This window comes from Streptomyces sp. NPDC002680, from assembly GCF_042889145.1.
Lineage (GTDB): Bacteria > Actinomycetota > Actinomycetes > Streptomycetales > Streptomycetaceae > Streptomyces > Streptomyces adonidis.
This window is the reverse complement of sequence record NZ_JBIAQP010000006.1, coordinates 283,969-399,311: the sequence shown is the minus strand read 5'-3', so window position 1 is coordinate 399,311 and position 115,343 is coordinate 283,969. Positions and strand designations below refer to the sequence as shown.

The window sequence follows — 115,343 nt, the reverse complement described above, 5'->3', positions numbered from 1 at the left end:
CTGCTCGTCTACAGCGGGATCACCGTGAAGATGATGGTCGACAGCGACCTGGGCGCGGTCGCGTCGACGATGTTCATGGTGCAGTACGCGCCCGACGGCGTAGCCGGAACGCACGACCACCCCTTCGAGGAGACGTACTTGATCCTCGAAGGGGTGGTGGACGCCACCTTCGACGGCGAACGCTTCCGCCTGCGCCCCGGCGACACGGCCTGGGCGGGCGCCGGTTGTGTGCACGGCTTCACCAACGCCGGTGACGGGCCCGTCCGTTGGCTGGAGACACAGGCCCCGCAGCCACCGCCGCGCCACTCCTACCGGTTCACCCGGGACTGGGACCACCTGAAGGACGTACTGGGAAACGCGGGCGACGGGGAGGAACGGGCATGAGCAGTGTGGTCGTTGTCGGCGGTACGTCCGGTATCGGCCGCGAGTTCGCCCGTGCCCGCGCCGAACGTGGCGACGAGGTCGTCCTCACCGGCCGCGATGCCGATCGCGCCGGCACGGTGGCCAAGGAGATCGGCGCCCGGGGTCTGGCCCTCGACCTCTCGCGGCCCCGGGACATCGCCGCCGCACTCGCCGACGTGGAGCGGGTCGACCATCTCGTCCTCGCGGGCGTCTCGCGCGACGAGAACCGGGTCACCTCGTACGACATCGACGCGGCCCTTCACCTCGTCACGCTCAAACTCGTCGGTTACACCGAGGTCGTGCACACCCTGCGCCCGCGTCTCCATGACGCCGGCGCCATCGTGGTGTTCGGCGGCCAGGCCAAGGAGCGGCCGTACCCGGGTGCGACCACCGTGGCGACCGTCAACGCCGGTGTGACCGGCCTCGTCCGTACCCTCGCGGTCGAACTCGCGCCGATCCGGGTCAATGCCCTGCACCCGGGGGTCGTCGGCGACAGCCCGTACTGGCGGAACAAACCCGCGGAGGTGCTGGAGGGCCTGCGCGCCAGTACCCCCACCGGCCAACTCGCCACGATGGCCGACGTGGTGGACGCCGTGGACTTCCTGCTGCGCAACCGGTCAGTCAACGCGATCGACCTGAGTGTGGACGGGGGCTGGCTGTTGGGGTGAGCGTGTCCGACAAGTCCGAAGAGAAGTGGGTCAGTTGGCGTGCTGCACGTTCTCCGCTTCGAACATCCACCTCTGCTTCTCCAGTTCGGCCGTGATGCCGATCAGCAGGTCCTGGGTCACCGGGTCGGCCTTCTCCGTCGCCTCGATGCGCTCGCGCAGACGGCCGATCGCCGTCGCCAGCGCGTCGACGAGGAGCTGCACGACCTCCGTGTCCTGCAGCCAGCCGTCCTTGGGGTCCTGGAACGGAAGGGACGAGGCGATGGTCTCGGGGCGGCCGTCCGGCGGCACACCGAGCGCCGCCGAGCGCTCCGCGACGGTGTCGGAGAACCCGCGGGCCGCCGTCACGACCTCGTCGAGCTGCAGATGGATCGAACGGAACCTCGGCCCCACGATGTTCCAGTGGGCCTGCTTCCCGATCAGCGACAGCGCCAGCAGATCCACCAGGGTCCCTTGCAGGGCGTCACCGGTTGTCCGGCGCTCCGGCTCGGGCAGGCTGCTCTTCACGACCGTCATGGGGTGCTCCTCCTTGCTCGTGATGCGGTGGTCCGGATTTCCGCCACCGGACACTCCATGGGGAGGCGGGTTCCCAGGACGATCGGGTGGAAACGCGATCACCCGGCCCGGGCGGCGAGCACCCGGTCCACGAAGGCGGTGACCTCGGCGAAGATCGCCATCCTGTCCGTCTCCAGGAAGACGTCGTGCCGGGCGCCCGGGAAGATCCGTTCGGTCCAGTCGGTGCCGCGCAGTTCCTCGACGCCGACGCGGCTCCCGGCGAGCGGGACGAGCCGGTCGTCGTCGCCGTGCAGCCACAGCAGCGGCAGCGGTCCGATGTCGCCGCTCTTCGCCACGGTCTCCAGCGTCCGTACGAACGCCTCCAGCGTCGGCCGCTGCATCGGACCGTGCCAGACCAGCGGGTCCGCCGCGTACGCCGCCCGGACCGCGGGGTCGCGGGAGAGCGCGGCCGGGCTGATGGGCCGGTCGGGGATCTCGTCGAGGGCGAGCAGCCGTCCGGGGAGGTCCCAGTTGCCGAGCACAGGCGCGGAGAGCACGAGAGCGGCCAGTTCACCGCGGTACCTCTGTGCGAAACGGGCCGCGACGAGGCCGCCGGTGGAGTGGCCGATCAGGACGACCGGTACGCCGGGGTGGGCGGCCCGGGCCCGACCGGCGACGGTGTGCAGATCGGTGACGACGTCCTCGAAGTCGTCGATCACCGCCCGCTCGCCCGCCGACCTGCCGTGCCCCTGGTGATCGGGGCCGAGGACGGTCGCGCCGTGGGCCACGAGGACGTCGGCGAGTTCCTCGTAGCGGCCCATGTGTTCGGTGTACCCGTGGGAGAGGAGGGCGAGGTAGCGGGGCGGTTCGAGCGCGGGTTCGGAATCACTCAGGGGCGGGCGAGGCCATTCGCGGACGGTGATCGCACCTCTGGTGCCGGTGAGGACGTACTCGCGGAACTCGGCCATGGCTCCTCCGGCTGCGTCGTGGACGGGGTGGGGGGAAGGGGTGCGCGCAAGGGTGTGGCTGGATCTTCCCAGGGGTGGGGCGGCCGGTCCACGGTGACGCGTCGGCCACCGTCGGTCGTCGAACTCGGACAGGGCCGCGTGGGGCAGGGGTCACCTGACGAGACGCTCCTTACGGCGGCCAGTTCGGTGGGCATAGCATCGGTCTCCGCATGAACACGATGACGCTCTGGCACATAACGCACTGGGAGTTCGCCGCGCTGGCCGCCGCGGCGCTGCTCGTCGGCTTCTCCAAGACCGCCGTCAGCGGGGCCAACACGGTCAGCCTGGCGATCTTCGCGGCCGTCCTGCCCGCCCGCGAGTCCACCGGCGTACTGCTGCCGATCCTGATCGCGGGGGACGTCCTCGCCGTCCTGACCTACCGGAGACACGCCCACTGGCCGACGCTGTGGCGGCTGTTTCCGGCGGTCGCGGTGGGCGTGGTCGTCGGCACGGTGTTCCTGGTGTGGGCGGACGACGAGGTCGTACGGACCTCGATCGGGGCGATCCTGCTGCTGATGGCCGGGGTGACGGTGTGGCGCCGACGCCGGGCGGAGGCGGAAGCGGAGGAGGACGACCCGGACGCGGTCAGCACACCGGCCGGCCGCATCAAGGCCCGCTCGTACGGCGTCCTCGGCGGCTTCACGACGATGGTCGCCAACGCGGGCGGCCCGGTCATGTCGATGTACCTCCTGTCGGCCGGCTTCCGAAAGCTCGGCTTCCTGGGCACATCGGCGTTCTTCTTCCTGATCGTCAACGTCTCGAAGGTCCCCTTCAGCGCGGGCCTGGGCCTGATCGACGGCCACTCCCTGCTCCTTGACGCCGCACTCGTGGTGTTCGTGATCCCCGGGGCGTTCATCGGCAAATGGGCTGTGAACCGAATCAACCAGCGGTTGTTCGAACAGTTGGTGATCGCGGCGACGGTGGTGGGCGGGGCGCAACTGCTGCTGCGCTGATCAGCGGGGGCTCGGGTGGCGGCTTGTGTTGACCGTTGCCTGGATGCGGTCGGCGGCGCGCAGTATCTCGTCCCGGTTCTTTGCGCTTTTGATCCATAGCGGCAGCCTGGCGACCAGGGTCATCTTCTGACCGGTGTCGTACCAAGGGGCCCGCTCGCGCAGGGAGGCAGCGACGAACTGCCTGATGTGAACGAGGTGCTCGAGGTTGTATGCCCACAGCCATCCGTGGCGGGTCTCCGTCTGCAGCCAAAGCGGGATGTCGAAGTAGGGGTCGCGCGCCGGGGCTGCCGTGCTGCCCGAGAAACTGACCGACCGGCCGGACCACGTACGGGACAGCCCGCAGCCGGTGCACACGAGACGCCGCGGCGCGAACAACACCGACGAGGCATCCAGGCCCGGCTCGTGCGGGTTCCGCTGGACACGCGCCGTCCGGTCACAACGCGGGCAGCGCACCAGCACTGAGCCGATGAAGTCGTACATCGTGCTGCGGGGATCGCGGAAGCGGACCGGGGCCGGGGACATGACAGGAGTATGGCTGTCGCCCGGGCGACGGGGCACCTGGATTGTCGAGGCGACGGCCTCCCACAGCCGGACATCCGACACCTGGCCGTGGCTCGCCGTTGCTCCCAGCTAGGAACCGGACGTCCCTCCACCTGCACTCGAACCCGCCAGCGCCGCAGGCCGGCTGGGCAAGCCGCTGCTCAGGTCCTCCACCAGGAGGCGCTTGGCGATCGTGTCCACTGCGCTGCGCAGGTCCTCGCCCGACGGGTGGCCCAGGTCCTGTTCCACCCGGCCGGCCAGCCAGGTGCCCCATGCCGTGGCGATCACCTGTGCCTCGCGGGTGCCCGCCTCCGTGTGGGAGAAGAAGTTGCCCGTGCGGGTCAGATAGCCCTCCTCCACCATGCGGTCGAAGACCGGGACGAGTACCTCGGGCGGCATGTGGCGGCGGGCGGCGATCAGGCCCAGGCCCGCGTGGCCGACCATGCGGGTGAACAGTTCGACCTGCATCACGGCCCAGGCGCCCGCGATGTCGAGCCGGGTGTCGGAGTCGCTGACGATCCGGCGTGCGGTGTCCAGGTCCGTACTGCCGATGATCTTTCCGACGGAGGCTTCGAGCAGGCGCCGCGAGTCCGCCGTAGACGGCTTCGCGAAGGCGTCGCCCATGTCCGTCGACGCCATGCGGGCGCTGTCGCGCAGCTGGACCTGTTTCAGGAACAGGGCGACGACGAAGCCGACCAGCGCGACCGGCACGGTCCACAGGAAGACGGTCTGGATGGTGTCCGCGTATGAGTGGATGATCGGCTCGGCCGCCTCGGGGGGCAGGTTGTGCAGGCCCTCCGGGCTGGTCGCCGCCTTGGTGATGGTGGCCGTGTCCGCCGTGCCCGTGCGCGCCGCTTCCGCGATGCCCTCGGAGAGGTTCGGGGTCAGAGAGTTGGTGTAGATCGTGCCGAAGACGGCCGTACCGAACGAGCTGCCCAGCGTACGGAAGAAGGTGACGCCGGAGGTCGCGGTGCCCAGGTCGGCGTACTCGACGGTGTTCTGCACGGCGATCGTCAGCACCTGCATGCTCAGGCCGATACCGGTGCCCAGGACGAACATGTAGAGCGAGGCCAGCCAGGTGCTCGTCGACGCGTCCATGAGGGAGAGGAGATACAGGCCCACGCCCATCACCGCCGAGCCGATGATCGGGAAAAGGCGGTACTGGCCGGTCTTGCTGACCACGTTGCCGCTGAAGACGGACGCGATCAGCAGGCCGAGGACCATGGGGAGGGTCCGTACGCCGGAGACCGTCGCCGAGTCGCCGTCCACGTACTGGAGGAACGTCGGCAGGTATGTCATCGCGCCGAGCATCGCGAAGCCGACGATGAAGCTGAGGATCGAGCAGACCGTGAAGACGGGGTTGGCGAACAGCCGCATCGGCAGCGTCGGTTCGGCCGCGCGGGACTCGGCCCAGCAGAACAGGCCGAGCGAGACGGCGCCGCCGACGAACAGCGCGATGATGACGCCGGAACCCCACGCGTACTCGGTGCCGCCCCAACTCGTCGCCAGGATCAGCGCGCTGGCGCCGATCGCCACGAACGCGATGCCCAGATAGTCGATGACCGGCCGCACCGCCGACTTCACCACCGGGATGGTGCGGGCCGCCGCGATCACCACGACGATCGCGATCGGCACGTTGACGTAGAACGCCCAGCGCCAGGTCAGATGGTCGGTGAACAGACCGCCGAGCAACGGCCCGATGACCGTCGCCACCCCGAACACGGCCCCGATCGCGCCCTGGTACTTGCCGCGTTCCCGCAGCGGGATCACATCCGCGATCAGGGCCATCGCCGTGACCATCAGCCCGCCCGCGCCGACGCCCTGCATGGCCCGCCAGACGATCAGCAGCGTCATGTTCGTGGCGAGCCCGCACAGGAACGAACCGGTGATGAAGACGATCGCCGAGACCTGGAAGACCACCTTGCGGCCGAACAGATCGCCGAACTTGCCGACGAGCACCGTAGCCACGGTCTCCGCCAGCAGATACGACGTCACCACCCACGACATGTGCTCGGCACCGCCCAGGTCCGACACGATCGTCGGCAGGGCCGTGCCGACGATCGTCTGGTCCAGGGCCGCCAGCAGCATGCCGAGCATGATCGTGACGAAGACGACGTTGCGGCGACGAGAGTCCAGCACGGGTGGTTGTGCGGCGGCGGGCGGTGCGGTGTCCTCGGCGACTGTCACGAGGTCACAATCACACCGGTGGTGCACCCGTGCAAGGGGTGGCGGTCCGCTCGGGCGCCGCCGCCCACGGCTACTCCGGGTAAGGGTTCCCGGGCGGGCGACCCCCGGGATTCCGCCGCAGCAGATACGTGTCCATGATCCAGCCCTTGCGCTCCCGGGCCTCCGCGCGCAGCCGCTCGATACGCGGACCGGCCTCGGCGATCGGCCCGGAGACCAGGATCTCGTCCGGGGTGCCTATGTAGGCGCCCCAGTAGATGTCGATGTCCTCACCGGCGTACTCCCGGAAGGCCTGATGCGCGTCGAGCATCACCACCACGTCGTCGACACCCGCCGGAAAACCCTCGGCCAGCCGCCGCCCGGTGGTGATCTGCACAGGCCGCGCGACCCGGTTGAGCCCGGTGCGGTGCCGGGCCACGAGCGCCGAGACACTGCTGATGCCGGGCACGACGTCGTACTCGAACTCCACCGCGCCCCGCCCGAGGATCTCCTCCAGAATCCCGAGCGTGCTGTCGTACAGAGACGGATCGCCCCACACCAGGAACGCCCCGCTCTCGTCCGTGCCGAGTTCTGCCGAGATCAGCCGCTCGTAGATCTCCGCCCGGGCGCTGCGCCAGTCCCCGACGGCAGGGGCGTACGCGCCGCCCCCGGCCGTCCGGTCCCGGTCCGGGTCGCGCGCCTCGACCAGGCGGTACGTCCCTTCCGGCACATGTGTGTCGAGCAGCTGCCGACGCAGCCCGACCAGGTCGGACTTGGCCTCGCCCTTGTCCAGGACGAAGAACACGTCGGTGCTCCGCAGCGCCCTGACCGCTTGCAGGGTGAGCTGGTCGGGGTCGCCCGCGCCGATACCGATGACATGAATCTTCCGCACGCCCCGAGTCTGCCCCACCCCACTGACAACGCGGCGGTCGCCCCTGCTCAGCCGCCGGCCGTACCGCCCGACAGACGCGGCGCCCGGGCCCCCGCGTCGACGGCGACGGCGTCCCGCTCCACCTCCGCGGCCAGCTCCCGTGCCCAGGCCACGACCCCGGCGAGGTCCATCCCGTACGGTTGCGGCCGCGCGTCCCCGGCCGCCCACTCCTCGACCGCACCGGCCCCGCGCCGCAGCAGCCGCACCCCGCCGGTGACGTTCCCGCGCGCGGTGTGCGTGAGCCCGACGGCCAGCTGCGCGAGCCCCCGCCACAGGCCCCGGTCCTGAGCCGGCCCCGACTTCCAGGCGTCCTCGAAGACCTCGTGCGCGTGGAACGGCTTCCCCGCGTCCAGCAGCGCCTGGGCCTCGGCGACGGTCTCCTCGGGACGGCGTACGACGCCCTCGGGCTGCCGGTCCACCCCGTGCTCGCCGTACGGCAACGGGCGCCCGAGCCCGTCCCGGGGCCGGGCGTTGCGCGCCCGCCCCTCCTCGTCCCGATCCCGACCGCTCACTGCTGCCCGACGCTCCGCTGCACTGCCCATACACCGATTGTCGCGCGGATCCCACCGCCTTCGGGGCAGCCCCTGACGTGGGGTAAAGTTCTGCTCGCGTGATCACGCGGGGCAACCGCGGGTGGACGCACCGGGACGTGGCGCAGCTTGGTAGCGCACTTGACTGGGGGTCAAGGGGTCGCAGGTTCAAATCCTGTCGTCCCGACTTTGCGAAGTCGCATCTCAGGGGCCGTTTTGGAGAAGATCCGAAGCGGCCCCTCGGTCATTCATGGGGACCCCTCGGGGGACCGGCGTACTTTCCTTTCCTCGCGGGTGGACGCCCGCGCGGCCGCGTCCAGTGGGGCTGTTCGGGCTACCAGGACTGCTTCGTCCGAACGAGATCGAACCGGCTCCGGCTCTCACTCGTGTACCACGCGTCAGCGCAGCGGAAGCGGGAGAAGAACGGGAGGAAGCGGATGGTGGCGCCGTGGTCCCGCACGTGGGACGAGCAGAGAACGACCGGCGGGATGCTCAACCGGTCCTTGGGCGAGGAACGGCGGAGCCCTCCTCGCCCCCGCCCGACGGCTCACGAACGACCGCGCCTCGAAGGCCCGACCCCCATGCGGCCCGACCGTGCGGCACAGCACGACCGCGACCGGCGGACCGTACGTCCGCTCACCACCGCCACGCGTGGCTGTACCACCTGTACCACCAGGGTTTCCGCGAGTCTCTCTCCGTAGCCGCGGACTGCCGCCCTCCGCTTCCGTGCTGCCTTCGCAGAGGCAGCGGTGGGGTGTGCTTCGGGCGTGTCGGCGGCGGGGCCCGCAAGGGGGCGGCCCGGTGATGACATGCCCGTGACGCGCGCATCGAGATACGCCCTGTCCCAGCGGACAGAGACCGGCAACGGCGCCGGGAGCAATGCCCGACGCACCCTGCGTTCGTAAGGAGTTGCCATGTCGCAAACCCCGCTCCGGACCGAGTGGCCGTTCGGTCCGGTCAAGGCCACGAGGCCGGCCGCCGGCCAGGACGTTTCGACCTCCGACCCCGCGGCGCGGCGCACGGCGCTGCCTCACGGGACACGACGCGGTGGCATGGTCCAGCGCGTCGATTCGACCGTCGTGGTGGGCATAGCCGACCACGAGGTGCTGGTACGAGACGGCATCCGGGCGGCGTTCGAGCGGGCCCACGGCATCGACGTCGTCGCGGACACGGGCGACGAGAGTGCCACGATCGAGATGACGCTGCGCCACCGGCTCGGCGTGCTGCTGATCGACAGCCGCATGGCGGGCACACGCGGGGCCTGGGTCACGCGCACCGTGCGCCGGCTGTCCCCCTCGACGGCGGTGGTGGTGCTCGCGTCCTCGCCGGGCGGTGGCCACCTCGACCGTGTCCTGCGGGCCGGTGTCGCCGGCTGCCTGCTCAAGAGCGGCGACCCGCAGGACCTGGTCGCTGCGGTACGGGTGGTGGCCACGGGGGGAGCGGTCCTGTACCCGGAGGCCGCCAGGCGCGTCCTCGACAGCGTCGCCCGGATCGACACCGAACGCGTCGAGCGGGCGCGTGAACTCATCGGCGGCCTCACCTCGCGGGAGCGCGAGGTCCTGGCGCTCGTCGCCCAGGGCATGGCGAACAGCGAGATCGGACGCGCGCTGCACCTGAGCGAGGGGGGCGTGAAGGCTCACATAAGCCGTCTGCTGACCAAGCTCGGCTGCGGGAACCGCGTGCGCGCCGCCCTCATCGCCAGGGACGCGGGGCTCACCGAGGGCCTCGTGGTTGACCCTGCTTGCCGACGGCCGGATTGATCCCCTTCGGCCCGGGTCCGTCCGGGCCGAGTTCAGCAAGGCCGCGTTGTACAGGTGGCATTCATCAAGGCCGCATCTTCCGGGCCGAGTTCGCCAACACCGCCTCTTCCAGGTGCAGTTCGCCAAGACGACATCATCCAGGCCGAGTTCGCGAACACCCCGTCGTCCAGGCGGAGTTCATTCGACACCGGAGGAGCCGAGCGGGAGGCCACAGGCCCGCCTCCCCACGGCGAATCCCTCGGCCCCGACAGGCCGTTCGTGGAGACCCGCCCGGCGAGCCGTGACCGCAGCTCAGGGCCCGGATGGATCGGCCGGCCAGTCCAGCCAGTCCAGGACCGCGTCTCCCATGATCCAGCGGAGGTCGTCCGGGCTCAGGAACGACAGGGCGTCGGTGAACAACTCGACGTTCTCGCGGTAGGGACACGGCAGCCGGGTCCAGTCGCTGCCCCAGAGCATCCGGCGCGGGCCGAAGGCGTCGAACACACGCTCCAGGGGTTCGTGGAGGTCGTGGAACGGAAAGGGCAGCCGCGAATGACAGGGCATCGCGGTGGCCTTGACCGCGACCCGTGGATGCCGCGAGAGCGCGATCAGGTCCGTGAGGTGTGCGAACGCCTCGGGGGTCTTGGCGTCCACCGGTACGGCCAGGTGGTCGACGATCAGGCGCAGGTCGGGGAAGCGCCGGGCGACCTTTCCCAGCGCCGCGCTCATGCCGGGTGCGTAGACCATGACCGGCAGCGCGGCGGCGTTCGCCGCGGTCCAGAACCAGTCCAGGTCGCCGGCCCGGAACCGGGCCCGCCACGGGTCGCGGTGCAGGGTGAGCCGGACGCCCAGGCTGCCCGGGCGGTCCCGCCAGCGGGCCAGCGGCCCGGTGTTCGCGGGGCCGGTCAGCGGGACACGGCCCATCACCGCCAGCCGGTAGGGATGCCGTGCCGCGGCCGCCCACGCCAGATCGTTGCGGTCGCCCTCCCAGGACGGCGGCACGAGAACCGCGCGGTGGACCCCGGCCGCGTCGAGCACCGCGAGGGTCTCGCGCGCCGTGACCGGTCCGGCGCGGTGGGCGGTCGCCGCACCTCCGGCCGGCCACGGCCTGGCTGGTGTGTCGGCGCTCCAGATGTGGACCTGTGCGTCGACCAGCCTCATACGGCCGCGGGCACGCAGCGCTGCGGTGACAGATCGCTGATGTACTTCGCCTCGATGCCCGATCTGGTCAGGTACTCCATGCACAGCGCGACGCGCTGGACGCGCTGCCGGACGGTGTTCTCGTTGACCGGGTCGTGCGGGTGGGACTGGGCGCTCGCTCCGATCTTCAGCATCATCGGCGCGCAGATCTGCACCAGTTCGGGCACCTCGTAGAAGCGGATGAAGCCGCCCTTGCTGCCGTAGACGTCCGTCGGCAGGTCGATGGTCAGCTCCGGGGAGCCCCGCCGGATCTCCTGGAGCACGCCGAGCCCGAGGTCGTGGGTGGTGGTGACGCTGTCCGCGCCGTTCTCCGCGTAGATCCGCGAGGTCATCGGGTTCGACACGATGCAGTGCGAGGACGCCTTGAGCATGAGGTCGGCGGGCAGTTCACCGGCCGCGCGCATGTCCGACAGCAGCCTGATGACGCCGAGGTCGTACGCGATCAGGCCGCGGCAGCCCAGTTCGGTCAGTCGGTACGCCTCCTCGACGCTCTGCGCGATCGCGTCGTTGTTGTTGATCCGCCGGCCCTGGGAGGCACCGAATCCGCCGCGGTAGAAGGCCGCCTTGCGGTCGTACTCCGGGCGTGGGCCGAGTGCGAACAGCATGCCGACGCCGTTGACCCGGCACAGTTGGAGCATGTCCTCGACCTCGGAGTCGGACAGCAGCATCGCGCCGAGCGTCTCGTTGAAGCGGGTGACCGGCAGTCCCTCGGCCTGGAGCAGGCGGAGCGTCGCGTCGAGCACCTTGAAGCTGTTGACGACCGGGATCTCGACGCCGTAGTGCCCGCCGTCCGCGAACTCCGCTCCGGAGGGCTTGAGTTCGATCTCGTCGCTGTACGGCAGGCCGTTGTCCATCAGGTATTGGCGGGCCTTTGACGCCCCGCGGGTGACGGCGGATCCGAAATCGATCGACATGTTTTCCCCTTCTGGACCTGACGTGACTGTTATTGCGATCCGACGCTAGCGGTGACGCCCGGCCCTGCACGGAATCCGGCGGATCTGTAGCCGAATTTCCGCCCCGCGCAGGTTTCCGGGTATCCGAAGGATTCAGAACAAGGATTCAGAATATCGGTATCTGTTTTCGTGCCATGTACTCGTAGACGCAACGGACTTCGGCCCATGAGGAGGGCACGGATGAGCCATTCCCATACCGCGACGGTCGGCCTGCTGCACCCCGGCCGGATGGGCGGCGGCTTCGGCGGCGCGCTGGCCGGAGCGGGCCATCGGGTGCTGTGGTGCAGGGCGGACCGAAGCGCCGCCACGGTACGGCGGGCCGAGGAGTTCGGCCTGGAAGCCGTGGACGACCTCGCCCGACTCGCCGCGGACAGTGACGTGATCGTCTCGATCTGCCCGCCGCACGGTGCGCCGCAGGTCGCCGCGGCGGTCGCCGGGGCCGGATTCCGGGGTCTGTTCCTGGACGCCAACGGCACGACCCGTGACGTGCTGCTCGAACTGGCCGGAAAACTCTCGGCGGCGGACATCCGCGTCGTCGACGGCTGCGTCATCGGGCCCTGTCCCCAGGACGCTCCGGGTGTGCGGCTGCATCTCGCAGGCGACACGGAAGATGTCGCCCGGATCATCTCGCTGTTCGAGAGGACCGGGATTCAGGCGCTGGACACCGGCGGTCCGCTCGGTGCCGCCTCGGCCCTCAAGACGTCGTACGCCACATATCAGAAAGTCGCCTACGTGTTGGCGGGCATCGCATTCGCCTACGCGGACGCCCACGGAGTCGTCGAACCGCTCATAGAGGAGGCATCGTTGACAACCCGTTCGCCTTTGACCGAAATACTCGAGGACGGAATGCTGCCCAGCGTCGCGGCACGCGCCTGGCGGTGGGGGCCCGAACTCGCGCGGTGCGCCGACGCCCTGCGCGAGGAGAAGCTCCCGGGCGACCTCGCCGATGCCGCGGCGCGCGTGCTGGAGCGCTGGTCCCCGGTCCGTGACGCGTTCGACGGGGACCCCCGCCGTGCCCTCGACCTGCTGGGCGGGCGGCTGTGAGCGCGCCGCAGGCGCCCGAGCGCGCGGAGGCCGTGGTCGTCGGGGCCGGACTGATCGGTATGTTCACCGCCCTGTCGCTGGCCCAGCGGGGCATCGACGTCGTACTGATCGACGACATCGTCAACCAGAGGCACAGCTTCAAGGTCGGCGAGTCGTTCCTGGTGTCCACGGCGCTGCCGCGCACCATCGGCCGGCTCGACAAGTTCCTCGACGAGGAGTGCTTCGTCAAGCTCGGGGTCTGGTTCACCGAGGGCATGGAGGGCGCCGAGAGCTTCGCCCCGCGCAGTGAGTGGAGCATCGCGCCGCTCAGCGAGCACACCCTCACCCAGCAGTCCGAGGACCACCGGGACCACTACCTCTTCAAGAGTGCCGAGGACAAACTGTGGTTCCGCTGCCTCGCCGTGGACCAGCAGATCGTGCGCCCCGAGGCCGAGGACGAGATCCGAGCCACGGTCCGTGAGCACCCGCGCATCCGCTTCCTCGACAGCGCACGCGTCGTGGACGTACAGGTCGAGGCGGACGCTCCGAACACCGTGTCCTGGGCCGACCGCGGCGCCTCGGCCACCGGACAGGTGGTCGCCGACTGGATCGTGGACTGCTCGGGGCGCAACCGGATGCTCGCGCGCAAGTTCGGCCACGCGATCGAGAAGGAGGTCATCGCGCAGGACGGATTCCAGACCACCTCCGTCTGGGGGCAGTTCACCGACATCACCGACGAACAGTTCGCGCCGGTCTGGGAGTACCAGGACGCGAACGGCGGCTCGACCCCGCGTGACAAGTACACCGTCCACCTGTGGGGCGAGGGCTACTGGATCTGGGTCATCCGCCTGTCCAAGGACCGCATCAGCGTCGGCGTCATCTTCGACCAGCGCGTCCCGCTGGCCGGCGGCACGCCCCGCGAGCAGTTCTTCGGCCTGATCGACCGCTATCCGGTGCTGCGCGAGGTGCTGACCGAGGAGCGGCTGCTGGAGTTCCGGATGTACCGCAACACCCAGTACCTGACCGACACGTTCGTCCACCCGCACGGCTACGGCATGGTCGGCGACTCCTCCTCGATCATCGACGCCTACTACAGCCAGGGCATCGGCCTCTCCTGCCAGCAGCTCTGGCACCTCACGAACGTCATCGAGGCGCACGTGCACGGCGGCACGCTCGAACGCGCGTACATCGACCGGATCAACCGCAACGCGCGGCAGGACTGGCTGATGATCCGCAACATGCTGCGCGAGAAGTTCACCCCCGCCATCCAGGACCCGCGCTACTTCCTGCTCACGCATCTGATGGACCTGGTCGTGCTCTGGTCGACCGGCACCGCGCGCTCGGACTTCGCCACCTGGCTGGTGCGCACCGACGGCGAGACGAAGCGCGAGGGCCCGCGCGAAGGACGGTTGCGCCGCCGGCTGAGCAAGCGCCTGTTCTACAGCAGTTCCCAGCCATGGGCCTGGCTGCCGCCGGAGACGGTGCAACGCGTCCAGTCGCACCTGCAACGGAAGATCGCCGAACGGGCCCGGTGGCGGCTGGAACACGGCAGCGAGGTCCCCGGCTTCCACTGCCAGATCTCGATCGCGCGTCCGCTGCCGCGGCTGTGGCGTGTGTTCACGTCCGGCGCGAAGGGCGTGGTGGACGTCTCGCCGCTCGATCAGATCGCGCCCGCGGCGATACGCCGTCCCTCCTCGCGTCGCCCTCTGACGCACCGGATTCCGATGAGCGTCAACACGCGTCTGAGATGGGTTCTCAACCTGCGTACCCACGGGGTCATCGGCATCCTCGCGTACGGATACCTGCTGGACGCGGCGGACACGGCGGTACGCAAGGCCCGCTACCGTTTCTCGGGCCGCCGCCCGGTCCCGGTCCAGGCCCCCGTCGCCGACGCGGCCGAGGAGTCCGCCGACGCACTCCCACCGACCGCCACGACGCCCTCATGACGGTCTGACCCGACCGGGGCAGGCGGCACTCCGGCCGGATCCGCGCCGGCCGGCCCACCCACGACGCGCACGGCAATCACCAAAGGAGGCAGGTCCACCATGCCCGACGACTCGACAACTGCCGCGGTTCTGGCCGCGATCGCCGTGGCCGCGTTCGCGTGCGCGCTGTTCGGCGCGGTGGCCCGCGGACTGCGGCAGCCCCCGGTGATCGGACAGATCCTGGCCGGGATCGCGCTCGGTCCGAGCCTGCTCGGCCGGCTGCCCGGCGATCCGACCGCGAGCCTGTTCCCGGCGCACGTCCTGCCGTACCTCGCCATGCTCGGGCAGGTCGCGGTGACGGTCTTCATGTTCTCCGTCGGCCATGAGCTGACCGCGCACCGCCGCCAGGCGGCTGGCCGCGCAGTGATCGCGGTCGCGATCGGAGCCCTGGTGGTGCCGATGTGCCTCGGCGCCGCGATGGCCGTGCTGGGGCGTGCCCGGTTCGGCGCCGCCGGCGAACCGCAGGCCGGCAGCGGCACCTTCGTCCTCTTCATGGCGGTCGCCGTCTCCGTCACCGCGCTGCCGGTACTCGCCGCGATCGTCCGGGACCGCGCTCTCGACGGCACCCGCGCGGGTACGGTGGCGCTGGCCTCGTCGGGACTGATGGACGCGGTGGCCTGGCTCGCCCTCGCGGCGATCACCCTCGGCGCCACGACCTCGGACGGGCGGCGGTCATGGATACAGCAGGTGGGCCTGCGTCTCGTCCTGCTGCTCGTGCTCGCCGCACTGCTGCTCGGCGTCTTCAGACCCCTGTTGAGCCGTTGGATGCGCGACCCCGCCACGGCGCCTTACCACCTGCCCGTAGCGTTCGCCCTCGCCGCGGGGGCGGCGGCGGCGACCACCGCACTCGGGCTGCACGCGGTCTTCGGCGGTCTGCTCGCGGGTGCCGCGATGCCCCACCCGCACGAAGGCCGCGAGCCGAGCGCCGGTCAGAACTCCGGTCCAGGCTCCGATCGCGCCCCCGTTCCCTTCCTGGCAGCCTCCATCCACGCGGTCGAATCCCTTCTCCTTCCCCTGTTCTTCATCACCACCGGTCTCGCCCTCGACGTCGGATCGCTGCGCCCCGGCGACTTCGTCCTCCTCGCCGTGATCTGTGTGACCGCCTGCGCGGGCAAGCTCGGTGGCGGATACCTCGGTGCCCGATTCGGTGGCCTGGCACGGCAGCCCAGCGCGACCGTCGCCGCCCTGCTGAACACGCGGGGCCTCACCGAACTCATCGCCCTCAACCTCGGCCTGGCCTCGGGCATCATCCACATCCGACTGTTCACCGTCCTGGTGCTGATGGCCCTCATCACGACGCTGATGACCAGTCCGCTCCTGTCGGCTCTCGGCCATCGAGCGAACCCTCCGCGAGGGCGAGGTTCGGACCGGCCACGTGTCCTGACTGATGTGATGTGAACAAGAGGATTTGCGGTAAATAGTTCACTTGAGTCCGGTCTGCCCGGCCAGCCGCGTCCGTAGCCTGGTCAGACGGTCGATCTCCGCGTCGAGGGCCGCCAGTCTGCGGTGCACGACGGCGGTGCCGGGGCCTTCCGGTTCGCAGCCGCTGCACCGGCGGTTCGGGTCGTCGATGAGCAACGGGATGCGGTCGGCGAGGCCGCACAGGTCGTCCACGGTGAGTCCGAGGGCGAGGAGTTCGCGGATCACCTTGACCCGGGCCACGGTGTCCGGACCGTACTCGCGCTGTCCGGCGGCCGTACGCGGCGGCGCCGGCAGCAGACCGCGCTCCTCGTAGAACCGCAGTGCCCTGGGTGTCGTACCCGCCGCTGCCGCCGCGTCCCCGATCCGCATCCCGCTCCTCTCGACCGGTACGAGGAGCGCGCCGTCACGGCACCGTCATGGGAGTTCCACGACGACCGTCCCCGTGTGCCGCCCCTCGAACAGTTCCTGCAACGCTCCGGGAGCGCGATCGATGCCCGGGATCCGTACCTGGGGGAGGACGATCTCGCCGGCGCGCAGCCACTCGCCGAACCGTTTGTTCCACTCCTCCGTGACCGGGCCGAGGTCGGCCCCGCTGATTCCGTGGAGCGTGATGCCATGGGTGATGATCCGGAAGGTGTCGATCTCCGCCGGGGCGCTGGAGCCGTCGCCGTCCCGCTCCGCCGCCAGCTGACCCGAGAGTGCGCCCACCAGGGCCAGCCGTGCGCCGCGGCGGGCCGCGCCGACGGCCGCGGTCAGCTGCTCGCCGCCGACCGTGTCCAGCAGGACGTCGATGCCGTCGGGCGCTGCGGCGGCCAGTTGCTCGGCGAGCGGAGTCGCGCCCGGCACCAGCACGGCGTCGTAGCCGAGTTCGGCCCGGAGCCGTTCGGCCTTGTGCGGGGAGCGGGTGGTGCCGACGACCCGGCCGGCGCCCAGCAGCCTGGCCACCTGCCCCGCCAGGCTCCCGACGGCTCCCGCCGCGCCGGTGACGAGGACCGTGTCGCCGGGTCGCACGGCGGCGATCCGGGAGAGCGCCGCGTACACGGGTGCCCCCGACGCCAGATGCGCCACGGGGTCGGGCAGCGCGTCGCCCAGCGGCGCGCAGTCGGTCTCGGCCAGCAGGGCGTGCTCCCGCCAGCCGAGCAGATGGGTCACCTCGTCGCCCGGGCGCAGACCGCTGCCGGGGCCCACCGCGACGACCTCGCCGACGGCGGGACCGAACAGTGTGTCGCCGACGTGCACGGGAGGCAGCGGTACGCCCTCGGCCTTGCCCCCGATGAGCGTGCGCAGCCCCGGGAAGACGAGGAAGTACCGGTTGCGGACGACGACTTGGCCCGGTCCGGGTGCGGGCAGCGGTGTCTCGACGACGGACAGGTGATCGGGCCCGGGCAGGTGCCGGGGCATGACGGCGAGCCGGATCTCGCGGGTCGTGGATGGTGCGTCGGTGCTCATCTCGGCAACTCCAGGCATCAGTTGACGGGGCGTCAGGAACCGCCGCCACGGCTGCTGTTCGGCCGTGGCGGTCGACGCACGCTAATCCCTGACGTATGCGTCAGGGGCAAGGCCGCGGGCCCGGATCGCCGCCCGACGAGATGCCCGGAGTGCCGCTCTCAGTCCTCGTGCCGGACCGGGAGGGGAGTGCCCCACCGCTCCGCGAAGAAGGTCTCCGCCAGGGGCCGCCGTTCCCGGGCGGCCGTCTCGCGGTCGCGCAGGTCCGGCGGGAGGAGGTCCGGCGCGGCCAGGGCTCCGATCGCGGTGACCGACTGGGGCTGGTAGCCGTCCGGGACGCCCAGCGAGGTGCGCAGCCGGTCCCGGTCGAAGCCGCCCATCTGGTGGGTGTGCAGCCCCAGCGCGTGTGCCTGCACCGACAGCTGGGCCACCGCGAGCCCGGTGTCGTACGCGGCGCCGTACAGCGGGGTTCCGTCGTCGAGGCGCTCCCCGGCGACCGCCGCGACGAGCAGCGAACTGTTCCCCGCCCAGCGGCGGTTGGTGCTCCCGAGGGCACCGAGGATCTGCTGGTACGTCGAGTCGCCGCGGCGGCCGACCAGGAAGCGCCACGGCTGCCTGTTGTGGGCGGAGGGAGCCCAGCGGGCCGCCTCCAGCAGGGAGACGAGTTCCTCGTCGCCGATCGTGTGGGCGGCGTCGAAGGAGCGCGGGCTCCAGCGTTCGGCGAGCAGGGGGTGGACGGCCACGGCGGTGTTCGCGGTACGGGGGGACATGCGAGGTGCCTTTCATGGGCAGCGCGGTTGCGGTGACGAGCAGGGGCGGCCGGAGGCCGGAGATGCCGGAGCGTGGTGTCAGCTCGCGGACGGACAACCCATGGTGGTGACACGTGCGTAGTCGACGTGGCGGCGGGACACGAGCACGGTCATGCGGCCAGGTAACCACATGGGGAGCGCCGGGCACCAGAACGCCGAGGGCGCGCACACCGGGCGGGCTGTCGGGCCCTGCTCGGTGTACGCGCCCTCGGGTCGGGCTGTCCGGCGCGATCGGCGCATCCGGCTTAGTGGCCGATGACGATGCCCTTCGTCGCGGTCCCAGTGAGGTTGTCGTACACGACGTTCCCCGTGGACTTCTGCCAGATCCGGATGCGGAACGTGTCCGGTCCGTCGGTCGCCGTGATGAGGAAGGCGTAGCCGCTCTTGCCGTTGACCGAGCCGGAGCCCTGGTACGCGGCCTTGGAGCCCGTCACCACCAGCCAGTCGGAGGACGTGGAGCGCAGTCGCACGCCCGCCTTGGACTTGCCGCCCGGCGTGAAGTCGAAGGACGCCGTGCCCGTCGGGACGGTGGCCCCCTTCTTGTAGAAGGCGCCGAAGGAGAAGCCCGCCTTGCCGGTCAGTGCCGGGTCGGCCGGGTAGGCGCCAGCCCGGGACGGGATCACGCCGATGCCCGCCGCGGGGCCGGCCTGGGGGTCGTACACGATCAGCTCGGGGAGCTGGGTCGTGGCCGAGGCGCCGTCGTCGTCCGTCACGGTGATCGTCGGGCGGAGGATGCCCGCCTTCAGGTAGGCGTGGCTCGCCTCGCAGGTGCCGGCCGTGACCTTGCCGGGCGTCGGGGTCGTACCGTCCTTCCAGTCGATCGTGCAGGTGTGGGTGTCGGACTTCCCCGGGTCGGTGAACTTCGCCGAGAGGCGGACCGGGGTGTTCCTGCCCGCCGGGACCGGGGTCTTGGGGCCCTGGGCCGAGGTGATCGACGGGGGCGCGTTGGTGACCGTCACCGTCAGGGTGTCGGTGCTGCGGCCGCCCTTCAGGGTGACCTCGTACGTGCCGTTGTCGGTGCAGGTGAGGGATGCCGGGATGGCGGTCCTGTTCGAGATCGTGCAGGGGGTTGTCGCCCCGACGCTCCAACTCGGGGTGCCTGCCCCGGAGATGGTGCCCGTGAGCGGGATCGCGCTGCCCTCCTGGCCCGTTGTGTCGGCGCCCGCGTGGACGATCGTCACCGGGTCGATGCTCGACAGGGTCGGGACGACCTTCTTGATCAGGCCGTCGGCGTCGAACTCCAGCTTGTCGATGGTCGTTTCGCGGTGCATGCCGTCACCGCCGGGGATCGCGAATCGGTGGTAGGCGATGTACCAGTCGTCGGTGTTCGGGACGTTGACCACCGAGTGGTGGCCGGGGCCCTTGATGCCCAGGGAGAGGTCCTTCTCCAGGATCACGCCCTGCTTGGTCCAGGGACCGGTGGGCGAGGGGCCGGTGGCGTAGGCGACCTGGTAGTTCTCGTCACGTGTGTCGTTCTCCGACCACATGAAGTAGTAGGTGCCCTTGCGCTTGATGACGAAGGTGCCCTCGTTGTAGTTGCTCGGCGTGATGTTGGTGACCTTCGAGGAGTCGAAGGAGACCATGTCGGCGTTGAGCGGGACCACGTAGGCCCGGCCGTTGCCCCAGTAGAGGTAGGACGTGCCGTCGTCGTCGGTGAAGACCGCCGGGTCGATCATCTGGCCCGTGTAGTCACCGGCCTTCAGCAGTGGCTTGCCGAGCGCGTCCTTGAACGGGCCGGTGGGCGAGTCGGAGACCGCGACACCGATGTTCGCGTCGGCGCAGAAGTAGAAGTAGTACTTGCCGTTCTTCTCCTCCATGGTCGGAGCCCAGGCACGGCTGTCGGCCCAGCTGATGTCCGGACCGAGGTCCAGGATGACTCCGTGGTCGGTCCAGTGGACCAGGTCTTTGGAGGAGTACGCCTTGAACTGCGTACCGCTCCAGCCCTCGAAGCCGTCGGCGGTCGGGTAGATGTAGAAGGTGTCGCCGAAGCGGACGATGTTCGGGTCCGCGTTCAGGCCCGGCAGCACCGGGCTCTTCATCTCGACCGCCGTCACCGTCCACGTGCGCTTCTTGCCGTCGGAGCCGGTCACCTCGTACGTCACCGGCTTGGTGAAGTCGCGCAGGGTGCCGGAGGCGGGGCTGATGCTCGCGCCGTGGGCCAGGGTGAACTCCGGTGCCAGGGCGGTGACATCACTGCCCGGGGTGAGCGGCAGGACGATCTTGCTGTCCTTGTCGGTGATGATCGCGTCGGTCTTCAGCGCCGGGTGGGTCGCCGCGGCGATGCCGGTGGTGTTGCCGCTGATCTCCAGGACCTCGGCGGGCGTCAGGGCCCGGTTGTAGATCCGGAAGTCGTCGACCTCGCCGCCGAAGTACGGGTCCGGCGAGTACAGGGACTTGCCGATGTAGCCGGAGTAGTCCTTCGCGGAGTCGTACAGCTCGGACGGCTTGACGGTGACGCCGCTGACGCGGGCCGCCTCGGCGCCGTCGACATAGAGGATCGCCGTCTCGGTCTCGCCGTTCAGCGTGACGGTGAGGTGCTTCCACTGGCCCGCGGTGAGCTGCGAGCCGCCGATCATCTGCTTCTCCCCGGACCAAGTCGCCCTGGTGATCGCGGAGAAGAGCTTCCCGCCGCCGTTGGAGGGCGTGGCGAACAGGTACTTGTTGCTGTCCGGGCCGAGGCCGAACAGCCACTGGAAGTTGTCGCCGCCCTTCCACTTCACGTACGTGGAGACGGTGACGCTGGTGGTGTCCTTCAGCACGCCGTTCGGGATCTTGACGTACGGCGAGCTGGAGCTGCTGTTGCCGCCGGACATCTTGAAGGAGCCGCCCTCGACTCCCGTACCGAAGTCGGGAGTTCGGACGTAGGTGCCGTGGTAGCCGTGGCCGCTGGAGTCGCGGGCGATGCTGCCGCCGGTCTCGTCGAAGTCGTAGTGCAGGAGCAGGTCGGCCGGGATGTCCGGGCCCTCGGCGGAGACCGTGACCTCGGCGGTGACCCCGATCGCGGAGTCGCCCGCCAGGTCGCCCTTCACGGTGAAGGTGCCGGCCTGGGCGTACTGGGACTCGGCCACGGCCTCCCAGGTGACGGCGACGGGCCGCTTCACACCGTCCGCCGACTCGGCGATGACGGTGGCGGGCAGGACCGGGGCGTCACCGATGCGCGTCTCGACCTTGACGTCCTCGGCGCTCGTGATGATCTGGTCCGGCTGATAGGTCTTCAGGAGCCGGTCGTACTCGGACTGGGTGACCGGAAGTACCGTGCCGTGGCGGGGCTTTGACGGCAGGTCGTAGCCGGTGGACGGGGTCCAGACACCGGAGTCCAGGTCCGTCGTCTCGAAGGGGATGTAGCCGCGACCGCCGAACTCGTCGAGGAACGCGTACCACTTCTCCTGGGTGTTCGACTTGAACACCAGCGGACCCTCGGCCGCGCTCATCGTGCCCTTGCCGATGCCCTCGGCGACGGCGGTCCAGGAGAGGTTCTTCAGCGAATCGCTCTTCTCCTCGAAGATGAACTTGCTGTTGGGCGTGGAGGAGGAGTTGTTCCGCTCGTCCTTGGAGAGGCGGTAGTACTCGCCGTCGTGCTGGATGACCGTGGAGTCGATGACCGAGTAGCCGCGGTCGACCCAGACCTTGGGCTCGCTGAAGGTGTAGAAGTCACGGGTCGTCGCGTACATCATGCGGTTGTACGTGTCGCCGGAGTGGTCGGCGGTGGTGTACAGCTTCGACGCCCAGAAGACCACGTACTCGCCGAGCTTCTCGTCGTAGTACGCCTCGGGGGCCCAGGTGTTGCCGGCCGAGTCCGGGGAGACCTTCACCAGGCGCTGGTTGGTCCAGTTCACCAGGTCCGTGGACTCCCACACCATGATGGACTTGCTGCCGGTGCGCTGGGAGGCGTCCCAGTCGCCGTTGCCGTAGATCCGCAGGTCGGTGGCGATCTGGTAGAACTTGTCGCCCTCGGGGGAGCGGATGATGAACGGGTCGCGCAGGCCCTTCTCGCCGAGCGTGGAGGTCAGGACGGGCTTGCCGTCGTTCAACTCCCGCCACTTCAGCGGGTCGTTGCCCTTGCTGAGGGCCGCGTAGAGCTGTTCGCCGTCCGAGGTGCCCTCGCCGGTGAAGTAGCTGAACATGTAGCCCTTGAGGGCTTCCTTCGCGGGGAGTTCGGGGACCTTGGCGGTCAGTGTGCGGGTCGTGGTGGCCGTGCCCTTGGTGACGGTCGCGGTCAGGTCGACCGTCGTACTGCCGCCGCCGTGCGCGGGGCGGTGGACCACACCGTCGGCCGTGACGACGTCCGGGTCCGCCGAGGACCAGGCAACCGCCGTGCCGTAGACGCCCGTTGAGGGAAGGGTGAGGTTCCCCCGTACGTCGTCGATGTTCGGGACGGTCAGTGCCTCGGCGGCCCGCTGGGTGGCCGTCGTGTCGTCGAAGGTGGCCGGGACCGTGATGTCGAAGGTCTTGGTGTCGCTCACCGGGCCCTTCTTCAGGGTCGCCGTGAGCGTGGCGTGGCCGTCCGGCTGGCCGGCGGCCGGGCGGGTCACCGCACCGCTCGCCGACACCACCGAGGCGTTGTCCGTCGCCCAGGTGATGGCGGAGCCACCGGCAGGGCCCGCGCTCGGCAGGGTCAGGTCGGCGATCACCGCGCTCGTGTCGCCCAGCGTCAGGGCCGACTTGTCGGCGGCTACGCCCTGCGTGGCGACGGGAAGGGAGAGTTCCTCGACCTCGGTGTTCGCCAACGCCCGGTCGTAGACCCGGAAGTCGCGGATGTTGCCCTTGAAGAGGTTGTCGCCGGGATAGACCGACTTGCCAATGTAGTTGGCGGTGGTCGTGCCCGAGCCGATGGAGCCGGGGGTGAGGGTGATCGCCGTGTTCCGGCCGACCTCCACACCGTCCTCGTAGAGCACGCCCGTGTTGCCGGTCTGGGTGTAGGTGATCTGCTTCCACACCGCGCGCTGGAGGTTGGTGCCCGCGGACCGGGTCGTCTGCTCCGTCGACCAGTTGCCGCTGGCGATGGAGGTCCGGAAGGAGTTGCCCGTGGTGAACAGATAGCCGTTGCCGGCCGAGCCGCTGGTGTTGCCGAAGCCGTAGATGAAGTACGGGTTGGACTGGGCGGTGTCGACCTTCACGTCCATCGAGACGGTGATCGAGTTCAGCCCGCTCATGATGTTGTCCGGCACCTTTATGTAGGTGTTCGAACCGTTGAAGGCAAGCCCCTCACCCGAGTTGGACCAGCCGGCGGTGCCGTTCACCGTGCCGGTACGGCCGTTGCCCGAGGCGTCGGCGACGGTGGTGCCGGAGGCCGCGTCGAGCTTGTACCAGAGGGCCAGACCGTCGGTGATGTCGGCGGCGGCGGCCTGGGCGGGGGCGGACAGCGCCAACGGCCCGGCGAGGCCGAGGAGAAGGGAAGCGGCTGTCAGTCCGGCGAGCCGGTCCGACCAGCGTCTGGTACGGCCGCGCGATCTCGGGAGGTGCATCGTTTCGGCTTCCTCTGCTCAGGCACGGGGGAGGTGACGGAGGGGCGCAGATTTCGTCTGTGTGTCCTCGCGTTGCGAGAGTGTCAATCGCTGCGACCAGGGGCGTCAAGAGTTTTCGAACGACGTTCGGCAGGTCGGACAACTTGTTTTAACGCGCTGGACGTCAACCGGAACCGAAGCTGTCATAAGCGTTGACGTGTGCACCTCGCGTACCTATGTTCTGGTCGAAGTTACGTACATAGTCCGGGATTTCGAACAACGTGAACAATGTGGCCATAAGAAGGGGACCTGTTGTGTTCCGTACCCGTCACTGGTTGACGCTCCTGGCAGCGCTGGTGGCGCTGCTCGTGCCTGTCGTGGGCATCCAGCCCGCCGCCGCGGCCGAGGGGCGCCCGTACACGAACCCGGTCAAGTCCCAGAAGGGCGCCGACCCCTGGCTGGAGTACTACAACGGCAACTACTACCTGGTCACCACGTCCTTCACCGGCGTCCTGACCATGCGCAAGTCGCCGACCCTGGCAGGTCTTTCGACGGCTCCCAGCGTGCAGGTCTGGAGTGACACCACCTCGACCCGCAACAACAACTTCTGGGCGCCCGAGCTGCACTTCTTCGACGGCCACTGGTATCTGTACTACTCCGGCGCGCCGAGCGGGGCCGCCTGTTGCGACCAGCAGCGGACCTACGTCGTCGAGAGCGCCGGCACCGATCCGATGGGCCCGTACACCTTCAAGAACCAGCTCACCGGGTCCAACCTCGACCCGGGCGGCTGGCTCATCGACGCCACCGTGCTGAAGTACAACAGCAAGCTCTACCTGGTCGGCAGCGGCGCCATCGGCGGCAGCAAGCAGAGCCTGGTGATCGCGCCGATGACCAACCCCTACACGGTCAGCGGCTCCACCTTCAGCCTCATCTCCCAGCCGACGCTGGCCTGGGAGACCTCGGGGGCGCCCGTCAACGAGGGGCCCGAGCCGCTCTACCACGACGGCCGGACGTTCCTCACCTTCTCCGCGAGCTACTGCCAGACCGCCGACTACAAGCTGGGGCAGCTCGAACTCACCGGCACCGACCCGCTGTTGGCATCGTCCTGGACGAAGAAGCAGACGCCGGTCTTCCAGCGCAACGACGCCGCCGGGGTCTACGGGCCGGGCCACAACGGGTTCTTCACCTCGCCCGACGGCACCGAGAACTGGATCGTCTACCACGCCAACAACTCGGCCTCGGGCGGCTGCGGCAACGGCCGGACCACCCGCGCCCAGAAGTTCACCTGGAACGCGGACGGCACCCCGAACTTCGGCACCCCGGTCGCGCTCGGCACCACGCTGCCCGGCCCGGCCGGTGAGACCGCGGTGACCCCGACCGCGTACACGCTGGTGAACCGCAACAGCGGCAAGTGCCTCGACGTGGAGGGCGGGAACACCGCCGACGGCACCAACATCTTCCAGTGGACGTGCAACGGCGGCGCCAACCAGAAGTGGCGCATCGAGGACCAGGCCAACGACACCAGCCGGCTGGTCAACGTCGCCACCGGCAAGGTGATGGACACCGCGGACTGCGCCACGGCCGACGGTACGGATCTGCGCCAGTGGTCCTGGCTGAACAACAACTGCCAGAAGTTCAGGCTCGTCTACACCGCCACCGGCGACTACGTCCGCATCGTGAACGAGTCCACCGGCAAGGTCGCCGACGTCGCCAACTGCTCCTCCGCGGACGGCGCAGACGTACGTCAGTGGACCTGGCTGAGCAACAACTGCCAGCAGTGGCAGATCAGGCCCACGACGTGAGCCGGCAGTAGTCCCCATGTGGCTGTGGCCCGACCGCAACTCCGGTCGGGCCACAGCCATGTGATGAGACGTCAGCTCGTCGGCTCGGTCACCTTCGTGTCCGTCTTGCCGTCGACGGCCGCCGACAGCTGCGGGACCAGTCGCTCCAGCATGTAGGGCAGGCTCAGCACCGACACGAACGACACGGAGTTGCCGTAGTCGCTGCTCTCCTTGACGAAGACCTCACGGTCCTCCTTGGCCACCTTCAGGTCCGCGTACAGGGCGTCCTTGCGCAGCGTCGCCTTGTCCTTGGTGGTGTCGGAGACGATCCACACGATCGCGTCCGTGTTGAGGAGGTCGGTGCGCTCCTTGCTGATGTTCGCGCCGAACTCGTCACCGATCACCTTGTCCAGGTCGGTGGGCAGCTTGAAGCCGAGGTTCGTGAGGACGCGCGAGCGCGGGTCCTGGCTGCCGAAGACGAAGATGCCCTCGTACGGGGTCGCCACCAGGCCGGTCTTGCCGGCGAACTCGGGGTGCTCGGCCGCCGCCTTCTTGAAGTCGGCCTCGACGCCGGTGACCAGCTCCTTCGCCTTGGCCTCCTGGCCGAGTGCCTTGCCGATGATCTCGGTCTGGTCCTGCCACGGCACACCGAAGTCGTTGTACTCCTTCGGCTGGGCCACCACCGGGGCGAACTTCGACAGCGTGTCGTACTGCGCCTTCGTCAGACCGCCGTACACCGCGAGGATCAGGTCCGGCCGGAGCGCGGCGATCTTCTCCGCCGACGGGCCCGTGCCGGTGTCCTTGAGGACGGTCGGCACCGCCGCGCTGCCCAGCTTGTCCGCCGCCCACGGGCCGATGGCGCCCTTGTAGCCGCCCAGCCACTCGGTCGTCCCGACCGGCACCTTGCCCAGGGCGAGCACGGCGTCCTGGTCGGTCAGACCGACCGTGACGATCCGCTTCGGCTCGGACTTGATGGTGGTGCTGCCGTACTTGTGCGTCAGGGTCACCGGGAACGCGGAGCTGGTCGACGCGGTGGCCTCGGAGCCCGCCGTGTCGGAGGAGTCGTCGTCGGAACCGCAGGCGGTGGCGGTACCGAAGAGGAGCAGTACGGAGGTGAGCGCCGCGGCGAGCCGAGTGCCTCTGGGAGAGCCGAGCATCAGTGGTCCTTCATGGTGGTGGTGTCGGTGCTGGGACGGGGCGTGGGGGGCTTCTCGGCTGTGGTGCGAGTGCCGGACCAGGCCTGCCACAGGGAGGCGTAGGTGCCGGCTGCCGCGCACAGCTCGTCATGGGTGCCGCTCTCCACGATCCGGCCGCCGTCCATGACGACGATCCGGTCCGCGTCCGCGGCCTGGGTGAGACGGTGGGCGACCACGAGGGCCGTACGGTCCTCGATCGCCCGGTCGGCTGCCTTCTCCAGCAGCCGCGCTCCGGTACTGCCGGCCTCGGCCGTGGCCTCGTCCAGCACGGCGACCGGCGGATCCGCCAGCACCAGCCGGGCCAGGGCGAGTTGCTGCACCTGGGCGGCGGTGAGCCGGTGCCCGCCCTCGCCGACGACGGTGCCCAGACCCTCGGGCAGCGCCGACACCCAGTCCAGCGCGTCCACTTCGGTCAGGGCCGAGCGCAGCGACTCGTCCGTCGCGTCGGCGCGCGCGAGCCGCAGATCGTCCGCGAGCGGGCCCGCGAAGACATGCGTCTCCTGGGTGACCAGGGCAACGGGCAGGCTGTCGGCGGTCGTTGACACACCGGTGAGGTGAACCGTGCCGGCCGTCGGCTGGTGCACCCCCGCGATGAGCTTGGCGAGCGTCGTCTTGCCCGCGCCGCTCGGCCCGACCAGCGCGACCCGCTCCCCGGCGGCGAGCGTGAGATGCACGTCCCGAAGGACGGGACGCCCGGGTACGTACTCGTGGTGGACGCCGGTCACGGTGACCGTGCCGGGCTCCCGGTGCTGTGCCGTGGGCGCCGGGGGAGTGGTCTCGGGGGCCGGTACGTCCGCGACGCCGACCAGCCGGGCCAGCGCGGCCGTCGCCGACTGGGCGTCGTCGAGCAGGGCGAGGGCCTGGTTGACCGGACCGAAGAGACTGTGGAAGTAGAGCGCGGCGGCCGTCGCCGTACCGATGGACACGGAGTCGGCGCGCACCAGCAGGAACCCGGTGACCAGGACGGCGGCGAGGCCGGTGTACTCGGCGATGTGCAGCCGGTTGTAGAAGTCCAGCACCAGCCGCACGCCCCGCATCGTCAACGCGACGGCGGCGGACGACCGCCGGGTGACCGACTCGGTGTGCGGCTCCTCCAGCCGGAACGCCCGTACGGTCCCGGCGCCCGCGATGGTGTCCAGGAGCTGCTGTTGCTGGGACCCCATGGCGATGCGCTGCTCGGCGTACAGGGGCACCGCGTTGCGTACGTACCACCGCGCGGTCCCCGCCTGGATGGGCACCGCGAGCAGCGCGGCCAGCAGGAAGCGCCAGTCCAGGGCGGCCAGCGCGGCGAAGGTCAGCACGATGGCGAGCAGGGAGCGGGCCAGCTCGGGCAGCGCGTTGCGCACCGCCTCGCCGACCACCGAGACATCCCGGGTGACCCGGGCGTTGAGGTCGCCGGACCCGGCCTTCTCCACCTGCTCCAGGGGCAGTTGCAGCGCCCGCTCGACGAACCGCTCACGCAGCTGCGCCAGTACGGTCTCGCCGAGCCGGGACACCAGGGACAGCCCGAGCGCGGTGGTGCCGCCCTGGGCGACGGCCACTAGGACCAGGAGCACGACGGGCAGGGTGAGTTCGTCCGGCGGGCGGTGGTCGGCGACCAGGTCCACCATGCGGCCGAGCAGCGGCTGGACGAGCAGTCCGACACCGGTCGCGGCGACCATCACGGCGAATGCGCCGATGGCCAGTCCGCGGTGCGGGCGGACCAGTTCGCCGACTGCGGCACGGGTGCGCCGGGGCGTCGCCGTGGGCAGCAACTCCCTTTCTGCGCCGGGGAGTTCGTGGTCGCTCATGACAGCACCGCCGCTCGGTAGGTCTCATGACGGTGTATCAGGTCGGCGTGCGGGGCCGTGTCGGTCACCCGTCCGTCCTCCAGCAGGACGACCCGGTCGGTGACCGACAGCAGCGCGGGACTCGTGGTCACCAGCACCGTCGTACGGCCCTTGCGGATCTCCCGGACTCCGGTGGCGATGCCCGCCTCGGTCACCGCGTCGACGGCGGTGGTCGGATCGTGGACCACCAGGACGGGCCGCTCGGCCGCCAACGCCCTGGCCAGCGCGACGCGTTGACGCTGCCCGCCGGAGAGGGAACGGCCCTGCTCACTGACCGCCGTGTCCTCACCGTCCGGGAGGGTCTGGGCGACCTGGGCCACCCCGGCCGCCGTCATCGCCTGTTCCGGGTCGGCCCCGTCGGGAGCGGCCGCCGTGACGTTGCTGCGGACGGTGCCCTCGAAGAGGTCCGCGTCGTGCTCGGCCACCAGCAGCGCGGTGCGCAGCTCGGCCGGGTCCAGGTCCCGCAGGGGGATGCCGTCCAGCTCGACGGTGCCGGTCTCCGGGTCGGTCTGCCGGGCCAGACAGCGCAGCAGGTCGGTGGCGTGCGCGGGGTCGGTCGCGACCACGCCGAGCAGCTCGCCCGGTGCGATGTCGAGGTCGAGGCCCCGGAGTCCGCCGAGGCTGACGCCGGTGAGGCGGACCGCGCCGCGCACCGGTTCGGCCAGGGTCGCGGTGCCCGGGGTGACGGTGTGCGGGGCGGCCAGCACCTCCGCGATCCGGGTGGCCGAGGCACGGCCCTGGGCCAGCTCGGCGTTGACCCAGGCGAGGACCTCCAGCGGGCCGAGGAGGAAGAGGGCGAGCCCGACCGCCGACACCAACTGGCCGAGACTGATGTTCCCTTGGGCGGCGAGCCGGCCGCCGACCAGGGCGACGGCGGCGATCAGACAGCCCGTGAGGGTGAGCACCATGCCGCTCTGGAAGGCCTGCGCGCGGGCCGCCTTCAGGGTGGCTTGGAGGGAGTCGCGGCTGGTCGTGCGGTAGCGGGCCAGGGCGGTCGACTCACCGCCGATGCCCTTGAGGACACGCAGACCGGCCACCAGGTCGGCGGCGACCGCCGAGGCGTGCGCGGCCCGCTCCTGCTCGGCCTCGCTGCGCGACTCCAGCGGCTTGCTCAGCAGATGGCCCAGCCACAGCAGCACCGGTGTGCCGAGCAGTACGACGAGGCCGAGCGTGACGGACGTACGCAGGAGGACGACAGCGCTGACGAGGACGCCGGCGAGCGCCGAAATCCCGGCCATGACGGCCATGTTGACGGCGCCGACGCGCTTGGCGTCCTCGGTGGCGATGTTGGCGAGGGCGCCGGGCAGCCTGCCCTCCTCCGCGCCGCCCCCGGGTGACAGGACCCGGCGTACGAGGGATATGCGGAGGGTGTGTTCGGCCTGGGCGGCGGCCCGGTCGGCGGACCAGGCGCTGTTGCGCCAGCTCAGCGCGAGACCGACGTAGACGACGGCGAGGACGACGAGCCAGCTCACCAGGGAGCCGGTGTCGGAGCCCGTGACGGCGCGGTCGATGACCAGACCGATCAGGACCGGCACCATCGCCTCGCCCAACTGGTGGCCGGAGCCGAGCAGCGAGCCGACGACGACATCGCGCCGCTGCCCTCTGACCGTCTGTCGCAGGACGTCCCGCCCCGACAGCTGTGAAGGACTACTCACCCGTAACCCCTCTGGGATCGGACGACGGTTTGGGCCGGTAAGGCCTGCCTAAGTGCGTGTCGGTGCACTTGGGCAGGCCCAAAACTTAGGTGAGGCTACTCTAAGTTGAAGCTGGTTGCCCAGCGGTCACGGCCGCCTCGACCGTGCGACGGTCGAGCAGGGAGTCGAGGATCTCTCCCGAGCGAACGGCGGTCGTCGACAGCAGCGTCGAGGTGAGACCGTGCGTGTGCTCGGTCGCGCCCTGGAGGTAGATGCCGGCGGTGACTTCGGGCGCCGCCTCGACCCGGTGGTCGCGGCCGACCCGGACGGCGTCGTTGTCGTCCCGCAGGCAGAGTTTCGCCGCTCGGCCCAGCAGACTGTCGAGGTCGCGGGGGCGGTATCCGGTGGCGTGCACGAGCACGTCGCAGGAGAGCACCTCCCGTTCTCCGGTGGGGAGATACTCGACGGTGACGTCCAGCCGGTCGTCGAGCTGCTCGACGTCCCGGATGCGGGAGACGTTGCGCATCCGCAGCCGCTCGTTGCCCTGGACCTTCTCGCGGTACATCGTGGCGTACAGCGACTCGATCAAGTCCATGTCCACCACCGAGTAGTTGGTGGAGCGGTGGTAGTCGTACAGCGACTGTTTCACCTCCGGCCGGGACCGGAAGTAGACGTCCACCGCCTCCGGGTCGAAGATCCGGTTGGCGAACGGGCTGTCGTCGGCGGGCGTGTAGCCGTATTTGGCGAAGACCGCGCAGACCTCGGTGTCGGGGAAGGAGCGGTGCAGGAAGTCGACCGCCTCGGCGCCGCTCTGGCCTGCGCCGAGGACGAGAATGCGGTCCACGGAGGCGCCCGTACCGCTCAACTCGCGGGTACGCGGGACCAGTTCGCTGTTGTGCCAGATGCGGTCGGACAGCGCGGTGCCGGGCGGCACATGCGGTTCGAGACCGACGGCCACCGAGATGTTGCGGGCCCGGCGGACCACCGTACGCTCCGGCCGGCCCGGTACGCGGCTGACGACGTCGAACCAGCGGACCTCGCCGTCCTCGGTCAACACGGGCTCCACGGACACGACTTCGGCGTCGTACGTGACCTGGTCCGCGACCCGGCCCGCCGCCCACTCGAAGTACTCGTGGAACTCGATCCGCAGCGGGAAGAGGGTCTTCGCGTTGAGGAAGTCCACCAGCCGGCCGCGGTCCCGCAGGAAACACAGGAAGCTGAAGTCGCTGGTCGGGTTGCGCATGGTGACCAGGTCCTTGAGAAAGGACACCTGCATGGTCGCGTCGTCGATGAGCATGCCGCGGTGCCAGCCGAACCGTGGCTGGCGCTCCAGAAACTCGGCGCGAATGCGCTCCTCAGGCGCGGCTTGTGCGTTGTGTTCCGCGATGGCTATGGCCAGCGCCAGATTTGACGGGCCGAAGCCGATACCGAGCACGTCATGGATGGCGTCCGGTTCGTCGTGCAGTGCGTTCACCGCAACTTCCCTTCCCCTAGGCGCACTGATGTTAAATAAGGTTAGCCTTACCTTGCAATGGTGTGTCCTACGGAAGGATCGACTATGCGGGTCGTCATGTTCGGCTATCAGACCTGGGGGCACCGCACGCTCCAGGCCCTGCTGGACTCCGATCACGAGGTGGTCATGGCGGTCACCCACCCCAAGAGCGACCACGTATACGAAAAAATCTGGGACGACTCGGTGGCCGACCTCGCCGAGAAGCACGGCATCCCGGTGCTGCTGCGCAACCGCCCGGACGACCCCGAACTCCTCACCGCGCTACGGGAGTTGGCGCCGGACCTGATAGTCGCCAACAACTGGCGCACGGTGCTGCCGCCCGAGATCTTCGACCTCCCGGCGCACGGCACGCTCAACATCCACGACTCACTCCTCCCGGCGTACGCGGGCTTCTCCCCGCTGATCTGGGCGCTCATCAACGGCGAACGGGAGGTCGGAGTCACGGCTCACCGCATGAACGCGGAGCTGGACGCCGGTGACGTGCTGCTTCAGCGCGCGATCCCGGTCGGCGCACGCGACACGGTGACCGACCTCTTCCACCGCACTGTGGACTTGATCACACCGGTGGTCCACGAGTCCCTCGCGCTCATCGCGTCGGGCCGCGCGGAGTGGATCCCGCAGGACCGCAGCAGGGCGAGCTTCTTCCACAAGCGGTCGCTGGAGGACAGCCGCATCGACTGGAGTTGGCCGGCGGAGGCGATTGAGCGCTTGATACGCGCTCAGTCGGACCCGTATCCGAACGCGTTCACCCACCACAAGGGCCAGCGCATCCGCATAGTCGAGGCGGCAGTCTCGGAGGGCTGCTACGGCGGCACCCCGGGCCGCATCTTCATCCGCGAGGGCGACGGCATCGTGGTGGTCGCGGGCGCGGAGGCCAGGAACGGGCGTCTGCGGGGCCTGTTGGTGAAGCGGGTCCGGACGGAGGACGGGTCGGAGATCGCGGCGACGGAGTACTTCCGGACGATGGGCGGGTATCTGACGGCGCGTCCCTGAGGGATGGGGCGGGGCCCAGGGGGCGTACGAGTATCTCGATCGACACCGGTTCATGATCACGTCAGGATGGCCTGATGCCAGACCTGCGAACCGAACGCCTCCTGCTCCGCTCTTGGCGCGACTCCGACCTGGTCCCCTGGGCGGCCCTGAACGCCGATCCGGAGGTCCGCGAACACCTCGGGGCCGCACTCACCCGTGAACAGAGCGATGCCTCCGCCGCCCGTTTCCAGTCCGGCCTCGACGAACGGGGTTGGGGCTGGTGGGCGGTGGAGGTCACGGGCACCGGTGAGTTCATCGGCTTCGCCGGGCTGGACCCGGTGGAGGACGACTTGGCGTTCGACGGGGTCGAGGCGGGGTGGCGGCTGGCCCGGTCCGCGTGGGGGCACGGTTACGCAACAGAGGCTGCCCGGGCGGTGGTCGCGTACGCCTTCGACGAGAAGGGCGTAGGCCTCGACGAGGTCCTGGCGATCACTACGGCCACCAACCTCCGCTCCCAGGCGGTGATGCGCCGCCTGGGAATGACCCACGACCCGGCCAAGGACTTCGACGACCCGACCGTCCCGGAGGGACCGCTGCGGCGGAACGTGGTGTACGGGGTTCGGGCCGACGCCTGGTTGTAGGGCCACTGCGGAGGCGTCACGGGCAACTGGCAATATCTGGCTGCGGAAAGCGAGTTGAGGCGGCTCACGGGCAGGGGAAGCACATGGCGGCGCGCGTTGCGGAGGCTGAGCGGGACCGGCCGTTCGGCGCCGGTTCCGGGTCGGTGCGCGGGCGCGGTGTCTGGGCGCGGGCCCTGCTGTTCGTGACGACGGCGCTCGTCGCCGGGGCCACGGGTGTGGCCGGCACCCTGCTCTACCAGCGGCACACCGCTCCGGACACGTCCGCCGTCGACGCGCAGGCCGCCGGGCTCGCCCAGGATCTGCGTGGCGACCTGAACGCGGGTTTCTACTCGCCGGGGCGGACCTACGGGGGCCAGTTCACCGGGGGCACGATCGTGGCTCAGACCGAGGCGCACGGTGGGGTCGTGCTGAGCGCCGGCACGGAGAGGGGCCGGTCCGGCGGCAAAGTCCATACGGCCGAGGTGATGTTGGGACTGGTGCCGCCCGGCAAAGACACCGTCGCCGCGAACGCCTATCCCGTCCGCTGCTACCGCTACACGTTCGGCTTCGGCGCCCACAGCGTGGAGCGGTCCGGCATGACCTGCCCGGACACGAGGACCGACGGAAAGCCCGGCAGCCTCGTGGCGCAGCTGGGTGTGCTGCTCGCGCGGCAGCCCACCGGGTCGTTGCCCCGGCGGACGAACAGGAGACGTGTGCGGTGAAGCAGGCCGTGGCCGCTGCCACCCTGTACGGGACCGACCCGGCGAAGGCGGGCTGACGGGCTCCTGGTACACGCCTTCCGGAGCAGGCTCCGACGTACTCGCCTGATGCGAACGGGGCCGCCGCACGGATTCGCGGGTTGGGTTTTCGCCACCGCCGCCCCTACCCGTTCCCATTCCTGGGGGCTGCGCCCCCAGACCCCCCTTTGTCCTCAAACGCCGGACGGGCTGGTAGTTAGCCCCTCCGGCGTTTGAGGAGCGGGGGTTCGGGGGCGGAGCCCCCGAGGATGGGACGGGTAGGGGCGGCGGGGGCGAGAGAACAACCTGGTACCAGCCGATCGGCTCAACCGGCCACGTACGCACGCCGGTTCGCTCGGTTCTCATGGGGTCGTCTTGGCACGTACGTCCTGATGGTGGCGGCCCATGGGAATGACCATCGGCGTGTTGCTGACCGGGTCCAGCGTGATGCGGCAGTTCAGGTCGAACACGTCCTCCACCGTCTCCGCCGTGATTACCTCCGCCGGCGCCCCCTCCGCCACGATCCGCCCCGACTTCATCGCGACCACGTGATCGGCGTACCGACAGGCCTGGTTGAGGTCGTGCAGGACCATCACCACCGTGCGGTTCTCGCGCCGGTTGAGGTCCGTGATGAGGTCCAGTACGTCGATCTGGTGGGCCAGGTCGAGATACGTCGTCGGCTCGTCGAGCAGGAGTACGGGCGTGCCCTGGGCGACCGCCATCGCGATCCACGCCCGCTGCCGCTGGCCACCGGACAGCTCGTCCACCGGACGGTCCGCGAGGTCGGTCATGTTCGTCGCGGCGAGCGCCTCGTGCACGGCCTGCTCGTCCGCCTTGGACCACTGCCGCCACCAGGTCTGGTGCGGCGAACGACCCCGGTTGACCAGGTCGATCACCGTCAACCCCTCGGGCGCCACCGGGCTTTGGGGCAGGATGCCCAGGCGCTGCGCCAACTCCCTTGTGGGGATGGCGTGCAGGGCACGGCCGTCCAGGTGGACCGCGCCCTCGCGGGGTGCCAGCAGGCGGGCCAGGGCACGCAACAGCGTTGATTTGCCGCATGCGTTGGCGCCGACTATCGCCGTGATCCGGCCCGGTGGAACCGCCAGATCCAGGCCGTCCACGACCACCCGGTTGTCGTACGACAGCCGCAGTCCCGTCGCTCTCAGGTCCGGGTCGGCGACCGGCTCCCGGGTGGTGGTGGGCAGAGGGTCCGCCGGGAGCACGGCGTCCTCGGTGGTGGTCGTGGCCTCGGCCGTGGACAGGGCGTCAGCCGGCATCGTGGGGTCCGTCGACATGGGGGATCAGCCTCCTGAACCCGCGCGGTTGGCGCGGACGAGCAGCCAGAGCAGGATGGGCGCGCCGAGCACGCCGGTGACGATTCCGACCGGCAGTTCCGTGCCGGAGATGAGCGTACGGGCGATCAGGTCGCTGCCGAGCACCATCAGCGCCCCGGTGAGGCCCGACGCGACTGTCGGTGGCCAGGCGGTGCGTGCGAGGCGCTGGGCGATCTGCGGGGCGGCCAGCGCCACGAAGGCGACCGGCCCGGCGGAGGCCGTCGCGAAGGCGATCAGGCCGACGCCGGAGAGCAGGATGGCGAGGCGTACGGGCTGGACGCGGGTCCCGAGACCGGTCGCCACGTCGTCGCCGAGTTGCAGGGTGCGCAGCAGGCGGCCGAGCAGCAGGGCCGTAGGAAGGAGGACGGCCAGGGCGATCGCGAGCGGTCCGACGTCCGACCACGTACGGCCGTTGAGGTTGCCGACCAGCCAGCCCAGCGCGGCCTGCGCCTGGAACCGGCCGCCCTTGGCGACCAGGTAGTCGGTGGCGCTCGTACAGATCCAGGCGACGCCGATACCGACCAGGATGATCCGGTAGCCGGTGGTGCCACGCCGCCAGGCAAGCGCGTACACGAGGAGCGCCGTGGTCAGCGCGCCGAGCAGCCCGAGCGTCTGGGTGCCGAGGCCGCCGTCCCAGCCCAGGACGATGCCGGCGACCACGAACATGCCCGCGCCCTGGGTGAGGCCGATCATGTCGGGGCTGGCCAGCGGATTGCGGGTCATGGTCTGGAACAGCCCGCCGGACACCCCGAACGCGATCCCGGCCAGCAGCCCCACCAGGGCGCGCGGCAGCCGCAGTTCCTGGACGACGAGCACGGTACCGGGGTCGCCGGAGCCGACCAGGGCGCGTACGACGTCCCCGAAGGCGATCGGGTAGTCGCCGATCGTCAGACTCCAGCAGAAGAGCAGGAACGTGCCCACGGCGAGCAGCGCCCCGACCGTCACCAGGCGGGGGCGGAGGATCCCGGACACCGGGGGGACTGTCAGGCGATAGGTGCGCTGGACGCGTACAGGAGTGGGCGCCAACGTGGCTTTGGGGTTCGTCATCCTCACACCTCCGCCAGTTTCCGCCGCCGCACCAGGGCGATGAAGAACGGCCCCCCGATGAACGCGACGATCACCCCGGCCTGGACCTCGATGGGCCGGGCGATCAGGCGCCCGATGATGTCCGCGGCGAGCAGCAGACTCGGCGCGAGTACGGCGGACATCGGCAGCAGCCACCGCTGGTCGGGGCCGATCCCCGCCAACTGGGCCAGCACCCGGGCGACATGGGGCACCACGAGCCCGATGAAGACGACCGGGCCGATGACCGCGACGGCGGCCCCGGTCAGCAGCGTGACCGCCGTGACGCCCTGGAGCCGGACCAGGCCGAGGCGGCGGCCGAGCGAGGCCGCCACGTCGTCGCCGAGGGCCATGCTGTTGAGGGCGGGCGCGGAGGCGAAGGCCAGCAGCGCGCCCACGGCGAGGAAGGGCAGGATCCGCAGGACGGTGTCGCCGTCCTGGTCGGCCATCGAACCCGCCGACCAGAAGCGGTAGCGGTTGAGCGCGTCGGCGTCGGTCAGCACGATCGCGCTGGTCAGGGAGGAGAGGAGGGAGGTCACCGCGATGCCGGAGAGGGCGAGTTTGACCGGGGTGAGCCCGGAGCGCCCGAGCCTGCCCAGGAAGTACACGAGGACGCTGGCCGCCATCGCACCCGCGAACGCGAACCACACGTACCCGTAGAACGACCCGAATCCGAACACTCCAACGGCCAGCACGATCGCGAACGAGGCGCCGGCGCTCACCCCGAGGATCCCCGGGTCCGCGAGCGGATTGCGGGTCAGCGCCTGCATCAGCGCGCCCGACAGACCGAGCGCCGCCCCGGCCGCCAGCCCGAGGGCCGTACGAGGCACCCGTGCCGACCAGATGACGTTGTCGACGAACCGGCTGGGCGCGTCACCGAACAGCGCTCGCACCACCTGATCGGGCGGAATACTGGCCGCGCCGAGGGCGAGTGACAGAAGACACAGTCCGAGCAGGACGGCGCCCAGCACCGCCACAAGAAGTACGGGGCGAACCCTTCTGCCCCGCGTCACCGTGCGGTCTCCAACGGGTAACTCCCTTAGGTTAGGCAGACCTTAATAGTAGTGGTGGGAATGGGGTCTGCCGGGACTGGGGTCTTTTGGTTAGGTAATGCTTACCTTAGTATGGCCCGCGGTCCTCCGGCTGAGCCGGTCCGTACACCCTGGAGGCACGGTCGCCTGTGTCCGGTTTCGAAGTACGTGTGCCCGGTATCGACGACGACGCGGAAGGCGCGCCCTCGGCCTTCTGGCGACGGCTGCTCGAACCGCTCCCGCAGGAGACCGCTCTCCCGGTCGACTTTCCGTACCCATTGCGCCCCACCGGTGAACGGCACACCCTTCGCCGCCCGCTGACGGCGACGGCGGCAGCCAGCGAATCGATTCTGCTGGCCGCGTACGCCGCCCTGCTGCACCGCTACAGCGGCGCCCACGACATCACCTTCGGGTACGAGGGTCTGCCGCTGCGGATCGCTGTCGACGGCGGCGCCTCCTTCACGGACCTCGTGCGGCGGGTGACCGACGCGCGCGAGGAGGCCCTGGCCCACCGGGTCGAACACGCCACGCTGGTCGACTGGTTGCGCCCGGAGCCCACCCGGGGCGGCGGACTGCTGTTCAACACGGCGTTCGGTGAGGTGACGGCCGGGGCGGACCGGCTGGACCTCGCTCTCGCCGTCCACGCCGGCGAACTGCGGGTGACCTACCGCGAAGACCTCTTCGAGGCCGCGACCGCCGAGCGCGTCGCCGACCACTACTCGACCCTGCTCGCCGACGCCCTCGCCCACCCGCACACTCCCGTCGGCGAGTTGGCGCTGCTCGACGCCGAGGAACACGGCCGCGTCCTGCGCGACTGGAACGACACCGACCACGACATCCCCCTGCGCACCTGGCCCGAGATGTTCGCCGACCAGGTACGGGAGCGCCCGGACGAGATCGCGCTGGTCTTCGAGGACACCTCGCTCACCTACGCCGAACTGGACGACCGCGCGGGCCGGTTGGCCGCCACCCTGATCGCCCGGGGCGCAGGACCCGAGCGTGTGGTCGCCCTCGCAGTGCCCCGCTCGGCGGAGCTGATCGTCGCCGAGGTCGCGGTCCTGAAGTCCGGCGCCGCCTACCTTCCGGTGGACACCGACTACCCGGCCGACCGCATCTCCTACATGCTCGCCGACGCCCACCCCGTCTGCCTGGTCACCACCGCCGAGGTCGCCGCGGACATCCCGGCGAACGACGGCACGCAGGTCCTGATCCTCGACGCGCCCGACACCGTACGGGAGTTGGCGGGGCAGCAGCCGACGGGCGCCGATCCGAGCGAACTGACGATCGCCAACGCCGCCTACGTCATCTACACCTCCGGCTCCACCGGCCGACCCAAGGGCGTCGTCCTCACCCACGCGGGCGTCGCCAAGCTGGTCGCCACGCAGAGCGAGCGGTTCGGGATCGGCCCGCACAGCCGGGTGCTCCAGTTCGCCTCGCCCAGCTTCGACGTGGCCTTCTGGGACCTCTGCCTCGGCCTGCTGTCCGGCGGCCGGCTCGTCGTCGTACCGTCCGAACGCCGGGTGCCCGGCCCGGCGTTGGCCGACTACGCCCACGCCCACGGCATCACGTTCATGATCCTCCCGCCCGCCCTGCTGGCGGCGATGCCCGAGGACGTCGAACTCCCGCCCGCCACCCTGCTCGCGGGCACCGAACGTGTCTCGCCCGAGCTGGTCGGACGGTACGCACGCGGCAGGATGATGTTCAACGCGTACGGCCCCACCGAGGCCACCACCAACTCCACCCTCGGCCTGTGCGACCCCGACATCCCGGCCGGCTCGATCGTCCCGATCGGCATCCCCGACCCGGGCACGCGCGCGTACGTCCTCGACGCCCGACTGAAGGCCGTCCCGGCCGGTGTCCCGGGTGAGTTGTACCTCGGCGGTGCCGGGCTCGCCCGTGGCTACCTCGGGCGGCCCGACCTGACCGCCGAGCGGTTCGTCGCCGACCCGTTCGGCGCACCCGGCGAACGCCTGTACCGCACCGGCGACTTGGTCCGCTGGCAGGCCGACGGCCGCCTGGTCTTCCTGGGCCGCGCCGACTCCCAGGTGAAGATCCGCGGCTTCCGTATCGAGCCCGGCGAGATCGAGTCGGTCCTCCGCGCCCACCCGGCGGTCGACCAGGCCGCGGTCGTCGTACGCGAGGACCGCCCCGGCGACCGCCGCCTCGCCGCGTACGTCGTGCCCGCGCTGGACAGCGACGCGGCCGGCCACGACACCGCCGACCAGGTCCAGGAGTGGAAGGACCTGCACGAACTGCTCTACTCCGCCGCCGGATCGGAGGGCGGCACGGACGGACCGGCGGACCTCCGCGAGAACTTCGCGGGCTGGAACAGCATGTACGACGGGCTGCCCATCCCCGTCGAGGAGATGCGCGAGTGGCGCGCGGCGACCGTCGCCCGCATCACGGAACTCGCCCCCCGCCGTGTACTGGAGATCGGCGTCGGCAGCGGTCTGATCCTCGCCCGCATCGCACCCGACTGCGACGAGTACTGGGGCACCGACCTCTCCGAGGAAGCCGTACGCGCCCTGCGCACCCAGGTCGAGGCGGTACCCGAACTCGCCGACCGGGTACGGCTGTTCGCGCAACCCGCGCATGACGTGACGGGGTTGCCGAGTGGGCACTTCGACACCGTCGTCATCAACTCCGTCGCCCAGTACTTCCCGAGCGCCGACTATCTGACCGACGTCGTCCGAGCGGTCGGCACGCTCCTCGCCCCCGGCGGGCGGCTGTTCATTGGCGACGTCCGCAACGCCCGGCTGCTGCGCTGCCTGCGCGCGGCCGTCGAGAGCCGCCGCACCGACGACACGGAGGACAAGCAGGCACTGCGGGCCGCCGTCGAGCGGTCGGTCGCCTGGGAGGGCGAACTCCTCCTGGACCCCGACTACTTCGCGGCCCTCGACGGCTTCGACGCGGAGATCCACGTCAAGCGCGGCGCCCACCACAACGAACTGACGCGCTACCGCTACGACGTCGTCCTCAGCAAGGCCTCTGTCCCGGCGTCTGTCGACTGTACGGAGATCGTCTGGAACGGGCCCGAGGCGCTCGAAGCCCTCCTCGCCGAGAGGCCTGAGCTGCTCCGCGTCACCGGCGTGCCCAACGCCCGGCTCGCCGAAGACCTGGCCGCGCTGTCCGCCCTCGACGACAGCAGCCGTACGGCGGACTCCCCGGACCCCGAGGTCTTCCACGCCCTCGGCGCCCGCTCCGGCCACCGGACCGCCATCACCTGGAACGGCACCGCCGACGACGGCAGCCTCGACGTCGTGTTCGCCCTCGGGGACACGCCGCTCACCGGCCTCTACCGTCCGTCCGGCACCGCCCCGCACGCCAACCGCCCGGCTCCCTTCCGGGACATCAACGCCCTGATGCGGACGCTGCGTTCGTACGCCGCCGACCAGCTCCCCGAGTACATGGTTCCGGCGGCAGTCGTCCCGCTCGACCGCCTCCCGGTCACCCCCAGCGGCAAGCTCGACGCCGCCGCACTCCCGACCCCCGACTACGGCGCCCTCAGCGCGGGCCGCCCGCCCCGCGACGCCCGCGAGGAACTCCTCTGCGCGGCCTACGCCGACGTCCTCGGCCTGCGCTCGGCCACCATCGACGACGACTTCTTCGCCCTCGGCGGCGACAGCATCACCGCCATCCAACTCCTCGTCCACGCCCGCCGGGCCGGCCTGCGCCTCAGCTCCCGGGACGTCTTCAAGCACCGCACGGTCGCCGCGCTCGCGGCAGCGGCCGGGGAAGTGGTCGAGGAGTCCGCTGAGCCGGGCGCCCCGCTGGTCGTTCTCACCGCGACCGAACTAGCCGAGATCCAGGGCGAGTTCCCGGTCACCGTCGAGGAGGTGCTGCCGCTGAGCCCCCTCCAGGAGGGCTTCTGCTTCCACTCCCTCGTCGACGGCGCCGACCTGGACGCGTACGTCGTCCAGCAGGCCCTCGAACTGACCGGCCCGGTCGACGGCGAAGCCCTGCGCCAGGCCGCTCAGCGAGTCCTGGACCGGCACGCCCCGCTGCGCGCCTGCTTCCGCCGCCGCCCGGACGGGCAGCCCGTGCAGATCATCGCCGGAGACCTCGAACTGCCCTGGCGTGAAGTCGACCTGACCGTCCACGACGGGCCCGCGCGCGTCCCGCTGGCCGACGCGGTCGCCGCCGCCGAACGCGCCCGCCGCTTCGACCTCGCGAACCCGCCGCTCCTGCGCTGCGCGCTGATCCGACTCGACGAACACCGCAGCCGACTGCTCCTGACGTTCCATCACATCGTCGCCGACGGCTGGTCGTTGCCCGTCCTGCACCGCGAACTGATGGCCTCCTACGGGGAGATCCCGGCCGCACTGCCGCAGCCCGCGCCCTACAGCGCCTACCTGCGCCGCCTGGCCGGCGCCGACCGCGAGGCCGCGCGCACCGCCTGGCGTACGGCCCTCGCGGGGGTCGAGGAGCCCACCCGGCTCGTCGAGACCGCGGCTGACGGTACGCCCGTCGAGCCCGCGCAGATCCGCCTTGAACTGTCCGAGCAGGTCACCGCCCGGCTTGCCGCACGGGCGCGGGAGAACGGCGTGACCCTGGGGACCGTCGTCCAGGGCGCCTGGGGTCTGCTCATCGGTCGGCTCACGGCACGGCAGGACGTGGTGTTCGGTACAACCGTCTCGGGGCGTGACGCCGAGGTCGAGGGCATCGAGTCGATGATCGGCCTGTTCATCAACACCCTTCCGACGCGCTTCCGTTGGGAGCCCTCCGACACGCTCGCCGATCTCCTGGCCCGCCTCCAGGACGAGCAGTCCCAGCTCCTTGACCACCAGCACCTCGGCCTCGCCGAACTCCAGCGTGTCGCTGGCCTCGCGGGCGTCGGCGAACTCTTCGACACCCTCGTCGTCTTCGAGAACTACCCGGCCGCGACCGACCTCGCCGACCCGACGGGCACCCTCCGCCTGACGGGCCACGAGTTCCACGACGCCGTCCACTATCCGCTCGCCCTGATCGTCAAGCCCGGCCGACGCCTCGACCTGCGGCTCAAGCACCACGCCCAGCGACTCGACGCCGACGCGGTACGCCGGATCGCGGACCGCCTCTCCCGCATCCTGCACGCCCTGGCAGCCGACCCGGGGCAGTCCGCCGCCGACGTGGACCTGCTGTCGGCCGACGAACTCCTCGCCGCCCACCCGACGGGCGAACACCGGGACATCCCCGCCACGACCCTCGCGGCGGCGATCGAGGCCCAGGTGGCCCGCACCCCGGACGCGACCGCGGTCGTGTACGAGGGCGAGACGCTCAGCTATCGCGAACTCAACTCCAGGGCAGGGAAGTTGGCGCGTCGACTGACCGACCGGGGCGCGGGCCCCGGCATGGTCGTAGCCGTCGCCGTCCCGCGCTCGGCCGAGCTGATGGTCGCGCTGCTCGGTGTACTGAAGTCGGGCGCCGCCTACCTGCCGGTCGACGTGGACTACCCGGCCGACCGGGTCGTGCACATGCTCGCCGACTCGGGTGCCGCCACCGTGGTCACCACCACGGCGACCGCACCCCAACTGCCCCCGGGGCACGCCCTCCTGCTGCTCGACACCCCGTCCGAGGAGGCCGGCCCCGAACCGCTCGCCGCCCACCCCGACGACCCGGCCTACCTGATCTACACCTCCGGCTCCACAGGCCGTCCCAAGGGTGTCGTCGTCACCCACCGGGCCGTCGTGAACCGGCTGGCGTGGATGCAGGGCGCCTATGAACTGACCGCCGCCGACCGGGTGTTGCAGAAGACCCCGGCCAGCTTCGACGTGAGCGTCTGGGAGTTCTTCTGGGCGCTGTGCGAGGGTGCCGCCGTGGTCCTGGCCCGCCCGGACGGACACCGCGACCCCGCCTATCTCGCCGGGCTGATCCGCGAACAGGGCATCACCACGATGCACTTCGTGCCGTCGATGCTGGAGGCCTTCCTCCAGTCCGACGAGATCACCACCGACCCGACCTGGGCCGCGTCCCTGCGCAACGTCTTCAGCAGCGGCGAGGCCCTGCCCGGCGCCGCCGCCGCCCGCTGGCGCGAGCTGACCGGCGTACCGCTGCACAATCTGTACGGTCCCACCGAGGCCGCCGTCGACGTGACGTACCACCCGTACGACGGCACGCCCGGCACCACCGTGCCCATCGGGCGTCCGGTGTGGAACACGGGCCTGCGTGTGCTCGACTCCTGCCTGCGTCCGGCACCCGAAGGGGTCCCTGGCGAGCTGTACTTGACGGGTGTTCAGCTGGCGCGGGGCTATCACGCCCGGCCGGAGCTGACCGCCGAGCGCTTCGTCGCCGACCCGTACGGGGAGCCCGGTGAGCGCATGTACCGCACCGGTGACCTCGTGCGCCGCCGTGCCGACGGGGTGATCGAGTACCTCGGCCGTACCGACCGTCAGGTGAAGATCCGGGGCAACCGGATCGAACTCGGCGAGATCGAGGCCGCGTTGACCCGTCAGTCGACGGTCGCCCAGTCCGCCGTCACGGTGAACGGCGGCCAGCTGGTCGCGTACGTCGTCCCGGTCCGCGACGCCGAAGTACCGCCGCCCGCCGAACTCCAGGCCGCGCTCGGCGAGGAACTCCCCGCCGCCGTCATCCCGGCCGCCTACGTCGTCCTCGACGCCCTCCCGCTCACCCCGAGCGGCAAGCTGGACCGGGCCGCGCTGCCCGCCCCGCAGGCGGTACGAGCGGAGACGCGAGCCCCGCGCAACGAGCGGGAGCACGCCCTCACCGGGATCTTCGCGGCCGTACTGAAGCTCGAAGAGGTCGGTATCGACGACGACTTCTTCATGCTCGGCGGTGACAGCATCACCTCCATCGGCGTGTCCAGCCGCGCCCGTCGGGCCGGCCTGGACCTCAACCCGCGTGACGTCTTCGAGCACCGCACCCCGGCCGCCCTTGCCGCAGCGGCGGCGCCCGTCGCCGAAGTGGCCGCCCTGCGCTCCTCGTTCGCCCTCACGGCCGAGGAGACCGAGCGCGTCCACCGGCTCAGCCCCGACCCCGTCGAGGACATCTGGCCGCTGGCCCCGCTCCAGGAAGGCCTGTTCTTCCACTCCACGTACGACGACAGCGCCCTGGACGTCTACACCGTCCACGAGTCCTTCGACCTCGCCGAACCCCTCGACACGGACCGACTCCGCGCCGCCGTACGGGTGTTGCTGACCCGCAACCCCAGCCTGCGCGCCGGGTTCACCAGCGAGGGCCTGCGCCAGCCGGTGCAGTTCATCGTGCGCGACCCCGAGATCCCGCTCGAAGAGGTCGACCTCTCCGGACTCCCGGCGGACGAACAGGACATCCGTCTGCAGGAGTTGACCGACGCCGAGCGCTCCCGCCGCTTCGACCTCACCCGGCCGCTGCTCTTCCGTATGCTCCTCGTCCGCCTCGGCGCGGACCGGGGCGACCGGCTGGTCGTCGGACGCCATCTGCTCCTCTGGGACGGCTGGTCCGCCTGGATCTTCCTCGACCAGCTCTTCGCCCTGTACGAGAACGGCGGCGACGCGAGCACCCTGCCCGCGCCCGGCAACTACCGTGACTACCTGACCTGGTTGGAGGTCCAGGACACGGCCGTCGCCACCGGCGCCTGGCGCCGCGCCCTCGGCGGACTCGACGAGCCCACCCTGCTCGCCGCCGCCGACCAGGGCCTCGAACCGGACATCCCGGCCGGCCTCGACACCCTCGTCCCCGACGAGGTGGGCGAGCGGCTGCGCGCCATCGGACGGCAGCACGGGCTGACCCTCAACACCGTGCTCAACGCGGCCTGGGGGCTCACCCTGGCGAGCGCGACCGGCCGTACCGACGTCGTCTTCGGCACGACCGTCGCAGGCCGGCCGAGCGAGGTGCCGGACATCGAGAACGTCATCGGCATGTTCCTCAACACCGTCCCCGCGCGCATCGCGTACGACCCGGCCGAGCCGGTGCTCGGGCTGCTGCGCCGGGTCCAGGACGAGCGGCTCGCCGTCATGCCGTACGAATACCTCGGCCTGGGCGTGCTCCAGGCGGAGACCGGGCACCGGCGTCTCTTCGACACCCTGTTCGTGCTGCGCAACAACGACACCGAGGAGCGGCTCGCCGAGCTGAGCGACCGGCACGGCGCCACCGCCGTCGCCAACGTCGACGCGACCCACTACCCGGTCAACCTCGTCGTCACCCCGGGCCGCTCCATCCAGGTCACCCTGACCCACCGGGCCGATGTCATCGCCCGCCCCCAGGCCCAGGACCTGCTCGACCGCTTCACCCTCCTCCTGGACCGGCTCACGCACGACCTCGACGCCCCGGTGGGCGGCCTCGACCCGCTACTCCCCGCCGAACACACCGAGTTGGAGCAGGAGCGGGCCGCCGGACGGGTCCCCGACCCCACGGAGACGATCGCCGACCTGCTGGCCGCACAGGCCGCCGCCACCCCCGACTCGACGGCCGTCGTCTTCGGGGACCGCACCCTCACCTACGCCGAACTCGACACCCGCATCAACCAGATGGCGCGGCTGCTGATCGCGCGGGGCGCCGCCCCCGAGCGGGTCGTCGCCCTCGGTCTGCCCCGCTCCCTGGACATGGTCGTCGCCCTGTTCGCCGTACTGCGCACGGGTGCCGCCTATCTGCCGCTGGAGCTGGACTACCCGGACGACCGGCTCGCCGCGATGCTCGACGACGCCCGGCCGACGATGCTGCTGTCCACGGCCGCCGTGTCCGCGCGCCTGGAGGGCGAGACGCCCCGCGTGCTGCTCGACGATCCGGCGATCGCCGCCGAACTCGCCGCGCTGCCCGGCGACTTGGTCTCCGTCGCCTTCAGCCTGGAACACCCCGCCTACGTCATCTACACCTCCGGTTCCACCGGCCGCCCCAAGGGCGTCGTCACGCCGTACCGGGGCCTCACCAACATGCAGCTCAACCACCAGAAGGAGATCTTCGAACCGGCGATCGCGTCGGCGGGCGGACGGCGGCTGCGCATCGCGCACACCGTGTCCTTCGCCTTCGACATGTCGTGGGAGGAGTTGCTGTGGCTGGTCGAGGGGCATGAAGTCCACATCTGCGACGAGGAGTTGAGGCGCGACGCCGAAGCCCTGGTCGCCTACTGCGAACGCCATCGCGTCGACGTCGTCAACGTGACCCCGACCTACGCCCATCTCCTCATCGAGGAAGGTCTGTTGGAGGGCCACCGTCCGCCGCTCGTGCTGCTCGGCGGCGAGGCCGTGTCGGAGACGGTGTGGAACCGGCTCCGCGACACCGAGGGCACGTACGGGTACAACCTGTACGGGCCGACCGAGTACACCATCAACACGCTGGGTGGCGGCACGCTCGACAGTGCCACTCCGACCGTCGGCCGTCCGATCCGTGGCACCCGCGCCCACATCCTGGACGCCTGGCTGCGCCCGGTGCCCGAGGGCGTCCCGGGTGAGCTGTACATCGCCGGTATCGGCCTGGCGCGCGGCTACCTCAACCGGCCCTCCCTCAGTGCCGAACGCTTCGTCGCCGACCCGTTCGGTGAACCCGGCGAGCGCATGTACCGCACTGGTGACCTGGTCCGCCGCAACCCCGACGGCAACCTCGACTTCCTCGGCCGTACCGACGACCAGGTCAAGATCCGTGGCTACCGCGTCGAGTTGGGCGAGATCGAGACCGCCCTCGCTCAGCACGAGCGGGTCGCCCACGCAGCCGTGATCGTCCGCGACGAGCGCCTCGTCGGCTACGTCGTCCCCGCCCAACTCGCGGGCTCCGACCGGGATTCCGCCGAGCGTGACCAGGTCGGCGAGTGGCAGGAGATCTACTCCGACGAGTACGAGGAGATCAGCACCGCCGTCTTCACCGAGGAGTACGCCGGCTGGGATTCCTCGTACGACGGTCGGCCCATCCCCTTCGACCACATGCGGGAGTGGCGCGAGGCCACTGTGGAGCGCATCCGCTCCCTTGCGCCGCGCAGGATCCTTGAGATCGGCGTCGGCTCCGGCCTGCTCCTGTCCAAGCTCGCCCCGGACGCGGAGGCCTACTGGGCCACCGACTTCGCGGCCCCCGTCATCCGCAAGATCGGCCAAGAGCTGCTCCAGGACCCGGAGTTGGCCTCCAGGATCACGCTCCGCGCCCAGCCCGCCGACGACCTCACCGGCCTGCCTGGCGACGGCTACTTCGACACCATCGTCATCAACTCCGTCATCCAGTACTTCCCCAGCATCGACTACCTGACTTCGGTGATCCGGGGCGCGATGGAGCTGCTGGCCCCCGGCGGCGCGCTGTTCGTCGGGGACGTCCGCAACCTGCGACTCGCCCGCGCCTTCCAGACCGAGATCCAGGAGGCGAAGGGCGTCACGGGCGACGCACTGGGCCGGGCCGTCGAACGCGGTCTGCGCCTGGAGAAGGAACTCCTCGTCGACCCCGACTACTTCACCACCCTCGGCTACGGCGTCGACCTCCGCACCAAGCGCGCCCGCCACCACAACGAACTCACCCGCTACCGCTACGACGCCGTCCTGTACGCGGACGAACCGGGCCTGCGGCTGTCCGATGTGCCGACCGTTCCCTTCGACGCCGACCAATTCGGCGCCGGCGGTGGTGACTTGGCGGAGCTGCTGTCTGCTGTGCCGCTGCGTCTCACCGGTATCCCGGACGCCCGTGTCGGCGCCGCCGGGGGAGTGGACCCGGAGGCGCTGCGCGACCTTGCTGCCGAGTTGGGCCACCGTGTCCTGACCACCTGGAGCGGCCAACCCGGCACGTACGACGCCGTGTTCGTCTCCGGCGAGGTGCCTTCACTCACAGCCGGGCTCTACCTGCCCGGTGGTGGGGCGGCCCCGTACGCCAACTCCCCGACGGCCGCCCGCGACGCCAACAGCCTGATCCGGCAGCTCCGCGAGGACCTCAAGCAGCGGCTGCCCGAGTACATGGTCCCGGCGGCGTTCGTCACCCTCGACCGGCTGCCCATGAACGACAACGGCAAGCTGGATGTGCGCGCCCTGCCCGACGCCGAACCCGCCGTCGCCCTCGGCACCGGCCGTGGCCCGCGCACCCCGCAGGAAGAGGTGCTCTGTCGGCTCTTCGCCGAGGTGCTCGGCCTGCCCGAAGTCGGCGCCGAGGACGGCTTCTTCGACCTCGGCGGCCACTCCCTGCTCGCCACCCGTCTGATCAGCCGCGCCCGCACCGAACTGGGCGCCGAACTGGCCATCCGGGACCTGTTCGAGGCGCCCACGCCCGAGCAGCTGGCAGCCCGCGCCGACAGCTCACGCCCGGCCCGACCGGCCGTGGCTCCCGCCCTCCGGCCCGAGCGCATCCCGCTGTCGGCCGCGCAGCGCCGGCTGTGGCTCGTCGAACGGATCACCGGCAGCGGCGTCGCCTACAACTTCCCGCTGGTCTTCCGACTCCGGGGCGACCTGGACCTCGACGCGCTCCGGGCGGCCGTACGGGATGTGGCGGGGCGCCACGAGGCGCTGCGGACGGTGTTCCCCGAGCACGACGGCGAGCCGTACCAGCTCATCGTTCCGGCAGCCGAGGCCGACCCCGAGTTCACCGTGACGGACTGTGGCGAGGGGGAGTTGGCCGACCGGATCGAGTCGGCGCAGCGCCGCCCCTTCGACCTCACGAGCGAACTCCCGCTGCGGTGCGAGGTGTTGAGGCTCGGCCCGGCCGACCATGTCGTGGCCGTCGTCCTCCATCACATCACCACCGACGAGTGGTCGGACCGCCCCTTCCTGGCTGATCTGACGACCGCTTACCGGACCCGGCGCGCGGGCCGTGCCCCCGAGTGGGCGCCGCTGCCGGTCCAGTACGCCGACTACACCCTCTGGCAGGAAGAGTTGCTCGGGCAGGTCGGCGAAGCCCAACTCGCCCACTGGACCGAGACGTTGCGCGACCTCCCGGAGGAGCTGCACCTGCCGCTCGACCGGCCCCGCCCCGCAGAACCCACCGGGCGCGGCGGCAAGGTCCGGCTGGAGCTGCCCGCCGACACCGGCCTTGCCCTGCGCGACCTCTCCGGCACCACCGGCACCAGCATGTTCATGCTGTTCCAGGCTGCCACGGCTGCACTCCTGCACCGCCTCGGCGCCGGGGACGACATTCCGCTCGGTGCGCCGATCGCGGGCCGCACGGACGACGCGCTCGACGACCTCGTCGGCTTCTTCGTCAACACGCTCGTGCTGCGGACCGACGTGTCCGGCGAAGATCTGACATTCCGTCAACTGGTCGCGAGGGTGCGGGAATCCTCCCTGGCCGCGTTCGAGCACCAGGATCTGCCCTTCGACCAGGTCGTGGAGGCCGTCAACCCGGCCCGCGTGCCCGGTCGCAACCCGCTCTTCCAGGTCATGCTGGGCTACCACTTCCGGCCCGACGGTGACCCCGATGTGCTCGGCATGCCGACCGACTGGTTCGACATGGACACCGGTATGGCCAAGTTCGACCTCCACTTCACCTTCGTGGACGACTCGGACCGCCTGACCCTCCTCCTGGAGTACGCGACCGACCTCTGCGACGAACCAACGGCCACCCGCACCGCCGGACGGCTGGTACGGCTGCTGGAGCAGGTCGCTGGTGAACCCGACGTCCTGGTGCGGGACTTGGAGGTGCTGGAGGAGTCCGAGCGGCAGGTTGTTCTGGGCGACTGGAACGGCACCGCCCGCGAGGTGGCGGCCACCAGCCTTCCCGCACTGTTCCGGGCGCAGGTGGCCCGTACACCGGACGCGCCGGCCCTGGTCTTCGGTGAGGAACGGCTGACGTACGCCGAGTTGGACGCACGCGTCGAGCGGACGGCGGGCGTGCTGGCCGGCATGGGAGTGGGCCCGGAGCGGACGGTCGCCGTCGCGCTGCCCCGCTCGGTGGACCTGGTGGTGGCGCTGCTGGCCGTACATCGTGCGGGCGGGGCGTATCTGCCGCTGGACGCCGACTATCCGGAGGAGCGACTGGCGTTCATGTTGGCGGACGCCCGTCCGGTGACGGTGATCCGGGACGCGCTGCCGGAGGGACCGGCAGATGGTTCGGGAGAGGCTGAACTGCCCGATTCCTACGACCCGTTGAGCCCGGCGTACGTCATCTACACTTCCGGTTCGACCGGGCGTCCCAAGGGTGTTGTGGTGCCGCACGAGGGCATCGTCAACCGTCTGCTGTGGATGCAGGGCGAGTACGGGCTGGGTGCGGACGATCGTGTGCTGCAGAAGACGCCGTCCAGCTTCGATGTGTCGGTGTGGGAGTTCTTCTGGCCACTGATCACCGGCGCGGCGCTGGTGGTGGCCAGGCCGGAGGGGCACAAGGACCCCGCCTATCTGGCCGAGGTGATCCAGGAGCAGGGCATCACGACCGTGCACTTCGTGCCGTCGATGCTCCAGCTGTTCCTGGAGGAGCCCTCGGCGGCGGGCTGCCTGGGGCTGCGGCGGGTGATGTGCAGTGGGGAGGCGCTGCCCGACGAACTGGCCCAGCGGTTCCGTGCGGTGCTCCCCGCTGAGTTGCACAACCTGTACGGGCCGACGGAGGCGTCGGTGGACGTCACCGCAGGCCAGGTGACGGAGGCGACCGATCGGGTGTCGATCGGTCGTCCGGTGTGGAACACGCGTGCGTATGTTCTGGATGGTGCGCTGCGGCCGGTTCCGCCGGGTGTGGCGGGGGAGCTGTATCTGGCCGGTGTGCAGTTGGCGCGTGGTTATCTCGGTCGTCCGGGGTTGACGGCGGAGCGGTTCACAGCGGATCCGTTTGGTGAACTCGGTTCACGCATGTACCGGACCGGTGACCTGGCACGGTGGACAACTGAGGGAACGCTCGAATACCTGGGCCGGACCGATGACCAGGTCAAGATCCGTGGGTTCCGTATCGAGCTGGGCGAGATCGAGTCCGTCCTCACCCGCCACGAGTCCGTCGGGCACGTGAGTGTCGTCGCCCGCGACCAGCGGCTTGTCGCGTTTGTCGTGCCGGTCGGCTCGGCTGCCGTCGACAGCGCGGTGCTCCGTCGGCACGCGGCTGCCGCGCTCCCCGAGCACATGGTCCCCGCCGCCTTCGTCGTCCTCGACGCGCTGCCCCTCACGCCCAACGGCAAGCTCGACCGCAAGGCCCTGCCCGCCCCCGACTTCTCGGCGGCGGCAGGGAGGGGCGAGGGCGAAAGCCTGCCGCGCACTCCGCGGGAGGAGATCCTCTGCGGCCTGTTCGCGGACGTACTGAACGTCGAACGAATCGGCGTGGACGACGACTTCTTCGCCTTCGGCGGTCACTCGCTCCTCGCGATGCGGCTGGTCAGCCGTGTCCGCACGGCGCTGGGCACCGACCTCACCGTCCGTACCGTCTTCGAGGCGTCCACCCCCGCCCGTCTGGCCGAGCGTCTCGACGAGGGCACGGACAGTGCGGCCCTGCCCGTGCTCGCGCCCATCGCGCGCGACCGGGACGGGGACAGGCCTCTGCCCCTGTCCTTCGCCCAGCAGCGGCTGTGGCTGCTGCACCGCATCGACGGCCCCGGGGCCACGTACAACATCCCGGCGGCCTGGCGTCTGGCCGGCGCCCTGCAACTCGACGCCCTGGCCGCCGCCGTTCGGGATCTCGCGGTGCGCCACGAGAGCCTGCGCACGGTGTTCCCCGACCACGACGGCCGCGCCCACCAACTCGTCCTGGGTCCGGACGAGTTCGAGATCCCGGTGCATCACGAGCGGGTGACCGAGGACGAACTCGCCGACCGGCTGGACGAGGCCGCCGCGCGCGGCTTCGAGCTGGACCGTGAACTGCCGCTGCGGGCCCATGTGTTCGAGACGGCTCCGCAGGAATACGTCCTGCTCCTCGTCCTGCACCACATCGCCGGCGACGAATGGTCGGACCGTCCGCTGTCGCGCGACCTCGCCACGGCCTACCGCGCCCGCTGCGAAGGCCGTGCGCCGGAGTGGGCGCAGCTGCCCGTGCAGTACGCCGACTACACCCTGTGGCACCACCGGCTCCTCGGCGAGGACTCCGACCCCACCAGCCTGCACGCCCGCCAACTCGCCTACTGGGAAGAGGCCTTGGCCGGGCTTCCCGAAGAGCTGGTTCTCCCGGTCGACCGCCCGCGTCCGCCGGAGGGCAGCCAGCGCGGCGGTGCCGTCGGGCTGACCCTCGACGGTGAGCTGGAACGCGCCCTGCGTGGCCTCGCGAACCGGCACGGTGCGAGCATGTTCATGGTCGCCCAGGCGGCCGTGGCCGTCCTGCTGCACCGGCTCGGTGCAGGGGACGACATCCCGCTCGGCACCCCCATCTCGGGCCGTGGCGACGAGAAGCTGGAGGACCTGATCGGGTTCTTCGTCAACTCCCTCGTCCTGCGTACCGACTTGTCGGGCGCCCCGACCTTCGCCGAACTGCTCGACCGGGTGCGCGACACCGACCTCGGCGCCTACGAGCACCAGGACCTGCCGTTCGAACGCCTGGTGGAGGCCCTCAACCCGAGCCGCTCACTGGCCAGGCACCCCCTGTTCCAGGTCATGGTCGTCTACCTCGGCGACCCCGGCGGCAGCCCCGACTTCCCGGGGCTGGCGGCGAGCCGTGAGCCGCTGCGGCAGCAGAGCGCCAAGTTCGATCTGAGCTTCGACTTCATCGAGCAGGGTGACGGGTCCGGCATCCAGGGCTGGATCGAGTACAGCGCCGACCTCTTCGACCACGCCACCGTCGAGCGACTCGCGGGGCGGCTGGTGCGGCTGCTGGAGCACGTGGCGGCCGAACCCGACTTCCTGGTGCGGGACTTGGAGGTGCTGGAGGAGTCCGAGCGGCAGGTTGTCCTGGGCGACTGGAACGGCACCGCCCGCGAGGTCACGTCCACCAGCCTGCCCGAGCTGTTCCGGGCCCAGGTGGCCCGTACACCGGACGCGACCGCCGTCGTCTTCGGCGAACAGAGCCTGACGTACGCCGAGTTGGACGAGCGCGTCGAGCACACCGCACGCGTCCTGGCCGGCCTGGGCGCCGGTCCCGAACAGACCGTCGCCGTCGCACTGCCCCGCTCCACCGAACTGATCGTCGCCCTGCTCGCGGTCCACCGCACCGGGGCCGCCTATCTGCCGCTGGACGCCGACTACCCGGAGGAGCGGCTGGCGTTCATGCTGGCGGACGCCCACCCGGTGACCGTCATCAGGGACGCGCTCCCGGATGGACCGGCGGCCGCTGAACTCCCGTCCTCGTACGACCCGTTGAGCCCCGCGTACGTCATCTACACCTCGGGCTCCACCGGCACCCCCAAGGGTGTTGTCGTGCCGCACACCGGCATCGTGAACCGTCTGCTGTGGATGCAGGACGAGTACGGGCTGGGCGCGGACGACCGTGTGCTGCAGAAGACGCCGTCCAGCTTCGACGTGTCGGTGTGGGAGTTCTTCTGGCCCCTCATCACCGGCGCGACCCTCGTGGTCGCCAAGCCCGAGGGACACAAGGACCCCGTCTACCTGGCCGAGCTGATCCGGCAACAGGCCGTCACCACCGTGCACTTCGTGCCTTCGATGCTGCGCGCCTTCCTCGACGAGCCCACCGCCGCGAACTGCACGGGCCTGCGCCGCGTCCTGTGCAGCGGCGAGGCTCTGCCGCTCGAACTCGCGGAGCGGTTCCACGCCGTGCTGCCGGCCGAGCTGCACAACCTGTACGGGCCGACGGAGGCGTCGGTCGACGTCACGGCGGGCCAGGTCGCCGAGGCATCCGGCCGGGTGTCGATCGGTCGTCCGGTATGGAACACGCGTACGTATGTTCTGGATGGTGCGCTGCGGCCCGTTCCGCCGGGTGTGGCGGGGGAGCTGTATCTGGCCGGTGTCCAGCTCGCGCGTGGCTATCTCGGTCGTCCGGGGTTGACGGCGGAGCGGTTCACAGCGGATCCCTTTGGTGAACTCGGTTCACGCATGTATCGGACCGGTGATCTGGCACGGTGGACAACCGAGGGAACACTTGAATACCTGGGGCGGACCGATGACCAGGTGAAGATCCGCGGGTTCCGTATCGAGCTGGGCGAGATCGAGTCCGTCCTCACCCGCCACGAGACCGTCGCCCATGTGAGTGTCGTCGCCCGCGACCAGCGGCTCGTCGCCTACGTCGTACCGGCCGCCCCCGAACGCACGCCCGACTCCGCCGCCCTCCGCGCCCACGCCACAGCCGCGCTCCCCGAGCACATGGTCCCCGCCGCGTTCGTCGTCCTCGACGCGCTGCCCCTCACCCCCAACGGCAAGCTCGACCGCCGTGCCCTCCCCGCCCCCGACTTTGCCGCTGAGACCACCGACACGCTCCCGCGCACCCCGCGCGAGGAGATCCTCTGCGGCCTGTTCGCGGACGTACTCAACCTTGAACGAGTCGGCGTGGACGACGACTTCTTCACCCTCGGCGGCGACAGCATCGTCGCCATGCAGCTCGTCGCACGCGTGCGTGCGGCCGGGCTGGCGGTCAGCCCGCGTGACGTCTTCCGCCACAAGACGGCCGCCGGGCTGGCCGCCGCGGCCCGTGACCTCAACGCCGACAACGGGGCCGGCGGCGACACACCGGCCACCGACGCCTCGCTCACCGCCCTCCTCGCCCTCACCGACGAGGAGCGCACCGAGGTCGCCGCCTTCGGCGCCACCGAAGTACTGCCGCTGACGCCGCTCCAGGCAGGGCTGCTGTTCCACGCCTCCTTCGACTCCGGGGACGAGGGACCGGACGTCTACACCGTGCAGGTGGCGTACGACATCGACGGCCCGCTGGACGCTGTACGGCTGCGCGACGCCGGTCAGGCGCTGCTCGACCGGCACGGGAACCTGCGGGCCGGCTTCCGGTACCTCGCGTCGGGGCGCCCCGTGGCCCTCGTACCGCGTACCGTCGCACTGCCCTGGCGACAGCTCGACCTCTCGGAACTCGCCGCGGACACCCGCGAGGAACGGTGGACCAAGGCGCTCGACCAGGAGCGCCGACGCTTCGACCCGGCCCAACCCCCTCTGCTGCGGCTGATGTTGGTCAAGCTCGGGGAAGCGCGGCACCGGCTCGTGCTGTCGCACCAGCACCTGCTGCTCGACGGCTGGTCGGTACCCCGGCTGGCGGCCGAACTGTCCGCGCTGTACGCGGAGGCGGAAACCGCCTCGTCCTTCGCACTCCCAACTCCCGTTCCCTACAAGGAGTATCTGGCCTGGCTCGGACAGCAGGACACCGATGCCTCTGCCACCGCCTGGGCCGAGGCCCTCGACGGGCTTGAGGAGCCCACGCATCTCGTCCCCGCCGATCCCAACCGGGCGCCGGTCGTACCCGAGACGCTCACCACCTTCCTGTCGCCGGAGCTGACGGAGGCACTGACAGGGCTGGCCCGTTCGCGCGGGCTGACCGTCAACTCCCTTGTGCAGGGCGCCTGGAGCGTCGTACTCGGTCGGCTCACCGGGCGTACCGACGTCGTGTTCGGCGCGACCGTGTCCGGACGGCCGCCGGAGCTGGCCGGTGTCGAAGCGATGATCGGGCTGTTCATCAACACCGTGCCGGTGCGGGTCCGTATCGACGAGCGTGAGACGCTCGCCGCGTTCCTCGACCGGCTCCAGGACGAGCAGTCGCGGCTCCTCGACCACCAGCACCTCGGGCTCGCCGACATCCAACGGTGGGCGGGACTGGGGGAGTTGTTCGACACGCTCGTCGTCTTCGAGTCCTACCCGGACGGCGGCGAGATCGGCGGAGAGGGCGGCGGCGGACTGCGGATGGAGGTGCGCGACCATCAGGACTCGACGCACTATCCGTTCGCCTGGGCCGTCGAGCCCGCCGAACGGCTGCGCCTGACCGCCGAGTTCAGGACCGACCTGTTCGACCGGACGGCCGCCGAACGCATCACCGCCGCCATGGTCCGCCTCTTCGAGGCGATGACCACCGACGCCGAGCAGCCGCTCGGCCGGGTCGACATCCTCACCCCCGAGGAACGCCACACCCTCCTGGAGACCTGGAACGACACACGCCTCCCGGACGTCGACGGACCGACCACCGTGCCCGCGCTCTTCGAGGCACAGGTCGCTGCGGCTCCCGATGCCGTGGCCGTCGTCGCAGGGCCCGTCACCTGGACCTTCGCCGAGCTGAACGAGCGCGCCAACCGGCTCGCCCGGCTGCTCGCCGAACACGGCGCCGGACCTGAGCGGATCGTCGCCCTGTCGCTGCCGCGCACGGCGGACTTCCTGCTCGCGATCCTCGCCGTCCTCAAGTCGGGCGCCGCCTATCTGCCCATCGACGCGGACCTGCCCGCCGAGCGCGTACTCGCCATGCTCGACGACGCGGAACCCCGGCTCGTCCTCACCACCGAGGCGCTCGCCGCCGGACTGCCCGACAGCGGCGTACCGCGCCTGCTGCTCGACACCGACGACACCACCGTACGACTGGCCGCGCAGCCCGCCGACAACCCGGCCGCCGGTCCCGATCCGGAGCACCCGGCGTACGTCATCTACACCTCGGGTTCCACCGGGCGGCCCAAGGGAGTCGTGGTCTGCCACCGGAGCGTGGCGAACCTCTTCCACAGTCACCGGCGTGACCTGCACGATCTCGCCAAGGCGAACACCGGGCGGCGGCATCTGCGGGTCGGGCACTTCTGGTCGTTCTCGTTCGACGCGTCCTGGCAGCCGCAGCTGTGGCTGCTCGACGGACACGCGCTGCACATCCTCGACGACGAGACACGCCGCGACCCCGAACTGACCGCCGCCGCCATCCGGGCGGAGGGCATCGACTTCATCGAGGTCACGCCCTCGTTCCTGGCCCAGATGGCCGACAGTGGGCTGATCAAGGACGGGGAATGCCCGCTCGTGGTGGTGGGTGTGGGAGGCGAGGCCGTGCCGGACGCGCTGTGGAGCGAACTGGCCGCGCTGCCGAACACCGAGGCTTTCAACCTGTACGGGCCCACCGAGGCGACCGTCGACGCGCTCGCCGCACGGGTGCGGGAGAGCGAGCGGCCGGTCGTCGGGCGGCCCGTGGGGAACACGCGTGCGTATGTGCTCGATGCCGGGCTGCGGCCCGTGCCGCCGGGTGTCACCGGTGAGCTGTATCTCGCGGGGGAGGGGCTGGCCCGTGGATACCTCGGTCGCCCGGAACTCACGGCCGAACGGTTCACAGCCGATCCCTTTGGTGAACTCGGTTCACGCATGTACCGGACCGGTGACCTGGCACGCTGGACAACCGAGGGAACGCTCGAATACCTCGGCCGCGCCGACGACCAGGTGAAGATCCGCGGCTTCCGTATCGAACTCGCCGAGATCGAGGCCGTCCTCGACCGGCAGCCGACGGTCGGCCAGGTCGTGGTCGTCGCCCGCGAGGACCGGCCGAGGATCAAGCAGCTGGCCGCGTACGTCGTCCCGGCCGAGGGCACCACAGCCCCGGACCCCGCCGAGCTGCGCGCCCACGTCGCCGCCGCCCTGCCCGACTACATGGTCCCGGCAGCCGTGGTCGTCCTCGACGAGCTGCCGCTGCTCTCCAACGGCAAGCTCGACCGCCGGGCTCTGCCCGCCCCGCAGTTCACCGGCGCCGCCGGCGGCCGGGCGCCCGCGAACGACCTCGAACGCACCCTCTGCGCCCGCTTCGCCGAAGTCCTCGGCCTCCCCGAGATCGGCGCCGACGACGACTTCTTCACCCTCGGCGGAGACAGCATCGTCGCCATGCAACTGGTCAGCCGGGCCCGCGCGGCCGGGCTGCGGATCACCCCGCGCCAGGTCTTCCAGCACCGCACGGTCGCCGCCCTGGCCGCCGTCGCCACGGAACTGGACGCCGACTCCGCGCGGCCCGCGCACGACGACGGCTCCGGCACCGTGCCGCTGACGCCGATCATGCACGCGCTGCGCGAACTCGGCGGACCGATCGCGGGCTACCACCAGGCCGCGTTCGTCCAGACCCCGGCCGGACTCGACGAGGCCGCGCTGCACGCCGTACTCCAGGCCGTCACCGACCGGCACGACCTGCTGCGGGCCAGGCTGGAGCGGGTCGGCCGGTGGTCGCTGCACGTACCCCCGACGGGAAGCCTCGCTCCGGAGTCCTGGCTGGTCCGGGCGGACATCGCCGGTGCCGACGAGGCCGGTCTGCGGGAGGTCGTCGCCGAGCAGGCACGGGCCGCGCAGGCGAGGCTAGACCCGGACTCCGGTCGGATGATCCAGGGCGTGTGGTTCGACGCCGGCCCGGACACCCCCGGCCGACTGCTCCTGCTGATCCACCACTTGGTCGTGGACGGCGTGTCCTGGCGGGTGCTGCTGCCCGATCTGGCCGCCGCCTGGAGCGAGGTGAAGGAGGGCCGGGCGCCAGCCCTGGCGCCGGTCGACCTGTCCTTCCGCAGGTGGTCGGAGCTGCTCGCCCGGCGAGCCGTCGAGCCGGTCACCGAGGACGAACTCCCGCTGTGGCACCGGGTGTTGGCGGACGCCGACCCCCTTCCGCTACTGCGGCCCCTCGACCCGGAACGCGATGTCACCGAGGCCTCGCGCCATCTGTCGCTGACCCTGCCGGCCGACCGTACGCAGCCGCTGCTCAGCCGGGTACCGGCGGCCTTCGGGGCGAGCGTCAACGACGTCCTGCTGACCGCGCTCGCGCTCGCCGTGGCCGACTGGCGGGGGTCCGAGTCCGGCGGTTCCGTCCTCGTCGACCTCGAAGGACACGGCCGCGAGGACGAGTTGGCCGGGGACGCCGATCTGTCGCGCACGGTCGGCTGGTTCACCACGGTCGTCCCGGTACGGCTGGACACCGGGCCCGTGGACCTCGGCGACGCGCTCGCCGGCGGCCCCGCGCTCGACTCGGCGCTCGCCCGCGTCCGGGAGCACCTGACCGCCCCGCCGATGTCCGGCATCGGACACGGACTGCTCCGGCACCTCAACCCGGAGACAGGCCCCGAGCTGGCCCAACTCGCCCGCCCGCAGATCGAGTTCAACTACATGGGCCGCTTCGGCGTCCCCGAGGCCACCGACTGGTCGTACGCCCCCGAGGCCGACGCGTCCGACCTGGAAGCCGACCCCGGCATGCCCCTGTCCCACGCCCTGACCGTCAACGCCCTGACCGAGGACCTCCCCGGCGGCCCCGAACTCTCCGCTCACTGGACCTACGCCCCCGGCGTCCTGCCCGAGGAAGCGGTACGCGACCTCGCCGAACGCTGGTTCCGGGCGCTCGGGGCGCTGGTGGACCGGGCGGAGACCATCACCGATTCCCGCCGCACTGGCTGAGCCACTGACCCACCGAGCCACTGACCCACTGACCCACCGGCCCACTGAACCACCGAACCCGCTACACCCGCAGTAGCCACTGAGAGAGGAACACTCCATGACGAACCCCTTCGAGAACCCCGACGGCGTCTACTCCGTGCTCGTCAACGACGAGGGCCAGCACAGCCTTTGGCCGGACTTCGTCGACGTACCGGCGGGCTGGACCGTCGTCCACGGCCCGGCGCCCCGCCAGGAGTGCCTGGACCACATCGAGACCAACTGGACGGACATGCGGCCCAAGAGCCTCGTGGAGCGCATGGAGCCGAGCGCCTGAAGCCCGAGCACCTGAAGCCCGGATCCGGAACCTCGACGAGGAACTGCTCATGCTCACCACGCGACTGACCAACGCCCGCATCCTCACCATGGACCCCGACCACCCCGTCGCCCACGACCTGGGCATCTGGCGGGGCCGGATCGTGGGCCTGGACGAGGCGGTGACCGGGCTGCCCGCCGAGCGGGTGATCGACCTCCAGGGTGCGACCGTGCTGCCCGGGTTCATCGACAGCCATGTGCACCTGGCCTGGACGGGGTTCAAGGCGGCCACGCCCACGGTGGCGCCGTGCGACCGGGTCGAGGACGTGCTCGCGGTCGTCGCGGAGGCCGCTGCCCAGGTGGCGCCCGGTGGCTGGGTGGACGTCGCGGGGTACGACCAGCGGGGGCTCGGCCGGCATCTGACCCTCGCCGAACTGGACAAGGCCGCCGCCGGTCGCAAGGTGCTCCTGATGCACGACTCCGGACACGGCTGCGCGGTCAGCAGCCCGGTGCTGGACCTGCTGCCCGGCCTCGCCCCGCACGAGGGCGCCTTCCTCGCCGAAGGTGCCATGGGCGCGGCCCGCGCGCTCCGACTCCCGCACTCCCAGGAGGAGTTGGCGGAGGCCATCGGACGGGCCGCCCGGGGCTGTCTGGCCGAGGGAGTCACCGCGTGCGCCGAGGCGGGCATCGGCGGCGCCCTGCTCGGCAACAGCCCGGTCGAACTGGGCGCCTACCAACTTGCCCGGGAACGGGGCTTGTTGCCCCTGCGGGTCCAGCTGATGGTGGCCGCCGATCGGCTGCACCCTGTCACCGCGCACGAGGACGACGGCATTCCGCGCGCCATCGACCTCGGGCTGCGTACCGGCCTCGGCGACGACTGGCTGTCCGTCGGCGCGCTCAAGGTGTACACCGATGGCGGCATGATGGCCCGTACCGCCGCGCTCAGCAGTCCCTATCAAGGGCTCGACACCGCAGGGCAGTTGCAGGAGGACCCCGAACTCCTCGCCCGGACCATCGTGGACGGGCATCTCGCGGGCTGGCAGCTCGCGGTGCACGCCATCGGCGACCGTGCGGCCGACGTGGCGATCGACGCGCTGGAGGAGGCGCAGCGGCTGCGGCCCCGGCCGGACGCGCGGCACCGGATCGAGCATGCCGGGCTGATCCGGCCCGATCAGCTGCCCCGGCTGGCGGCGCTCGGTGCGACGGCCGTCGTACAGCCCAACTTCCTGCGGTACTTCGGCGACGACTACGCGTCGATCATGGGGGAGGAGCGGGCACCCTGGCTGTACCGGGGGCGCGGCTTCCTGGAGCACGGCATCCGGCTGGTAGGCAGTTCCGACCGGCCGGTGACGGACGGGTCGCCGCTGCGGGCCATTCAGTTCATGGTCGAACGGGCCTCGCTGTCAGGGCAGTTGATCGGTCCGGACGAGGGCGTAACCGTCGACGAGGCGCTGCGCGCGTACACCGTCGACGGCGCCTGGGCCTGCCACTGGGAGGACAGCTTGGGAAGCCTCACGCCGGGCAGGCGAGCCGATGTCGTCGTTCTGGGAGACGATCCCACAGGCGTCGACAGCTCGCGCATCGGGGACATCGAGGTCGTGGCGACACTCGTCGACGGCCGGGAGACCGAGGAGGGAACGCTGTGAGCGCTCCGACGACGGACGTCATCGGCGACTACATCCAGCTGTGGCAGGACTCGCCCCACGCACCGCGATGGGTGCTCTGGGAGACCGCCGGGGACGTCCTGGTCTTCGACCGGGACGTCAACTGCCCCCTCTACATCGACGACGAGGCGATCCGGGGCGAGGTGCTGCGCAGGATGCGCGCGGCCGGCGTACCGGAGAGCGCGGAGTACCCGGGACGGCCCTGCTCCCAATAGCCTTATCGCCACAAGATATTGACGAACCGTCAAAAGCCTTGTGCGGCGGCCTTTCCGTGCAGCAGCTCCCGCAACAGCTGGTCGGTGGTGCACACGACTCCCGTGCGTGCCACCCACTTGAGGGCCATGACATGGTCCTCCGCGCAGTCGTCGGCCACCGCGTCGGCGACGATGAACGGCTGGATGTCGTGCATGAAGGCGTCCGCCGCCGTCAGCAGTATCCCGAGGTGGGCGCGGACCCCGCACAGGATGAGCTGGTCCCGTCCCGTCTCCCGCAGCAGTCGGCCGAGATGGCTGCGCAGGAAGGCGTTGTGACGCACGTTCAGCAACAGATGCTCGCCGACGCGCGGAGCGAGCCGGGGGACGATCGAGGCCGCGTTGGTCTCCGCGCTGAAGACGACGGGCATGCCCAGTGTGCCGGCCAGCTCCCGCAGGGTGGCGATGTTCTCGACCAGCTCCACGACGGGCGAGCCGCCCTCCGGAAACGCCTGGACGAAGGGATTCTGCATGTCGTGGACGAGCAGGGCGGCGCGTGCCGGATCGATGGCCCAGGGATGGGCCGAGCGCGGTACGGCGGAGCTGTCGGGCATCGGATAGGAGCCGACGACTGGTGCGCCCATGGCGTGGTACCTCCCCCTGACGGCGTGCATGACACGAGCCGCTTCCCGTGAAGTTAGCTTAGCCTAAGCTAACTTTCCGTGTCGGTGTTAAGGGGTATCCGGTCGACAGGATGCCCAGAGTGCAGGGAGCGCAGCCAGTGCCGAGCAGGAGCCGTACCTACCGCGATGCCTGGGGTATCCCGCACCTCCGCGCCGCCGACCCCCTCCAACTCGCCTACGGGCAGGGTCGGAACGCCGCCCACGACCGCGCCTGGCAGATCGAGGTCGAACGCCATCGCTCCCAGGGCACCGCCGCTGCCTTCCTCGGCACCCCCGCCCTCTCCTGGGACCTCCTCGCCCGCCGGGCCCGCCTCGAAGACACCGCCCGTCGCTGCTTCGACGCCCTCGACCCCGACACCGCCGCCTGGGTCACCACGTACGTCGACGGGGTCAACGCCGGTCTGGAGCAAGGGGCCGCCGCCGCACCGGAGTTCGCGGCTACCGGACTCGCGCCGACACCCTGGCAGCCCTGGACGCCTCTCGGCGTCTGGCTCGCCCATCACATCCTGTTCGCGGGCTTCCCGACCAAACTGTGGCGCGAGGAGGTCGCCCGCCGCCTCGGCGACCACGCCCTCGAACTCTTCGCCACGGACGGCCCCGGCACCGCCGGCTCCAACGGGTGGCTCGTCCCCGGCCACCGCACCGCACACGGCGCCCCGATCATCGCGGGCGACCCGCACCGGCCCCTCCAGAACCCCGGCTTCTATCAGCAACTCCACCTCTCCTGCCCGGAGTTCGACGTCGTCGGCTTCGCCGTGCCGGGCGTCCCGGGCATCGCCCACTTCGGCCACACCGGCACGGTCGCCTGGGCCATCACCAACGCCATGGCCGACTACCACGACCTGTACGAGGAGCTACTGCGCGGCACGGAGGACGGTCAGGTGGAGGCGCTGGGCCCCGACGGCCGGCGACCCGTCCTCCACTGGCACCGGGAGACCGTCGAGGTGGCGGGCGGTGACCCGGTCGACGTCGACGTGATCGAGACGGAACGCGGCCCGGTCATCATCGGCGACACCGGGAACCTCGACGGCGCGGGCGGCGAGGCGACCGTCATCAGCCTGCGCTACCCGCCCCGCGTCACCGCCGACCTGGGCTTCGCCGCGATCCCGGCCCTGCTGCACGCCCGTACCGTCGCCGACGTCGACCGGGCGTTCGACCGCTGGATCGAGCCCGTGAACGTCGTCCACGCCGCCGATACCGAGGGCGGTCTGCTGCACCGGGTCGCCGGGTACGTCCCGGTCCGCCACCGCGACAACACGCTGCGGGTCGTTTCCGCTCGGCAGCCGGGCCACGACTGGCGGGGCCGCCACGACACCCCGCGCGCCGAGGTCGACGACCTCGCCGTCATGGCCAACGCCCGGGGCATCGCCACCCCTCTCGGCACGGAGTTCGCCCCGCCACACCGCGCCGACCGCATCACCGAACTGCTCCGCCGCTCCCACGACTGGACGGCCCCGGAGATGACGACCGTCCACATGGACACCCAACTCCGCGCCGCTGCACCCCTGTTGGACCGAGTCGCGGAAACAGACCCCCGAACCCCCGCCGCCGCCCGCCTGCGCGACCGCCTCCTCGCCTGGGACCGCCGCATGGACGCCGACAGCACGGCCGCCGCCGACTACGCACGCCTGCGCTCGGCCGTCGTACGCCGGATCGCCACCGCGCCGCAGCTCAAGAGCCTCGCCGGGCCGCTGCCTTATCCGGCGGTGTTCGAGCCCTGGCTGAACCTCACCGGCAAGGTCGCGTTCGCCTTGGAGAACCTCCTGACCACCGACCTGCTCCCCGGCCTCGACCTCCCGGGCATCGTCGCCGACGCGCTGGAGGAGACCGCCGGAGCGGCCCCGGTAACCTGGGGCGAACTGCACCGCCTCGCCCCGCTGAGGGCTCTCCCCGGCAGCGGCGACGAGGAGCCGTGGCCCGGCCTCGGGGGCGACCACGACTGCATCCTCGCCACCTCCAGCGTTCCCGGCCTCACCGACCTCAGCTCACGCGGCCCGTCCGCCCGGTACGTCTGGGACCTCGCCGACCGTGACAACAGCCTCTGGATCGTCCCCCTGGGCGCGCACGGCGTCGCCGGGAACGCACACCACCGAGACCAGCTGCCCCTGTGGGCGAGCGGCCAACTCGCCCCCGTCGTCACCGACTTCGCCCACCTCACGGAAGAGGACGACGAGGGCACCGGAGCCGGGACTCAGGGCCGCATCAGCAGCTGGAAGTCGAAGGCGTAGCGCGACGCCCGGTAGATGTGCGTGCCGTACTCCACGGCCCGTCCGGTGTCGTCGTACGCCGTGCGCTGCATGGTGAGCAGGGCGGCGCCCTCCGGTTCCTCCAGGCGTTTGGCCTCCGCCTCGGTGGCCGAGCGGGCGCCGACGGTCTGGCGGGCGCTGTGCAGGGTGATGCCCGCGCCGCGCAGCATCCGGTACAGGCCCGTCGACTCCAGCCGGGCGGCGTCGAGTTCGAGGAGTCCCGAGGGCAGGTAGTTGACGAGGAACGCCACCGGCTCGCCGTGCGTGCAGCGCAGCCGCTCCAGCACGACGACCTCGCTGCCCTCCTTCACCCCGAGAGCGGCGGCGATCTCGGCGGACGCCGGCTGCCCCTCGTTGCGCAGGACCTGGGTGGTCGGCCCCTGTCCGGCCGCCTCCAAGTCGTCGTACAGACTGCTCAGTTCGAGCGGGCGCTTGACCTGGCTGTGCACGACCTGCGTACCGACGCCTCTACGGCGTACCAGCAGGCCCTTGTCCACCAGGGACTGGATCGCCTGGCGGACCGTGGGTCTGGACAGGCCGAGCCGGACCGACAGGTCGATCTCGTTGCCCAGGAGATTGCCCGGCGCCAGGACTCCGTGCTCGATCGCCGCCTCCAGCTGCTGAGCCAGCTGGTAGTAGAGCGGGACCGGGCTGGAGCGGTCCAGCGTGAAGTCCAGGGTGTCGAGCGGGGAGCCGGACACCGCACGGGCACGATCACCGGGTGTCGCCACCGGGGCACCTCCCTTCAGGTAATGACGTTGCGTCAGATAGTGATGTGCTGTCAGGAATGGCTGGGGAAACCGAGGTTGATACCGCCGTCGGACGGATCGGGCCAGCGCGTGGTGATGACCTTCCCCTGGGTGTAGAAGGCGATGCCGTCGTTGCCGTAGATGTGCAGATCGCCGAAGAGAGAATCCTTCCAGCCACCGAAGGAGTGGTAGCCGACCGGCACCGGGATCGGCACGTTCACGCCGACCATGCCCGCCTTCACCTCCAGCTGGAAGCGCCGGGCGGCGCCGCCGTCGCGGGTGAAGATCGCCGTACCGTTGCCCCAACGTGAGCCGTTGATCAGCGCGATGGCCTCGTCGTACGTCTCCGTGCGCACCACGCACAGCACCGGACCGAAGATCTCGTCCCGGTAGGCGTCCGCCGTCACCGGCACCTTGTCGAGCAGGGACACACCGAGGAAGAAGCCGTCCTCGTGGCCCGCCACCGTGTAGCCGGTGCCGTCGACGACGACCTCCGCGCCCTGCGCGGCCGCGCCCGCCACGTACGAGGCCACCTTGTCGCGGTGCTCGCGCGTGATCAGCGGGCCCATCTCCGACTCGGGGTCGGTGCCGGGGCCGATGCGCAGGCTCTTCGCCCGCTCGGCGATCCGGCCGACCAGCTCGTCGCCCGTGTCACCGACCGCGACCACGACCGACACCGCCATACAGCGCTCGCCCGCCGAACCGTAGGCCGCGTTGATCGCCTGGTCGGCCGCGTAGTCGAGGTCGGCGTCCGGCAGGACCAGCATGTGGTTCTTGGCGCCGCCCAGGGCCTGGACGCGCTTGCCGTGCTCAACTGCCTTGATCTGGATGTACTTTGCGATCGGCGTCGAGCCGACGAACGACACCGCTTCGACGTCCGGGTGCTCCAGGATGCGGTCCACGGCCACCTTGTCGCCCTGCACGATGTTCAGCACACCGTCCGGAAGGCCCGCCTCGGAGGCCAGTTCGGCCAGCCGGTACGAGGCCGACGGGTCCTTCTCGGACGGCTTCAGCACGAAGGTGTTGCCGCACGCGATCGCGAGCGGGAACATCCACATCGGCACCATGGCGGGGAAGTTGAACGGCGTGATGCCCGCGACGACCCCCAACGGCTGCCGGATCGACGAGACATCGACCCGGGTCGCCACCTCCGTCGACAGCTCGCCCTTCAGCTGCACACTGATCCCGCAGGCCAGCTCGACGATCTCCATCCCGCGCGCCACCTCGCCGAGCGCGTCGCTGTGCACCTTGCCGTGCTCGGCGGTGATCAGCGCCGCGATCTCGTCGCGATGCGCGTCCAGCAGCTCCCGGTACTTGAACAGCACCGCCGTCCGCTTGGCGAGCGAAGCCGCGCCCCACGTCTCGTACGCGGCCTTCGCGGCGGCGACCGCGGCGTCCACCTCGTCCACCGACGCGAAGGCGACCTGCTTCTCCTGCGCGCCGGTGGCCGGGTTGTACACGGCACCGAAACGGCCGGACGTGCTCTCGACGGGCTTGCCGTCTATCCAGTGGGTGATGGTCTTCATGGTGCGGGCCTTTCAGGGGGTGCGGCCCCCTGGGGGAGGGGGCCGGTGGGTCAGAGGTGCCGGCGGCGGTCGGCGACCTGGCGGTCGTACGTGACACGCGCCTGTACGGCGGCCTCGCGGACGGCCGTCTCGGCGACGGGTACGTCCCACCAGGCCTCCGCCGGGGGAGCGGTCGGCGCCGGATCGGTCTCGACGTACACGCAGGTCGGCCGGTCCGACTCGCGGGCCGTCGCCAGGGCCGTACGCAGCTCGGCGACGGTCTTGGCGCGCAGGACGTCCATGCCGAGGCTGGCCGCGTTGGCCGCGAGGTCGACCGGAAGCGGGGCGCCGGTGAAGGTGCCGTCGGCGGCCCGGAAACGGTACGGCGTGCCGAAGCGCTCGCCGCCGACCGACTCGGAGAGGCCGCCGATGGAGGCGTACCCGTGGTTCTGGATGAGGAGCAGGTTGACCGGCAGTCCCTCCTGGACGGCGGTGACGATCTCGGTCGGCATCATCAGGTAGGTGCCGTCGCCGACCAACGACCAGACCGGGGTGTCCGGGGCGGCCTGCTGGACGCCGATCCCGGCGGGGATCTCGTAGCCCATGCAGGAGAAGCCGTACTCCAGGTGGTACTGGCGGGGGCTGCGGGCCCGCCACAGCTTGTGCAGATCGCCTGGGAGCGATCCGGCCGCGTTGATGATCACATCGTCGTCCCCGACGACCGAGTCCAGCGCCCCCAGCACCTGCGTCTGGGTGGGCACGGAGTTCTCGTCGGCAGCGCTGAACGCGGTGTCAACAACCTGCTCCCAGCGAGCCTTCCCGGCGCCGTACTCGGCCTCGTAAACCGAGTTCACACGATGACCGGACAACGCCTCCGTCAACGCCGTGAGCCCCGCACGGGCGTCGCAGACCAGCGTCCGCGCCGCCAGCTTGTGGGCGTCGAAAGCGGTGATGTTGAGGTTGAGGAACCGTACGGTCGGGTCCTGGAACAGGGTGTTCGAGGCGGTCGTGAAGTCCGTGTAGCGCGTGCCGACACCGATGATCAGGTCGGCGGTACGGGCCAGATCGTCGCTGACGGCCGTACCGGTGTGGCCGATACCGCCCAGGTCAGCGGGGTGGTCGTAGCGCAGGGAGCCCTTGCCGGCCTGCGTGGACGCCACGGGGATGCCGGTGGCGTCCACCAGCGCCTTCAGCGCCTCCTCGGCCTGGCTGTGGTGGATCCCGCCACCCGCGACGATCAGCGGGCGCTCGGCGGCCCGGATCGCCTGGACCGCCTCCGCCAGCTCGTACGGGTCGGGCGCCGGGCGCCGGACGTGCCAGACGCGCTCGGCGAAGAACTCCTCAGGCCAGTCGTACGCCTCCGCCTGCACGTCCTGCGGCAGCGCGAGCGTCACGGCACCCGTCTCCACCGGGTCCGTGAGCACCCGTACGGCGTTCAGCGCGGACGGGATCAGCGCCTCGGGGCGCGTCACCCGGTCGAAGTAGCGCGAGACCGGGCGCAGGGTGTCGTTGACGGACAGGTCGGCCTCGACTGGGTGCTCCAGCTGCTGGAGCAGCGGGTCGGCGGAGCGCGTCGCGAAGTAGTCGCCGGGGAGCAGGAGCACCGGGAGGCGGTTGATCGTGGCGAGGGCGGCGCCGGTGACGAGGTTGGTGGCGCCGGGGCCGATGGACGTGGTGACGGCCTGGGTGGAGAGCCGGTTCAGCTGGCGGGCGTAACCGACGGCCGCGTGGACCATCGCCTGCTCGTTGCGGCCCTGGTGGAACGGCATCGCGTCCTCACCGGCCTCAAGGAGCGCCTGACCGAGGCCCGCCACATTGCCGTGGCCGAAAATGCCCCACGTACCGGCGATCAGCCGGTGGCGGACGCCGTCACGCTCCGTGTACTGGACGGACAGGAACCGCACCAGCGCCTGGGCGACGGTCAGACGGCGGGTAGGGGTGGTGCTCATCAGGACTTCTCCGGGGCCGTGTAGAGGGGAAGGCGGGGGTCGACGGGCTGTTCGGGCCAGGTGGAGCGGACCCAGGCGTGATCGGGGTGGTCGCAGATCAGCCAGGCACGGTCGGCCTCGGGGCCCGCCATGACGTTCAGGTAGTACATGTGGTGGCCGGGCACGGCCATCGAGGGTCCGTGCCAGCCGTCGGGGATGAGGACGACGTCCCCACCTCGCACCTCGGCCAGCACGTCCGTGTTCCGGCCCTGGCCGGAAGGGGAGACGCGCTGGTAGCCGAGGCCGGGCGTGCCCTCGTGGTCCGCGAACTCGAAGTAGTAGATCTCTTCGAGGACGGACTCCTCGCCGGGCCGGTGCTCGTCGTGCTTGTGCGGCGGGAAGGACGACCAGTTCCCGCCGGGCGTGATCACCTCCACGGCGATCAGCTTGTCGCACTCGAAGACGCCGGCCGCGCCGAAGTTGTTGACCTGCCGGGAGGAGTTCCCGGTGCCGCGCAGCTCCACCGGGACGGAGGAGGCGGGCCCGTAGCGGGCGGGCAGCCGCCGGGCGCAGCGGGCGCCGGTGAGGGCGAAGCGCCCGCCGGCGGGGGAGGTGATGGTCGCACGGGCGTCACGTGGCACGTACACGAAGTCGCTGACGCCGCTGAACACGCTGTCGCGGCCGTGCACCTCGAAGGTGGAGTGGCCGAAATCGTCCGTCGCGTCGACGGCGCAGGAACCGCTCAGGGAGAGCAGGATCCACTCGCTGTCACCGGTGGAGAAGGTGTGCGAGCCGCCCGGAGGCAGCTCCAGCACGCGGAGGCTGGAGTAGCCCCAGCCGGCCTTCTCGGGGTTGACGTCGACGACGTACGGGCCGCCGAGGGCCTTGCCTGCCGGGAGGTGGTAGGCGGTGGTCATGGTCTGTCACTCCTGTTCACGGCGGATCTGGTGTCACCCGTGTTCACAGCGGGATCCGTATCGCTCCGGTTCACGGCGGATTCCGGTTCGGCCGAGTTCACAGCGGGTCCCGCTGCGCGATGGGGTCCGGTGTTGACCCTGTTCACAGCCCTGCCCGTGTTGTTCCGGTTCACGGCCGCGCCATCGCGGTCCCGGTTCACGGCGATCCTGCTGTTGACTCGGTTCACAGCAGCCCCACCGCCGTGTCCACGGCCGTCTCCACACTGCCCGAAGACGGGTAGAGCAGCGACCTGCCCACGACCAGGCCCTGCACGGTCGGCAGCCGCAGCGCCTTGCGCCACTTCTCGTACGCGCCCTCCTGGTCGTCGCCGACCTCGCCGCCCAGCAGCACGGCGGGCAGTGTCGACGTCTCCAGCACCTCGGCCATGTCGTCCGGGTCGTGCGTGACGGGGAGTTTCAGCCAGGTGTAGGCGGAGGTGCCGCCGAGGCCCGACGCTATGGCGATCGAGCGGGTGACCGCCTCGGCGGACAGATCGCTGCGCACCCGGCCGTCGACCCGGTGCGAGATGAACGGCTCGACGAACAGCGGAAGTCGGAGCGCCGCCATGTCGTCCACGGCCCGGGCGGTGGACTCCAGGGTGGTGAGCGAGCCCGGGTCGTCGTAGTTGATGCGCAGCAGCAGCTTGCCCGCGTCGAAGCGCAGCCGGGCGATGTCCTGGGCGCGGTGCCCGGTGAAGCGGTCGTCCATCTCGAAGACCGCGCCGGCCAGCCCGCCGCGGTTCATCGACCCCATGACAACCTTGTCGTCGAGCACGCCGAGCAGCAGCAGGTCGTCCAGGATGTCGGCGGTGGCCAGCACTCCGTCCACACCGGGCCGCGACAGCGCCACGCACAGGCGTTCCAGCAGGTCGGCGCGGTTGGCCATGGCCAGCGGACGGTCGCCGACGCCCAGGGCACCGCGTGCCGGATGGTCGGCGGCCACGATCATCAGCCGTCCGCTGTCGCCGATCAGGGGCCGCCGGACCCGGCGGGCGGCGGCCTCCGCGACGGCCTCCGGGTGCCGGGCTCTCAGCGTGGCGAGATCGGCGATGCTGATGGTCAAGACAGGCTCCGTTCGGGGGTCAGGGGCGCCCGGTCGGCCGTCCCCGGGGTTGTCGGGATCGCCGGGGTCGCCGCCGTCCCGTGCTGGTTCACCGGCTGCAGGGGCTGCACTGGTTTCAGCCGTTTCAGTGGCGGGGGCGGTGTCATCGGCGCGATCCGCTCGCGAGGAGGCCGTCGACCTCGGACTCGGTGGGCATCGCGGACGAGCAGGCGAGGCGGGAGGCGACGAGGGCGCCGGCCGCGTTGGCGTACCGCATGGTCCGCTCAAGCTCCCAGCCGGACAGCAGCCCGTGGCACAGCGCGCCGCCGAACGCGTCGCCCGCGCCCAGGCCGTTGACCACCTCGACGGGCACCGGCGGGACCTCGGCCGTGGTGCCGTCGCGATGCACCGCCAGCACGCCCTTCGGGCCCTGCTTGACGACGGCCAGTTCGACCCCGGCGGCAAGCAACTCCTCGGCGCAGGCGCGTGGTTCGCGTACGCCGGTGGCGATCTCGCACTCGTCGAGGTTGCCGACCGCCACGGTCGCGTGGCGCAGGGCCTCGGCGTAGTACGGCCGGGCTTCCTCGGGGTCTCGCCAGAACATGGGCCGCCAGTCCAGGTCGAACACCGTGGTGCCCGACGACCGGTCGCGGGCCTTCAGGGCGGCGAGTGTGGCCGAGCGGCTCGGTTCCTCGCTCAGGCCGGTGCCGGTGATCCAGAAGACGCGGGCCGCCCGGATTCCGAAGAAATCCAGCTCCTCGGTGCGTATCCGCAGGTCAGGGGCGGTCGGCCGACGGTAGAAGTACAGCGGGAAGTCGTCCGGCGGAAAAAGTTCGCAGAATGTGACCGGAGTCTGCAGGCCATCCACAGGCGTCACCCAGCGGTCGTCGACCCCGAATTCCCTGAGCGCTTGGTGCAGATAGTCGCCGAAAGGGTCCGTTCCGGTACGGGTCACGACGGCCGAGGAACGGCCCAGACGGGCCGCCGCGACCGCGACGTTGGCCGCGGACCCACCGAGAAATTTTCCGAACGTCTGCACTAGGGTCAGCGGTACACCGGACTGCAGCGGATAGAGATCAACTCCGATGCGGCCCATGGTGACCAGGTCGAAGGGCGGGGCTGACTCGGTCATGCGATGCTCCTTCGAGCTGCGGAGGATGCGGGTCCCGAGGGGCCTGTCGTCTCCCAGGTGTAGGACTCGGAGGGCGACGCTGTCAAGAGTTTGTTCTTACATTCTGACCTGCTTGTGAAATGATGTCTTAACAAAGTATTGACAGCGGACAGTCCCAAGCATTTGGATTCGGTCCCAACACGACTGCCGTGTTCGCGGCACACGGCCCGGACCTCCGGGACCCGGGCCCGGGATCGCTAAGATCCCCACCCTCTCCCCGGTCGCACAGTGAGGTGCAGGAAAGATGGACCGCTCTTCTCGCTCCCGCAGAATCGCCCCCGTTGTTGCCGCTGCCGCGGCAGCGGCCCTGGTCCTTGCGGGCTGCTCCAGCAGTTCCGGCGGCAAGGACTCGGAGGAGGGCGGCACCGACGCTTCTGCGGGCAAGGCCACCACTCCTCGGATGACCGTCGCCCTGGTCACGCACCAGGCCCCCGGTGACACCTTCTGGGACATCGTCCGCAAGGGCGCCCAGGCCGCCGCGGACAAGGACAACATCAAGCTTGTCTACTCGGCCGACCCGAACGCGGGCAACCAGGCCAACCTCGTCCAGAACGCGATCGACCAGAAGGTCGACGGGATCGCCATCACGCTGGCCAAGCCGGACGCCATGAAGGACGTCGTGGCCAAGGCGACGGCGGCGGGCATTCCCGTGGTCGGCCTCAACTCCGGTCTGAGCGACTGGAAGACGCTGGGCCTCCAGCAGTTCTTCGGCCAGGACGAGTCCGTCGCGGGCGAGGCGTTCGGCAAGAAGCTGAACGAACTCGGCTCCAAGAAAGCCGTCTGTGTGGTCCAGGAGCAGGGCAACGTCGGCCTCACCCAGCGCTGTGACGGTGTGAAGAAGACGTTCACCGGCACGCTGGAGGTCCTCAACGTCAACGGCACCGACATGCCGTCCGTGAAGTCGACGATCACCGCGAAGCTCAACCAGGACAAGGCCATCGACTACGTGGTCGCGCTCGGCGCCCCCTACGCGCTGACCGCCGTCCAGTCGGTGGGCGACGCCAACAGCAAGGCGAAGGTCGCGACCTTCGACCTCAACAAGGAGCTGACCGACGCCATCGCGGCGGGCACGATCCAGTTCGCGGTCGACCAGCAGCCCTACCTCCAGGGCTACTTGGCCGTCGACTCGATGTGGCTGTTCAAGAACAACGGCAACTACAGCGGTGGTGGCGAGCAGCCCGTCCTGACCGGTCCGGCCTTCGTCGACAAGTCCAATGTCAAGGAGATCGCCGCGTTCGCCGCCAAGGGCACTCGGTGATGACGATGAGTCAGACAACGGCACCGGCGGCGAGTTCCTCGCCGCCGGCTCCGCCGGCCACTCAGAAGGACGGCCGCACCAACCAGCGGTCTCTGGGGCGGCGGGTGTTGGCCCGTCCTGAGGTGGGCGCGCTGATCGCCGCGATCGGTGTGTACGTGTTCTTCTTCGCGGCGGCTCCGGCTTTCCGGGAGACGAGCGCGCTCGCGACCGTGCTGTACCAGGCGTCCGTGATGGGCATCATGGCGTTGCCGGTGGCTCTGTTGATGATCGGCGGGGAGTTCGACCTGTCCGCCGGTGTCGCGGTCACCACCTCGGCGCTGACCGCGGCGATCCTCAGTTTCCAGCTGTCGATGAACGTGTGGACGGGCGTGATCGTCGCCCTGATCGTGTCGCTGGCGGTGGGGGCGTTCAACGGCTGGCTGCTGATCAAGACCGGGCTGCCGAGCTTCCTGGTCACCCTCGGGTCGTTCCTGATCCTTCAGGGCGCCAACCTCGCGGTGACGAAGATCTTCACGGGGAACGTGGCGTCGGACTCGATCTCGGACATGGACGGTTTCGACCAGGCGAAGAAGGTCTTCGCGTCGGAGTTCAGCATCGGCGACGTGAACTTCAAGATCACGATCGTGTACTGGCTGGTGTTCGCGGCGATCGCGACCTGGCTGCTGCTGCGTACGAAGTTCGGGAACTGGATCTTCGCGGTGGGCGGCAGCAAGGACTCGGCCCGTGCGGTCGGTGTCCCGGTGAACTTCACGAAGATCGCCCTGTTCATGGGTGTGGGCGCGGGTGCCTGGTTCGTGGGCATGCACTTGCTGTTCTCGTTCAACACGGTGCAGTCCGGTGAGGGTGTGGGCAACGAGTTCCTGTACATCATCGCGGCGGTGATCGGCGGGTGTCTGCTGACGGGTGGTTACGGCTCGGCGGTGGGTCCGGTGATCGGTGCGTTCATCTTCGGCATGGTCTCCCAGGGGATCGTGTACGCGAACTGGAACCCGGACTGGTTCAAGGCGTTCCTCGGCGTGATGCTCCTGGTCGCCGCCCTCGTCAATCTGTGGGTCCGCCGCCAGGCGACCCGGAGGTGATCGCATGACAACCAACGAAACCTCCCCCAACGGCACGCTCACCAAAGAGAGTTCGCCCGAGGACGGCAAGCCGATCGTCGAGTTGCGCAACACCGGCAAGTCGTACGGCAACATCCGTGCCCTGCACGGGGTGAACCTCGCGGTCCGTTCCGGTCAGGTGACCTGCGTGCTCGGCGACAACGGCGCCGGCAAGTCGACGCTGATCAAAATCATCTCCGGGCTGCACCAGCACACCGAGGGCGAACTCCTCGTCGACGGCACCGCCGTCCACTTCGGCACGCCCCGCGAGGCACTCGACGCCGGTATCGCGACGGTCTACCAGGACCTGGCGACCGTGCCGTTGATGCCGGTGTGGCGCAACTTCTTCCTCGGCTCCGAGATGACCAAGGGCCCCTGGCCCGTGCGCCGTCTCGACATCGAGAAGATGAAGGAGACCGCGGACGCGGAACTGCGCAACATGGGCATCGTCCTGGACGACCTCGACCAGCCCATCGGCACCCTCTCCGGCGGCCAGCGCCAGTCCGTGGCCATCGCCCGCGCCGTCTACTTCGGCGCCCGGGTTCTGATCCTGGACGAGCCGACCGCAGCGCTGGGTGTCAAGCAGTCGGGTGTGGTGCTCAAGTACATCGCGGCCGCGCGGGACAAGGGCCTGGGGGTCATCTTCATCACCCACAACCCGCACCACGCCTACATGGTCGGCGACCACTTCAGCGTCCTGCGCCTCGGAACCATGGAGTTGAGCGCCGCCCGCAGCGAGGTCAGCCTCGAAGAACTCACCAACCACATGGCCGGCGGCGCCGAACTCGCCGCGCTGAAGCACGAGTTGGCCCAGGTACGCGGCGTCGACGTCGAGGAACTCCCCGAAGTGGAGGACCTCCAGGCGTCGGCCACCGTCGCCTCGGAAGGGACGAAGTCATGACGACTCCGCTCGACCGCATCCGGGTCGGCTCGGCGCCGGACTCCTGGGGCGTCTGGTTTCCCGAGGACCCGGTCCAGGTGCCGTGGGAACGGTTCCTGGACGAGGTCTCCGAGGCCGGCTACCGCTGGATCGAACTGGGCCCGTACGGCTATCTGCCGACCGACCCGGCCCGGCTCACGGACGAGATCGTCAAGCGTGACCTGAAGGTGTCGGCCGGTACCGTCTTCACCGGCCTGCACCGGGGTCCGTCCGTGTGGGAGTCGACCTGGGAGCACGTCAGCCAGGTCGCCGCGCTCACCCAGGCGATGGACGCGAAGCACCTCGTCGTCATCCCGTCGTTCTGGCGGGACGACAAGACCGCCGAGATCCTGGAGCCGGCGGAACTCACCGCCGAGCAGTGGGGTCACCTCGCCCGGGGCATGGAGCGGCTCGGGCGCGAGGTCAAGGAGACGTACGGGCTCGACATCGTCGTCCATCCGCACGCGGACACCCACATCGACACCGAGGCGCACGTCGAGCAGTTCCTCGACGCGACCGACTCCGACGTGGTCAATCTGTGCCTGGACACCGGGCATTACGCCTACTGCGGTGGGGACAGCGTCAAGCTGATCGAGACGTACGGGGAGCGGATCGGGTATCTGCACCTCAAGCAGGTGGATCCGGCGATCCTGGCCGACGTGGTCGAGAACGGGGTGCCGTTCGGGCCTGCCGTGCAGCGGGGGGTCATGTGTGAACCGCCCTCCGGGGTGCCGGAGTTGGGGCCTGTGCTGACTGCTGCGCAGGGGCTTGGCGTGGATCTGTTCGCGATTGTCGAGCAGGACATGTATCCGTGTGAGCCGGACAGGCCGTTGCCCATTGCTGTGCGTACGCGGCAGTTCCTTCGGTCCTGCGGGGCGTAGGTTCGGGGTTGTGCGGTTGGTTGGCGGGTGCGGGTAGTTCGTGGCTTGTCGCGCAGTTCCCCGCGCCCCTAGGTGGGATGCCCCACCCCACGTCGACAAGGCGCACCGCATCTCCATGGGGAACACGTTGAACGGCCCGCGCTGTGCTGACAGCGCGGGCCGTTCGTGTTGTTGAGTCTGCTCAGACTGTGCGTACTTCCTCGATGCGTACCGGGCGGTGCTCCTGGAGCGACAGGGTGCACGCGTCCGCGATCCAGCCCGCTTCCAGGGCCTCGGCGACCGTGCAGGGGGACGTGCGCGTGCCCGCGACGACCTCCGTGAAGGCCGTCAGTTCGGCGCGGTAGGCCGGGATGAAGCGGTCCATGAAGAAGTCGTGCGGGACGCCCGCCGGGAAGGTGACACCCGGCTCCACGGAGCGCAGCGGGAGCTTGTCCTCCAGGCCCACGGAGATGCTGTCCTTGAACCCGTGCAGGTCCATCCGGACGTCGTAACCCCGGGCGTTGTGGCGGGAGTTGGAGACCACGGCGATCGTGCCGTCGTCCAGGGTGAGGATCGCGCCGGTGGTGTCGGCGTCGCCCGCCTCCTTGATGTAGTCGGCACCCCGGTTGCCGCCGACCGCGTACACCTCGGTCACCTCGCGGCCCGTCACCCAGCGCAGGACGTCGAAGTCGTGCACCGAACAGTCCCGGAAGATGCCACCCGAGGCGGCGATGTACGCGGCCGGCGGCGGCGCCGGGTCCAGCGTGGTCTGCCGGATGGAGTGCAGGAGGCCCAGCTCGCCGCTCTGTACGGCGTTGCGGGCGGCGGTGAAGCCCGCGTCGAAGCGGCGCTGGTAGCCGATCTGGATCTCTACGCCGCTGTCCTTGACCGCGTTGAGCACCGCGACGCCCTCGGCCATCGAGCGGGCCACCGGCTTCTCGCAGAACACCGGGATGCCCGCCTCGACGGCGGCGAGGATCAGGGACGGGTGGGCGTCCGTCGCGGCGGCGACGACGACGCCGTCGACACCGGCGGCCAGGAGGGCCTCGGGGGAGTCCGCCACCTGGGCGCCGAAGCGCTCCGCGGCGGCCTTGGCGGCCTCCGCGAACGGATCGCTGACGACGAGGGAGTCGACGGCGTCGAGACCGGAGAGGGTCTCGGCGTGGAAGGCGCCGATGCGGCCGAGGCCGAGGATTCCGATGCGCATGGGCTGTGCTGCTCCTTGGTGAATGGTGCGGGTGTCTTGCGAGGGGAGAAGAAGAAAGGGGGGATGCCTCTGTGGATGTCAGTCCAGGCCGCCGAGGACGTTCTGGTCCCAGTCGATCACCGAACCGGTGACCACGCCCGACCGGTCGGACAGCAGAAGGACCACGAAGTCGGCGATCTCGTCCGGCTGGCCGAGCTTGCCCATGGGCAGACGTTCGGCTGCCTGGTCGAGCCAGTCGTCGCCCGCCCCGTGGAAGGCCCGCTGGGTGGCGTCCTCGCCCTCGGTCGCGGTCCAGCCGATGTTCAGGCCGTTGATCCGGACCCGGTCCCAGCGGTGCGCGTGCGCCGCGTTGCGGGTCAGGCCGATGAGGCCGGCCTTCGCGGCGACGTACGGGGCGAGGAAGGGCTGTCCGCCGTGCGCCGAGGACGTGATGATGTTGACGACCGTGCCGGGTGCCTTGCGCGCCACCATGTCCGCCACCGCCGCCTGCATGGCGAAGAACGGCGCCTTGAGGTTGATCGCGATGTGCGCGTCGAACAGCTCGGGCGTGGTGTCGAGCAGGGTGCCGCGCGAGGTCAGGCCCGCCGAGTTGACCAGGCAGTCGATCCGGCCGTGCGCGGCGACCACCTCGGCGACGGACGCCTTCGCCTGCTCGGCGTCCACGAGGTCGGCCCGTACGAACATGGCCTTGCCGCCCGCCGCCGTCAGTTCCGCGACCAGCGCCTCGCCCGGCTCCGGGCGCCGCCCGGTCACCGCGACGACGGCGCCCTCGCGGACGGCGGCCCGGGCGATGGCCGCGCCGACGCCCTGACTGCCACCGTTGACGAGGACGACCTTGTCCTGGAGAAGTCCCATACTGTTCGGTTCCTCAGTTCTCATGTCGGCTCTCACGTCGTTCGGCGCTCGCCCGCAGTGCCTTGCGGAGCGCCTCGGGGGTCCATTCCTCGCGCAGCGCACGCCGTACGAGGTCCGCCTGCGGGGGCGGGGCCAGTCCGTCGACCGGCGGATCCCGGTCGAGGTCGGTGGGGAAGGGGTAGCCCTCGGCCGAGGCCGCGACGACCGCGTCCAGCCAGGCGTCGTCCGCGCCCTGGGCCTTGCGGGCGAGCAGGACCGGGTAGACCGCGTTGACGGTCGCCTCCCGGTCCACGGTCTCCATGGCCCGCCCGAACGCGGAGGACACCTGGAGGAGGTTCGCCATCCGGCGGATGTCCGCGGACCGGTTGGTGCCGGCCGCGTGGAAGAGCGCCGGGTTGAAGAAGACCGCGTCGCCCTTGGCCAGCGGCAGCTGCACATGACGGGCGTCGAAGTACTCGACGAACTCCGGCAGCCGCCAGGCCAGATAACCGGGCTCGTACGACTGCGAGTACGGCAGGTACAGCGTCGGCCCGGACTCGACGGGCATGTCGCAGTGGGCGACCGCGCCCTGGAGCGTGAGCACGGGGGAGAGCCGGTGGACGTGCGCCGGAAACGCCGCTGCCGCCTCGTTGGAGAGGAAACCGAGGTGGTAGTCGCGGTGCGGGCTCTGCGCGGCGCCACCCGGGTTGACCACGTTGATCTGCGAGGTGACCTGGTACCCGGGGCCGAGCCAGGCCGTCGAGACGAGGGTGATCATGTCGTTGGCGTAGTAGTCGGCGAACGCCTCCGGCGCGCGCAGGGCCGTCTTCTCCAGGGCGTTCCACACCCGGTCGTTGGCACCCGGCCTGGCGAAGTGGTCGCCCGCGACGGTCCCTGCCGCACGCTGCTCTGCGATGAGCGCCTCGAAGGCGGCGGTCGCCCGGTCCACGACCGACGGATCGGCGAAGGCCCGTTGCAGAACCACGATGCCGGGACCGTCGGTGAGCGCCCGGACCAGCTCCGTCAGGACCTCCCGGCGCCCGTCGAGCGTGGTGACGGCGGCACGCAGTCGCTCACTGTCGTAGACGAGGACGTTCTGCTCGACGGCGGACGCGTACGGGTATTCGGCGGCGTCCGTCGTCCGCTCGCCCTCGGCGCGGAAGGCGTCGAGATCGCAGTCCTGCTCGGACAGCCACGCGCGGCGTTGTGCGGCGGTGAGGGACATCGTCGTCCTTCTCTCGATCATCGAGATCGTCAACGGCGGCTGACGGTTGTCATCTGGATGCTGTCATTGTTGTCATGACAAACTCGTCAAACAACCGGCAGACGGCCATCAAAAACCCCTCAAGACGAAGCCGAGGAACCCTCCCATGGGCCACCCCTATCCGATCCGGGAGATCGCCCGTCAGGCGGGCCTCAGCGAGGCCACCGTCGACCGTGTCCTGAACGGCCGGGGAGGGGTGCGCGAGAGCACCCAGCGGGAGGTACGGCAGGCCATCGCCGACCTGGACCGGCAGCGCACCCAGGTCAGGCTGGTCGGCCGTACGTTCATGATCGACATCGTGATGCAGGCGCCCGAGCGGTTCACCACCGCCGTCCGGGCCGCCCTGGAGGCAGAGCTGCCCGCCCTCCACCCGGCCGTCGTACGCTCCCGCTTCCACTTCCGCGAGACCGGGCCGGTCGCGGAACTGGCGACTGTCCTCGACCGTATCGCCCGGCGCGGCTCCCAGGGCGTCATCGTCAAGGCGCCGGACGTCCCCGAGATCACGGCCGCCGTCGCCCGGCTGGTGGCCGCCGGAATCCCGGTCGTCACTCTGGTGACCGACCTGCCCTCCAGTGCCCGTCTCGCCTACGTCGGCATCGACAACCGGGCCGCAGGGGCCACCGCCGCGTACCTCATGGGCCAGTGGCTCGGCGAGCGCCCCGGCAATGTCCTCACCAGCCTGAGCAGCGGTTTCTTCCGCAACGAGGAAGAACGGGAGATGGGTTTCCGGGGCGCGATGCGGGCCCGGCACCCCGAGCGCGCCCTCGTCGAGATCACCGAGGGGCAGGGTCTCGACGCCACCCAGTACGACCTGGTCCGGGACGCCCTGAAGCGCGACCCCGGCATCCGGGCGGTCTACTCGATCGGCGGCGGCAACATCGCGACGCTACGTGCCTTCGAGGACCTCGGCCGTGAGTGTGCGGTGTTCGTCGCCCACGACCTGGACCACGACAACACCCGCCTGCTTCGCGACCACCGCCTGTCCGCGGTCCTCCACCACGACCTCCGCCAGGACATGCACGAGGCCTGCCGCACGGTGATGCGCGCCCACGGCGCCCTACCCCCGGCCGCCCCGACCCAGCCGTCGGCAATCCAGGTGGTGACGCCGTACAACATGCCGCCACGATGAACTGTGTCTCGCCCCCGCCGCCCCTACCCGTCCCATCCTTCTGGGGGCTGCGCCCCCAGACCCCCGCTGTCGGCCTGAACGGCCTCGTCCTCAAACGCCGGACGGGCTGGATGGTGGCCCTCCGTCCTCAAACGTCGGACGGGCTGGATGGTGGCCCTCCGTCCTCAAGCGCCGGACGGGCTGGGTGGGGGTGCCCAGGCTCGTGCTGAATTGCGGCGGGGTGGGCGGGCGGGGAAAAGGGCGGGCTGAGCGTGGTTGTCTTCGAACGCCGGCCGGGGCTGGATCTTTTAGCCCGTCCGGCGTTTGAGGACAAGGGGGGCCTGGGGGCGCAGCCCCCAGAAGGATGGGAACGGGTAGGGGCGGCGGGGGCGAAGAAAATGCTGCCCTCCACCGCGTCACACCGTCTCCCACACCCCCGACTCCACCGACCGACTCATCGCATCCAACGCCGCAGCACTCCGCACCGCATCCGCCAACGTCGCCCCGTACGGCACCCCCTCCGCCACCGACCGCACAAACCTCTGCGCCTCGATCACCTTCAGATCGTCGTACCCCATCGCATTGGCCGCCCCCGGCTGAAACGCCCCGAACTCCCCGTCCCCCGGACCCACGAACACCGTACTCACCGGCTGATCCTGATACGACGCCCCAGTACTCACCCCCAGCTCGTTCATCCGCCGGAAGTCCCAGAACACCGCCCCCTTCGTCCCGTGCACCTCGAACCCGTAGTTGTTCTGCTCGCCGACCGACACTCGGCACGCCTCCAGGACACCCCGCGCACCGGACGCGAACCGCAGCAGGCAGGACACGTAGTCCTCGTTCTCCACCGGCCCCAACTCACCACCCGACGCCCGCGAATGCCCCGCCGTCGCACCCGTCGGCCGGGCCCGCTCGGGCACGAACACCGCCGTGTCGGCGATCAACGCGGAGATGTCGCCGAGCAGGAAACGGGCCAGGTCGGCGCCATGCGAGGCGAGGTCGCCCAGCACTCCGCTGCCCCCGCGCTCCCGCTCGTACCGCCAGGTCAGCGCACCGTCCGGATGGGCCGCGTAGTCGCTGAAGAGGCGGACGCGGACATGCGTGACCGTGCCGATCTCGCCGGAGGCGATCAGCTGCCTGGCCCGCTCCACGGCGGGCGCGTTGCGGTAGTTGAAGCCGACCGTGCCCTGCACGCCGGCCTTGGCGACCGCGTCGGCGACCGCGCCCGCGTCGGCCCCCGACAGGCCCACCGGCTTCTCGATCCAGATGTGCTTGCCCGCCTCGGCCATCGCGACGCCGATCTCCCGGTGCAGGAAGTTCGGCGCGGTGATGCTCACGGCCTGCACGCGCGGGTCGGCGGCCACGGCACGCCAGTCACGGCTCGTCGAGGCGAAGCCGAACTGCGCGGCGGCCTCCTCGGCCCGGCCCGGCACCTCCTCGGCGACCATGACCAGTTCGGGCCGCAGCCCCAGCTGCGGGTAGTGGTGCGCCAGGCGGACGTACGCCTGGGTGTGCACCCGCCCCATCCAGCCGAACCCCACGACGGCGACACCGAGCGTACTTGCCATGACAGCCCCTCTTTGGACCGGTCCAGAACATTTCCCACTCACCCTCGGTGCCTTCGGCCTTTGCTGTCAACCCTTTGACAGGACATGGAGGTCTGTGGAACGGTCCAAGGCATGAGACCGCCGACCATCCGAGACGTCGCCGAACGCGCCGGTGTGTCGAAGTCCCTGGTCTCGCTGGTGCTGCGCGGCTCCGAACAGGTGCGGCCCGAGAAGCGCGAGGCCGTCCAGCTCGCCGTACGGGAACTCGGCTACCGGCCGAACGCCGCCGCGCGCAGCCTCAGCGAACAGCGCACCCGTACCGTTGGTGTCCTCCTCAACGACCTGCGCAACCCCTGGTTCGTCGACCTGCTCGACGGACTCAACTCCCTGCTCCACGACAACGGCCTGCACATGCTGCTCGCCGACGCCCGGCTCAACCGGCGCAGCGGTCAGGACCTCACCGGCCCCTTCCGTGACCTCGGCGTCGACGGCCTGATCGTGGTCGGCACCCTGCCCGACCCCGCGGTCCTCGGCACCCTCGCCGAACGCATCCCGGTGGTCGTCGCGGGCGCCCGCGAGCCCGTGCTGCCCGGCGTGGACGTCGTCGCCAACGACGACGAGCACGGCGCCCGGATCGCCACCGAGTACCTGATCGGCCTCGGCCACCGTCGGATCGCCCACATCGCCGGGTACGGCGCCGTCGGCGAGCTGCGTCGGCGCAGCTTCGAGGCGACCATGCGCGCGCACGGTCTGACGGACGGCGCGCTCGTCGAGGCCGGCGACCTGACCGAGGAGGGCGGCTACCGCAGCACCGTCCGGCTGCTCGGCGACCCCGCGAACCGGCCCACCGCCGTCTTCGCCGTCAACGACATGACTGCCGTGGGCGCGTTCTCCGCCGCCGAGGAACTCGGGCTGAGCGTGCCCCGCGATCTGTCCGTCATCGGCTACGACAACACGAACATCTCCCGGTTGCGCCATGTCTGGCTGACCACCGTGGACAACGCCGGCCACGAGGTCGGCCGCCGCGCCGCCCGCTGCCTCCTCGACCGGCTCGATCCGCCCGGCAGTCCGGTCAGCGTCCACCTCGCCGCCCCGACGCTGGAGATCCGGGGGACGACGGCACCACCGGCCCCAGGGCCTGTCTTGCGGAGCGGGCCGAAGGGGAGCGCAGACGCCTCGTGAGAGGGGTGATGGAGCCCCGGCGCCCACGGCGCGAATGGCAGGCGGCCCCAGGTCCGTGAAGCCGCCTCAGGCCCGGTACTCCCGCAGCTTCCGGTAGAGCGTCGCGCGGGCGATGCCCAGGGCCGTCGCCGTACGGGCCTTGTTGCCGCCGTTGCGGCGCAGTGCCTCCAGGATCGCGGTGCGTTCGGCGTGCTCCATCGGGCTCAGCGGGCGCGCGGCAGGCCCTTCCCGTACCGGGTCGGGGAGTTCGGCCCGCCGGACCGGCCCCGAGGCCCGCCGGTGCTCCGCCAACGTCCGTACCAGGTGGGCGAGTTCGGTGAGGTTCCCGGGCCACGGATGCCGCTCCAGCGCCCGCAGCGCGTCCAGCGTCCAGGTGAGCGGTGGCGTACCGTCGACCGGCCTCGGGGCCAGCGCCGGGAGCAACTCCCGGATGTCCTCCGGGCGTTCACGCAACGCGGGCAGGGTGACCGAGCGCGCGGCCAGGGTGTCCAGGAGCCGTTGGAGGCAGGGGCCCGGGGGAGTGCCCGGTGTGTACGTCGCCAGCAGATGGACGTCCGGACGCTCGTCGAGGAGGCCGTTCAGTGCGGCGACGTCCGACTGGGCGAGCCGCTCGGCGTGCCGGAGGAGGAGCGGGCGGTCGCCCGTCAACCTGCCGTCCCCCAGGCCCAGTTCAGGCGCCTCGGCCGCGTCCAGGACCAACGGCTCGGTCCCGCCGAGCAGTTCGCGGGCCAGCGCGGTCTTGCCCGAGCCGCGCTCCCCGGTCAGCAGGAGCGGTTCGCCGCCGTGCGCCAACTCCGTTGCCCGGCCCACCGCGTGGCGCCACGGCACCGAACTCCCGGCCAGCCGCCCCGCCACCGGACGCGGCAACGCCCGTACCAACACACCCTCGGTGACCGGCAGCAGCACGGCGACGATCCCGAGCACCCGGCCGCCGCCCTGCTCCCGCACCGGACGGAACTCGGCGGTGCAGCCCGCCCCTTCGGGCAGCGTGATGTCGTACGACTCGACAGGCGCCGCCGACCGCAACAGCACCCGCGCGCCCCGCTCCAGCGACTCCAGCACCTGCGGCGACACCAGCCGCACCGCCGCCTCGCTGACCAGCCGGTTGCGCCCGTCCAGGGCCACCACCGCCCGCTCCTGACCGCCACCCGGTCCATGAGCCGCGCCCGCGTAGGCGTCGAGGAGAGTCCGCTCCGCCGAGCGCGAGCGGGCCAGCAGCTCCGCCTCGACCGCCGCCGCTGCCGCTTCCGCGAGGGCGGCCCCGGGATGCGGACCGGCGTCGGCGCACAGACCGGAGGCGACCGTGACCGTGCCGAGGGGGCGGCCGGACTCCGGGGCGAACACCGGCACGCTGACCGCCGACACGTTCTGCCACACGTCGAGGAAGTGCTCGGGGCCGTGCACCTCGGCGCGCCGCCGGGTGCGCAGGGCGAGCGCCGCGCTGTTGTGCCCGACCTCCCGCTCGGCCAGATCGCGGCGCAGTTCCCCGCCGGGCGCACCGCCCGCCGACCACAGCACCCGCAGCCGCTCGTCGGTCAGCAGCAGTGCCCACCGGCCGGTGCCGAGCGCCGGGGCGAGCCGTTCGAGGACCGGACCGGCCGCCGCCAGCAACGCCGACCCGACCGCCAGACCGTCGACGGAGGTGGGCGCGCGCACATCGTGCCGTACGCCGAGGAAGCGGGCGCGGCGCCAGGCGGCGACGGTCTCGTCGGGGACGTCGTCGGGCAGCGGACGTCCGGTCAGGAACCGCTGACGTGCCTGACTGAGCAGGAGGAGGGCGGGGGATTCTTCGGCTGTGGTCATGGCACCACTCACGGTATCGGGCCGGGTCCGGAGACCGTCGGAGAGGTACTGAGAAGCGTGAAGTGTCTCGTATTGAGACACCCGGAAACCGCCGTTCCGCTCCACGATCACGGGTGGCCGTCCGTCCGGAACCTGGAGCGTCTCCCGTGCACACCGTTGTCGACACCGACGTACTGATCGTGGGCAGCGGCCCGGCCGGGGCGTCGGCCGCGCTCGCGCTCAGCACCTACGGCGTGCCCAACATCGTCGTCACCCGGTACGCGAGCCTCGCCGACACGCCCCGCGCGCACATCACCAACCAGCGCACGATGGAGGTCCTGCGCGACCTCGGTGTCGAGGAGGACGTGATCGCCAAGGCCACGCCCCAGCACCTGATGGGCAACACGACCTTCTGCACCAGTCTGGCCGGCGAGGAACTGGGCCGGGTCCGCTCCTGGGGCAACGACCCGCTCGTCCAGGCCGCGCACGAACTGGCCAGCCCCACCCGCATGTGCGACATGCCGCAGCATCTGATGGAGCCGGTCCTCGTCGACGCGGCCGTCGCACGCGGTACCCGACTCCGCTTCCAGACCGAGTATCTGACGCACACTCAGGACGCCTCCGGCGTCACGGCCACCGTCCGCGACCGGCTGCGCGGCGACACGTACGAGATCCGCGCCCGCTATCTGATCGGTGCCGACGGCGGCCGTTCCAAGGTCGCCGAGGACGCCGGACTGCCCATGGGCGGCCAGATGGGCGTCGCGGGCAGCATCAACATCGTCTTCGACGCGGATCTCAGCGCGTACACGGCCCATCGCCCCTCCACCCTCTACTGGGTCCTCGCCCCCGGCGCCACCGTCGGCGGCATCGGCGCGGGCCTGGTCCGCAACGTCCGCCCCTGGAACGAGTGGATGATCGTCTGGGGCTACGACGTGACCGCCGGCGCCCCCGACCTCACCACCGAGTACGCCGAGTCGATCGTCCGCAGACTCGTCGGCGACGACGACATCCCCGTGACCATCAAGTCGTCCTCGGCCTGGACGGTCAACGAGATGTACGCCGAGACCTACGCGAACGGGCGTGTCTTCTGTGCCGGCGACGCCGTCCACCGGCACCCGCCGTCCAACGGGCTCGGCTCGAACACCTCCGTCCAGGACGCCTACAACCTGGCCTGGAAGCTGAAACTGGTCCTCGACGGGGTCGCCACCCCCGCGCTGCTCGACACCTACACCGCCGAACGCGCCCCCGTCGGCAAGCAGATCGTCACTCGCGCCAACAGGTCCATCGCCGAGACCGCCCCGATCTTCGAGGCGCTCGACGGGCTCTCCCCGCAGACCCCCGAGGAGCTGTGGGCCAACATCGCCGCCCGCAAGGACGCCACCGGGGCCGCTGCCGACCAGCGCGCCCGGCTGCGCGAGGCGATCGCCGCCAAGGTGTACGAGTTCAACGCCCACGGGGTCGACCTCAACCAGCGCTACGAGTCCGCCGCGATCGTCCCCGATGGCACCCCCGACCCCGGCTTCGCCCGCGACCCCGAGCTGCACCACCAGCCCTCCACCCGCCCCGGCGCGAAGCTCCCGCACGCCTGGCTCACCTCCGGCACCCGAACCCTGTCCACCCTCGACACCGTGGGCCGGGGCCGCTTCACCCTCCTCACCGGCATCGGCGGCGACGCCTGGGTCCGCGCGGCGAAGGCCCAGCCCCTCGACATCGCCACGGTCGTCGTCGGCCCCGGCCAGGAGTACGAGGACCCGTACGGCGACTGGGCCGGCCTCAGCGAGGTGTCCGACGCGGGCGTGCTCCTCGTACGCCCGGACGGGTTCGTCGCCTTCCGACACGCCGAAGCGGCCGAGAACGCCGAACAGTTGCTGACGGACGCGCTGCGGCAGATCCTCGGACATGCCTGACGGGACGGGACGAGGAGCACACGATGAGCACGGAGACCACCGGGACCGACACGGGTGAAGGCGTCGGATTCACGACCGCCGTCACCGAAGCGGTCGTCGACAGCATGAGCGGGACCGCGGACCCACGTCTGCGCGACCTGCTCACCGCCCTCACCCGGCACCTGCACGCCTTCGTGCGGGAGACCGAGCCGACGATGGCGGAGTGGGAGCGGGCCATCGGCTTCCTCACGGCCACCGGGCAGTCCTGCACCGACACCCGGCAGGAGTTCATCCTGCTGTCGGACGTCCTCGGCGTCTCGATGCTCGTGGAGACCCTCAACGGCCACCACGACCCGGGCGCCACCGAGTCGACCGTCCTCGGCCCCTTCCACATGACGGAGTCGCCGGTACGCGAACTCGGCGCCGACATCGACCTGGTGGGCACCGGCGAGCCCTGCGTGGTCAGCGGCCGCGTCCTCGACCGGGACGGAACTCCGCTGCCGGGCGCGGTACTCGACGTCTGGCAGGCCGACGCCGAGGGCTACTACGACGTCCAGCAACCGGACGTACAGCCACCAGGCAACGGCCGCGGACTCTTCACCGCGGATGCGGAGGGCCGCTTCTGGTTCCGCACGTGCGTGCCGAGCCCGTACCCGATCCCCACGGACGGCCCGGTCGGCGAACTCCTTCACGCCACCGGCCGCCACCCCTACCGCCCCGCCCACATCCACTTCATCGCCACGGCCGAGGGCCACGAGCCCGTCACCACCCACATCTTCGTCGCGGGCAGCGACTACCTCGACTCGGACGCCGTTTTCGCGGTCAAGGAGAGCCTCGTCCAGGACTTCACCGAGACCGACGACCCGTCCCTGGCCCGGGAGTTCGGCCTGCCGAACCCGTTCCGCCACGCACGCTTCGACCTCGTACTGGAGAAGAACTCGTGACCGGTGGACCGGACTTCGTGTACGAGGCCCAGCCGATGCGGGTCGTGCTGCGGGCCGGGGCCGCCGTGACCGCGACGGCCGGGGAGGCCGAACGGCTCGGTCTGCGGCGGCTGTTGGTGGTGTGCGGGGCACGCGGCAAGGACACCGCGCAGGCCGTCGCCGACTCGCTCGGACCCGCCTTGGCCGGACTGCACGACGAGGCGCGGATGCACGTACCCGTCGAAGTCGCCGACCGGGCCGTCGAAGTGGCGCTCGCGGCGGGCGCCGACGGGTGCGTCGCCGTCGGCGGCGGCTCCGCGATCGGGCTCGGGAAGGCGATCGCACTGCGCACTGGGCTGCCGCTGATCGCTGTGCCCTCCACCTACGCCGGCTCGGAGATGACCCCCGTCTGGGGCCTGACCGAGCACGGCGTGAAACGCACCGGCCGCGACCGGACCGTCCTCCCCCGCAGTGTGGTGTACGACCCCGAACTGACCCTCTCCCTGCCGGTCCCGCTCTCCGTCACCAGCGGCATCAACGCGATCGCGCACGCCGTCGAGGCCCTGTACGCCCCCGACACATCGCCGATCGTCTCCCTCATGGCGCGGGAGGGCGTACGGGCGATGGCCGAGGCGCTCCCGGACGTGGCCGCCGGCCCCGCGTCCCTCGACGCGCGCGGCCGGGCCCTGTACGGGGCGTGGCTGTGCGGATCCTGCCTGGGCGCCACCACCATGGGCCTGCACCACAAGCTGTGCCATGTCCTCGGCGGCACCTTCGGCCTGCCGCACGCCGAGACCCACACGGTTGTCCTGCCCTACGCTCTGGCCTACAACTCACCCGCCGCACCGGACGCGGCCGACGCCGTCGCCCGTGCCCTGGGCGGCGCGGCCGATGCCCCAACGGCCCTGTGGGAGCTGGCCGGACGCCTCGGCGCCCCGCGCTCCCTCGCCGAACTGGGTCTCGCCGAGGCCGACTTGACGGTGGCGGCGGACCAGGTCACCGGGCAGCCGTACGCCAACCCGCGCGAGGTCACGGCGCAGGGAGTGCTCGGGGTGCTGCGGGCGGCGTACGAGGGTGCGGCACCCGGGGCGATCTAGGGTCCGGGGCGATCCTGGGTCCGGTCCCGGGCCCGGACCGCCTGCCGCACGAGAGCAGAACGACGCACGAAGTCAGAGAGAAAAGGTGGACCCATGGCCCTCGCACTGTTCAGGCGCCTGCGCTCCAAAGGTGTCGCCGACCGCGCGGGCCTCTCCGTTCCCCTGCCGCCGGGTGCGGGCGCCCTCGGCTGTGAGGTCCTGGACCCGCTGGGTCAGCCGATGGGCGGCGCCGATGTGACCGTGTCGGCGGTCGACATCCACCATGTGATGGCGCGCGGTACGACGGACCCGTACGGCTTCTTCCTGGCGGTGCTGCCGCCGGGCCGCTACAGCCTGATGGTCGCCGCGGAGGGGCTGACGCCGCACCGCGAGACGGTCGAGGTCGTCGGCGACACCGTGCTCCCGACGGAGCGCGTCCAGCTGGAGCCGGCCCGTCAGCTGGACCTTCCGCTGCCCGGCACCTGGCTCTTCGATCCGCCGCACACGGCGATCCGGTTCATCGCCAAGCACGTCGGGATGGCGAACGTGCACGGCCGGTTCGAGCGGTTCGAGGGCGGTATCCAGGTGGCCCAGCAGATGACGGACTCCCGGGTGTCCGTCCGGATCGACGCGTCGAGCATCACCACGGGCAACAACACCCGGGACAACCACCTGCGGTCCGCCGACTTCCTCGACGTCGAGCGGTTCCCGTACATCGACTTCGTGAGTACGCGGTTCGCGTATCGCGGCGGCAGCAAGTGGACCTTGCAGGGCACGCTGACCATGCATGGGGTGAGCCGTTCGGTGGGGCTGGAGACCACCTACCTGGGCACGGTGAACGGCGGGTACGGCGAGGAGTTGCGCTGCGCGGCTCTCGCCAGGGCCGAGCTGCACCGGGAGGACTACACGCTCAACTGGCGTTCCATGCTGGCCCGGGGCATCGCGGTGGTCGGTCCGACCGTCCAACTGGAGCTGGACGTCCAGGCGATGTATCGGACGCACGACACACCCACGCCGCCGGAGTAGCGAACTCGGAGTGACCGATCGTCTGCTGTGCGCCCCTGAAGCTTTCCTTCCGAGTGACCCATCCGTGATATGGGCATGCCAATCTGGCCGAGCCCGCACCCCGGACGTCGATCAGGAGGCCCCCAGTGAAGAGACGTGTGCGCATCCGCAGAGCCTCGCTCGTCCTCGGCAGCGCGATCGCGCTGCTCGTCGCCTTTCCCGGCACCGCCCTCGCCGCCCCGCCCGCGGCCCTGCCGGCCAACGCGGACAGCACCGAGCAGACATACCAACCGGCCTACGACTACGACACGGACGGCTGCTACTCCACCCCCGCCATCGGCCCCACGGGCACCCTCAACGGCGGCCTCAACCCGACCGGCGCCCTCAACGGGTCGTGCCGGGACGCCTCCGACCTCGACAACACCAACGGCTACTCCCGCTACAAGTGCAACAACGGCTGGTGCGCGATCATCTACGGCCTCTACTTCGAGAAGGACCAGGCCCTCGCGGGCAGCAGCATCGGCGGGCACCGGCACGACTGGGAGCACGTGGTGGTGTGGGTGCAGAACAACGTGGCGCAGTACGTATCGACGTCCAACCACGGCAGTTTCAGCATCTACAACCGCAGCCAGGTCCGCTGGGACGGCACCCACCCCAAGATCGTTTACCACAAGGACGGCATCAGCACGCACTGCTTCCGCCTCGCGAACACCAACGACGAGCCGCCGGAGAACCACAAGGGGACCTGGCAGTTCCCGGCGCTGGTCGGCTGGAACGGCTACCCGTCGGGCATCCGTGACATCCTGACCTCCGCGAACTGGGGCAGCGCCAACTTCGGCCTCAAGGACGGGAGTTTCAACTCCCACCTGGCGGCGGCCATGCCGGCGGGCATCACCTTCGACCCCAACGCCTGACCCTCCCAGGGGTCACTCGCAGCCGACCCCGTCGCCGTCCCGGTCGAGATGCCGTCCGTAACCCGGATCGCCGACACGCACCGGGGCGGCACCGGCCGCGCGGGCCGCGGAGCAGTTGGCGTAGTACACGCTCTCGTCACCGGATCCGGATCCGTCGTCGGAGCCGGCACCCGTGCCGGTGTCCGTGTCGGTGTCGGTGTCGGCCGCCGGTTCGGCCGTGACGGTCCTGGTCGCCAACACCGTGACCGTCGGGGCCGGTTCGGGTGCGGCCGTCTCGGTGACGGTGACCGTCGTGGTCGCCGTGGCCGTGACGGTGGCGGTCGGTTGTGGGTCGGCGGACACCGGCTCCTTGCCGTCGTCGCTCGTGCCGATGCCGACACCGATGAAGAGCGCCAGCCCGAGGGCGGGCAGGACGAATCTCTTGCGGGCCCATCTCGGGCTCTGCCGGTCCGGCACGGGACCCGGTATCGGAGCCGGTCGCGGAGTGCCGGGAGTGTTGTACGGGTTGCTCATGATCGTCCCCCTGGTCTGTGTTTCAGGTGGGACGACGGTAGTGCGGTGGATGAGCCGTTAAGGGGCCCTTGATGTGTCGGTGACCGTTCCGTGACCGCTCGGAGGCAGGGCGGGTGTGCGGTAGGGTTTGTCTGTGCGATCACGCGGGGCAACCGTGGGTCGACGCACCGGGACGTGGCGCAGCTTGGTAGCGCACTTGACTGGGGGTCAAGGGGTCGCAGGTTCAAATCCTGTCGTCCCGACTCGTGAGAGTCGCAGGTGAGGGCCGGTTTCGGAAGGATCCGAAACCGGCCCTCACCTTTGCGGTCAGCAGGGCCAGATGGCGGAAGTGGTCCTGTGAGTGACTGCCATCGGTGCTGATCTGCTGGTCGTTGAGGACCAGGCGTTTGACCGAAAGAAGTCCCGGCGGACCGAGAAGTTGCCGGACCGCGGGTTCCGGCTGCGGGCTCATCGGGCCGCCTCCTGAACTGCCGAGGAACGCCGGCCGAGTTCGGGCGCGATCAGCTGTCGTACGTCGTGCAGGATCTGTTCGTACTCCTCCCGGTGGAACTCGTACGGCAGTTCCAGGCGCAGCTCGGACACCTCGGCGACGACCGGATCGGCCGTGAGCTGTTCGAGGATCTGCTCGGCGGTGCCCACGACGTCCGGGGCGAACAGGACGCGCTTCGGGCCCTGGGGCGCGAGGGTCCGTTCGTGGCGGCTCGCCGCGTAGGCGCGGTAACGGGCCCGGGTCGACGCGTCCGCGCTGTCCAGCGGCACGATCACCCGGCCCAGGGCCACCCGTGGCGCACGGTCCCCGGAGAGCGTGCGCCGGTACTCGGAGAGCAGGTTCAGCTGGGCCGTCGTGAAGTCGTCGGTGTTCTCGCCGGTGACGATGTTGCCGGACAGCAGGGCGAGGCCGTTCTCGGCGGCCCAGCGGACCGACCGCAGGCTTCCCCCGCCGTACCAGATGCGGTGCGCCAGGCCGGGGCTGTGCGGTTGGAGGCGGGGCCGCTGGACGTTGCCCGGCGAGTGGATGACCGCGTCCGGGCCGCCGAGGTAGTCGCCGCGCAGGTTGTCGACGACCCGGGTGATCCGGCCGTACGACAGGTCGAAGCCGCGCCAGTCCCCGTCGTACACCAGGTCGCCGAGCAGGTCGGCGTGCGGCATCCCGGTGCTGAAGCCGATCTGGAGCCGGCCCCGGGACAGGACGTCGGCCAGCGCCAGATCCTCCGCCAGGCGGAACGGGCTCTCGTAGCCGATCGGGATGACCGCGGTGCCGAGTTCGATGCGCTCGGTGCGCTGGCCGGCCGCGGCGAGGAACACGGCCGCCGAGCCGACACCGTGTTCGAGGTGACGCTGCCGGATCCAGGCCCCGTCGTAGCCCAACCGTTCGCCGTACTCGAAGAGTTGGAGCGTCTCCTCCAATCCGGTGTACGGGTCGTCGTCGGCGAAGTTGCCCGGGGTGAGAAAGGCCAGTGAGGTGATGGTGGGAGTGCTCATACAACCCTGCTTCTCAATTCGTGGTGGTCTCGGCGGGGGAGGGGACGCGTCCGCCGGGGATCGCCGCGAGCAGCTCGCGGGTGTACTCGTGGCGGGGGCGGGTGAACAGCTCCGCCGGCGGGCCCGTCTCGACCACGCGGCCGGACCGCATGACGGCGACCTGGTGCGCGATCTGGCGTACGACGGCCAGGTCGTGCGAGATGAACAGGTACGCCACGCCCGTGTCCGCCTGCAACTCGGCCAGCAGGTCGAGGACTTGGGACTGCACGGACACGTCGAGCGCGGAGACCGGCTCGTCGCACACCACCAGGTCGGGGGAGAGCGCGAGGGCGCGGGCGATGGCCACGCGCTGGCGTTGTCCGCCCGACAGCTCCGCCGGGCGGCGTTCCAGCGTCGACGCCGGGAGCGCGACCCGGTCGAGCAGTTCGGCGGCCCGGGCGAGCCGCGAGGCGCGGTCGCCGACCTTGAACGCCCGCAACGGCTCGGTGATCACCTCGCCGATGGAGAAGCGCGGGTCGAGGGACGCGTACGGGTTCTGGTAGACGAGCTGGGCGCGGCGGCGCAGCAGTCTCGCCCGGGCGCCCTTCGCGGCGGTGACGTCGGTGCCGTCGAACAGGATCCGTCCGGCGGTGGCGTCGGCGAGGCGGAGCACCAGGCGCGCGGTGGTGGACTTGCCCGAGCCCGACTCGCCGACCAGGGCGAGGGTCTGGCCGCGGTGGAGGCTGAAGCTGACGCCGTCCACCGCGCGCAGGGTACGGTCCGTGTTCCCGGCGCGCGGCAGCCTGAACTCCTTGACCAGGTCGCGTACTTCGACCAGGGGAGCCGCCTCCTCGACCGGTGCGGCGGAGGCAGGAGTCCGGGAGCGGGCCGTGGCCAGGCTCGGGGCGCTGGCCAACAGCCGCCGTGTGTACTCGTGTTGGGGGTCGGCCAGCACGGTACGGGTCTCACCCGCCTCGACCACCCTGCCCCGCTCCATGACCACCAGCCGCTGGGAACGGTCGGCGGCCACCCCGAGGTCATGGGTGACCAGCAGGATCGCCGTGCCCAACTCCTCGGTGAGATGCTGGAGATGGTCGAGGATGACGCGCTGCACGGTCACATCGAGCGCGCTGGTCGGCTCGTCGGCGACGATCAGCCTGGGCTTCGCCGCGATGGCGATGGCGATCAGCACCCGTTGCCGCATACCGCCGGACAGTTCGTGCGGATACTGCCGGGCGCGGACGGCCGCGTCGGGCAGCCCGGCCCGGTCCAGCACGGCGACCGCCTCGACGGCGGCCGTACGACGGGTCGCCAGACCGTGGATGCGCAGCACCTCGGCGACCTGCTCACCGATCCGCTTCACCGGGTTGAGCGAGACCGTCGGATCCTGCGGGACCAGCCCTATCTGCGCGCCGCGCACGGTGCGCAGCTCCGCCTCCGACAGTGTGGCGAGGTCGTGGCGGCCGAAGCGGACCGAGCCCGCGTCGACGGTGCCGTTCGCCGCGAGCAGCCGGGTGACGGCGTGCGCCGTGGTGCTCTTGCCGGAGCCGGACTCGCCGACCACGGCGGTCACTTCTCCGGGCCAGACCTCGAGGTCCACGCCCCGGACCGCCGGTACCGTGCCGCCGCGGGTGCGGTAAGACACGGACAGGCCGCGGATCTCCAGCAGTGGTGCGGTCACGTCCTCACCGTTCTCGTCGTCATGTGTCGTCATCGCCGGGACCATTCGCCGTCCAGCGCCCGGGCGATGCGGTTGGTGGCCAGCACGGTCGCGGCGATGGCCAGACCGGGCAGCGCGGTCAACCACCAGGCGTTCGCCAGGTAGTTGCGGCCGTCCGAGATCAACGTTCCCCATTCCGGGGCCGGTGGCGGCGCGCCGTAGCCGAGGAAGCTGAGCGCCGAGACGGCCAGGATCGAGGCGCCGAAGTCCAGCGTGGCCAGGACGATCACCGGACCGGCCGCGTTGGGCAGGACATGGCGTCCCAGCACCGAGTACCAGCGGGCCCCGCTCGCGCGGGACGCCTCGACGAACACCGCCTGCCTTACCCGCAGCACCTCGGCGCGCGCCACCCGGGCGAACGAGGCGACGCTCGCGACACCCACCGCGATCGCCACCTTCACCGTGCCGTACCCGAGTGCGGTGACGAGGGCCAGCGACAGGAACAGCGCGGGGATGGAGAGGAGGACGTCGACGAACCGCATCAGCACGTCGTCCACCCAGCGGCCCACGAACCCGGCGACCACACCCAGCAGACCGCCGACCACGAACGCGACCAGGACCGCGATGATCGTGGCCTTGAGGGAGAGCTGGGCGCCGTGCACCACGCGGGAGAACACATCGCGGCCCAGTTCGTCCGTACCGAACCAGTGACTGCCGCTCGGGCCACGGAAGTTCTCGGACGGCACCCCCTTCAACGGGTCCTGCGAGGCGAACAGGTCGGGCCAGAACGAGGCCAGCACCACCAGTACGACCACGACGGCCGACAGCAGCAGACCGGGGCGGCGCACCAGGAACCGCAGCGCCTGCCGTACGTCGGTACGGCGGCGGTGGCCCGGGTCCGTCGGGGATCCCGTCCCGGCCGGGCGGGCGAGACCGGGGGCGGACCCGGAAGCGCCGGCCCGGTCGTCGACGTCGTTGACGTCGTCGGCAAGACTCTGACTCATGCGAAGCTCGCCCCCCTGTCCGAAGCAACCACGATCCGCGGGTCGAGGAGCGGATAGACGAGGTCGACGAGGAGATTCGTCGCCACGAAGATCAGCGCCCCGAACACCACCACCCCCTGGACCAGCGGGATGTCCTGCGCGGTGACCGCCGCCGCCGTCACCCGGCCCAGGCCGTCGCGGGAGAACACCGTCTCGACGACCACCGAACCGGCGACCAGCTGCCCGACCAGCAGGCCCACGACCGTCAGCGCGGGCAGCGACGCGTTGCGCAGCGCGTGCCGCAGATGCACCCGCCACCTGCCCGCGCCCTTGGCCCGCGCGGTCTCCACATAGGCCTGGTCCAGCGCCGTGAGCAGGCTCTTGGCCAGCACCTGGGCGACCAGCGCGCCGGTCGGGATCGCCAGCGTCAGGGCCGGCAGCACCAGCCCCTGGACCCCGTCGTTGCCGAACGCCGGGAACCACCGCAGCCGGAACGAGAACAACTCGACGAGCAGCAGCCCCACCCAGAACGTCGGGACCGACACCCCGAGCGGGGGCAGCGACAGCAGGAGCTGCCGCAGCCACCGCTGCGAGGTGTACGTCGCCGCCACCGCGAGCCCGCCGCCGAGCAGCACCGCCAACAGCAGTGCGGCACCGGTCAGTTGAAGCGTCTGCGGCAGTGCGTCGGCCAGCGTGGAGGTCACCGGGCGGCCCGTGGAGACCGTGTCGCCGAAGTCCCCGCGCACCGCCCGCCCGAGATAGTCGGCGTACTGCGCCAGCACCGGCTTGTCGAAGCCGTACTGGTGCCGCAGCGCCGCGAGCCGGGCCGGGTCGACGTCCCCCGAGTCCATCCCGGCGCCGGCCATCGCGGTGACCGGGTCACCGGGCAGGAAGTTCAGCACCAGGAACGACACCGTGTACGCCGCCCACAGCACCCCGACCGCCTGCGCCAGCCGCTTGATCACATACCGCCGCACGAGTCAGCCGATCCAGGTGTCGTGCAGCTGGATACGGCTGCCCGAGTCGAAGGCGAGACCGTGCACCTTCTTGGACAGGCCCAGCTGGGTCTGGAGCTCCACCACCGGCACGTTGTACGCGTTCTCCACGATCGACTTCTGTGCCTCGGCGACGAGTTGCTCGCGCTTGGCGCTGTCCGTGGTCGCGGCCTGCCCGGCCAGCGTCGTGTCCAGCGAACTGGCCGGCAGACGGTAGAAGTTGGCCAGCTTGCTGGAGAAGGAGCTGCGCAGGATGTCGGGGTCGGCGCGGGTCACGTTGCTCCACACCAGGTCGAAGTCACCACCCTGGAGCGTGGTGGCGAACTGGCTGACCTGGCCCTGCTTGAGCACCACGTCGATCCCGACGTCCTTCAGCTGCTGCTGGACCAGTTCCAGCGCGGGCTGGTTGGTGGCGGCGTTGGGGAACCAGGCGATGGTCAGGCTCAGCTTCTTGCCGTCCTTGGCGCGGATGCCGTCGCCGCCCGCCTTCCAACCGGCCTCGTCGAGCAGGGACTTGGCCTTGGCCGTGTCGAGGGCGAGGTCGGCGGAGAGGTCCGTGTAGTCGGGCGTCGTGTGCGCCAGGACGCTGGTCGCCGGCTGGGTGCCGGTCGGGAACACGGTGTCGGCTATCTGCTTGCGGTCGACGGCGGCCGAGATCGCCTGACGCACCTTGGCGTCCTTGAACACGGGCCGGGAGTTGTTGACCCCCAGGCCGAACACCACACCGGGGTTGGCCCGGCGCAGCAGCGTGACCTGACCGCCGCCCAGCGCCGCCTCGTTGGCCTTGCCGACGCTGCTGATCGCGTCCACCTGCCCGGACTGGAGACTGCCGGCCCGCACCCCCGCCTCGGGCACGACCTTGAACACCAGCTTGTCCAGATAGGCCTCGCCCTTCTTGGACCACAGCGCGGAGCCCCAGTCGTACCCGGTGCGCTTGACCAGGGTGATCGACTGGTTCTGCACATACTGCTTCAGCACGAACGGCCCGGACCCGATCGCGCCCTCGCTGCACTTCTGCTGCGGGGACTTCTTCACGCTCGCCGACGACTCGATGCCCAGCGAGTGGGTCGAAGTCGCCTGCAGGAACTGCGCGTTGGGCTCCTTGAAGGTCACCTTCACGGTGAGCGGGTCCACCACGGTGGTGCTCTCGACGCTGCTCAGATAACCCTGGGGGAGGCTCCCCAGCGCGCCGAGCTTCGGCACCGCGTCGAAGTTGTCCTTGACGACCTGCGCGGTCAGCTTCGACCCGTCGCTGAAGGTGACGCCCGACCGCAGATGGAACGTGAACTGCGTCGCGTCGGCGTTGATGTCCCAGCTCTTGGCGAGCCACGGCACGATCTTGCCGGTCTCGGGGTCCTGGTCGGTCAGGGAGTCCACGGTCTGGCGTACCGAGTAGATGCTCTCGTTGCTGCCGGACTGCTGCGGGTCCACGCAGCCCGCGTCGGAACTCACCGCGAAGGTCAGGGTGCCGCCGGACCTCGGTTTGCCGCTGCCGCCGGCGGAGTCGTCACCGCCCGACCCGCAGGCGGTCAGCAGAACACTGGTGGTCAGCAGGGCCGCCAAGGGCGCCCAACGGGAGAGTCTGAAATCCGGGAGTGCTGTCACGGAGGGTTTCTCCTACTCGTATCACCAGGCACGGGGTGTCATGGGAGGCACGGCCGCGCATGGGCGTGCGGCCCCGGCCGGATCGGCACCGGCCGCAGGGGAGCGCTGTACAGACAGGTGGTCAGGGGGAGGCGACACCGGGAGCGGTGGCATGGGAAAGCGCGAAGAGGCGTCGGCCGGTGACGGACGTCAACCGGCGCGGGCCGGGCTCGTCAGGGTCGACAGAGGCAGCTGGTCGAGCGCTTCAGATCGATGTGGCGTCGGCGCGAGAGCCGGGAGAACGGCGTGGCGTCGGCGAAGGAGGCGGGCAGGTCACCGCTGTGCCGCATACCGGTCCTCCCCGTCTCCGGCCCCGGTCACGGGGCCACGCGCTTGCGGGAGTCATCGGTGATCCCGCCGGGCTTTCACCTGGAGCACCCCACCGCGCGGGAGGGTTGCCGGTCAGCGAGCCAGGGCTTGACGCTGACACTCAATGCCGGACGCGATGCTACGGAGCGGTCTTGTCGTACGTCAATGGCGGAATGGGGCATCCAGGCCGAGAAGGCGGGGTTGTCTCACGTACCGGGACGCGTGGTGGACATCCACCACATCGACGTCGAGGGCGCCCCCTCGCCTTCGAGACTTTCAAGGGCCCCGGATCGTGCCCCACCCACCCCAGGTGCGACACGGACCTCATTGACAAGCCGAAACCGCCAAGGTTGTCATGGGCACATGATCCAGTGCCCCGCGACCAGCCGTACCCGGGCGAATCGCCCGTGACCGGTCGCCGCGAGCTGCTCGACGCCGCCCGAGCAGCGCTGACGGTCCGGCACGGAGTGCTCCTGCACGGCCCCGAGGGCATCGGGAAGTCCACGCTCGTGGCCGCCCTCATGGCGTCCCCGTCCGGAACAGTCCTGTACTGCTCGCCCGCTCCGGAGGACGTCCGGCTCCCGTTCGGCGGTCTCGTCGACCTGTTCGCCCGGGTGCCGGAGAGCTGCCTGGAGGCGCTGCGGCCCGAACCCGGGGCGGCACTGCGGGCGGCCCTGCTCCTCGACCGCGAACCGGCCGACGACCGGAGCCGTCTCACGGTGCGCGTCGCCGTCCTCGAAGTACTGCGCGCCCTCGCCGCCGCAGGCCCCGTACTCCTCGTCGTCGACGGTCTCCAGTGGCTCGACGAGCCGACCGCCGACGTGCTCGCCTTCGCCGTACGCCGTGTCCAGGGCCTCGGCATACGGATGGTGGCCGCCGAACGCGTCGCCGACGGCGAGCAGCCCGAACGGCTGCGCTGCTGCCCGCCGGACACCCTCGAACTCCCCGTACCGCCGCTCGACGACGACGAGACGGCCCACCTCGTGCGCACCGCCGTCGGCGCCGATCTGCCACCGGCCGTCCTGCGGGCGATCCAGGACACCGCCGCCGGAAACCCCTCGTACGCACGGGAGTTGGCGCGAGCCGCCCCGCGTGACCCCGGGCCCCTCGGCCGCCCGCTGCCCGTACCCCGAAGACTCCGCCTCCAACTCCTCGCCCCGACGCACTCGTTGCCGCAGCCCGCTCGCCACACCCTCCTCGTTACAAGCGCCGCCGACGACCCCACCCTCACCCTCCTGCGAGCCGCCGGTCTCCCCGACCCCGTCGCGGACCTCGCGGAGACCGAACGGCTCGGCATCGCGACGGCCGGCGCCGACGGCACCGTACGGTTCCGGCATCCACTGCTCCGGGCCGCCGTCTACGCCGACGCACCGGAGTACGGCCGCCGCGAGGCGCACGCCCTGCTGGCCCGCGCGGTCACCGAGCCCGTGGAGCGGGCCCGCCATCTCGCCCTCGCCCACCCGTACGAGGACGAGACCACCACCCGCGCGCTGATGTCCGCGGCCGAGGTCGTACGCCGCGACGGCACCCCCGACGCCGCCTTCGAGCTGGCCGGTCTCGCCGCCCTGCGCACTCCCGCCGACCACCCCGAGGACCGCGCCGACCGGCTGCTCGCCGCGGCCGAATACGCCTGTGACGGCGGCCTGTCGGAGGAGGCGGGCCACGCGGCCGGAACCGTGCTCGCGGGGTCGGGTTCCGCACGGCAGCGGGCGCGGGCCCGGGTGATCCTGCTGCGCAACGCAGGGCAGGCTCTGGAGGGCACCCGAGACCTGATCGAGGAGGGCCTGCGGGACGCGGCCGGCGATCCGCAGGCGGAGGCCTGGCTGCACTACTGGGCGGCTGTACGAGGGCTGCTGTGCGGGGAGTTGGCGGAGGCGGCCCGGCATGCCCGGCGCGCCGCCCGGCAGGCGGCCCTGGCCGGTGACACGGACACCGGGATCGGGGCGCTCGCCACCCTCGCCCGGGTGCTGTCCCTGGCCGGGGAGCCGGTCGCCGCCGACGCGGCCCTGGAGGAGGCGCTCGCGTCGGCGGGCGGCGCCGACGCAGGGCCTGACAGCTGGGGACTGATCCGGATGCGGGCGATCCTCGCCCTGGACTCCGACAAGGTCACCGAGGCGGGGGAGCGGGTCACCCGACTCCTCGCGGAGATCGGCGAGTTCGCCGGGGTCGAGGAGACCGTGGCGACCCTCGTCGCGCTGACCCGGATCCAGGTGCGCGCCGGACACTGCGAGGAGGCTCTGCGCACTGCCGCCCGCTGCTCGCGCACCCTGACCGGGACGGGCGTACAGACCGCCCCCGCGCTGTACGCGGCGGCCCTCGCCGCGACCGCCGGTGGCACCGCGGAGGAGGCCCGGCACCTCGCCGAACAGGCGGTACGGGCCTCCGAGGCGGACGGCGACCGGCTGTTCCTGCTGCGCGCGCTCGCGGTGCTCGGCCAGGCCCAGCTGCTCGACGGCGACCCACGGGGTGCCGCTGCCGCCGTCGAGACACTTCAACGCGTCAAGCAGCTGGGCGAGGCGATGTGCGCGGCCGACCCGCCGCTGCTGCACTGGTACGCGGACCTGGCCGAGGCTTTGGTCGTCCTGGGCGAGACGGACGCGGCCGGGGCCGTCCTCCACGATGCCCGTACCCGGGTGCCCCGCGATGCGCCCGGGAGCGTACTCGCGGCTCTGGAGCGGGCGGAGGGGCTGCGGGAGGCGGCGCTCGGCCGGGCGAAGGAGGGGGCGGTCCGGCTGCGTACCGCCGTGGACCGGCTGTGCCGACTCCCCTTGCCCGTCGAGCTGGTGCGCGCCCTGATCGCCCTCGGCACGGTCGAACGCCGTGCACGGCACCGGAGTTCGGCGCGCACGGTCCTCCGTGAGGCGGCGGAGACCGCGACCCGGATCGGCGCCGCTCCCCTCGCGGCACGCGCCCGGGTCGAGCTGGCGCGGCTGGACGCCGGGGACCGCAGCGGTGAGGCGGGCGGACCCGAACTCACCCCCACGGAGGCCCGGATCGCCGAACTCGTCGGCGGCGGGGCCACCAACAGGGAAGTCGCCGCACGGCTGTTCATCAGCGTCAAGACGGTCGAGGGCGCCCTCTCGCGGGTCTACCGCAAGCTCGGGGTCCGCTCGCGCACCGCGCTGGCCCACGCGATGGCGGTCGCCGTCCTCGCCTCCGGGGCCGCCGTGGGATACGGCGACGACGACCAAGCGGGGCCCGTGGCACAGGAAGTGACGGTGAGTCAGCCGGGGCGGCTGCGGGTGTCCCGCTCACTCGACACACGCCGTTGACGTGACATGTGCAGTTAACACGGAGAGCAAGGGTTCCCCCGCTTATGGGGGAGGGGCCGCCGTTCCTACGGTGAAGCCGTTCCGCTTCAGGGACAGCCACCCCCCACTCCTCGGAGGACGTCAGTGAAGTCACGTCTGAAACTGCTCGGCCTGGTCGCCGCACCGGTCCTGCTCGCCGCCGCCGTCCCCACCGCCTACGCCGCCAACATCGCCCAGCCGCACACGACCCGGGCGGCCGTCACCGGAGATGTCCTCAAGGGCCTGAACACCCACGCGACCCGCACCGGCAAGGTCGCCGCCGGGAAGCGCATAGCGGTGGCGATCAGCCTGGCCCCCAGAAACGCCAAAGCGCTCGACACCTTCGTCGCCAAGGTCAGCGACCCCAAGTCGAGTTCCTACGGCCACTATCTGACGAAGAGTCAGTTCGCGGCCCGCTTCGGCCGGACCGACGCCGAGGTCAAGCAGCTCAAGGACTACCTGCGCGCCCAGGGCCTCACCGTCGGCAAGGTCCACTCGGGCAACCTGCTCGTCGACGCCAGCGGCACCGCCGCCCAGCTGGAGAAGGCCTTCGGTACGAAGCTGTCGACCTGGAAGGACGCCGGGTCCGGCCGCGCGTTCTACGCGAACGACAGCGCGCCGACCCTGCCGACCTCCATCGCCTCCCTGGTCAGCGATGTGGCGGGCCTCAACAACCGCGTCCAGCTGCACCACCAGTCGACGTCCCGTGTCGCGCCCCGCAACGGCCCCGGCGGCGGCTACACCCCGGCCCAGCTCAAGGGCGGCTACAACGTCTCCGGCACCTACACCGGCAGCGGCCAGAAGATCGCGCTGCTGGAGTTCGACGGCTTCCAGCAGTCCAACATCACCAAGTACGACACCAACTACAGCCTGGGCTCGCCCACCCCGACCGTGTCCAAGGTGGACGGCGGCTCGGGCGCGCTCGGCGACGGCCAGGTCGAGGTGGAGCTGGACATCGAGGTCCTGCACGCCATCGCCCCCAAGGCGAACGTCACCGTGTTCGAGGGGCCCAACTCCGACGCCGGTGAGGTCGACACGTACCAGGCGATCGTCGACAGCGGCATCCCGACCACGTCGATCAGCTGGGGCGCCGCCGAGAGCGCCCGCACCACCTCCAACATCAACGCCGTGGACGCCGTCTTCAAGGCGGGCGCCGCCCAGGGACTCGGCTTCTACGCGGCCTCCGGCGACGACGGCTCCGACGACGCGGGCGACGGCGGCACGTCCGTCGACTACCCGGCCAGCGACCCGTACGTGACGGGCGTCGGCGGCACCAAGCTGACCGTGACCTCCGCCAACGCCTTCAGCAAGGAGGTGGCCTGGTCCGGCGGCGGTGGCGGCAAGTCCTCCGTCTTCAAGATCCCGAGCTGGCAGACGGCCGTCCAGAAGAGCGCGGGCGGCGGTTTCCGCCAGGTCCCGGACGTCTCGGCGCACGCCAACCCGAGCCCCGGCGTCTCGATCTACTCCCAGGGCTCATGGGGCACGGTCGGCGGCACCAGCGCGGCGGCGCCCGAGTGGGCGGCCTTCGCGGCCCTCTACAACCAGCAGGCCGCGGCGGCCGGCGAGGCCAACCTCGGCTTCGCCAACCCTGCCCTCTACTCGGCGAGCGGCACCGGCTTCCACGACATCACCAGCGGCAGCAACGGCGCCTACTCCGCCGCCACCGGCTGGGACTTCACCACCGGCTGGGGCTCGTACAACGCAACGACCCTGGCAACCAAGCTCCTGGGCTGACCCACCGACCGAACACGACAGCGCGGGCCGGGACGACTCCCGACCCGCGCTGTCGGCGCCCCAAAGGGGCGCGGGGAACTGCGCGACCAGCCACGACGGCGCCGCAGCGAACCGACAACACTTAGCGTCACCCTTGCGGATGCCGCAGCGGCACCACCCCCACACACCGCCCGTCCCGGTCCAGCAGCCGCCCCATGTGCTTGACCGTCCGCAGCACCACCGACCGGTCGTCGATCGTGAGCCGGGGCAACTGCCGCGACAGATGCGCCTCGAAGTCGTGCACGTCGTGCAGGTCGCGCAGCCACACGTCGATCACCAGATTGTGCGGGCCCGCCGTGATCGCGCACGAGCGGACCTCGCGCACCCCGCACAACGCCCTGCTGGTCTCCGCCACGAACTGCCCCGGCACCGAGGCGAAGTACACGGCCGACAGCGGCCAGCCCGACAGCGGCCGGGCCAGATCGCAGCGCAGGCTCAGCCGTGAGGTGAGCAGCGACTGGAGTCTGCGCCGCACCGTGGTGAGGCTGGCGTCCGTCGCCGCCGACAGGTCCCGCAGGGACAACCGGCCGTCCGTGCTGAGCAGTTCGAGCAGATGGGCGTCCAAGGCGTCCCAGCCCGCCTCGTCCGCGAGCGCGGGCCGGCAGGGCGCGGGCAGTGCCGCCTCGATACGGGCGCTCTGGACGGCGTCCAGGCTGCGCAGCCGCCACCGGCTGCCCTCGGTCGGGAGGCCCGTCGACACATGGGTGCGGGTCGCCCGTACCCCGGGGGTCCGCTGGAACAACAGCGTGGTGAGGTGCGCGAGTTCGTCCAGGCTCCGGGTCACCACGGACGCCACCAGGTCCCGGCCGCCCGCCGTGAGCTTGATGTTCGTCACCGCCGGATCCGCCGCGAGGGCCCGCGCCACGTCCTGAGCGGTGCCCGGCTCGGTGTCCACCTCGACCACGGCGGTCACCACGATCCGGGAGTTGGACAGCCGGGGGTAGGCGGTCACCCACGCCAGACCCGCCTCGGTGAGCCGGTGCCAACGGCGCGCGGCCGTCACCGGGTTGACCCCGAGCACCTCACCGACCAGCTTCCACGGCGCCCTGGGATGGATCTGCAGGGCGTGGACGACACCCCGGTCCAGCTCATCGAGTCCATTGAGCCCGTCGACTTCCGCGGCGGCAGAATCCTGCACCCCCATGGGCGGCACATCCCTGCGCACAGCGAGGGAATCGGACCTGAAATCTGCGTGGTGACCCGGTGTATTTCCGCGCATCCCACACTCCTCTTCTCCTGACCCCGACCGGTCCCGAACGCCTGTGACCGTCCCCGATGTCCCCAACACTTCCCGACAGTTCCCGACAACAGAGGAGTGACCGCATCCGATGACGAATGCCACGGCCCCCGAGGCCCCCCGCACCGCCCTGCGGATCCACCACGCCCGGCTCATCGACGGCACCGGTTCGGCCCCGGTGGACGACGCCGTCGTCATCGTCGACGCCGAGGGAACCCTCACCTACGCGGGAGCCGCCGCGACGGCGCCCACGGCTCCCGGGAATGCTTCCCCGGTCCGCGAGATCGACGCGGGCGGCCGTACCGTACTGCCCGGCTTCTTCGACTGCCACGTCCACCTCGCCTACGCGCAGGGCTCCCCGCCCGGCCGCCGCGCCGAACTCGACCCCGTCCTGGTCACCCTGGACACCGCCGGGCGGCTGCGCCAGACCCTCGACGCGGGCATCACCAGCGCCCGCGACCTGGGCGGGCTGAGCGCGGGCTACCGTACCGCCGTCGAGACCGGCCGGATCGTCGGTCCACGGTTGCACACGGCCGTACGGATCATCAGCCACACCGGCGGTCACGCCGACGTGCGCCTGCCCGACGGCACCGACCTCAGCGCCGGGATGTCCGAGATCGCCGACACGGCGGACGAGGCCCGGCTGGCCGTGCGCCGGGTGCTGCGCGAGGGCGCCGACCTGGTGAAGATCTGCGCCACCGGCGGCATGGGCAGCCCCTACGACCAGCCCGACGACGAGGGCCTCCTGGAGGAGGAGATCCGGGCCGTCGTCGACGAGGCGCGGCGCCACGGCGGCAAGCCGGTCGCCGCCCACGCCCAGGGCAACGCGGGCATCCTGAACGCGCTGCGGGGCGGTGTGACCAGCATCGAGCACGGCTACGGGCTCGACGAGCAGGCCCTGTACATGGCGGGCGAGCAGGGCACCTTCGTCGTGCCGACGCTGTCCACCGTGTACGCCGGCATCAACAAGGACACGATGCCCGACTACCACTACCAGAAGAAGGTCCGCTGGTCCGGGCTGACCAAGGAGAACATCGCCCGCGCCATCGAGTACGGCGCCCGGATCGCGCTCGGCACCGACGCCGCCGTCGGCCCGCACGGCGTGAACCTGATGGAACTCAGCTACCTGGTGGACCTCGGCATGGACCCGATGGACGCCATCGTCGCCGGCACCCGCACCTCCGCCGAACTCCTCGGCGTCGCCGACCGGCTGGGCACCCTGACCGCCGGCCGCACCGCCGACCTGATTGTCTGCGACGGCGACCCGCTCACCGACATCGGCGTCCTCGGCGATCCCGCCCGCATCGTCTGCGTCGTCCAGGACGGCGTCGTACGCAAGGACCTGCTCGACCTCCCGCTCCCAGCCGCCCCGACCGGAAGGCAACCGTGATGTCCTCACTGACCGACCTCCCAGCACCGGACAGCAAGTCCCCGGAGACGGGCCGGCCGAGCGGCCTCGACCGGGTCCTCTCCCTCATCGAGCGGGTCGGCAACGCCCTGCCCAACCCGATCGTCCTCTTCGCCGGCCTCTTCCTGCTGCTGGCCGCCGTCTCCACCGGCCTCGAACTGGGCGGCGTGTCCGTCAAGGTTCCCGGCACCGACGAGACCAAGCACATCACCGGGCTCTTCAGCGGCGACGGTGTGCGCTGGCTGGTGGAGAACCTGATCGTCAACTTCGCCACGTTCCCGCCGATCGGCGCCGTACTCGTGCTGATCATGGTGGTCGGGCTCGCGGAGAAGACCGGCCTGCTGGAGACGGTGATGCGGGCCACCCTGGCGAGGGTGCCGCGCCCGGTGCTGCCGTACGCGGTGGCGCTGATCGCCAGCCAGGCGCACATGATGAGCGACGTCGCCGCCATCGTGCTGCCGCCGCTCGCCGCGCTGGTCTTCAAGAGCGCCGGACGGCACCCTGTCGCGGGCCTCATCGGGGGCTTCGCCTGTGTGACCGCGGGCTACGCCGCCGGGTTCACCATCGGCTCGCTCGACGCCCTGTACGTGGGCATCACCCAGCAGGCCGCCTCGGTGCTCCCGGCCGCCGAGGGGCTCGATATCCATCTGCTGATCAACTACTTCTTCACCGCGGCCAGCAGCGTCGTGCTCGCGGCGGTCGGCGGGTTCCTCATCAGCCGGGTGCTCGAACCGCGCCTGGGCACGTACGAGGCCGGCGCGGACGAGCCCGAGCAGCAGGACCTCACGCTCACTCCCGTCCAGCGCCGGGGGCTGCTCTACACCGGCCTGGTCGTTCTCGCCTACCTGGGCGGGGTGCTGGCCCTGTGGCTGCCGGCCGGGGCTCCGTTGCGCGGCGAGGGCGGCGCCTTCGTGCCCTCGCCGTTCCTCTCGGGCATCGTGCCGGTACTCTTCGGCGCGTTCCTGCTGGCCGGGCTGACCTACGGGTTCACGGTGAAGAAGCTCACCGGCGCGGAGGACGTGGCGACGGCCGTCACCGAGTCCGTGAAGACCATGTCCGGCTACCTCGTGATGATGTTCGTCGCCGCCCAGGTCATCGCCCTGTTCACCTGGTCCAACGTGGGTGTGCTGCTGGCCGTGAAGGGGGCCGCCCTCTTCGAGTCCATGGGCGTGACCGGCTTCTGGGCGATCATCGTGTTCGTCCTGCTGGTCTCCTGTCTCAACCTGTTCATCCTCTCCGGCTCCGCCCTGTGGTCGCTGGTGGGGCCGGTCTTCATCCCCGCGTTCATGCTGATGGGGATGAGCCCGGCCCTCACCCAGGCGGCGTTCCGGATCGGGGACTCGGCCACCGGCGTCATCACGCCGATGAACCCCTACCTGTTCCTGATCCTCGCGATGCTCCGCCAGTACGAGCCGGACGCCCGCCTCGGCACACTGATCTCCCGGCTCGCCATCTTCGTGGTGCCGTTCATGGCGATCTGGCTGGCGATCCTCGGCATCTTCTACGGCTTCGACCTGCCCCTCGGCCCGGGCGCGCACATCGGCCTCCCGTGATCGTGGCGCGGGGCTGCCGCCGATCAGCCCCGCGTCACCCATTCCAGGACCACCTCGGCGAACTCCTGCGGCAGCTGCTCCGGGACGGGCACGTGCCCGCCCGACAGCACCCGGGTCTCGCAGCCCAGCGCGGCGGCGAACTTCTCCAGGCCGGGCAGGGAGTAGTGGTCGCCGGGGGCGCAGACGGCCAGGGTGGGGGCGGTGATGTACGGCAGCCGCTGGTCCATGGCATACCGTCGCACCGCCTCGTGGCCCTCCTCGACCCGGTCGAGGACGGTCAGGGCGTCCACCATGAAACGGTTGAGGGCGGCTTCCTCGCCGAGTCGGTAGAAGTCGCGGCGGCGGTTCCACAGCTCGACCAGGTGCGAGCCGTCGGGCCGGGGGACCACATGGTCGATCTGCTTGCGCTCACCCGCCGTACGCCGCTTCTCCTCGTCGACGAACGGGGTGGCGGACAGCAGCAGTCCGGCGACCCGGTCCTGATGACGGGCGGCCAGCTCCACCGCGATCACCCCGCCCGTGTGATGCCCGACGAGATGGAAGCGCTCCAGCCCCAGCGCCTCGATGAGCGCGTCGGCGGCATCGGCGAACCGCTCGATCGAATGCGGTCCGTCGGGCTTCGCGGAGGCGCCGTAGCCCAGGGTGTCCATGGAGATCGCCCGGTGCGTCGCGCCGACCAGCGGCAGCACGTCGAGGTACTCGGTCCAGGAGCGAGGGGTCTGGTGCAGCATCAGCACGGGGTCGCCCGTGCCGTGCTCGACGTAGTGCAACTGGCCGAAGGGGCTGGGCGCGTAGCCCTTCCGCAGGGTGTTCAGGGGGTTCGTCATCGGTGACCTGCCTTTTCCTGTTCCTGTACGGGGGTGGGTGGTGCGTTGTCGGCTGCAGGTGCGTCGTGGCTGGTCGCGCAGTTCCCCGCGCCCCTTAAAAGCGATCGGCGCCGGTCGCATACCTAGGGGCGCGGGGAACTGCGCGACCAGCCCCCACCGGCCTATAGCCGACAACGCACCCCTTCACTAAGGCACCTTGAGGGAGAGCGTCGGCAGTACGGCGGCGCCGACCGCCTCGATCAGGTCGGTGGGTGGGTCGTAGGAGCCGACGTGTTGCAGCAACACCCCGGACACTCCTGCAGAGTTGAGGTCGCGGAGCCGGGACGCGATGTGCTCTGCGGTGCCGAACAGGCAGAACTCCCGGGCGAATTGGACCGCCGCCTCGTCACTGATCCACTCCGAGCAGATCTCCACGGCCGCCTTCCAGTCCTCGGCGTGCACGAGGTCCGGATAGACACCCTCGACCGTCGCGGGAACGTCGACGTCGATGCCCGCGAGGGCCAGGAAACCAGCTCCGCCGTTCTGGGCGATCGACGCGCAGATGGGCTTGAGGAGTTGGGCCTCGGCCTCGACGTCGTCCGTCACCGCGCAGAACGCGGAGACGGTCAGCGGCAGGGTGTCGGCGTCACGGCCCGCAGCCTCGGCGCCCTCGCGGACGCGTGCGGTGGCGCTCGTGAGCGTCCTCGGCGAGATGCCGCTGAGCAGGATCACACCGTCGGCGACCTCGCCCGCGAGCCGCAGGTTCTTCGGGCCGCTCGCGGCCAGGTGCAGGGGGACTTCGGGGCGCGGATCGCGCAGCCGGGACCTGGCCCTGCCCTCGAAGTCCCACTCCTCCCCGTTCAGCAGCGTCCGCACCGTCCGCAGCCCTTCACGCATCGCCGCCGAGGTGGTCTGGCGCAGTCCGACGGGCCCCACCGAGCTGTTGCCCACGCCGAGGCCGAGCGTGAACCTGCCGGGTGCCAGTTCGGCCACGCTGCGCGCGGCCGAGGCGACGACCGCCGGGTGCCGGGTCGCCAGGTTGGTGACGGCGGTCCCCAGCCCGATCCGCTCGGTGCCCAGGGCGGCCACGGTCAGGGTGGTGAACACGTCCCGCCACAGCAGCTGGGAGTCGGGGAACCAGACGTCGTCGAAGCCCAACTCCTCGGCACGGCGCACGGTTTCGAGCACCCGGTCCGCCCGGTCGCAGGGAGGCACACGGACACCTAGGCGCAAGGGGGTCTGTTCAGGAACGTCCATGGCCGGGGAGCGTAGGGACGGGCCCCGGTTCCGGCCCATGGATTCGGTCCGGTGAACGGGACGTCACCTCGCGGAGCTGTCGGCCGTACGGTCCCACGTACCGGCCGTGACCCCGCGCTCCCGCAGCACGGCCTTGCGGATCTTCCCGGTCTCGGTGAGCGGCAGTTCCGCCACCGTCTCGATGTACCGGGGCACGGCGAACGCGGGCAGTTCGTGCGCGCAGTGCCGGGCCAGGTCAGCCGGATCCAGCGCGCCGCCCGCCCGTACCACCACCGCGACCATCACCTCGTCCTCGGCCAGTTCGGAGGCGACCGGGAACGCGGCGGCCTCGGCGACCGCCGGATGGGAGCGGACCACCGACTCGACCTCGCCGGAGGAGATGTTCTCTCCCCGGCGGCGGATGACGTCCTTGATGCGGTCGACGAAGCGGTACCAGCCGTCGGGTTCACGGATCACCCGGTCGCCGGTGCGGCGCCAGGAGTCGGAGGGCAGCGTGGGCTCGCCGAGGTAGCCGGTCGAGAAGGCGTTCAACCGGTGGCTGCGGACAAGGAGTTCACCGGGGATCCCGTCCGCGACCGGTGCCAGCCCCTCGTCCACCACCCGCGCGGAGAAACCCTCGCGCAGGGTGCCCATGTACCCGGGCCGGTACTCCTCGGGCGTGGATCCGAGGACGAGGTTCGTCTCCGTGGACCCGAACCCGTCGACGAGGGTGACACCGAACCGCTCCCGGAAGGCCTCCCAGGCGGCGGCCGGGGTCGCCGGTGACAGACCGCACCGCACCCGGTGGGCGCGGTCGTACGGCCCCGGCCGCTGCGCGAGCAGCATGGGCGCCATCGCGCCGAGCAGATGGACGACCGTGGCCCCGGAGTCCGTCACCCGCGACCAGTACCGCGAGGCGGAGAAGCGGGCGTCGACCGTGCAGCTCGCGCCCACCGTCATGGCCTGCGCGAGGGTGTTGAGGGCGTTGGTGTGGAACAGGGGGAGGGCGGTGTGGACCGTGTCGTCGGCGGTCAGGCGCAGGGCGTCCGCGACATTGCGGCCCCAGTGGACGAACTGGCCCTGGGGGCAACGGACTCCGCGTGACGTCCCCGTCGTGCCCGAGGTGAAGAGGACGGCGGCGGTGTCCTCCGGCCGGACCGGGGCAGGCGGGAGCGGGGCCGTGGCACCGGGCGCGGGGACATCCGCCGCACCTGCCACCCACACCACGCCCCGATGACCGGCCTCGACCGCTCGATCTGCCAACTCGCCTTCGGCGTACAGGAATTGAGGTTGCGCATCATGCAGCACCTGCCGCAGCGACCGCCCCCGCAGTGCCGTGTTCAACGGCACGACGACCGCGCCCAGCCAGGCGCAGCCGAGGACAAGGTCGACCAGCTCGATCCGGTTGGACAGCAGGGCCGCGACCCGGTCGCCCGGCCGGCAGCCCTGTGCGGCGAGCGCCCCGGCCATGGTGGCCGTGGCCTCGCGGGTCTCGGCGTACGTCCGTGTCGTGTCCCCGATGCGCAGTAAGACCCGGTCGCCGTACGTGCCGGCTGCCGCGTCGACGAGTTCCGGCAGGGTCGAGATCAACGCAACACCCCGGCCTCGTGGAGCAGTTGCAGCCGCTCGGGCGAGATGCCCGCCACCTCCCTCAGCACCTCCTCGGTGTCCGCGCCGAGCAGCGGAGCGGGCCTGCGGATACCGCCCGGTGTCCGGGTGAGCCGGATCGGCACGCCCTCCTGGAGGAAGGCGCCCGCGGCCGGGTGCTCGACCCGGACGTAGAAGCCGCGGGCCCTCAACTGCGGGTCGTGTTCGACGAGTTCACGTCCGTCCTGCACCGCTCCGGCGGGCACCCCGTGCTCCTGAAGCAGCTCGGCGGCGGCGTCGGCGGGGAGGGTGCGGGCCCACTCGCCGAGGACACCGTCGACCAGGGTGCTCTCCTTCCGGCGCCCCTCGGCCGTCGACAGCCTTGCGTCGGTGGCCAGTTCGAGACGTCCGATCACCTCGCACAGGCCCGCCCACTCCTCGTCGGAGCGCACGCTGACCGCCAGCCAGCGGTCCGTGCCCAGGCTCCGGTACACGCCCTGCGGGCTCCAGCGGGGGTGCGAGTTGCCCATCGGCGACCGTGCGGAGGTGAGGACGCTCGTGCCCATGTGGGCGGCGATCGCCTCCAGTTGGGAGAGGTCGATGTGCTGTCCCCGGCCGGTCCTGGTCCGGTGCTCCAGCGCGGCGACCGTGGCCAGCGCACCCTGGAGCCCCGCGACGATGTCCCCGTGCCCGTAGATGACGCCCACCACGTCGTCCGGTCCCCAGCCGGTGAGCCCGGTCAGCCCGCCGGCCGCCGAGACCGTGTCGGCGTACGACACCCAGTCGGCGCGCCGCCCGGTGTGGCCCATGCCCGACATGCTGACGTAGACGATGCCGGGGTTGATCTCGCGCAACGTCTCGTAGCCGAGGCCGAGTTTGCGCATGACAGAGGCGCTGAAGTTCTCCACGAGGACGTCGCAGTTCGCGATGAGGTCGCGCAGCACCGCCACGCCCTCCTCGGTGCGCGTGTCCAGCGCGATACCGCGCTTGTTCCGGTTGACCTCGTTGAAGTAGCCGTTGGTGTCCGGGTCCGTGTGCGGGCCGCGCGAGAGATGCATGAAGGGCGCGAACCGCGTCGGGTCGGGACGCCCGGCCGACTCGACCTTGATGACGTCGGCGCCGTGGTCGGCCAGGACCTTCGTGCAGTACGGGCCCGCCAGCACCCACGTCAGGTCCAGGACCCGTACGCCGTCCAGGGCGGGCACGGTAGGGGAGCCGGCGACGACCGGTCGTACCGTGCGCTGCTCGTCCAGCAGGGCCTGGTCGGCGCCCGGGCCCCGCACCGAGAGCGAGGTGATCCGGTGGCCCTCCGGGAACGCGAACGGGAAGCCCAGGTCGGTGCGGCCCTCCACCTGGGTGAAGAAGCCACGGTCGGTGAGCTGGGGGTTGTCCGGCAGCTCCGCGGGCAGGTCCACCGCCGCCCACGGCAGCTTCCGGGCCTGGGCCCGTTCCGCGAACTCCGCCTTGGGCCACCGGCCCACGAAATCCTGGACGACCTTGAACACGTGCTCCTGGTGTGTCTTGCGCTCGACGGGGTCCTGCCACCTCGGCTCGGCGAGATCGGCCGCCGCGCCCTCCTCGACCAGCCAGGCCAGCAGCGCGTCCCACATGCGCGGGCTGCCGCCGAGGCCGCCGCCCAGGTAGCCGTCGGCGGCCCGGAACAAGCCGTGCGGGACCAGCGGGTGCACGCGTCCCGGGCGGGGCGGCACCCGGTCCTCGTGCAGATAGGCGAGGGTGCCGGCCTCCAGGGCGGCGGCGACGCACGCCTGCGCGGAGACGTCGATCAGCTGCCCCGGCCCCCGGCGGCGTGCCCGCAGGCCCAGCAGGACGGCGATCGCCGCGTTGACGCCCGCGAGGTGCTCGGCCTGGTTCTCCGGCAGCCGCAGCGGCGGGCCGTCGGGGTCGCCGACCTGGGCGAGCATCCCGCCCGTCGCGGCCACCACGAGGTCGCCGCCCTGCCAGTCGCTGCGCGGACCGACGAGACCGAACGGGGTGACACGGACGTGTACGAGGTGATCGAGCCCCTCGGCGAGCGTCCGCACCCCGCCCGCCGTCCCGTCGAGGACGGCGTCGGCGCCCGCCAGCAGTCCGCGCAGCGCGTCCGTGCCCTCAGGGGTGCCCCGGTCGAGGATCACCGAGCGCTTGCCGGCGTGCCAGTGGGCGAAGTCGTGGCCGTCGGGTCCGTCGGGGCCGTGCCGGTCGGGGTCGCCCTCCGGGGGCTCCACCAGCACCACCTCGTAGCCGAGGCCGACCAGCAGTCGGCCGGCGAAGCGGGTGAAGGGGCTGGTCAGTTCGACGACACGCGGGACTGTCCCGCTCTCGAATGCGGTCACGTTTCCTCCGCCTCCCCGACCTCAGCCGTGGCGCTGGTTCAGGAAGCCTGTCACGGCCGCGTGGTAGTCGTACGGCCGTTCCTCCTGCGGATGGTGGGAGACCTCGCTCATCACATGCAGGTTCCCCTTCGGGACCATGCGAGCCAGCATCAGCGGATAGTCCGGGGTCAGGAAGGCGTCGTACATGCCCCACAGGAAGAGCACCGGCGCGGTGATACGGCCGAGTTCGGCGGTCAGGTCCTGCCAGTCGCCGCGCGGGTTGTCCGACGCCCCGGCGAGTGCCGTCTCCTCGGGGTCGAGACTCTGCTCATAGCGCAGGGTCACCGTGCCCTCGGGGACGGCGTCCGCGTCGTACCACTCCAGGCGGGCGATCAGCTCCCGCATCTTCTGCCGGGACGGGCCGGTGCCGCCGTAGTAGACGTCGCGGGCGTTGCGGCCGCGGCGACCGCCCTCCGGGAGCGGGGCGAGCGGGCCGTGGAAGACGGGCATGCTGCCGGTGATCACCAACGACCGTACGCGCTCGGGGTACTTGGCGGCCAGGTTGAGCGCGATCGTGCCGCCCCAGGAGTTGCAGACGAAGTCGGCGCGCTCCACGCCGAGGGAGTCCAGCAGGGCCACCGTCTTCGCGGCGTGGTAGTCCCACATCGGGCCCTCGATGACGGGCTTCGCGGACTTGCCGTACTGCAGGATGTCGACCAGGAAGCAGCGGCGGTCCTCGGCGAACAGCGGGGCCACCTGGCCGAAGTCCGACCAGCCGGTGCAGCCGGGGCCGCCGCCGTGCAGGAAGACCGTGGGGCTGCCCCCGGGTTCGCCCAGCTCGATGTAGTGGTAGTCGACGCCGTCCGCCGTCGCGTAGGCACCCTTTGGTGGGGCCTGAATGTCCATGAGGTCCATGACGTCCATGTGATCCATGCTCCGATCGTCCGGTGGGAGCGCCCGTCCGCCCAAGGGAACGGGTCCGCTCACCGGGCCGTTGGTCAACTGCGTGGCGCTTCAGCCGAGTTCGAGGACGACCTTGCCGATGGCCTCCCCGCTGCGCAGCCGGGTCACCGCCTCGGCGAGCCGCTCGGGGGAGTGGCGTTCGATCGGCAGGGTCAGTTCGCCGGAACTCAGCTCCGCCAGCAGCCGTTCGGCGTCGGCGGCGACCTCCCGGCCCCGTGTCATCAGGTTCACGGGCAGCAGCGACACATCGGCCAGCAGGAAGTCCGCGAGGTCCACGCCGAACTCGCGGCCCGCGGTGTAGCCGACGAGGACGGCACGTCCGCGCGGGCGCACCAGATCGAGGGCGTCCCGCAGGACCGGGCCGCCGACGGTGTCGATGAGCGCGTCGATCGGCCCGCCCACCGACTCCGGGGACAGCTCGGCCGCCAGCACCGCCTTCGCGGCCGGGGGCACGTGGTCCAGCTTCGCCGGCCGGCCGACCACGCCGATCACCTCGGCCCCGGCCCGCGCCGCGACCTGCACCGTCAGGGAACCCACCGCACCGGCCGCCCCGGTCACCAGGACCCGCTCGCCCGGCCGTACGGCGGCGACGGAGTGCACGGCCGCCCAGGCAGTGCCGGCCGGGGAGAAGAAACCGCACGCCAGCGCGGGGTCCGTGCCCGCGGGCACCGCCGTCACGGCCGCGTCCGGCACCACGACGTGCTCCGCCCAGCAGCCGTCCCGCCGTAGCCCCACCCCCTTGCCGTTGACCCTGACCAGACCGCCCTCGGGATGCGTGTCCGAACTCAGCACGATCCCACTGCCGTTGGTGCCCGGCACCACCGGAAGATCGGGCAGGATCCCGAACCTCCCGTCCACGATGTTGAGATCGAGAT

The 115,343-nt window shown here is 70.9% G+C and carries 76 protein-coding genes, 2 tRNA genes and 1 riboswitch (2 of these 79 only partly in view); of the genes, 33 read left to right on the top strand and 45 right to left on the bottom strand.

All coding sequences use genetic code 11. The annotated features are described in order from the left end of the window. Both ACFYXF_RS18715 and ACFYXF_RS18710 read left to right on the top strand, forming a co-directional pair. On the top strand, positions 1–384 hold the 3' end of the coding sequence (locus ACFYXF_RS18715) for a cupin domain-containing protein (protein ID WP_389350683.1). Its footprint begins 522 nt before the window's first position; only the last 384 of its 906 coding nucleotides appear in the window; its start codon lies off the left edge, out of view; the stop codon is at positions 382–384. After that, positions 381–1,070 carry an SDR family NAD(P)-dependent oxidoreductase gene (locus tag ACFYXF_RS18710; RefSeq protein ID WP_389350682.1) on the top strand — a complete coding sequence of 230 codons (690 nt, stop codon included), beginning with the start codon at positions 381–383 and terminating at the stop codon, positions 1,068–1,070. Before ACFYXF_RS18715 ends, ACFYXF_RS18710 begins: the two co-directional genes overlap by 4 nt. A 30-nt stretch (positions 1,071–1,100) precedes the next feature. Here ACFYXF_RS18710 and ACFYXF_RS18705 read toward each other — a convergent pair whose 3' ends face one another. Together ACFYXF_RS18705 and ACFYXF_RS18700 are read right to left on the bottom strand one after the other, a co-directional pair. Further along, entirely contained in the window at positions 1,101–1,583 is a 483-nt protein-coding gene (locus ACFYXF_RS18705; RefSeq protein WP_389350681.1) for a Dps family protein, read from the bottom strand. A gap of 98 nt (positions 1,584–1,681) precedes the next feature. After that, positions 1,682–2,530, bottom strand: a complete 849-nt coding sequence (locus ACFYXF_RS18700; protein WP_389350680.1) for an alpha/beta hydrolase — start codon at positions 2,528–2,530, stop codon at positions 1,682–1,684. A 209-nt stretch (positions 2,531–2,739) separates the two neighbouring features. Here ACFYXF_RS18700 and ACFYXF_RS18695 point away from each other — a divergent pair, with 209 nt between their 5' ends. Beyond that, positions 2,740–3,522 carry a sulfite exporter TauE/SafE family protein gene (locus ACFYXF_RS18695; RefSeq protein ID WP_369030924.1) on the top strand — a complete coding sequence of 261 codons (783 nt, stop codon included), beginning with the start codon at positions 2,740–2,742 and terminating at the stop codon, positions 3,520–3,522. Here ACFYXF_RS18695 and ACFYXF_RS18690 read toward each other — a convergent pair whose 3' ends face one another. From ACFYXF_RS18690 to ACFYXF_RS18675, 4 genes are all read right to left on the bottom strand, one after another. Further along, entirely contained in the window at positions 3,523–4,044 is a 522-nt protein-coding gene (locus ACFYXF_RS18690) for a hypothetical protein (protein ID WP_389350679.1), read from the bottom strand. It abuts the gene before it with no gap. Positions 4,045–4,152: 108 nt separating this feature from the next. Next, entirely contained in the window at positions 4,153–6,249 is a 2,097-nt protein-coding gene (locus ACFYXF_RS18685; RefSeq protein WP_389350678.1) for an MDR family MFS transporter, read from the bottom strand. Positions 6,250–6,319: 70 nt separating this feature from the next. After that, positions 6,320–7,117, bottom strand: coding sequence for a precorrin-6A synthase (deacetylating) (gene cobF, locus ACFYXF_RS18680; RefSeq protein ID WP_389350677.1), 798 nt, complete (start codon positions 7,115–7,117; stop codon positions 6,320–6,322). A gap of 47 nt (positions 7,118–7,164) precedes the next feature. After that, positions 7,165–7,698, bottom strand: a complete 534-nt coding sequence (locus tag ACFYXF_RS18675; protein WP_389350676.1) for a DUF309 domain-containing protein — start codon at positions 7,696–7,698, stop codon at positions 7,165–7,167. A gap of 101 nt (positions 7,699–7,799) precedes the next feature. Between ACFYXF_RS18675 and ACFYXF_RS18670 the strand changes: the two genes are divergently transcribed. Both ACFYXF_RS18670 and ACFYXF_RS18665 read left to right on the top strand, forming a co-directional pair. Then, positions 7,800–7,873: transfer RNA gene (locus ACFYXF_RS18670), tRNA-Pro, on the top strand. Positions 7,874–8,600: 727 nt separating this feature from the next. Continuing rightward, positions 8,601–9,446, top strand: a complete 846-nt coding sequence (locus ACFYXF_RS18665; RefSeq protein ID WP_389350675.1) for a LuxR C-terminal-related transcriptional regulator — start codon at positions 8,601–8,603, stop codon at positions 9,444–9,446. A 291-nt stretch (positions 9,447–9,737) separates the two neighbouring features. Here the strand turns inward: ACFYXF_RS18665 and ACFYXF_RS18660 are convergent, their stop codons facing one another. After that, the gene (locus ACFYXF_RS18660) at positions 9,738–10,586 is read right to left on the bottom strand and encodes an amidohydrolase family protein (protein WP_389350674.1); all 849 of its coding nucleotides are present in this window, start codon (positions 10,584–10,586) and stop codon (positions 9,738–9,740) included. Continuing rightward, positions 10,583–11,539 carry a hypothetical protein gene (locus tag ACFYXF_RS18655; protein ID WP_389350673.1) on the bottom strand — a complete coding sequence of 319 codons (957 nt, stop codon included), beginning with the start codon at positions 11,537–11,539 and terminating at the stop codon, positions 10,583–10,585. The genes ACFYXF_RS18660 and ACFYXF_RS18655 overlap by 4 nt, the downstream gene beginning before the upstream one ends. 219 nt (positions 11,540–11,758) lie before the next feature. On the opposite strand from ACFYXF_RS18655, the gene ACFYXF_RS18650 reads away from it, so the two are divergent. From ACFYXF_RS18650 to ACFYXF_RS18640, 3 genes are all read left to right on the top strand, one after another. After that, complete coding sequence (locus ACFYXF_RS18650) at positions 11,759–12,622, top strand: DUF1932 domain-containing protein (protein ID WP_389350672.1); 864 nt, start codon at positions 11,759–11,761, stop codon at positions 12,620–12,622. Next, entirely contained in the window at positions 12,619–14,547 is a 1,929-nt protein-coding gene (locus ACFYXF_RS18645; protein ID WP_389350671.1) for an NAD(P)/FAD-dependent oxidoreductase, read from the top strand. The genes ACFYXF_RS18650 and ACFYXF_RS18645 overlap by 4 nt, the downstream gene beginning before the upstream one ends. Positions 14,548–14,646: 99 nt before the next feature. Beyond that, positions 14,647–15,984 (top strand): cation:proton antiporter, encoded by a 1,338-nt coding sequence (locus ACFYXF_RS18640; protein WP_389350670.1) that lies wholly within the window; start codon positions 14,647–14,649, stop codon positions 15,982–15,984. 24 nt (positions 15,985–16,008) lie between these two features. Here the strand turns inward: ACFYXF_RS18640 and ACFYXF_RS18635 are convergent, their stop codons facing one another. From ACFYXF_RS18635 to ACFYXF_RS18620, 4 genes are all read right to left on the bottom strand, one after another. After that, positions 16,009–16,377, bottom strand: coding sequence for a MerR family transcriptional regulator (locus ACFYXF_RS18635; protein ID WP_389350669.1), 369 nt, complete (start codon positions 16,375–16,377; stop codon positions 16,009–16,011). A gap of 45 nt (positions 16,378–16,422) precedes the next feature. Beyond that, positions 16,423–17,457: an MDR family NADP-dependent oxidoreductase gene (locus ACFYXF_RS18630; protein ID WP_389350668.1), complete on the bottom strand. Its 1,035-nt coding sequence runs from the start codon at positions 17,455–17,457 to the stop codon at positions 16,423–16,425. Positions 17,458–17,615: 158 nt separating this feature from the next. Next, positions 17,616–18,224 (bottom strand): nitroreductase family protein, encoded by a 609-nt coding sequence (locus tag ACFYXF_RS18625; RefSeq protein WP_389350667.1) that lies wholly within the window; start codon positions 18,222–18,224, stop codon positions 17,616–17,618. A 284-nt stretch (positions 18,225–18,508) separates the two neighbouring features. Then, positions 18,509–23,728 (bottom strand): family 43 glycosylhydrolase, encoded by a 5,220-nt coding sequence (locus tag ACFYXF_RS18620; RefSeq protein ID WP_389350666.1) that lies wholly within the window; start codon positions 23,726–23,728, stop codon positions 18,509–18,511. A 293-nt stretch (positions 23,729–24,021) separates the two neighbouring features. Here ACFYXF_RS18620 and ACFYXF_RS18615 point away from each other — a divergent pair, with 293 nt between their 5' ends. Then, positions 24,022–25,509: a family 43 glycosylhydrolase gene (locus ACFYXF_RS18615; protein ID WP_389350665.1), complete on the top strand. Its 1,488-nt coding sequence runs from the start codon at positions 24,022–24,024 to the stop codon at positions 25,507–25,509. A gap of 71 nt (positions 25,510–25,580) precedes the next feature. Here ACFYXF_RS18615 and ACFYXF_RS18610 read toward each other — a convergent pair whose 3' ends face one another. The 4 genes from ACFYXF_RS18610 to ACFYXF_RS18595 all read right to left on the bottom strand — a co-directional run bounded on the left by ACFYXF_RS18610 (position 25,581) and on the right by ACFYXF_RS18595 (position 31,621). Beyond that, positions 25,581–26,645 (bottom strand): iron-siderophore ABC transporter substrate-binding protein, encoded by a 1,065-nt coding sequence (locus tag ACFYXF_RS18610; protein WP_389350664.1) that lies wholly within the window; start codon positions 26,643–26,645, stop codon positions 25,581–25,583. Next, positions 26,645–28,474 (bottom strand): ABC transporter ATP-binding protein, encoded by a 1,830-nt coding sequence (locus ACFYXF_RS18605; protein WP_389350663.1) that lies wholly within the window; start codon positions 28,472–28,474, stop codon positions 26,645–26,647. Before ACFYXF_RS18605 ends, ACFYXF_RS18610 begins: the two co-directional genes overlap by 1 nt. Beyond that, on the bottom strand, positions 28,471–30,168 hold the full coding sequence (locus tag ACFYXF_RS18600) for an ABC transporter ATP-binding protein (RefSeq protein ID WP_389350662.1): 1,698 nt from the start codon (positions 30,166–30,168) through the stop codon (positions 28,471–28,473). The genes ACFYXF_RS18605 and ACFYXF_RS18600 overlap by 4 nt, the downstream gene beginning before the upstream one ends. A 100-nt stretch (positions 30,169–30,268) precedes the next feature. Then, positions 30,269–31,621 carry a lysine N(6)-hydroxylase/L-ornithine N(5)-oxygenase family protein gene (locus ACFYXF_RS18595; protein ID WP_389350661.1) on the bottom strand — a complete coding sequence of 451 codons (1,353 nt, stop codon included), beginning with the start codon at positions 31,619–31,621 and terminating at the stop codon, positions 30,269–30,271. An 84-nt stretch (positions 31,622–31,705) separates the two neighbouring features. Here ACFYXF_RS18595 and ACFYXF_RS18590 point away from each other — a divergent pair, with 84 nt between their 5' ends. The 3 genes from ACFYXF_RS18590 to ACFYXF_RS18580 all read left to right on the top strand — a co-directional run bounded on the left by ACFYXF_RS18590 (position 31,706) and on the right by ACFYXF_RS18580 (position 33,974). Next, on the top strand, positions 31,706–32,653 hold the full coding sequence (locus ACFYXF_RS18590) for a methionyl-tRNA formyltransferase (protein WP_389350660.1): 948 nt from the start codon (positions 31,706–31,708) through the stop codon (positions 32,651–32,653). A gap of 74 nt (positions 32,654–32,727) precedes the next feature. Beyond that, positions 32,728–33,273, top strand: a complete 546-nt coding sequence (locus ACFYXF_RS18585; protein ID WP_389350659.1) for a GNAT family N-acetyltransferase — start codon at positions 32,728–32,730, stop codon at positions 33,271–33,273. Between the two features lie 83 nt (positions 33,274–33,356). Then, the gene (locus ACFYXF_RS18580; protein WP_389350658.1) at positions 33,357–33,974 is read left to right on the top strand and encodes a hypothetical protein; all 618 of its coding nucleotides are present in this window, start codon (positions 33,357–33,359) and stop codon (positions 33,972–33,974) included. 377 nt (positions 33,975–34,351) lie between these two features. Here the strand turns inward: ACFYXF_RS18580 and ACFYXF_RS18575 are convergent, their stop codons facing one another. Genes ACFYXF_RS18575 through ACFYXF_RS18565 form a run of 3 tightly spaced genes read right to left on the bottom strand, consistent with a single transcriptional unit; the run spans position 34,352 to position 37,398 of the window. Then, entirely contained in the window at positions 34,352–35,284 is a 933-nt protein-coding gene (locus tag ACFYXF_RS18575) for an ABC transporter ATP-binding protein (protein WP_389350657.1), read from the bottom strand. Positions 35,285–35,290: 6 nt separating this feature from the next. Beyond that, the gene (locus ACFYXF_RS18570; RefSeq protein WP_389350656.1) at positions 35,291–36,370 is read right to left on the bottom strand and encodes a FecCD family ABC transporter permease; all 1,080 of its coding nucleotides are present in this window, start codon (positions 36,368–36,370) and stop codon (positions 35,291–35,293) included. Between the two features lie 2 nt (positions 36,371–36,372). After that, positions 36,373–37,398, bottom strand: a complete 1,026-nt coding sequence (locus ACFYXF_RS18565) for a FecCD family ABC transporter permease (protein WP_389350655.1) — start codon at positions 37,396–37,398, stop codon at positions 36,373–36,375. 188 nt (positions 37,399–37,586) lie between these two features. Between ACFYXF_RS18565 and ACFYXF_RS18560 the strand changes: the two genes are divergently transcribed. The 4 genes from ACFYXF_RS18560 (at position 37,587) to ACFYXF_RS18545 (ending at position 61,620) form a co-directional block, all read left to right on the top strand. Beyond that, complete coding sequence (locus tag ACFYXF_RS18560) at positions 37,587–59,450, top strand: non-ribosomal peptide synthase/polyketide synthase (RefSeq protein WP_389350654.1); 21,864 nt, start codon at positions 37,587–37,589, stop codon at positions 59,448–59,450. Between the two features lie 97 nt (positions 59,451–59,547). Then, on the top strand, positions 59,548–59,763 hold the full coding sequence (locus tag ACFYXF_RS18555; protein WP_235473406.1) for an MbtH family protein: 216 nt from the start codon (positions 59,548–59,550) through the stop codon (positions 59,761–59,763). A 49-nt stretch (positions 59,764–59,812) separates the two neighbouring features. Next, entirely contained in the window at positions 59,813–61,387 is a 1,575-nt protein-coding gene (locus ACFYXF_RS18550; RefSeq protein ID WP_389350653.1) for an amidohydrolase, read from the top strand. After that, on the top strand, positions 61,384–61,620 hold the full coding sequence (locus tag ACFYXF_RS18545) for a hypothetical protein (RefSeq protein WP_389350652.1): 237 nt from the start codon (positions 61,384–61,386) through the stop codon (positions 61,618–61,620). The genes ACFYXF_RS18550 and ACFYXF_RS18545 overlap by 4 nt, the downstream gene beginning before the upstream one ends. A 29-nt stretch (positions 61,621–61,649) precedes the next feature. On the opposite strand, the gene ACFYXF_RS18540 is transcribed toward ACFYXF_RS18545, so the two are convergent. Next, entirely contained in the window at positions 61,650–62,240 is a 591-nt protein-coding gene (locus ACFYXF_RS18540; protein ID WP_389350651.1) for an isochorismatase family protein, read from the bottom strand. 137 nt (positions 62,241–62,377) lie between these two features. On the opposite strand from ACFYXF_RS18540, the gene ACFYXF_RS18535 reads away from it, so the two are divergent. Then, on the top strand, positions 62,378–64,507 hold the full coding sequence (locus ACFYXF_RS18535) for a penicillin acylase family protein (RefSeq protein ID WP_389350650.1): 2,130 nt from the start codon (positions 62,378–62,380) through the stop codon (positions 64,505–64,507). Here ACFYXF_RS18535 and ACFYXF_RS18530 read toward each other — a convergent pair. The 6 genes from ACFYXF_RS18530 to iolC all read right to left on the bottom strand — a co-directional run bounded on the left by ACFYXF_RS18530 (position 64,471) and on the right by iolC (position 71,837). Next, positions 64,471–65,256, bottom strand: coding sequence for a GntR family transcriptional regulator (locus ACFYXF_RS18530; protein ID WP_389350649.1), 786 nt, complete (start codon positions 65,254–65,256; stop codon positions 64,471–64,473). The two genes, ACFYXF_RS18535 and ACFYXF_RS18530, sit on opposite strands and share 37 nt — an antisense overlap. A gap of 50 nt (positions 65,257–65,306) precedes the next feature. Continuing rightward, entirely contained in the window at positions 65,307–66,800 is a 1,494-nt protein-coding gene (locus ACFYXF_RS18525) for a CoA-acylating methylmalonate-semialdehyde dehydrogenase (RefSeq protein ID WP_389350648.1), read from the bottom strand. Positions 66,801–66,850: 50 nt separating this feature from the next. Further along, positions 66,851–68,728: a 3D-(3,5/4)-trihydroxycyclohexane-1,2-dione acylhydrolase (decyclizing) gene (iolD, locus tag ACFYXF_RS18520; RefSeq protein ID WP_389350647.1), complete on the bottom strand. Its 1,878-nt coding sequence runs from the start codon at positions 68,726–68,728 to the stop codon at positions 66,851–66,853. Beyond that, complete coding sequence (gene iolB, locus ACFYXF_RS18515) at positions 68,728–69,624, bottom strand: 5-deoxy-glucuronate isomerase (protein WP_389350646.1); 897 nt, start codon at positions 69,622–69,624, stop codon at positions 68,728–68,730. Before iolB ends, iolD begins: the two co-directional genes overlap by 1 nt. 223 nt (positions 69,625–69,847) lie before the next feature. Beyond that, positions 69,848–70,726 carry a deoxyribose-phosphate aldolase gene (locus ACFYXF_RS18510; protein ID WP_389350645.1) on the bottom strand — a complete coding sequence of 293 codons (879 nt, stop codon included), beginning with the start codon at positions 70,724–70,726 and terminating at the stop codon, positions 69,848–69,850. Positions 70,727–70,868: 142 nt separating this feature from the next. Then, a complete protein-coding gene (gene iolC / locus ACFYXF_RS18505; RefSeq protein WP_389350644.1) occupies positions 70,869–71,837 on the bottom strand; it encodes a 5-dehydro-2-deoxygluconokinase in 969 nt (322 codons plus the stop codon). Between the two features lie 283 nt (positions 71,838–72,120). Here iolC and ACFYXF_RS18500 point away from each other — a divergent pair, with 283 nt between their 5' ends. The 4 genes from ACFYXF_RS18500 to ACFYXF_RS18485 are packed head-to-tail and all read left to right on the top strand — an operon-like array spanning position 72,121 to position 76,031. Next, positions 72,121–73,134, top strand: coding sequence for a substrate-binding domain-containing protein (locus tag ACFYXF_RS18500; RefSeq protein ID WP_389350643.1), 1,014 nt, complete (start codon positions 72,121–72,123; stop codon positions 73,132–73,134). Between the two features lie 5 nt (positions 73,135–73,139). Further along, positions 73,140–74,213, top strand: coding sequence for an ABC transporter permease (locus tag ACFYXF_RS18495; protein ID WP_389350642.1), 1,074 nt, complete (start codon positions 73,140–73,142; stop codon positions 74,211–74,213). A 4-nt stretch (positions 74,214–74,217) separates the two neighbouring features. Beyond that, entirely contained in the window at positions 74,218–75,132 is a 915-nt protein-coding gene (locus ACFYXF_RS18490) for an ATP-binding cassette domain-containing protein (RefSeq protein ID WP_389350641.1), read from the top strand. Beyond that, a complete protein-coding gene (locus ACFYXF_RS18485; protein ID WP_369037898.1) occupies positions 75,129–76,031 on the top strand; it encodes a sugar phosphate isomerase/epimerase family protein in 903 nt (300 codons plus the stop codon). The genes ACFYXF_RS18490 and ACFYXF_RS18485 overlap by 4 nt, the downstream gene beginning before the upstream one ends. A 181-nt stretch (positions 76,032–76,212) precedes the next feature. Here the strand turns inward: ACFYXF_RS18485 and ACFYXF_RS18480 are convergent, their stop codons facing one another. The 3 genes from ACFYXF_RS18480 to ACFYXF_RS18470 all read right to left on the bottom strand — a co-directional run bounded on the left by ACFYXF_RS18480 (position 76,213) and on the right by ACFYXF_RS18470 (position 79,276). Continuing rightward, positions 76,213–77,217 carry a Gfo/Idh/MocA family oxidoreductase gene (locus ACFYXF_RS18480; protein WP_389350640.1) on the bottom strand — a complete coding sequence of 335 codons (1,005 nt, stop codon included), beginning with the start codon at positions 77,215–77,217 and terminating at the stop codon, positions 76,213–76,215. A gap of 78 nt (positions 77,218–77,295) precedes the next feature. After that, positions 77,296–78,072, bottom strand: coding sequence for an SDR family oxidoreductase (locus tag ACFYXF_RS18475; protein WP_389350639.1), 777 nt, complete (start codon positions 78,070–78,072; stop codon positions 77,296–77,298). 13 nt (positions 78,073–78,085) lie between these two features. Beyond that, positions 78,086–79,276, bottom strand: coding sequence for a phytanoyl-CoA dioxygenase family protein (locus ACFYXF_RS18470; protein WP_389350765.1), 1,191 nt, complete (start codon positions 79,274–79,276; stop codon positions 78,086–78,088). 145 nt (positions 79,277–79,421) lie between these two features. On the opposite strand from ACFYXF_RS18470, the gene ACFYXF_RS18465 reads away from it, so the two are divergent. After that, the gene (locus tag ACFYXF_RS18465) at positions 79,422–80,444 is read left to right on the top strand and encodes a LacI family DNA-binding transcriptional regulator (RefSeq protein WP_389350638.1); all 1,023 of its coding nucleotides are present in this window, start codon (positions 79,422–79,424) and stop codon (positions 80,442–80,444) included. A gap of 395 nt (positions 80,445–80,839) precedes the next feature. Here ACFYXF_RS18465 and ACFYXF_RS18460 read toward each other — a convergent pair whose 3' ends face one another. Continuing rightward, complete coding sequence (locus tag ACFYXF_RS18460; protein WP_389350637.1) at positions 80,840–81,991, bottom strand: Gfo/Idh/MocA family protein; 1,152 nt, start codon at positions 81,989–81,991, stop codon at positions 80,840–80,842. Between the two features lie 111 nt (positions 81,992–82,102). Here ACFYXF_RS18460 and ACFYXF_RS18455 point away from each other — a divergent pair, with 111 nt between their 5' ends. Continuing rightward, positions 82,103–83,152, top strand: coding sequence for a LacI family DNA-binding transcriptional regulator (locus tag ACFYXF_RS18455; RefSeq protein ID WP_389350636.1), 1,050 nt, complete (start codon positions 82,103–82,105; stop codon positions 83,150–83,152). A gap of 66 nt (positions 83,153–83,218) precedes the next feature. On the opposite strand, the gene ACFYXF_RS18450 is transcribed toward ACFYXF_RS18455, so the two are convergent. Next, complete coding sequence (locus ACFYXF_RS18450; RefSeq protein WP_389350635.1) at positions 83,219–84,955, bottom strand: helix-turn-helix domain-containing protein; 1,737 nt, start codon at positions 84,953–84,955, stop codon at positions 83,219–83,221. A 146-nt stretch (positions 84,956–85,101) separates the two neighbouring features. On the opposite strand from ACFYXF_RS18450, the gene ACFYXF_RS18445 reads away from it, so the two are divergent. The 5 genes from ACFYXF_RS18445 to ACFYXF_RS18425 all read left to right on the top strand — a co-directional run bounded on the left by ACFYXF_RS18445 (position 85,102) and on the right by ACFYXF_RS18425 (position 90,738). Beyond that, complete coding sequence (locus tag ACFYXF_RS18445; protein ID WP_389350634.1) at positions 85,102–86,841, top strand: FAD-dependent oxidoreductase; 1,740 nt, start codon at positions 85,102–85,104, stop codon at positions 86,839–86,841. Between the two features lie 23 nt (positions 86,842–86,864). After that, entirely contained in the window at positions 86,865–87,764 is a 900-nt protein-coding gene (locus ACFYXF_RS18440) for an intradiol ring-cleavage dioxygenase (RefSeq protein ID WP_389350633.1), read from the top strand. Continuing rightward, the gene (locus ACFYXF_RS18435) at positions 87,761–88,840 is read left to right on the top strand and encodes a maleylacetate reductase (RefSeq protein WP_389350632.1); all 1,080 of its coding nucleotides are present in this window, start codon (positions 87,761–87,763) and stop codon (positions 88,838–88,840) included. The genes ACFYXF_RS18440 and ACFYXF_RS18435 overlap by 4 nt, the downstream gene beginning before the upstream one ends. Before the next feature lie 93 nt (positions 88,841–88,933). Beyond that, complete coding sequence (locus ACFYXF_RS18430; RefSeq protein ID WP_389350631.1) at positions 88,934–89,845, top strand: YceI family protein; 912 nt, start codon at positions 88,934–88,936, stop codon at positions 89,843–89,845. A 125-nt stretch (positions 89,846–89,970) separates the two neighbouring features. Continuing rightward, on the top strand, positions 89,971–90,738 hold the full coding sequence (locus ACFYXF_RS18425) for an NPP1 family protein (protein ID WP_389350630.1): 768 nt from the start codon (positions 89,971–89,973) through the stop codon (positions 90,736–90,738). A 12-nt stretch (positions 90,739–90,750) separates the two neighbouring features. On the opposite strand, the gene ACFYXF_RS18420 is transcribed toward ACFYXF_RS18425, so the two are convergent. Beyond that, positions 90,751–91,251, bottom strand: a complete 501-nt coding sequence (locus tag ACFYXF_RS18420) for an excalibur calcium-binding domain-containing protein (RefSeq protein WP_389350629.1) — start codon at positions 91,249–91,251, stop codon at positions 90,751–90,753. Between the two features lie 168 nt (positions 91,252–91,419). On the opposite strand from ACFYXF_RS18420, the gene ACFYXF_RS18415 reads away from it, so the two are divergent. Continuing rightward, positions 91,420–91,493, top strand: a tRNA-Pro gene (locus tag ACFYXF_RS18415). Positions 91,494–91,698: 205 nt separating this feature from the next. Here ACFYXF_RS18415 and ACFYXF_RS18410 read toward each other — a convergent pair. The 6 genes from ACFYXF_RS18410 to ACFYXF_RS18385 form a co-directional block, all read right to left on the bottom strand. Continuing rightward, positions 91,699–92,733 carry an LLM class flavin-dependent oxidoreductase gene (locus tag ACFYXF_RS18410; protein WP_389350628.1) on the bottom strand — a complete coding sequence of 345 codons (1,035 nt, stop codon included), beginning with the start codon at positions 92,731–92,733 and terminating at the stop codon, positions 91,699–91,701. A gap of 13 nt (positions 92,734–92,746) precedes the next feature. Beyond that, entirely contained in the window at positions 92,747–94,426 is a 1,680-nt protein-coding gene (locus ACFYXF_RS18405; protein WP_389350627.1) for a dipeptide ABC transporter ATP-binding protein, read from the bottom strand. Next, positions 94,423–95,376, bottom strand: coding sequence for an ABC transporter permease (locus tag ACFYXF_RS18400; protein WP_389350626.1), 954 nt, complete (start codon positions 95,374–95,376; stop codon positions 94,423–94,425). The genes ACFYXF_RS18405 and ACFYXF_RS18400 overlap by 4 nt, the downstream gene beginning before the upstream one ends. Further along, complete coding sequence (locus tag ACFYXF_RS18395) at positions 95,373–96,332, bottom strand: ABC transporter permease (protein WP_389350625.1); 960 nt, start codon at positions 96,330–96,332, stop codon at positions 95,373–95,375. The genes ACFYXF_RS18400 and ACFYXF_RS18395 overlap by 4 nt, the downstream gene beginning before the upstream one ends. Positions 96,333–96,335: 3 nt before the next feature. After that, entirely contained in the window at positions 96,336–97,955 is a 1,620-nt protein-coding gene (locus tag ACFYXF_RS18390) for an ABC transporter substrate-binding protein (protein ID WP_389350624.1), read from the bottom strand. A gap of 212 nt (positions 97,956–98,167) precedes the next feature. Beyond that, positions 98,168–98,284, bottom strand: a complete 117-nt coding sequence (locus ACFYXF_RS18385; protein ID WP_389350623.1) for a putative leader peptide — start codon at positions 98,282–98,284, stop codon at positions 98,168–98,170. A gap of 34 nt (positions 98,285–98,318) precedes the next feature. Further along, positions 98,319–98,432, bottom strand: a riboswitch (SAM riboswitch). 278 nt (positions 98,433–98,710) lie between these two features. Between ACFYXF_RS18385 and ACFYXF_RS18380 the strand changes: the two genes are divergently transcribed. Together ACFYXF_RS18380 and ACFYXF_RS18375 are read left to right on the top strand one after the other, a co-directional pair. Further along, on the top strand, positions 98,711–101,575 hold the full coding sequence (locus ACFYXF_RS18380) for an AAA family ATPase (protein ID WP_389350622.1): 2,865 nt from the start codon (positions 98,711–98,713) through the stop codon (positions 101,573–101,575). A 123-nt stretch (positions 101,576–101,698) separates the two neighbouring features. Beyond that, on the top strand, positions 101,699–103,327 hold the full coding sequence (locus ACFYXF_RS18375) for a protease pro-enzyme activation domain-containing protein (RefSeq protein ID WP_389350621.1): 1,629 nt from the start codon (positions 101,699–101,701) through the stop codon (positions 103,325–103,327). Positions 103,328–103,454: 127 nt separating this feature from the next. Here ACFYXF_RS18375 and ACFYXF_RS18370 read toward each other — a convergent pair whose 3' ends face one another. Then, entirely contained in the window at positions 103,455–104,510 is a 1,056-nt protein-coding gene (locus ACFYXF_RS18370) for an Lrp/AsnC family transcriptional regulator (RefSeq protein WP_389350620.1), read from the bottom strand. Positions 104,511–104,694: 184 nt separating this feature from the next. On the opposite strand from ACFYXF_RS18370, the gene ACFYXF_RS18365 reads away from it, so the two are divergent. Both ACFYXF_RS18365 and ACFYXF_RS18360 read left to right on the top strand, forming a co-directional pair. After that, on the top strand, positions 104,695–105,993 hold the full coding sequence (locus ACFYXF_RS18365) for an amidohydrolase family protein (protein ID WP_389350619.1): 1,299 nt from the start codon (positions 104,695–104,697) through the stop codon (positions 105,991–105,993). Beyond that, positions 105,993–107,564: an AbgT family transporter gene (locus tag ACFYXF_RS18360; protein WP_389350618.1), complete on the top strand. Its 1,572-nt coding sequence runs from the start codon at positions 105,993–105,995 to the stop codon at positions 107,562–107,564. The genes ACFYXF_RS18365 and ACFYXF_RS18360 overlap by 1 nt, the downstream gene beginning before the upstream one ends. Before the next feature lie 23 nt (positions 107,565–107,587). Here the strand turns inward: ACFYXF_RS18360 and ACFYXF_RS18355 are convergent, their stop codons facing one another. From ACFYXF_RS18355 to ACFYXF_RS18330, 6 genes are all read right to left on the bottom strand, one after another. Further along, positions 107,588–108,391: an alpha/beta fold hydrolase gene (locus ACFYXF_RS18355; protein ID WP_389350617.1), complete on the bottom strand. Its 804-nt coding sequence runs from the start codon at positions 108,389–108,391 to the stop codon at positions 107,588–107,590. A 186-nt stretch (positions 108,392–108,577) separates the two neighbouring features. Beyond that, entirely contained in the window at positions 108,578–109,627 is a 1,050-nt protein-coding gene (locus tag ACFYXF_RS18350) for an LLM class flavin-dependent oxidoreductase (RefSeq protein WP_389350616.1), read from the bottom strand. A 63-nt stretch (positions 109,628–109,690) separates the two neighbouring features. Then, positions 109,691–111,196: an AMP-binding protein gene (locus ACFYXF_RS18345; RefSeq protein ID WP_389350615.1), complete on the bottom strand. Its 1,506-nt coding sequence runs from the start codon at positions 111,194–111,196 to the stop codon at positions 109,691–109,693. Then, positions 111,193–113,526, bottom strand: coding sequence for a CoA transferase (locus tag ACFYXF_RS18340; protein WP_389350614.1), 2,334 nt, complete (start codon positions 113,524–113,526; stop codon positions 111,193–111,195). Before ACFYXF_RS18340 ends, ACFYXF_RS18345 begins: the two co-directional genes overlap by 4 nt. Positions 113,527–113,547: 21 nt before the next feature. Further along, positions 113,548–114,420: an alpha/beta fold hydrolase gene (locus ACFYXF_RS18335; RefSeq protein ID WP_389350764.1), complete on the bottom strand. Its 873-nt coding sequence runs from the start codon at positions 114,418–114,420 to the stop codon at positions 113,548–113,550. Positions 114,421–114,519: 99 nt separating this feature from the next. Next, positions 114,520–115,343 carry the 3' portion of a zinc-binding alcohol dehydrogenase family protein gene (locus ACFYXF_RS18330; protein ID WP_389350613.1) on the bottom strand. Its footprint extends 145 nt past the window's final position, so only the last 824 of its 969 coding nucleotides appear in the window; its start codon lies off the right edge, out of view — the gene reads right to left on this strand; it ends in the stop codon at positions 114,520–114,522.

Excerpts from the sequence above, each read along its gene's own strand:
- ACFYXF_RS18710 (WP_389350682.1), top strand. The coding sequence starts at position 381 with ATGAGCAGTGTGGTCGTTGTCGGCGGTACGTCCGGTATCGGCCGCGAG.
- ACFYXF_RS18705 (WP_389350681.1), bottom strand. The coding sequence starts at position 1,583 with ATGACGGTCGTGAAGAGCAGCCTGCCCGAGCCGGAGCGCCGGACAACC.
- ACFYXF_RS18700 (WP_389350680.1), bottom strand. The coding sequence starts at position 2,530 with ATGGCCGAGTTCCGCGAGTACGTCCTCACCGGCACCAGAGGTGCGATC.
- ACFYXF_RS18695 (WP_369030924.1), top strand. The coding sequence starts at position 2,740 with ATGAACACGATGACGCTCTGGCACATAACGCACTGGGAGTTCGCCGCG.
- ACFYXF_RS18690 (WP_389350679.1), bottom strand. The coding sequence starts at position 4,044 with ATGTCCCCGGCCCCGGTCCGCTTCCGCGATCCCCGCAGCACGATGTAC.
- ACFYXF_RS18675 (WP_389350676.1), bottom strand. The coding sequence starts at position 7,698 with ATGGGCAGTGCAGCGGAGCGTCGGGCAGCAGTGAGCGGTCGGGATCGG.
- ACFYXF_RS18665 (WP_389350675.1), top strand. The coding sequence starts at position 8,601 with ATGTCGCAAACCCCGCTCCGGACCGAGTGGCCGTTCGGTCCGGTCAAG.
- ACFYXF_RS18660 (WP_389350674.1), bottom strand. The coding sequence starts at position 10,586 with ATGAGGCTGGTCGACGCACAGGTCCACATCTGGAGCGCCGACACACCA.
- ACFYXF_RS18655 (WP_389350673.1), bottom strand. The coding sequence starts at position 11,539 with ATGTCGATCGATTTCGGATCCGCCGTCACCCGCGGGGCGTCAAAGGCC.
- ACFYXF_RS18650 (WP_389350672.1), top strand. The coding sequence starts at position 11,759 with ATGAGCCATTCCCATACCGCGACGGTCGGCCTGCTGCACCCCGGCCGG.
- ACFYXF_RS18640 (WP_389350670.1), top strand. The coding sequence starts at position 14,647 with ATGCCCGACGACTCGACAACTGCCGCGGTTCTGGCCGCGATCGCCGTG.
- ACFYXF_RS18635 (WP_389350669.1), bottom strand. The coding sequence starts at position 16,377 with ATGCGGATCGGGGACGCGGCGGCAGCGGCGGGTACGACACCCAGGGCA.
- ACFYXF_RS18630 (WP_389350668.1), bottom strand. The coding sequence starts at position 17,457 with ATGAGCACCGACGCACCATCCACGACCCGCGAGATCCGGCTCGCCGTC.
- ACFYXF_RS18625 (WP_389350667.1), bottom strand. The coding sequence starts at position 18,224 with ATGTCCCCCCGTACCGCGAACACCGCCGTGGCCGTCCACCCCCTGCTC.
- ACFYXF_RS18620 (WP_389350666.1), bottom strand. The coding sequence starts at position 23,728 with ATGCACCTCCCGAGATCGCGCGGCCGTACCAGACGCTGGTCGGACCGG.
- ACFYXF_RS18610 (WP_389350664.1), bottom strand. The coding sequence starts at position 26,645 with ATGCTCGGCTCTCCCAGAGGCACTCGGCTCGCCGCGGCGCTCACCTCC.
- ACFYXF_RS18605 (WP_389350663.1), bottom strand. The coding sequence starts at position 28,474 with ATGAGCGACCACGAACTCCCCGGCGCAGAAAGGGAGTTGCTGCCCACG.
- ACFYXF_RS18590 (WP_389350660.1), top strand. The coding sequence starts at position 31,706 with ATGCGGGTCGTCATGTTCGGCTATCAGACCTGGGGGCACCGCACGCTC.
- ACFYXF_RS18585 (WP_389350659.1), top strand. The coding sequence starts at position 32,728 with ATGCCAGACCTGCGAACCGAACGCCTCCTGCTCCGCTCTTGGCGCGAC.
- ACFYXF_RS18580 (WP_389350658.1), top strand. The coding sequence starts at position 33,357 with ATGGCGGCGCGCGTTGCGGAGGCTGAGCGGGACCGGCCGTTCGGCGCC.
- ACFYXF_RS18575 (WP_389350657.1), bottom strand. The coding sequence starts at position 35,284 with ATGTCGACGGACCCCACGATGCCGGCTGACGCCCTGTCCACGGCCGAG.
- ACFYXF_RS18570 (WP_389350656.1), bottom strand. The coding sequence starts at position 36,370 with ATGACGAACCCCAAAGCCACGTTGGCGCCCACTCCTGTACGCGTCCAG.
- ACFYXF_RS18555 (WP_235473406.1), top strand. The coding sequence starts at position 59,548 with ATGACGAACCCCTTCGAGAACCCCGACGGCGTCTACTCCGTGCTCGTC.
- ACFYXF_RS18550 (WP_389350653.1), top strand. The coding sequence starts at position 59,813 with ATGCTCACCACGCGACTGACCAACGCCCGCATCCTCACCATGGACCCC.
- ACFYXF_RS18540 (WP_389350651.1), bottom strand. The coding sequence starts at position 62,240 with ATGGGCGCACCAGTCGTCGGCTCCTATCCGATGCCCGACAGCTCCGCC.
- ACFYXF_RS18525 (WP_389350648.1), bottom strand. The coding sequence starts at position 66,800 with ATGAAGACCATCACCCACTGGATAGACGGCAAGCCCGTCGAGAGCACG.
- iolD (WP_389350647.1), bottom strand. The coding sequence starts at position 68,728 with ATGAGCACCACCCCTACCCGCCGTCTGACCGTCGCCCAGGCGCTGGTG.
- iolB (WP_389350646.1), bottom strand. The coding sequence starts at position 69,624 with ATGACCACCGCCTACCACCTCCCGGCAGGCAAGGCCCTCGGCGGCCCG.
- iolC (WP_389350644.1), bottom strand. The coding sequence starts at position 71,837 with ATGACCGAGTCAGCCCCGCCCTTCGACCTGGTCACCATGGGCCGCATC.
- ACFYXF_RS18500 (WP_389350643.1), top strand. The coding sequence starts at position 72,121 with ATGGACCGCTCTTCTCGCTCCCGCAGAATCGCCCCCGTTGTTGCCGCT.
- ACFYXF_RS18495 (WP_389350642.1), top strand. The coding sequence starts at position 73,140 with ATGAGTCAGACAACGGCACCGGCGGCGAGTTCCTCGCCGCCGGCTCCG.
- ACFYXF_RS18490 (WP_389350641.1), top strand. The coding sequence starts at position 74,218 with ATGACAACCAACGAAACCTCCCCCAACGGCACGCTCACCAAAGAGAGT.
- ACFYXF_RS18485 (WP_369037898.1), top strand. The coding sequence starts at position 75,129 with ATGACGACTCCGCTCGACCGCATCCGGGTCGGCTCGGCGCCGGACTCC.
- ACFYXF_RS18480 (WP_389350640.1), bottom strand. The coding sequence starts at position 77,217 with ATGCGCATCGGAATCCTCGGCCTCGGCCGCATCGGCGCCTTCCACGCC.
- ACFYXF_RS18475 (WP_389350639.1), bottom strand. The coding sequence starts at position 78,072 with ATGGGACTTCTCCAGGACAAGGTCGTCCTCGTCAACGGTGGCAGTCAG.
- ACFYXF_RS18470 (WP_389350765.1), bottom strand. The coding sequence starts at position 79,276 with ATGTCCCTCACCGCCGCACAACGCCGCGCGTGGCTGTCCGAGCAGGAC.
- ACFYXF_RS18465 (WP_389350638.1), top strand. The coding sequence starts at position 79,422 with ATGGGCCACCCCTATCCGATCCGGGAGATCGCCCGTCAGGCGGGCCTC.
- ACFYXF_RS18460 (WP_389350637.1), bottom strand. The coding sequence starts at position 81,991 with ATGGCAAGTACGCTCGGTGTCGCCGTCGTGGGGTTCGGCTGGATGGGG.
- ACFYXF_RS18455 (WP_389350636.1), top strand. The coding sequence starts at position 82,103 with ATGAGACCGCCGACCATCCGAGACGTCGCCGAACGCGCCGGTGTGTCG.
- ACFYXF_RS18450 (WP_389350635.1), bottom strand. The coding sequence starts at position 84,955 with ATGACCACAGCCGAAGAATCCCCCGCCCTCCTCCTGCTCAGTCAGGCA.
- ACFYXF_RS18440 (WP_389350633.1), top strand. The coding sequence starts at position 86,865 with ATGAGCACGGAGACCACCGGGACCGACACGGGTGAAGGCGTCGGATTC.
- ACFYXF_RS18430 (WP_389350631.1), top strand. The coding sequence starts at position 88,934 with ATGGCCCTCGCACTGTTCAGGCGCCTGCGCTCCAAAGGTGTCGCCGAC.
- ACFYXF_RS18420 (WP_389350629.1), bottom strand. The coding sequence starts at position 91,251 with ATGAGCAACCCGTACAACACTCCCGGCACTCCGCGACCGGCTCCGATA.
- ACFYXF_RS18410 (WP_389350628.1), bottom strand. The coding sequence starts at position 92,733 with ATGAGCACTCCCACCATCACCTCACTGGCCTTTCTCACCCCGGGCAAC.
- ACFYXF_RS18405 (WP_389350627.1), bottom strand. The coding sequence starts at position 94,426 with ATGACGACACATGACGACGAGAACGGTGAGGACGTGACCGCACCACTG.
- ACFYXF_RS18400 (WP_389350626.1), bottom strand. The coding sequence starts at position 95,376 with ATGAGTCAGAGTCTTGCCGACGACGTCAACGACGTCGACGACCGGGCC.
- ACFYXF_RS18385 (WP_389350623.1), bottom strand. The coding sequence starts at position 98,284 with ATGCGGCACAGCGGTGACCTGCCCGCCTCCTTCGCCGACGCCACGCCG.
- ACFYXF_RS18370 (WP_389350620.1), bottom strand. The coding sequence starts at position 104,510 with ATGGGGGTGCAGGATTCTGCCGCCGCGGAAGTCGACGGGCTCAATGGA.
- ACFYXF_RS18365 (WP_389350619.1), top strand. The coding sequence starts at position 104,695 with ATGACGAATGCCACGGCCCCCGAGGCCCCCCGCACCGCCCTGCGGATC.
- ACFYXF_RS18360 (WP_389350618.1), top strand. The coding sequence starts at position 105,993 with ATGTCCTCACTGACCGACCTCCCAGCACCGGACAGCAAGTCCCCGGAG.
- ACFYXF_RS18355 (WP_389350617.1), bottom strand. The coding sequence starts at position 108,391 with ATGACGAACCCCCTGAACACCCTGCGGAAGGGCTACGCGCCCAGCCCC.
- ACFYXF_RS18350 (WP_389350616.1), bottom strand. The coding sequence starts at position 109,627 with ATGGACGTTCCTGAACAGACCCCCTTGCGCCTAGGTGTCCGTGTGCCT.
- ACFYXF_RS18335 (WP_389350764.1), bottom strand. The coding sequence starts at position 114,420 with ATGGACCTCATGGACATTCAGGCCCCACCAAAGGGTGCCTACGCGACG.